General features: G+C 68.4%; 101 protein-coding genes and 2 tRNA genes (2 of these 103 cut by a window edge). 65 read left to right on the forward strand and 38 right to left on the reverse strand.

Annotation, left to right across the window (positions count from 1 at the left end; translation table 11 throughout):
• Together pstS (NRY95_08625) and pstS (NRY95_08630) are read right to left on the reverse strand one after the other, a co-directional pair.
• On the reverse strand, positions 1-730 hold the 5' portion of the coding sequence (gene pstS, locus NRY95_08625; GenBank protein ID UYC18000.1) for a phosphate ABC transporter substrate-binding protein PstS. Its footprint begins 371 nt before the window's first position; only the first 730 of its 1,101 coding nucleotides appear in the window; the start codon lies at positions 728-730; its stop codon lies off the left edge, out of view.
• A 336-nt stretch (positions 731-1,066) separates the two neighbouring features.
• Complete coding sequence (gene pstS / locus NRY95_08630) at positions 1,067-2,080, reverse strand: phosphate ABC transporter substrate-binding protein PstS (GenBank protein UYC18001.1); 1,014 nt, start codon at positions 2,078-2,080, stop codon at positions 1,067-1,069.
• A 256-nt stretch (positions 2,081-2,336) separates the two neighbouring features.
• On the opposite strand from pstS (NRY95_08630), the gene NRY95_08635 reads away from it, so the two are divergent.
• The 4 genes from NRY95_08635 to NRY95_08650 all read left to right on the forward strand — a co-directional run bounded on the left by NRY95_08635 (position 2,337) and on the right by NRY95_08650 (position 6,463).
• Positions 2,337-3,578 carry an OprO/OprP family phosphate-selective porin gene (locus NRY95_08635; protein UYC18002.1) on the forward strand — a complete coding sequence of 414 codons (1,242 nt, stop codon included), beginning with the start codon at positions 2,337-2,339 and terminating at the stop codon, positions 3,576-3,578.
• Between the two features lie 215 nt (positions 3,579-3,793).
• Positions 3,794-4,084: a hypothetical protein gene (locus NRY95_08640; GenBank protein ID UYC18003.1), complete on the forward strand. Its 291-nt coding sequence runs from the start codon at positions 3,794-3,796 to the stop codon at positions 4,082-4,084.
• Between the two features lie 100 nt (positions 4,085-4,184).
• Complete coding sequence (locus tag NRY95_08645; GenBank protein ID UYC18004.1) at positions 4,185-4,874, forward strand: carbonic anhydrase; 690 nt, start codon at positions 4,185-4,187, stop codon at positions 4,872-4,874.
• Positions 4,875-4,894: 20 nt separating this feature from the next.
• Positions 4,895-6,463, forward strand: a complete 1,569-nt coding sequence (locus NRY95_08650; protein UYC18005.1) for a SulP family inorganic anion transporter — start codon at positions 4,895-4,897, stop codon at positions 6,461-6,463.
• A 279-nt stretch (positions 6,464-6,742) separates the two neighbouring features.
• Here the strand turns inward: NRY95_08650 and nth are convergent, their stop codons facing one another.
• The 3 genes from nth to NRY95_08665 are packed head-to-tail and all read right to left on the reverse strand — an operon-like array spanning position 6,743 to position 8,578.
• Positions 6,743-7,417, reverse strand: a complete 675-nt coding sequence (gene nth / locus NRY95_08655; protein UYC18006.1) for an endonuclease III — start codon at positions 7,415-7,417, stop codon at positions 6,743-6,745.
• A complete protein-coding gene (locus NRY95_08660; protein ID UYC18007.1) occupies positions 7,414-7,782 on the reverse strand; it encodes a hypothetical protein in 369 nt (122 codons plus the stop codon). The genes nth and NRY95_08660 overlap by 4 nt, the downstream gene beginning before the upstream one ends.
• Positions 7,783-7,795: 13 nt before the next feature.
• A complete protein-coding gene (locus tag NRY95_08665) occupies positions 7,796-8,578 on the reverse strand; it encodes an enoyl-CoA hydratase-related protein (protein UYC18008.1) in 783 nt (260 codons plus the stop codon).
• A gap of 161 nt (positions 8,579-8,739) precedes the next feature.
• Between NRY95_08665 and NRY95_08670 the strand changes: the two genes are divergently transcribed.
• From NRY95_08670 to NRY95_08685, 4 genes are all read left to right on the forward strand, one after another.
• Positions 8,740-9,441 carry an FKBP-type peptidyl-prolyl cis-trans isomerase gene (locus NRY95_08670; GenBank protein ID UYC18009.1) on the forward strand — a complete coding sequence of 234 codons (702 nt, stop codon included), beginning with the start codon at positions 8,740-8,742 and terminating at the stop codon, positions 9,439-9,441.
• Between the two features lie 116 nt (positions 9,442-9,557).
• The gene (locus tag NRY95_08675) at positions 9,558-10,358 is read left to right on the forward strand and encodes a DUF1289 domain-containing protein (protein ID UYC18010.1); all 801 of its coding nucleotides are present in this window, start codon (positions 9,558-9,560) and stop codon (positions 10,356-10,358) included.
• Positions 10,355-11,236, forward strand: a complete 882-nt coding sequence (locus NRY95_08680) for a sulfurtransferase (GenBank protein UYC18011.1) — start codon at positions 10,355-10,357, stop codon at positions 11,234-11,236. Before NRY95_08675 ends, NRY95_08680 begins: the two co-directional genes overlap by 4 nt.
• Positions 11,237-11,327: 91 nt before the next feature.
• Positions 11,328-12,245: a DUF1684 domain-containing protein gene (locus NRY95_08685; GenBank protein ID UYC18012.1), complete on the forward strand. Its 918-nt coding sequence runs from the start codon at positions 11,328-11,330 to the stop codon at positions 12,243-12,245.
• 121 nt (positions 12,246-12,366) lie between these two features.
• On the opposite strand, the gene NRY95_08690 is transcribed toward NRY95_08685, so the two are convergent.
• Complete coding sequence (locus NRY95_08690; GenBank protein UYC18013.1) at positions 12,367-12,960, reverse strand: N-acetylmuramoyl-L-alanine amidase; 594 nt, start codon at positions 12,958-12,960, stop codon at positions 12,367-12,369.
• A 22-nt stretch (positions 12,961-12,982) separates the two neighbouring features.
• Between NRY95_08690 and NRY95_08695 the strand changes: the two genes are divergently transcribed.
• From NRY95_08695 to rlmKL, 5 genes are all read left to right on the forward strand, one after another.
• Positions 12,983-13,474 (forward strand): MOSC domain-containing protein, encoded by a 492-nt coding sequence (locus tag NRY95_08695; GenBank protein UYC18014.1) that lies wholly within the window; start codon positions 12,983-12,985, stop codon positions 13,472-13,474.
• Positions 13,471-13,998, forward strand: a complete 528-nt coding sequence (locus tag NRY95_08700) for an alpha/beta fold hydrolase (protein ID UYC18015.1) — start codon at positions 13,471-13,473, stop codon at positions 13,996-13,998. The genes NRY95_08695 and NRY95_08700 overlap by 4 nt, the downstream gene beginning before the upstream one ends.
• 43 nt (positions 13,999-14,041) lie before the next feature.
• On the forward strand, positions 14,042-14,551 hold the full coding sequence (locus NRY95_08705) for an N-acetyltransferase (protein UYC18016.1): 510 nt from the start codon (positions 14,042-14,044) through the stop codon (positions 14,549-14,551).
• 165 nt (positions 14,552-14,716) lie between these two features.
• Positions 14,717-16,330, forward strand: coding sequence for an ATP-binding cassette domain-containing protein (locus NRY95_08710; GenBank protein UYC18017.1), 1,614 nt, complete (start codon positions 14,717-14,719; stop codon positions 16,328-16,330).
• Between the two features lie 202 nt (positions 16,331-16,532).
• On the forward strand, positions 16,533-18,713 hold the full coding sequence (gene rlmKL, locus NRY95_08715) for a bifunctional 23S rRNA (guanine(2069)-N(7))-methyltransferase RlmK/23S rRNA (guanine(2445)-N(2))-methyltransferase RlmL (protein ID UYC18018.1): 2,181 nt from the start codon (positions 16,533-16,535) through the stop codon (positions 18,711-18,713).
• A gap of 71 nt (positions 18,714-18,784) precedes the next feature.
• Here the strand turns inward: rlmKL and NRY95_08720 are convergent, their stop codons facing one another.
• The 3 genes from NRY95_08720 to NRY95_08730 form a co-directional block, all read right to left on the reverse strand.
• On the reverse strand, positions 18,785-19,828 hold the full coding sequence (locus tag NRY95_08720) for a response regulator (protein UYC18019.1): 1,044 nt from the start codon (positions 19,826-19,828) through the stop codon (positions 18,785-18,787).
• 55 nt (positions 19,829-19,883) lie between these two features.
• Positions 19,884-23,969 carry a CHASE domain-containing protein gene (locus NRY95_08725; GenBank protein ID UYC18020.1) on the reverse strand — a complete coding sequence of 1,362 codons (4,086 nt, stop codon included), beginning with the start codon at positions 23,967-23,969 and terminating at the stop codon, positions 19,884-19,886.
• Positions 23,970-24,148: 179 nt separating this feature from the next.
• A complete protein-coding gene (locus NRY95_08730) occupies positions 24,149-25,390 on the reverse strand; it encodes a DUF445 family protein (GenBank protein UYC18539.1) in 1,242 nt (413 codons plus the stop codon).
• A 261-nt stretch (positions 25,391-25,651) separates the two neighbouring features.
• Between NRY95_08730 and NRY95_08735 the strand changes: the two genes are divergently transcribed.
• Entirely contained in the window at positions 25,652-26,032 is a 381-nt protein-coding gene (locus NRY95_08735; GenBank protein ID UYC18021.1) for a VOC family protein, read from the forward strand.
• Positions 26,033-26,090: 58 nt separating this feature from the next.
• Here NRY95_08735 and NRY95_08740 read toward each other — a convergent pair whose 3' ends face one another.
• From NRY95_08740 to NRY95_08765, 6 genes are all read right to left on the reverse strand, one after another.
• Entirely contained in the window at positions 26,091-26,945 is an 855-nt protein-coding gene (locus NRY95_08740) for a plasmid replication/partition related protein (protein ID UYC18022.1), read from the reverse strand.
• A 170-nt stretch (positions 26,946-27,115) separates the two neighbouring features.
• Positions 27,116-27,430: an EthD family reductase gene (locus tag NRY95_08745; protein UYC18023.1), complete on the reverse strand. Its 315-nt coding sequence runs from the start codon at positions 27,428-27,430 to the stop codon at positions 27,116-27,118.
• 106 nt (positions 27,431-27,536) lie between these two features.
• Entirely contained in the window at positions 27,537-27,896 is a 360-nt protein-coding gene (locus NRY95_08750; GenBank protein UYC18024.1) for a hypothetical protein, read from the reverse strand.
• Positions 27,897-27,953: 57 nt separating this feature from the next.
• On the reverse strand, positions 27,954-29,447 hold the full coding sequence (locus NRY95_08755; GenBank protein ID UYC18025.1) for a CoA-acylating methylmalonate-semialdehyde dehydrogenase: 1,494 nt from the start codon (positions 29,445-29,447) through the stop codon (positions 27,954-27,956).
• 25 nt (positions 29,448-29,472) lie between these two features.
• Positions 29,473-30,585 carry an alanine dehydrogenase gene (ald, locus tag NRY95_08760; GenBank protein UYC18026.1) on the reverse strand — a complete coding sequence of 371 codons (1,113 nt, stop codon included), beginning with the start codon at positions 30,583-30,585 and terminating at the stop codon, positions 29,473-29,475.
• A gap of 61 nt (positions 30,586-30,646) precedes the next feature.
• Positions 30,647-31,945 (reverse strand): aspartate aminotransferase family protein, encoded by a 1,299-nt coding sequence (locus NRY95_08765; protein UYC18540.1) that lies wholly within the window; start codon positions 31,943-31,945, stop codon positions 30,647-30,649.
• 338 nt (positions 31,946-32,283) lie between these two features.
• On the opposite strand from NRY95_08765, the gene NRY95_08770 reads away from it, so the two are divergent.
• Together NRY95_08770 and NRY95_08775 are read left to right on the forward strand one after the other, a co-directional pair.
• A complete protein-coding gene (locus NRY95_08770; GenBank protein ID UYC18027.1) occupies positions 32,284-32,832 on the forward strand; it encodes a cupin domain-containing protein in 549 nt (182 codons plus the stop codon).
• An 88-nt stretch (positions 32,833-32,920) separates the two neighbouring features.
• Complete coding sequence (locus tag NRY95_08775) at positions 32,921-34,423, forward strand: aldehyde dehydrogenase (protein ID UYC18028.1); 1,503 nt, start codon at positions 32,921-32,923, stop codon at positions 34,421-34,423.
• 276 nt (positions 34,424-34,699) lie between these two features.
• Here the strand turns inward: NRY95_08775 and NRY95_08780 are convergent, their stop codons facing one another.
• The 3 genes from NRY95_08780 to NRY95_08790 all read right to left on the reverse strand — a co-directional run bounded on the left by NRY95_08780 (position 34,700) and on the right by NRY95_08790 (position 37,276).
• Positions 34,700-35,170 (reverse strand): DUF1203 domain-containing protein, encoded by a 471-nt coding sequence (locus NRY95_08780; GenBank protein UYC18029.1) that lies wholly within the window; start codon positions 35,168-35,170, stop codon positions 34,700-34,702.
• Between the two features lie 198 nt (positions 35,171-35,368).
• Complete coding sequence (locus NRY95_08785; protein ID UYC18030.1) at positions 35,369-35,911, reverse strand: hypothetical protein; 543 nt, start codon at positions 35,909-35,911, stop codon at positions 35,369-35,371.
• 291 nt (positions 35,912-36,202) lie between these two features.
• Positions 36,203-37,276: a helix-turn-helix transcriptional regulator gene (locus NRY95_08790; GenBank protein ID UYC18031.1), complete on the reverse strand. Its 1,074-nt coding sequence runs from the start codon at positions 37,274-37,276 to the stop codon at positions 36,203-36,205.
• A gap of 188 nt (positions 37,277-37,464) precedes the next feature.
• On the opposite strand from NRY95_08790, the gene NRY95_08795 reads away from it, so the two are divergent.
• From NRY95_08795 to NRY95_08815, 5 genes are all read left to right on the forward strand, one after another.
• Positions 37,465-39,138, forward strand: a complete 1,674-nt coding sequence (locus tag NRY95_08795; GenBank protein UYC18032.1) for an OFA family MFS transporter — start codon at positions 37,465-37,467, stop codon at positions 39,136-39,138.
• Between the two features lie 23 nt (positions 39,139-39,161).
• Positions 39,162-40,001: a formate dehydrogenase accessory sulfurtransferase FdhD gene (fdhD, locus tag NRY95_08800; protein UYC18033.1), complete on the forward strand. Its 840-nt coding sequence runs from the start codon at positions 39,162-39,164 to the stop codon at positions 39,999-40,001.
• A complete protein-coding gene (locus NRY95_08805) occupies positions 39,998-42,346 on the forward strand; it encodes an FdhF/YdeP family oxidoreductase (GenBank protein ID UYC18034.1) in 2,349 nt (782 codons plus the stop codon). The genes fdhD and NRY95_08805 overlap by 4 nt, the downstream gene beginning before the upstream one ends.
• On the forward strand, positions 42,336-42,584 hold the full coding sequence (locus tag NRY95_08810) for a hypothetical protein (protein ID UYC18035.1): 249 nt from the start codon (positions 42,336-42,338) through the stop codon (positions 42,582-42,584). Before NRY95_08805 ends, NRY95_08810 begins: the two co-directional genes overlap by 11 nt.
• 75 nt (positions 42,585-42,659) lie before the next feature.
• Complete coding sequence (locus NRY95_08815) at positions 42,660-43,940, forward strand: MHS family MFS transporter (GenBank protein UYC18036.1); 1,281 nt, start codon at positions 42,660-42,662, stop codon at positions 43,938-43,940.
• Positions 43,941-43,958: 18 nt separating this feature from the next.
• Here NRY95_08815 and NRY95_08820 read toward each other — a convergent pair whose 3' ends face one another.
• The 3 genes from NRY95_08820 to NRY95_08830 all read right to left on the reverse strand — a co-directional run bounded on the left by NRY95_08820 (position 43,959) and on the right by NRY95_08830 (position 48,156).
• On the reverse strand, positions 43,959-45,263 hold the full coding sequence (locus NRY95_08820; protein UYC18037.1) for a diguanylate cyclase: 1,305 nt from the start codon (positions 45,261-45,263) through the stop codon (positions 43,959-43,961).
• Between the two features lie 105 nt (positions 45,264-45,368).
• The gene (locus tag NRY95_08825) at positions 45,369-46,676 is read right to left on the reverse strand and encodes an FAD-binding oxidoreductase (protein ID UYC18038.1); all 1,308 of its coding nucleotides are present in this window, start codon (positions 46,674-46,676) and stop codon (positions 45,369-45,371) included.
• A 100-nt stretch (positions 46,677-46,776) separates the two neighbouring features.
• Complete coding sequence (locus NRY95_08830; protein ID UYC18039.1) at positions 46,777-48,156, reverse strand: glutamine synthetase family protein; 1,380 nt, start codon at positions 48,154-48,156, stop codon at positions 46,777-46,779.
• 259 nt (positions 48,157-48,415) lie between these two features.
• Here NRY95_08830 and NRY95_08835 point away from each other — a divergent pair, with 259 nt between their 5' ends.
• From NRY95_08835 to NRY95_08895, 13 genes are all read left to right on the forward strand, one after another.
• Positions 48,416-49,171 (forward strand): gamma-glutamyl-gamma-aminobutyrate hydrolase family protein, encoded by a 756-nt coding sequence (locus NRY95_08835; GenBank protein ID UYC18040.1) that lies wholly within the window; start codon positions 48,416-48,418, stop codon positions 49,169-49,171.
• Positions 49,172-49,184: 13 nt separating this feature from the next.
• The gene (locus NRY95_08840) at positions 49,185-50,567 is read left to right on the forward strand and encodes a glutamine synthetase family protein (protein UYC18041.1); all 1,383 of its coding nucleotides are present in this window, start codon (positions 49,185-49,187) and stop codon (positions 50,565-50,567) included.
• 827 nt (positions 50,568-51,394) lie between these two features.
• Entirely contained in the window at positions 51,395-52,759 is a 1,365-nt protein-coding gene (locus tag NRY95_08845) for an aspartate aminotransferase family protein (GenBank protein ID UYC18042.1), read from the forward strand.
• Between the two features lie 97 nt (positions 52,760-52,856).
• The gene (locus NRY95_08850) at positions 52,857-53,981 is read left to right on the forward strand and encodes a polyamine ABC transporter substrate-binding protein (GenBank protein UYC18043.1); all 1,125 of its coding nucleotides are present in this window, start codon (positions 52,857-52,859) and stop codon (positions 53,979-53,981) included.
• Between the two features lie 160 nt (positions 53,982-54,141).
• Entirely contained in the window at positions 54,142-55,263 is a 1,122-nt protein-coding gene (locus NRY95_08855; protein ID UYC18044.1) for an extracellular solute-binding protein, read from the forward strand.
• A 276-nt stretch (positions 55,264-55,539) separates the two neighbouring features.
• Positions 55,540-56,684, forward strand: a protein-coding gene (locus tag NRY95_08860) for an IS3 family transposase (GenBank protein ID UYC18045.1) whose coding sequence is annotated in 2 segments (ribosomal slippage) — positions 55,540-55,792 and positions 55,792-56,684 — 1,146 coding nt in all. Because the reading frame shifts where the segments join, the coding sequence is not laid out codon by codon here.
• Positions 56,685-57,014: 330 nt separating this feature from the next.
• Entirely contained in the window at positions 57,015-58,217 is a 1,203-nt protein-coding gene (locus NRY95_08865; protein UYC18046.1) for an HlyD family secretion protein, read from the forward strand.
• Positions 58,214-59,797: a DHA2 family efflux MFS transporter permease subunit gene (locus tag NRY95_08870; GenBank protein UYC18047.1), complete on the forward strand. Its 1,584-nt coding sequence runs from the start codon at positions 58,214-58,216 to the stop codon at positions 59,795-59,797. The genes NRY95_08865 and NRY95_08870 overlap by 4 nt, the downstream gene beginning before the upstream one ends.
• A 7-nt stretch (positions 59,798-59,804) precedes the next feature.
• Positions 59,805-61,295 carry an efflux transporter outer membrane subunit gene (locus tag NRY95_08875; protein UYC18048.1) on the forward strand — a complete coding sequence of 497 codons (1,491 nt, stop codon included), beginning with the start codon at positions 59,805-59,807 and terminating at the stop codon, positions 61,293-61,295.
• A gap of 113 nt (positions 61,296-61,408) precedes the next feature.
• Positions 61,409-62,569 carry a polyamine ABC transporter ATP-binding protein gene (gene potA / locus NRY95_08880; protein ID UYC18049.1) on the forward strand — a complete coding sequence of 387 codons (1,161 nt, stop codon included), beginning with the start codon at positions 61,409-61,411 and terminating at the stop codon, positions 62,567-62,569.
• On the forward strand, positions 62,566-63,537 hold the full coding sequence (locus tag NRY95_08885; GenBank protein ID UYC18050.1) for an ABC transporter permease subunit: 972 nt from the start codon (positions 62,566-62,568) through the stop codon (positions 63,535-63,537). The genes potA and NRY95_08885 overlap by 4 nt, the downstream gene beginning before the upstream one ends.
• A complete protein-coding gene (locus NRY95_08890; GenBank protein ID UYC18051.1) occupies positions 63,534-64,379 on the forward strand; it encodes an ABC transporter permease subunit in 846 nt (281 codons plus the stop codon). The genes NRY95_08885 and NRY95_08890 overlap by 4 nt, the downstream gene beginning before the upstream one ends.
• 326 nt (positions 64,380-64,705) lie before the next feature.
• Positions 64,706-66,070, forward strand: a complete 1,365-nt coding sequence (locus NRY95_08895) for an NAD-dependent succinate-semialdehyde dehydrogenase (GenBank protein UYC18052.1) — start codon at positions 64,706-64,708, stop codon at positions 66,068-66,070.
• A 161-nt stretch (positions 66,071-66,231) separates the two neighbouring features.
• On the opposite strand, the gene NRY95_08900 is transcribed toward NRY95_08895, so the two are convergent.
• From NRY95_08900 to NRY95_08935, 8 genes are all read right to left on the reverse strand, one after another.
• Positions 66,232-67,224, reverse strand: coding sequence for a magnesium and cobalt transport protein CorA (locus NRY95_08900; protein ID UYC18053.1), 993 nt, complete (start codon positions 67,222-67,224; stop codon positions 66,232-66,234).
• A gap of 25 nt (positions 67,225-67,249) precedes the next feature.
• Positions 67,250-68,470 (reverse strand): DUF4105 domain-containing protein, encoded by a 1,221-nt coding sequence (locus tag NRY95_08905; GenBank protein UYC18541.1) that lies wholly within the window; start codon positions 68,468-68,470, stop codon positions 67,250-67,252.
• An 80-nt stretch (positions 68,471-68,550) separates the two neighbouring features.
• On the reverse strand, positions 68,551-69,432 hold the full coding sequence (locus NRY95_08910) for a CBS domain-containing protein (protein ID UYC18054.1): 882 nt from the start codon (positions 69,430-69,432) through the stop codon (positions 68,551-68,553).
• A gap of 112 nt (positions 69,433-69,544) precedes the next feature.
• Positions 69,545-70,135, reverse strand: coding sequence for a hypothetical protein (locus NRY95_08915; protein ID UYC18055.1), 591 nt, complete (start codon positions 70,133-70,135; stop codon positions 69,545-69,547).
• Between the two features lie 98 nt (positions 70,136-70,233).
• Complete coding sequence (ybeY, locus tag NRY95_08920) at positions 70,234-70,719, reverse strand: rRNA maturation RNase YbeY (protein ID UYC18056.1); 486 nt, start codon at positions 70,717-70,719, stop codon at positions 70,234-70,236.
• Between the two features lie 172 nt (positions 70,720-70,891).
• Complete coding sequence (locus tag NRY95_08925) at positions 70,892-71,878, reverse strand: PhoH family protein (GenBank protein UYC18057.1); 987 nt, start codon at positions 71,876-71,878, stop codon at positions 70,892-70,894.
• Positions 71,879-72,208: 330 nt separating this feature from the next.
• Positions 72,209-72,631 carry a hypothetical protein gene (locus NRY95_08930; protein ID UYC18058.1) on the reverse strand — a complete coding sequence of 141 codons (423 nt, stop codon included), beginning with the start codon at positions 72,629-72,631 and terminating at the stop codon, positions 72,209-72,211.
• Positions 72,628-73,125, reverse strand: a complete 498-nt coding sequence (locus NRY95_08935) for an OsmC family protein (GenBank protein UYC18059.1) — start codon at positions 73,123-73,125, stop codon at positions 72,628-72,630. The genes NRY95_08930 and NRY95_08935 overlap by 4 nt, the downstream gene beginning before the upstream one ends.
• 70 nt (positions 73,126-73,195) lie before the next feature.
• Between NRY95_08935 and NRY95_08940 the strand changes: the two genes are divergently transcribed.
• On the forward strand, positions 73,196-73,858 hold the full coding sequence (locus tag NRY95_08940) for a winged helix-turn-helix domain-containing protein (GenBank protein UYC18060.1): 663 nt from the start codon (positions 73,196-73,198) through the stop codon (positions 73,856-73,858).
• Between the two features lie 18 nt (positions 73,859-73,876).
• Here the strand turns inward: NRY95_08940 and miaB are convergent, their stop codons facing one another.
• Both miaB and NRY95_08950 read right to left on the reverse strand, forming a co-directional pair.
• Positions 73,877-75,304, reverse strand: a complete 1,428-nt coding sequence (gene miaB, locus NRY95_08945; protein ID UYC18061.1) for a tRNA (N6-isopentenyl adenosine(37)-C2)-methylthiotransferase MiaB — start codon at positions 75,302-75,304, stop codon at positions 73,877-73,879.
• Positions 75,305-75,376: 72 nt separating this feature from the next.
• Positions 75,377-76,000: a glutathione S-transferase family protein gene (locus NRY95_08950; GenBank protein ID UYC18062.1), complete on the reverse strand. Its 624-nt coding sequence runs from the start codon at positions 75,998-76,000 to the stop codon at positions 75,377-75,379.
• A 75-nt stretch (positions 76,001-76,075) separates the two neighbouring features.
• Between NRY95_08950 and NRY95_08955 the strand changes: the two genes are divergently transcribed.
• The 8 genes from NRY95_08955 to NRY95_08990 all read left to right on the forward strand — a co-directional run bounded on the left by NRY95_08955 (position 76,076) and on the right by NRY95_08990 (position 82,345).
• Positions 76,076-77,044: a WYL domain-containing protein gene (locus tag NRY95_08955; protein UYC18063.1), complete on the forward strand. Its 969-nt coding sequence runs from the start codon at positions 76,076-76,078 to the stop codon at positions 77,042-77,044.
• A 116-nt stretch (positions 77,045-77,160) separates the two neighbouring features.
• Entirely contained in the window at positions 77,161-78,111 is a 951-nt protein-coding gene (locus NRY95_08960) for a lytic transglycosylase domain-containing protein (GenBank protein UYC18064.1), read from the forward strand.
• Positions 78,112-78,248: 137 nt separating this feature from the next.
• Complete coding sequence (gene petA, locus NRY95_08965; protein UYC18542.1) at positions 78,249-78,872, forward strand: ubiquinol-cytochrome c reductase iron-sulfur subunit; 624 nt, start codon at positions 78,249-78,251, stop codon at positions 78,870-78,872.
• A 3-nt stretch (positions 78,873-78,875) separates the two neighbouring features.
• Positions 78,876-80,138: a cytochrome bc complex cytochrome b subunit gene (locus NRY95_08970; protein ID UYC18065.1), complete on the forward strand. Its 1,263-nt coding sequence runs from the start codon at positions 78,876-78,878 to the stop codon at positions 80,136-80,138.
• Entirely contained in the window at positions 80,131-80,283 is a 153-nt protein-coding gene (locus NRY95_08975; protein UYC18066.1) for a hypothetical protein, read from the forward strand. Before NRY95_08970 ends, NRY95_08975 begins: the two co-directional genes overlap by 8 nt.
• A complete protein-coding gene (locus tag NRY95_08980; GenBank protein UYC18067.1) occupies positions 80,280-81,026 on the forward strand; it encodes a cytochrome c1 in 747 nt (248 codons plus the stop codon). Before NRY95_08975 ends, NRY95_08980 begins: the two co-directional genes overlap by 4 nt.
• Before the next feature lie 169 nt (positions 81,027-81,195).
• Positions 81,196-81,831, forward strand: a complete 636-nt coding sequence (locus tag NRY95_08985; protein ID UYC18068.1) for a glutathione S-transferase N-terminal domain-containing protein — start codon at positions 81,196-81,198, stop codon at positions 81,829-81,831.
• 79 nt (positions 81,832-81,910) lie between these two features.
• On the forward strand, positions 81,911-82,345 hold the full coding sequence (locus NRY95_08990; GenBank protein ID UYC18069.1) for a ClpXP protease specificity-enhancing factor: 435 nt from the start codon (positions 81,911-81,913) through the stop codon (positions 82,343-82,345).
• A gap of 250 nt (positions 82,346-82,595) precedes the next feature.
• On the opposite strand, the gene NRY95_08995 is transcribed toward NRY95_08990, so the two are convergent.
• From NRY95_08995 to NRY95_09010, 4 genes are all read right to left on the reverse strand, one after another.
• Complete coding sequence (locus NRY95_08995; protein ID UYC18070.1) at positions 82,596-82,940, reverse strand: DUF3301 domain-containing protein; 345 nt, start codon at positions 82,938-82,940, stop codon at positions 82,596-82,598.
• Positions 82,941-83,296: 356 nt separating this feature from the next.
• Positions 83,297-84,394, reverse strand: a complete 1,098-nt coding sequence (locus NRY95_09000; GenBank protein ID UYC18071.1) for a DUF2272 domain-containing protein — start codon at positions 84,392-84,394, stop codon at positions 83,297-83,299.
• Between the two features lie 65 nt (positions 84,395-84,459).
• A complete protein-coding gene (gene nadC / locus NRY95_09005) occupies positions 84,460-85,338 on the reverse strand; it encodes a carboxylating nicotinate-nucleotide diphosphorylase (GenBank protein UYC18072.1) in 879 nt (292 codons plus the stop codon).
• The gene (locus tag NRY95_09010) at positions 85,335-85,604 is read right to left on the reverse strand and encodes a Trm112 family protein (protein ID UYC18073.1); all 270 of its coding nucleotides are present in this window, start codon (positions 85,602-85,604) and stop codon (positions 85,335-85,337) included. Before NRY95_09010 ends, nadC begins: the two co-directional genes overlap by 4 nt.
• Before the next feature lie 58 nt (positions 85,605-85,662).
• On the opposite strand from NRY95_09010, the gene purE reads away from it, so the two are divergent.
• The gene (purE, locus tag NRY95_09015) at positions 85,663-86,166 is read left to right on the forward strand and encodes a 5-(carboxyamino)imidazole ribonucleotide mutase (GenBank protein ID UYC18074.1); all 504 of its coding nucleotides are present in this window, start codon (positions 85,663-85,665) and stop codon (positions 86,164-86,166) included.
• Positions 86,163-87,314: a 5-(carboxyamino)imidazole ribonucleotide synthase gene (locus tag NRY95_09020; GenBank protein ID UYC18075.1), complete on the forward strand. Its 1,152-nt coding sequence runs from the start codon at positions 86,163-86,165 to the stop codon at positions 87,312-87,314. The genes purE and NRY95_09020 overlap by 4 nt, the downstream gene beginning before the upstream one ends.
• Before the next feature lie 155 nt (positions 87,315-87,469).
• Here NRY95_09020 and NRY95_09025 read toward each other — a convergent pair whose 3' ends face one another.
• Positions 87,470-88,048, reverse strand: a complete 579-nt coding sequence (locus tag NRY95_09025) for a superoxide dismutase (GenBank protein UYC18076.1) — start codon at positions 88,046-88,048, stop codon at positions 87,470-87,472.
• Positions 88,049-88,176: 128 nt separating this feature from the next.
• On the opposite strand from NRY95_09025, the gene grxD reads away from it, so the two are divergent.
• The 6 genes from grxD to ppnN all read left to right on the forward strand — a co-directional run bounded on the left by grxD (position 88,177) and on the right by ppnN (position 98,012).
• Positions 88,177-88,497, forward strand: a complete 321-nt coding sequence (grxD, locus tag NRY95_09030) for a Grx4 family monothiol glutaredoxin (protein UYC18077.1) — start codon at positions 88,177-88,179, stop codon at positions 88,495-88,497.
• Positions 88,494-89,234: an SDR family NAD(P)-dependent oxidoreductase gene (locus NRY95_09035; GenBank protein UYC18078.1), complete on the forward strand. Its 741-nt coding sequence runs from the start codon at positions 88,494-88,496 to the stop codon at positions 89,232-89,234. The genes grxD and NRY95_09035 overlap by 4 nt, the downstream gene beginning before the upstream one ends.
• Positions 89,231-89,830: a hypothetical protein gene (locus NRY95_09040; protein UYC18079.1), complete on the forward strand. Its 600-nt coding sequence runs from the start codon at positions 89,231-89,233 to the stop codon at positions 89,828-89,830. Before NRY95_09035 ends, NRY95_09040 begins: the two co-directional genes overlap by 4 nt.
• Before the next feature lie 282 nt (positions 89,831-90,112).
• On the forward strand, positions 90,113-92,491 hold the full coding sequence (locus NRY95_09045; GenBank protein ID UYC18080.1) for a TonB-dependent receptor: 2,379 nt from the start codon (positions 90,113-90,115) through the stop codon (positions 92,489-92,491).
• Positions 92,492-93,206: 715 nt separating this feature from the next.
• Positions 93,207-96,518, forward strand: coding sequence for a carboxypeptidase regulatory-like domain-containing protein (locus tag NRY95_09050; protein UYC18081.1), 3,312 nt, complete (start codon positions 93,207-93,209; stop codon positions 96,516-96,518).
• Positions 96,519-96,623: 105 nt separating this feature from the next.
• A complete protein-coding gene (ppnN, locus tag NRY95_09055) occupies positions 96,624-98,012 on the forward strand; it encodes a nucleotide 5'-monophosphate nucleosidase PpnN (GenBank protein ID UYC18082.1) in 1,389 nt (462 codons plus the stop codon).
• Here ppnN and NRY95_09060 read toward each other — a convergent pair.
• Complete coding sequence (locus NRY95_09060; GenBank protein UYC18083.1) at positions 98,002-99,036, reverse strand: histidine kinase; 1,035 nt, start codon at positions 99,034-99,036, stop codon at positions 98,002-98,004. The two genes, ppnN and NRY95_09060, sit on opposite strands and share 11 nt — an antisense overlap.
• 223 nt (positions 99,037-99,259) lie before the next feature.
• Here NRY95_09060 and NRY95_09065 point away from each other — a divergent pair, with 223 nt between their 5' ends.
• The 7 genes from NRY95_09065 (at position 99,260) to NRY95_09095 (ending at position 106,110) form a co-directional block, all read left to right on the forward strand.
• Positions 99,260-99,766 carry a GspH/FimT family pseudopilin gene (locus NRY95_09065; protein UYC18084.1) on the forward strand — a complete coding sequence of 169 codons (507 nt, stop codon included), beginning with the start codon at positions 99,260-99,262 and terminating at the stop codon, positions 99,764-99,766.
• 14 nt (positions 99,767-99,780) lie between these two features.
• On the forward strand, positions 99,781-100,251 hold the full coding sequence (gene pilV, locus NRY95_09070) for a type IV pilus modification protein PilV (protein ID UYC18085.1): 471 nt from the start codon (positions 99,781-99,783) through the stop codon (positions 100,249-100,251).
• Positions 100,248-101,210 (forward strand): PilW family protein, encoded by a 963-nt coding sequence (locus NRY95_09075; GenBank protein UYC18086.1) that lies wholly within the window; start codon positions 100,248-100,250, stop codon positions 101,208-101,210. The genes pilV and NRY95_09075 overlap by 4 nt, the downstream gene beginning before the upstream one ends.
• 2 nt (positions 101,211-101,212) lie before the next feature.
• A complete protein-coding gene (locus NRY95_09080) occupies positions 101,213-101,782 on the forward strand; it encodes a PilX N-terminal domain-containing pilus assembly protein (protein UYC18543.1) in 570 nt (189 codons plus the stop codon).
• Between the two features lie 11 nt (positions 101,783-101,793).
• Positions 101,794-105,525, forward strand: coding sequence for a pilus assembly protein (locus NRY95_09085; protein ID UYC18087.1), 3,732 nt, complete (start codon positions 101,794-101,796; stop codon positions 105,523-105,525).
• Positions 105,525-105,944, forward strand: a complete 420-nt coding sequence (locus NRY95_09090) for a type IV pilin protein (GenBank protein ID UYC18088.1) — start codon at positions 105,525-105,527, stop codon at positions 105,942-105,944. The genes NRY95_09085 and NRY95_09090 overlap by 1 nt, the downstream gene beginning before the upstream one ends.
• A gap of 89 nt (positions 105,945-106,033) precedes the next feature.
• A tRNA-Asn gene (locus NRY95_09095) sits at positions 106,034-106,110 on the forward strand.
• Positions 106,111-106,149: 39 nt separating this feature from the next.
• Here the strand turns inward: NRY95_09095 and NRY95_09100 are convergent.
• Complete coding sequence (locus NRY95_09100) at positions 106,150-106,686, reverse strand: GspH/FimT family pseudopilin (protein UYC18089.1); 537 nt, start codon at positions 106,684-106,686, stop codon at positions 106,150-106,152.
• A gap of 150 nt (positions 106,687-106,836) precedes the next feature.
• Between NRY95_09100 and uvrB the strand changes: the two genes are divergently transcribed.
• The 7 genes from uvrB to NRY95_09135 form a co-directional block, all read left to right on the forward strand.
• Positions 106,837-108,858, forward strand: coding sequence for an excinuclease ABC subunit UvrB (uvrB, locus tag NRY95_09105; protein ID UYC18090.1), 2,022 nt, complete (start codon positions 106,837-106,839; stop codon positions 108,856-108,858).
• A gap of 96 nt (positions 108,859-108,954) precedes the next feature.
• Positions 108,955-109,029 (forward strand) — tRNA-Val (locus NRY95_09110).
• A gap of 168 nt (positions 109,030-109,197) precedes the next feature.
• Positions 109,198-109,455: a hypothetical protein gene (locus NRY95_09115; GenBank protein UYC18091.1), complete on the forward strand. Its 258-nt coding sequence runs from the start codon at positions 109,198-109,200 to the stop codon at positions 109,453-109,455.
• Positions 109,456-109,490: 35 nt separating this feature from the next.
• Entirely contained in the window at positions 109,491-111,167 is a 1,677-nt protein-coding gene (locus tag NRY95_09120) for a type IV secretory system conjugative DNA transfer family protein (GenBank protein ID UYC18092.1), read from the forward strand.
• A gap of 423 nt (positions 111,168-111,590) precedes the next feature.
• Positions 111,591-112,022: a toxin co-regulated pilus biosynthesis Q family protein gene (locus NRY95_09125; GenBank protein UYC18093.1), complete on the forward strand. Its 432-nt coding sequence runs from the start codon at positions 111,591-111,593 to the stop codon at positions 112,020-112,022.
• Between the two features lie 62 nt (positions 112,023-112,084).
• Positions 112,085-113,092, forward strand: a complete 1,008-nt coding sequence (locus NRY95_09130; protein ID UYC18094.1) for a VirB8/TrbF family protein — start codon at positions 112,085-112,087, stop codon at positions 113,090-113,092.
• Positions 113,089-113,367, forward strand: the start of a protein-coding gene (locus NRY95_09135; protein ID UYC18095.1) for a TrbG/VirB9 family P-type conjugative transfer protein. It continues 483 nt past the right edge of the window; only the first 279 of its 762 coding nucleotides appear in the window; its start codon is at positions 113,089-113,091; its stop codon lies off the right edge, out of view. The genes NRY95_09130 and NRY95_09135 overlap by 4 nt, the downstream gene beginning before the upstream one ends.

Here is a 113,367-nt window from a genome sequence, read left to right on the forward strand (position 1 = left end):
AGCCGATCGAGCCCTTGATCTGCTGCACGTACGAGGCCACGCCTTCGTTGCCCTTGCCGCCGACGCCGCCCGGCCACTGCACCGAGGTGCCTTCGCCGACCTTGCTCTTCCAGTCCGGGCTGACCTTGGACAGGTAGTTGGTGAAGTTGAAGCTGGTGCCCGAACCGTCGGAGCGGTGCACCAGGTTGATCTTGGTGCTGGGCAGGGTGGTGCCGGGGTTCAGCGCGACGATCGCCGGATCGTTCCAGGCGGTGACCTTGCCGAGGAAGATGTCCGCCAGCACGCTGCCGGTCAGCTTCAGCTTGCCCGCTTCCATGCCGTCCAGGTTGATCACCGGCACGACCCCCCCGATCGCCGAGGGGAACTGGCCGAGGCCGGCGGCGGCCAGCTCGGCGCTGTCCAGCGGCTTGTCGGAAGAACCGAAGTCGACGGTGCCGGCCTTGATCTGGGCGATGCCGCCGCCGGAGCCGATCGACTGGTAGTTGATCTTGTTGCCGGTGGCGGTGTGGTAGTCGGCCGACCACTTGGACACCAGCGGATAGATGAAGGATGCGCCGGCGCCGGAGATTTCCGCGGCGGTCTTGGCGCCGTCGGCCGCAGCGGCTGCGGGCGCACCACCTGCCGCATCGGCGGCACCCTGCGGCTTGTCGCCATTGCCCGGCTGGCAGGCAGTGATGGCGAAGGCCAGGGCCAGGGACAGAACGGCAAAGCGTGCCGGCTGCAATTTCATGGGGTCACTCCGTAGCGAAGGTAGCCGGGGTCCGGCGGATGTATGCTATGAAATGATATTTTTGTTACAGGCGCGTGACTTGCGCTGTGGTTATCAAATAGTCAAGCGGATCAGCCACTTGTGCCCGCCGTGCGGCGGTGTCGGGCGCGGCGGGGTGGCTGCTGCGGATCGATCTGCGCCGGTTCCGGGATCGCGCCGGCTCGCGCCGGCAGGTCGCTCGCGGCACGCGACCCGCGCAGGGGAGCGGACAAAAAAAGACGCGGACCCTGGGGTCCGCGTCGCATTGCGCCATGGTCGTCGGGCGCTGTCATGCCCGGCGACCCGGATGGCGCAGGCTTACTTCATGTTCTGCGCCCAGTAGGCTTCGATCTGCTTGACCAGCGGCTCCGGCAGCGGGACGTAGTCCAGCGACTTGGCCTGCGCCTGGCCCTGCTCGAACGACCACTTGAAGAAGTCCAGGGCCGCCTTCGACGAGGCCGGCTTCTTGGCCTTCTTGTACATGATCGCCCAGGTGGTGGCGGTGATCGGCCACGCGTCCTGGCCCGGGGCGTTGGTCATGATCAGGTTGAAGTCCTTGGCCGACTTCCAGTCCGCGGTGGCGGCGGCGGCCGAGAAGGCCTTGTCGTCCGGCATCACGAAGCGCCCGGCGGCGTTCTTCATGCCGGCGTAGCTGAGCTTGTTCTGCAGGGCGTAGGCGTATTCGACATAGCCGATGCCGCCGCGGATCTGCTTGACGTACGCCGCCACGCCTTCGTTGCCCTTGCCGCCGATGCCGGCCGGCCACTGCACCGCGGTGCCTTCGCCGACCTTGCTCTTCCACTCCGGGCTGACCTTGGACAGGTAGTTGGTGAAGTTGAAGCTGGTACCCGAACCGTCGGAGCGGTGCACGATGGTGATCTTCAGGTCCGGCAGGGTCAGGCCCGGGTTGAGGCCGGCGATCGCCGCGTCGTTCCACTTGGTGATCTTGCCCAGGAAGATGTTGGCCAGCACCGGGCCGTCCAGCTTCATCGCGCCCGGCGCCACGCCCGGCACGTTGAACACCGGCACGATGCCGCCGATCACGACCGGGAACTGGCCCAGGCCGAACTTGTCCAGTTCCGGGCCGGTCAGCGGCTTGTCGGAGGCGCCGAAATCGACCGTGGCCGCCTGGATCTGTGCGATGCCGCCGCCGGAGCCGATGGACTGGTAGTTGACGTGGTTGCCGCTCTTTTCGGCATAGGCTGCCGACCACTTCGACAGCACCGGATAGACAAAGCTGGAGCCGGCACCGGTGACATCGGTGGCTTGCGCCGCCAGCGAGAAAGACGCGACCGCGGCAGCAGCCAGCAGTCGGAGCTTGAGGGAACGCATCGGAAGAACTCCTAGAGGGGTGGTATGCCGGCACCCCGGCCGGCAACGGCGCCATTGCAAGACTTTTTCATGAACGTCTGAAGAAAATTGCATGTCAGTCCAGTGACAGTGCGCCAGGGCTCGGTTGCAGCAATTTCGCCACGGGGGCGACTCAAAATTGTCATGTATTTGACGGAATCTTCACAAATGGTCATGGCCGTCGCTTTCCAGACCGTGCGGATCACCCCCTGCCCACCACCCACTTGGAGATAGTTAAATGCGTTCCCATCTGCTCGCCTCGGCGATCATTGCCAGCCTCGGCCTCGTGTCGGCGCCGCAGGCTTTCGCCGCCGCGAAGACCAACCCTCCGGCGGTGTCCGCCGCCCAGCTTCAGCAGTTGCAAGCGCAGATCGAAGCACTGCAGACCCAGGTCCAGCAGTTGCAGGCGCAGTCGCAGTCGTTGCAGGCCCAGTCCGATGCGCAGTCCGAAGTGAACGTGGTGCAGGCCCAGGCCAGCGAGGCCGCGCAGGCCAGCACCGCCAAGGTCGACAAGCTCGCCAAGCTGGTCAACGACAACAAGATCGGCGGTCGCATGTTCTTCGACCTGACCAATATCGACAAGACCAGCGGCGGCAACAAGACCGCCGCCAGCGGCACCGGGATGGACGTCAAGCGCTTCTACCTGACCGTCGACCATTCCTTCAACGAGATCTGGTCGGCCAACCTGACCACCGACTTCCAGTACAGCTCGGCGATTTCCAGCACCGAACTGTTCGTCAAGAAGGCTTATGTGCAGGGCAAGTTCGACGACGCGTTCGCGCTGCGCATCGGTGCCGCCGACATGCCGTGGGTGCCGTTCGTCGAGAAGTACTACGGCTACCGCTATGTCGAGAACACCTTGACCGACCGCCTGAAGTACGCCAATTCCTCCGACTGGGGCCTGCATGCGTTCGGCGACCTCGGCTCGCAGGTCAACTATGCGGTGTCGGCGGTCAACGGCGCCGGCTACAAGAACCCGACGCGCGGCAAGGGCATGGACGTGGAAGGCCGCGTCGCCTACATGCCGATGCAGAACCTGGCCATCGCGGTGGGCGCCTACTCGGGCAAGCTGGGCAAGGAAACCGATATCCTCGATGCCGAGCACAGCTACACCCGCGCCGATGCGATGGTGGCCTATGCGGATTCGAACTTCCGCCTGGGCGGCGAATACTTCCAGGCCAAGAACCTCAACAACGTGCTGACCGTGGCCACCGACAAGAGCAGCGGTTGGTCGGTGTGGGGCAGCGTCGCGCTCAGCGACAACGGCATCAATGCCTTCGCGCGTTACGACAAGACCGACCTGAGCAAGACCCTCGATCCGACCCTGGCCGACAAGTACTGGAACCTGGGCGTGGAGTTCCCGGTGTTGAAGAACCTGAAGCTGGCCACGGTGTACAAGTACACCCACCAGGACAACACCAGCAAGAAGACCGACGTGGAAACCAAGGAATTCGGCGTCTGGGGCGACCTGTCGTTCTGATTCGCAGCGTCACCCAGCTTGTACCGGAAGGCGACGCACATGCGTCGCCTTCTTTGTTTGCGGCGTCGCCGCTGCGTTGTCCGCGGCGTGATGCGTCCGCGGAGCGCTTCACGGTTCGAGCGGACAGCTGTGGACGATACGGCGAATTGTGCGGCGCAGCACTTGCCATCGCCGGTACGGGTTTCTACTGTCGGGGCATGCTTGCGCGCCTGCCCATGCTGTTGTTGTTCGCGGTGGTGCTGCTGTCTTCGATCGGCGTGGTGTCGATCGTGCCGACAGCGGCACACCCAGCGCCGTGCGCAGGCGCCTGCGGCCCTGCGGCAGCGGACCCGTCGCCGGCAGCGATGCCGCTGGCCGCCGATCTTGATTCGGCCGAAGAACGGGCTGTCGCGCCGCTGTCCGCGCAGCGGGCGATGGCCACCGCCGCCTGCCCGCTGCACGCGGAGCCGGCGCTCGCCTGCCGATGCTATCGGCGACCCGCACTGCGTCCTCCAGCCGCCGCCTGAGTCCCGCATCGCCTGGTGGCGATGCCCGCAACTTGCGTCCATCTGGCGTTGCACCGACTGCGGTGCGGCGTTCTCTCCCCTGTGCCTGGAGATATCCCCCATGGAAAGTCTGCTCGATGGTTTCCGCCATTTCCGCAAAGAGGTCTATCCGCGCCAGCGCGGCCTGTTCCGGCAACTGGCCGGCGGCCAGACTCCGCACACGCTGTTCATCACCTGCGCCGATTCGCGGGTGATGCCGGAGCTGATGTTCGCCGCGCAGCCCGGCGAACTGTTCGTCTACCGCAATATCGGCAACGTGGTGCCGCCGTACTCGCAGCACGTCAGCGGCGTGGTCGCGGCGATCGAATATGCGGTGGCGGTGCTGCAGGTGAAACACATCGTGGTCTGCGGCCACACCGACTGCGGCGCGATGAAGGCGGTGCTCGATCCCGATTCGCTGCAAGGCGTGCCGAACGTGGCCGCCTGGCTCAAGCACACCGACAGCGCGCGCCAGGTCGCCGCGCAGCACGACCACGCCGGGGACCCCGAGGACGCCTTGCACTGCCTGACCGAGGAGAACGTGGTGGCGCAGCTGGACCACCTGCGCACGCAGCCGGTGGTGGCGGCGCGGCTGGCCCGTGGCGCGCTGCGCCTGCATGGCTGGATCTACGACATCGCCCACGGCGAGATCCGCGCCTTCGACGCCGAGCAGGGCCGCTTCGTGCCGCTGCTGCCGGAACAGGGCAAGCGTCCTCCCGAAGCCACCCCGCGCCCGCGCCTGGCGCCGGTGCTGCGCAACGTCGCGGTCTGAAGGAGTCGACCATGCGAACCATGACAGAACCCTCCCGCGCCGGCGCCTCCGCGCTCGCCGGCTACCTGCGCAACGGCGCGTTCGGCCGCGACCTGCTGGCCTCGGTGGTGGTGTTCCTGGTCGCGCTGCCGCTGTGCATGGGCATCGCCATCGCTTCGGGCATGCCGCCGGCCGCCGGACTGATCACCGGCATCGTCGGCGGCCTGGTGGTCGGGCTGATCGCCGGCTCGCCGCTGCAGGTCAGCGGCCCGGCCGCCGGCCTGGCCGTACTGGTGTTCGAACTGGTGCGCCAGCATGGCGTGGCCGCGCTGGGGCCGGTGATCCTGCTGGCCGGGGCGATCCAGTTGATCGCCGGACTGTGCCGGGCCGGGGTGTGGTTCCGCATGACCTCGCCGGCGGTGGTCGCCGGCATGCTCTCGGGCATCGGCATCCTGATCGTCGCCTCGCAATCGCACGTGCTGATGGATGCGGCGCCGAAGGCGCGCGGGCTGGAGAACTTCGCCGCGTTGCCGGCGGTGCTGTGGCAGGCGGTGGATGCCGGCGTGGGCCGTGCCGCGCTGGCGGTCGGCCTGGGCACCCTCGCGATCATGCTGGCCTGGGAACGGCTGCGTCCGCAGCGGCTGCGCTTCGTGCCCGGCGCGTTGCTGGCGGTGGTGACGGTGACCGCGCTGGTGCAGGTGCAGGGCGTGGACGTGCGCAAGGTCGACGTGCCGGCCAACCTGTTCTCGGCGATCCAGACCCCGACCCTGGCGCAGCTGCTCGGCGTGTTCGACGCGACGCTGCTGCTGTCGGCCTTCACCTTCGCCTTCATCGCCAGCGCCGAGACCTTGTTGTCGGCGGCGGCGGTGGACCGCATGCACGACGGCCCGCGCACCCGGTACGACCGCGAACTCGCCGCACAGGGCGTGGGCAACATGCTGTGCGGCTTCCTCGGCGCGTTGCCGATGACCGGGGTGATCGTGCGCAGTGCGGCCAACGTGCAGGCCGGCGCCGCCACGCGCCTATCCACCATCCTGCACGCCGGCTGGCTGCTGGTGTTCGCGCTGCTGCTGCCGTGGCTGCTGCGGACGACCCCGGTGGCGTGCCTGGCCGGCATCCTGGTCTATACCGGGCTGAAGATGGTCAAGCTGGAGCAGGTGCGCGACCTGGCCGCCTACGGGCGCGGCACCGCGGCGATCTACCTGGCCACCACCTTCGCCATCGTCGCCACCGACCTGCTCACCGGCGTGCTGATCGGCTTCGCCTTGTCGCTGCTGCGGCTGGCGTTGCAGCAGTCGCGGCTGAAGGTCGACGTGCATGCGCACGAGGACGCCGACGGCAGCGCCGCGGCAGGGGCCGGTGCCGGCAAGCTGCGCCTGTCGCTGGAGGGGTCGGCCACCTTCCTGCGCGTGCCGACGATGGCGCGCACCCTCGAACGGCTGCCGCCCAACACCGAGCTGCATCTGGACCTGGCGCGGCTGCATCACGTCGACCATGCCTGCCTGGAACTGCTGCGCGACTGGAGCCGCAACGCCGCCGCCCGCGGCTGCGCGCTGGTGGTGGACTGGAAGGAACTGGACCGGCGCGTGGAAGGGCAGCGCGCGGCGTAGCGGGCCGCGTCGTTCTGTTGCGCATCCGCGGGCATCGTGCGGGAGTGGCTTCGGTCGCGACGGGCGAAGCGGTGGCTGTTCCGAACTGGCATGCAGTCGGGACTGAAGTCCCTCCCACAAGAGGGCTCGCAACTCGATTGCGCTGCGCAAACCCTTGTGGGAGCGACTTCCGTCGCGACGAGAGACGCTGTGGGAGTTCCGGCTCCCGACGCGGTCGCGGCTGAAGCCGCACCTGCAGTGCATCTGACCGGCGCTGCGATGGCTGTCGTTCGAACAGCCTCAGCCCGGCGTCTTGTCCTTGAACCGGCACAGGTCGCGGATCGCGCAGTGCGGGCAGTCCGGCTTGCGCGCCTTGCACACGTAGCGGCCGTGCAGGATCAGCCAGTGGTGCGCGTCGTGCATGAACTGCGCCGGCACCCGCTTGAGCAGGCCGTCCTCGACCGCGCGCACGTCCTTGCCCGGGGCCAGGCCGGTGCGGTTGGCGACGCGGAAGATATGCGTGTCCACGGCGATGGTCGGCTCGCCGAAGGCGGTGTTGAGCACCACGTTGGCGGTCTTGCGGCCGACCCCGGGCAAGGCTTCCAGCGCGGCGCGGTCGCGCGGCACCTCGCCGCCGTGTTGCTCGACCAGGATGCGGCAGGTGGCGATCACGTTCTTGGCTTTCGCGTTGAACAGGCCGATGGTGGAGATGTAGCGCTTCAGGCCATCCTCGCCCAGCGCCAGGATCGCCGCCGGCGTGTTCGCCACCGGATACAGGCGGCGCGTGGCCTTGTTGACCCCGACATCGGTGGCCTGCGCCGACAGGATCACCGCGATCAGCAGCTCGAACGGCGTGCTGTAGTCCAGCTCGGTGGTCGGCGTGGGATTGAGTTCGGACAGGCGCGAGAACAGTTCGTGGATCTCGGCCTTGCTCAAGGTGGGGCCGCGCCGCGGCGCCCTGGCGACGGCGCTCATTGCGGACCCCGCGCGGCCGCTTTGGCCTTGGCCCGCGCCAGGATCGCCGCCGCGGCCGGCGGCAGCGACGGAGCAACGGCGGCGACGCTCGCCGGCGGCGCGCGCCGGGCTTCGCGCGCGGCGGCGCGGCGTGCCAGGCGTGCGCTGCGCGCACGGTAGCGTTCGCGCGCGGCCCATGCCTCGCGCAGGCGCTGTTGCGCCGCCAGCAGCTGCGTGCGCAGCTGCGGATACGCCGGATCGAGCAGGTCGTCGTCGGCGGTGCCGACGTAGTCCATCAGGCCGGCATCGATCGCCGCGTCGAGATCGTCGTCGAGCACCCAGAGCAGCAGTTGCAGCGGCGATGCGGGGCAGGGCAGGTCGGGCATCGGGGCGCGCCGCTCAGCGATTGCGGAACAGCGGCGGGCGCCGCTCCAGGAACGCGCGGGTGCCTTCGCGCATGTCCTCGCTGGAGAACAACAGGCCGAACTGCGCGGTCTCGTACTCGAGGCCTTGCTCGATCGCCGATTCGGCGCCGACCTGGATCGCGTCGAGGATGCCGCGCAAGGCCAGCGGCGCGGCGCCGGCCAGTTGCTGCGCCAGCTGCAACGTGGCTTCGCGCAGTTCGGCCGCCGGCACCACGCGGTTGACCAGGCCCAGCTGCAGCGCGCGCGCCGCATCGATCGGCGTGCCGAGCAGGCACAGTTCCAGCGCCGCGGCGCGGCCGGCCAGGCGCACCAGGCGCTGGGTGCCGCCGAAGCCGGGGATCAGCCCGAGGTTGATCTCCGGCTGGCCGAGCCGGGCGTCGTCGGCGGCCACGCGCAGGTGGCAGGCCATGGCCAGTTCCAGCCCGCCGCCGAGCGCGAACCCGTTGACCATCGCCAGCACCGGCTTGGACAGGCGCTCGATCCGGCGCATCAGGCGCTGGCCCAGTTGCGAGAAATCGCGGCCCTGAACCGGTGTGAGTTCGTTCATTTCGGCGATGTCGGCGCCGGCCACGAACGCCTTCTCGCCGGCGCCGGTCAGCACCACGACGCGGATGCCGGGGTCGGCCTCGGCCTCGGCGAAAGCCGCGTCCAGGGCCTGTAATGTTTGCCGATTCAATGCGTTGAGCTTGTCGGCGCGGTTCACGGTGACGATGCGGATCGCATCCTGGGTAGCGGTGACGACCGGCGTGCCGGACATGGCCATTCCTGGAGATGTAAAAAAAGAGTGAAGGGAACTCCGGCGACGCTTCTTTGTCAGAGTTGCGTCGTCGGTGGCGGTTACGCGCCGCGGCGGCTATCCTAACGCGTCAACTCAGGCGGCACAGGCCGCTCTGTGCCACCACCCTGGAGAATTGTTTGATGAAGTTGCGTTCTATTGCGGTCGCCGTGGCGGCCCTAGCCCTGAGCGGCAATGCGTTCGCCCAGGACACCTCGTCCGAGAAGGGCAAGCTGAGCTATTACTTCGGTTACGACTACGGCAACAACCTTGCCGAACTGTCCGGCCGCGGCGAGCAGCTCGATATCAATGCGGTGGTGAAGGGCTTGCAGGATGCCTACGCCAAGAAGCAGCCGGCGGTCGCCGCCGACCAGCTGAAGCCGGCCGTGGAAGCGTTCCAGAAGCGCGAGCAGGCCCGTGCCCAGCAGGCCAAGGCCGACTACGAGAAGGCCGCTGCCGAGAACAAGACCAAGAGCGACCAGTTCATCGCCCAGAACAAGGCCAAGGCCGGCGTGCAGACGCTGCCCAGCGGCGTGCAGTACCGCGTGATCGAAGCCGGCAAGGGTGCCAAGCCGACCCAGGCCAGCACCGTGCAGCTGGAAGTGGCCGGTCCGTACCCGTTCGGCCAGCGCCCGGCGCAGGCGCGTCCGGCGCAGCAGATCCCGTCGATCAAGGTCAGCGAAGTGGAGATGCAGGCCATGCGCGACACGCTGCTGCAGATGCCGGCCGGTTCCAAGTGGGAAGTGACCCTGCCGCCGGACAAGGCCTATGGCGCCGACCCGCGCACGCCGTTCCCGCCGAACGTGGCGGTGCAGTTCGAGATCAAGCTGGTCAGCGTCAAGTAAGCGCGCTGTCCAGTGCATGACGATTGCGCCGGCGGCAACGCCGGCGCAATTTTTTTTGCGGCGGGGAAAGTGCTGCTGCCGGCGAATCGCGCTAGTCTGAGCAGGTGTCGAATCCGATGGATCCCGTCCCCCATGCGTTGCTCACGCCCTGCATCGGTCTGTGCACGCTCGACGCGCAGGGCTACTGCGCGGGCTGCCTGCGCAGCGGTGACGAGATCGCGCGCTGGCGTGGCATGAGCGACGCCGAGCGCCAGCGCTATATGCAGGAGGTGCTGCCGGCACGCGGCTGGTCGCCGACGCCGGGCCAGCGCCTGGCCGAACGTGCGCCGCTGTTGCGCGCGCTGCATCCGTTGCGGCTGCCGCCCGCAGGCCCGGGCTGGAACCACCGCGAATTGCACGATCTGCTGCCCGACGGCCCGCTGGCCGAAGCGGCGGTGCTGGTCGGATTGTTGCCGCGCGCCGACGGCACCCACGTGCTGTTGACCCGGCGCACCGACAGCCTGCGCCACCACGGCGGCCAGGTCAGTTTTCCCGGCGGCCGCATCGAAGCCGACGACGCCGACGCGGTGGCCGCGGCGATCCGCGAGAGCGAGGAAGAAATCGCGCTGTCCGCCACGCAGGTGGAAGCGCTGGGCTATCTCGATCCGTTCGTGACCATCAGCGGTTTCCGGGTGATGCCGGTGGTGGCCGCGATCGATCCGGCGTTCGTGCCGCAGCCGCATCCCGACGAAGTGGCGGACGTGTTCGACGTGCCGCTGGCCTACCTGATGGCGCCCGACAATCTTCGCAGCATCGAGACCGATTACCGCGGACGGCCGCGGGTGGTGCTGGAATACGGCTGGCCGGGGCAGCGGATCTGGGGCGCGACCGCGGCGATCCTGCTCAACCTGCGTCGACGACTGGAGCAAAGCGCATGAGCGAACCCTTCCCCGAGTGGAAGCACCTGGTCGATGCGCCGGCGCTGGCCGCCGCGCTCGGTCATCCCGACCTGCGCCTCGTGGATGCGCGTTTCGCCGCCGCCGCGCTTGCCGATCCGCAGGCCGCGCAGCTCGCGCGCCAGGCCTACACGCAGTCGCATCTGCCCGCTGCGGTGTACGCCGATCTCAACACGGATCTGTCCGACCTCGGCCGTCCCGGCCTGGGCCGGCATCCCTTGCCCGAGGCCGCTGCGTTCGCGCAGACGCTGGGGCGCTGGGGCATCGCGCCGCACACCCAGGTGGTGGTCTACGACGCCGGCGACGGCAGCATGGCCGCGGCGCGGCTGTGGTGGATGCTGGGCCTGCTCGGGCATCGCCGCGTCGCCGTGCTCGACGGCGGCCTGGCCGACTGGCGCCGGCTCGGCCTGCCGGAAACCGATGCCGCCGCAACGCCCGCGCCGCAGCCGCCGTATCCGCACTCGTTCGATACCCGCCGTATCGCCGATGCCGAGGAAATCGCCGCGCGCCTGCACGAGGCGCCGGGCTGGCTGCTGGACGCGCGTGCCGGCGAGCGCTTCCGCGGCGAGGTCGAACCGATCGATCCGCTCGCCGGGCACGTGCCTGGCGCGATCAACCGCCCGCTGGGCCAGAACCTGCGCGATGGGCGCCTGCGTCCGCCGCAGGAACTGCGCGCGGAACTGGAGCCGCTGCTGCACGGGCGCGATCCGCGCGAGGTGGTGCTGATGTGCGGTTCCGGCGTGACCGCCTGCCATCTGCTGCTGGCGCTGGAAACGGCCGGCCTGCACGGCGCGCGCGTCTATGCCGGGTCGTGGAGCGGCTGGATCGCCGACCCGGCGCGGCCGCGCGCCAGCGGCTAGCCGCTGCGGCAGGCGCGCCATGGCGCGTCGGCGTGGCGTGGAGGAGGCATGAGTGGCAAGTACAGGGGCTGAGGCGATGCGCTGGCGTGGGATGTGGATGCTGACGGCGGCGTTGAGCCTGGCCGCCTGCGGCGAGCGGCCGCGTGGCGCAGGCGCCGATGCCTCGCCGCGTTCGCAGTCCGAGGCGCACTACCGGATGGCGGTGGAACAGCGCCGCGCGCAGCGCGTGGCGCGATTGCGCGCGCCGGGCGGCTGGCTCAGCTATACCGGTTCCGGCCGGCTGCGCAGCGGCGTGCACCAGGTCGGCAGCGCCGCAGGCAACGACGTGCAGCTGCCGGCCGGCCCCGCGCACCTGGGCCGCCTGCGCGTCGATGCCGATGCCGGCGTGGTGTTCGAAGCTGCCGAAGACGCCGCGCCGACGCTGCGCGGGCAACCGTTCCGCGCCGGCCGCCTCGGCACCGATGCGGCGCACGGCAACCAGACGCGGCTGGCGCTGGGCGAGCAGGAGTTCTACGTGGTGCGTACCGGCAACCTGTTCGGTTGGCGCTTCCGCGATCCGCATGCCGCCGCGCGCGACAGCTTCCGCGGCATCGACTATTTCCCGATCGATCCGCGCTGGCGCGTGGTCGCCGACTGGCATCCGGCCCCGCTGCCGCGCGCGATCGTCCTGCTCACCTCGATCGGCACGCCGCAGCCGTTGGCGCTGGCGGGCAGCGCCGAGTTCACCCTGGACGGCCGCCGCTACCGCTTGCAGGCGCTGCGCGACGACGACGGCAAGCGGCTGTTCTTCCCGTTCACCGACCGCACCAGCGGCCGCGAGAGCTATGGCGGCGCGCGCTATCTGTTCGTGGAGCCGGCGCAGGGCGAGCGCATCGTGCTGGACTTCAACCTGGCGCAGAACCCGCCGTGCGCGTTCACCGTCCACGTGGTGTGCCCGTTGGCGCCGGTCGGCAATCGCCTGGAACTGGCGGTGACCGCGGGCGAGAAGAACTACGTCGGTCCGCGCTGAGCCTGCGGCGCTGGGGCAGGAGTGGGCGGCGAGGCGGCTGTCTGCGTGGGAGCGGCTTCAGCCGCGACACAGGCCATCAGGGTGCCTGTCGCGGCTGCAGCCGCTCCTGCAGGGGGCGGTGTCAGCGGTCGGCAAGCCCATCCGCCGAAGGCGCATACGGCACCAGCGCAACCGCCTCCAGCACCTGCGCCCACGGAAACAGCGGGCCGGGATCGAGCTTGCGCTGCACCTGCCGCGCCGGATCGTCGCTGGCGGTTTCGCTGCTGCGGTCAAGCGCGTCGTGGCCGGCGATGTGGCGCAGCTGCGGCAACTGCGCCTGCAACTGGTGCAGCAGCGCGATCAGCGCCTGGATCTGCGCCGGCGGATACGCTTCGTCCAGCGCCTGGTGGCGCGAATCCAGCCAATGCGGATAGCGGCCGCGGTTGACCAGTTCGATGCCCAGCGAGCGCGGGTTGTAGCCGCGCACGTGGTGCGCCACCCGCTGCAGCGGCACGTAGCGGTACACGCTGCCGTCGCGGTCGATGTAGAAGTGGCCGCTGTTGCCGGTGCCGGACGGATACAGCACGCGTTCGCCGTAGGCGCGCGCGCTGGCCAGGTCGGGCAGTTCGGTGCAATGGATCACCGCCAGATCGATCGCGTCCAGGGTGCGCGCCTGCAGCCGTTCGACGTAGGGCAGGGGCGCATCGTGGATCGGCAACGGCGGGGTCTGCGACATGCACGGATGCTAGCATTCGCCGATGACTCTGAATCCCGATAGCCCGCTGGCGACGCTGCTCGCCACGTTGCCGCGCGCCGGACGCGTGGACTGGATAGGCCTGCGCCCGGCGCGCGACGTGCCGATGCTCGAAGTGGCGCAGGCGGTGGCGCACGCCGATGGCGGCCTGTTCGGCGACCGCTACGCCGGCCGCAACGGCATGCGCGGGCTGACCCTGATCCAGGCCGAGCACCTGCCGGCGATCGCCGCATTGGCCGGCCATGCGCAGGTGGCGCCGGCGACGCTGCGGCGCAACCTGGTCGTCTCCGGCATCCCGCTGATCGCACTGAAAGGGCGCCGTTTCCGCATCGGCGAGGTCGAGCTGGAAGGCATCGCGCCATGCGATCCGTGCTCGCGCATGGAGGACGCGCTGGGCCCGGGCGGCTACAACGCGATGCGCGGCCATGGCGGCCTGTGCGCGCGGATCGTGCACGGCGGCACGCTGCGGCTCGGCGATGCGGTGGTGGCGCTGTGAGCCGCGGCCACTGCATCCTTGCGCACGGCTTCGAGAGCGGCCCGGACGCGATCAAGGTCGCGGCATTGGCCGAGGTCGCGCAGCGCCTGGGCTGGAGTCACGAGCGCCCGGACTTCACCGACCTGGACGCGCGCCGCGAGGTCAGCCAGCTCGGCGACGTGCCGGCGCGGCTGCAGCGCCTGCTCGGGTTGGCGCAGGCCGCCGCGCAGCGCGGGCCGGTGGTGCTGGCCGGCTCCAGCCTGGGCGCCTACATCGCCGCGCAGGTGTCGCTGCAGGTGCCGGTGCGCGGCCTGTTCCTGATGGTGCCGCCGACGCGGATGGGCTGGATGCCGGCGCTGGATGCGGCGCCGGTGCCGATCTCGATCGTGCACGCCTGGCACGACGAACTGATCCCCGCGGCCGAGGTGATCGCCTGGGCGCAGGCGCGCGCGGCGCGGCTGCTGCTGGTCGACGACCTGCACCGCCTGGGCGACCACGTCGAGACCTCGGCGCGCGCGTTCGCCGAATTGCTGGAAACGCTGTGAGCGGCGTGTCGCGCGCAGCAGGCCGCATCAACCGGAGCCACCGATGGAACTGAACATCCGCGCCGAGACCCAGGCCGACCACGCCGCGATCGAGGCGCTGACCCTGGTCGCGTTCTTCCGCGTCGCGCACAGCCGCCACGACGAGCAGCAGATCATCGAACGGCTGCGCGCGGACGGCGCGCTGACCCTGTCGCTGGTGGTCGAGCACGACGGCTACATCGTCGGCCATGTGGCGGTGTCGCCGCTGCAGCTCTCCGATGGCAGCCGCGGCTGGTACGCGCTGGGGCCGCTGTCGGTGGGGCCGGGCCACCAGCGCCAGGGGCTGGGCACGCGGCTGGTGCGCGAGGCGCTGGCGCAGCTGCAGGCGCTGGGCGCGGCCGGCTGCGTGGTGCTCGGCGAGCCTGCGTTCTACGCGCGTTTCGGCTTCGCGCCGGAACCGGGACTGGTGTTGCCCGGGGTGCCGGCCGGGTCCTTCCAGGCGATCGGTTTCGGCGACCGCCTGCCGCCGGTGGCGGAAGCCGACTACCACGACGCGTTCCTGGCCGGCGGCTGAGCGCCGCCGCCGCGCCTTTGCCGGGCCGCGGACACGCGGGTTACCATCGCGCTTCAGATCCGCGAGCCGAGGATTCCGCCGATGCGCCATTGATGCCGCCGTCTTCGACGGCCTTGTCCGTTCCTGCCGACTGCGGCGGGCGTGACCGGCATCTGTGGAGTTCCCATGACGCATCCCTTGCTCGCGCTGGAAAGCGCGTCGTATGTCCTGGCCGACGGCAGGCCCCTGTTCTCCGATCTCGATTTCGTGCTCGATGCGCGGCGCACCGGCCTGGTCGGCCGCAATGGCGTCGGCAAGAGCGTGTTCGCGCGAATGCTCGCCGGCCAGCTGGCGCCGAGCGGCGGGCACTGCCGCCGGCATGGCCGCATCCATTACCTGCCGCCGCAGATCGTGTGCGCCGCCGACGCCACGGTGGCGGCGCTGGCCGGGGTGCGCCCGGCGCTGGACGCGCTGGCGCGGATCGAGGCCGGCAGCACCGATGCGGCCGATTTCGATGCGCTCGGCGAGCGCTGGGACATCGCCCAGCGCCTGCGCGCCGAACTGGAACTGCACGGGCTCGGCCAGCTGGCGCCGGAGCGGCCGGCGGCCATGCTCAGCGGCGGCGAGGCGATGCGCGTGGCGCTGCTCGGCGCCTGGCTGTCCGACGCCGATGTGCTGATCCTGGACGAACCGAGCAACCATCTCGATCGTGCGCAGCGCCGGCAACTGCAGCAGCAACTGCGGCGTTGGCCGCACGGGTTGCTGGTGGTCAGCCACGATCGCGCGCTGCTGCAGGACATGCAGCGCATCGTGGAACTGTCGTCGCTGGGCTTGCGCGACTACGGCGGCGATTACGCGTTCTACGCGCAGTGCAAGGCGCAGCAGCAACACCAGGCGCTGGCCGCGCTGGAACGCTGCAAACACGAACGCCGGCGCCAGGGCGATGCGCTGCGCGAGCAGCAGGCGCGCCAGCAGCGGCGCAGCGCGCATGGCCGCCGCCAGGCGCAGGACGCCAACCAGGCGCGGATCCTGCTCGGCCGGCAGAAGCAGCGCAGCGAACACAGCACCGGCAGGCAGCGGCAGCAGTTGGCGGCCGCGCACGCGCAGCTGTCCGCACAGGTGCGCGAGGCCGCGCGCGCGGTCGATGCCACGGCGCCGATCGCGCTGTTCGCGCCGACGCCTGCGGCGTCGGCAGGGCGCCGGGTCGCCGAGCTGCACGGCCTGCGGCTGCCGTACGCGCCGCCCGGGCGCGCCGCGCTGGACCTGTGCGTCGGCGGCCGCCAGCGGATCGGCGTGGTCGGGCCGAACGGCAGCGGCAAATCGACCCTGCTGCGGGTGCTCGACGGCCAGCTCGCGCCGCTGGCCGGGGGCTGCGAGGTGCATGTGCCGAGCGCCTACCTGGACCAGGCGCTGCAACTGCTCGATCCGGCACAGCCGGTCCTGGCGCAGGTGCAGGCGACCAATGCCGTTGCCGACGTCGCCGACCTGCGCACGCGGCTGGCCTTGCTCGGCCTGGACGCGCAGCGCATCGGCACGCCCAGCGGCCGGCTCAGCGGCGGCGAGCGCCTGAAGGCGGCGCTGGCCTGCGCGTTCTACCGCGATCCGCCGGCGCAGTTGCTGCTGCTCGACGAGCCGGACAACCACCTGGACCTGGATGCGCGCGAGGCGCTGCGGCAGGTGCTGCTGCAGTATCCGGGCGCGCTGCTGGTGGTGTCGCACGATGCCGCCTTCCTCGACGGCCTGCGCCTGGACACGCGCCTGCAGGCCGATCCCGACGGTTGGCGGCTGGCGCCGTGGTGAGCGCGCGCCGCGCGCCGTGGGCGCCGGCCGCCGGGCGCGGATCGCGCCCCGGGCTGGTAATGGCGGGCGCGATGGCCGACCATTCGCGTCTTCCCGTCCGTTGCCGCCGCCCGCCCGCCGTGGGCCGCGCTGCCGCGATCCGTGCGGGGTGGGCCTGGCGCCCGCCCGCGCATTCCTCCTTCCTCGTGTGGTCCGCATTCCCGTGAAATTCTTCGTCTCCTGCGCCAAGGGCCTGGAATACCTGCTCGTCGACGAGCTGCTCGCGCTCGGCGTCGCCAAGGCCACCGCCACCGTGTCCGGGGTCAACAGCGAAGGCACGCTGCGCGATGCGCAGCGCGCGGTGCTGTGGTCGCGCCTGGCCAGCCGCGTGCTGTGGCCGCTGGACGAGTTCGACTGCCCGGACGAGACCGCGCTGTATGCCGGCGTGGCCGCCTTGCCGTGGCGCGAGCACCTGACTTCGCAGCACACCCTGGCGGTGGATGCGCACGTGTCCGGCACCGCGATCACCCATGCGCGCTACGCCGCGCAGCGGGTCAAGGACGCGGTGGTGGACACGTTGCGCGGCGAAGGCCTGGAGCGGCCGTCGGTGGACGTGGAGGATCCGGACCTGCGCCTGAACCTGTCGCTGCGCAAGGGCCGCGCCACGCTGTCGGTGGACCTGGGCGGCGGCTCGCTGCACCGGCGCGGCTGGCGCCAGGTGCAGAACGCCGCGCCGCTGAAGGAGAACCTGGCCGCGGCGGTGCTGCTGCGTGGGCAATGGCCGCAGCTGTACGCGCAGGGCGGCGGTCTGCTGGATCCGATGTGCGGCAGCGGCACGCTGCTGATCGAAGGCGCGCTGATGGCCGCCGACGTGGCCCCCGGCCTGCTGCGCGGCGATCTGGCGGCCGCGCGCCGTGGCGACGCCGGACCGCTGCAATTCAGCGCCGCGCCCAGCCGCTGGCTGGGCTTCGACCAGGAGGCCTGGCGCGCCCTGCTGGCCGAGGCGCGGCAGCGCGAGGCCGCCGGCCGCGCCGCGCTGCGGCCGGTGCTCCATGGCAGCGACATCGATCCGCATGCGATCCGCGCCGCGCGCGAGAACGCGCAGGCGGCCGGGGTCGCCGCGGCGATCGTGTTCGAGGTGCGCGATGTCGCCGACCTGCGCGCGCCGGCGCAGGCGCTGGGCACGGTGGTGTGCAATCCGCCCTACGACGAGCGCCTGGCCGCCGATACCGCGCTGTACCGGCGCCTGGGCGAGGCGCTCAAGCGCGCGGTGCCGCAATGGCGCGCCAGCCTGCTGTGCGGCAATGCCGACCTGGCCTATGCCACCGGCCTGCGCGCGGCGAAGAAATACCAGATGTTCAATGGCGCGCTGGAATGCCCGCTGATCGTCTGCGACCCGATCGCGGTGGCGCCGCGCGAGCCGGCCGAGGCGCCGCGCGCGCTCAGCGACGGCGCGCAGATGGTCGCCAACCGGTTGCGCAAGAACCTGCGCAAGTTCAAGGGCTGGCGCGCGCGCGAACAGGTAGGCTGCTTCCGCGCCTACGACGCCGACCTGCCCGAATACGCGGCGGCGATCGACGTGTACCAGGAAGACGGCGGCCAGGCGCGCACCTACCTGCACGTGCAGGAATACGCCGCGCCGGAAGAGATTCCCGATGCCGACGTGCGCCGCCGCCGCAACGAACTGCTGGCCGCGGCGCGCGAGGTGTTCGCGGTGCCGGCCGAGCGGGTGGCGCTGAAGTCGCGCGAGCGCGGCAAGGGCGGCAGCAAGTACGGGCGCTTCGAGCAGCGCGGCGAGTTCCTGGTGGTGCGCGAACACGACGCGCTGCTGCGGGTGAACCTGTTCGATTATCTGGACACCGGCCTGTTCCTGGACCACCGCCCGCTGCGCGGGGCGATGGCGCAGCAGGCGCGCGGCAAGCGCTTCCTCAACCTGTTCTGCTACACCGGCGTGGCCAGCGTGCAGGCCGCGGTGGCCGGCGCCGATTCCACCACCAGCGTGGACCTGTCCGGCACCTACCTGCAGTGGTGCGCGGACAACCTGGGCTTCAACGGCAAGGGCGGCGCCCAGCACCGGCTGGTGCAGGCCGACGCGCTGACCTGGCTGGAGGCGGAGAAGAACCGCTACGACGTGATCTTCTGCGATCCGCCGACCTTCTCCAACTCCGCGCGCGCCGAGGATTTCGATCTGCAGCGCGAGCACGTGCGGCTGCTGCGCGCGGCGGTGGCGCGGCTGATGCCGGAGGGCGTGCTGTACTTCTCCAACAATTTCCGCCGCTTCAAGCTGGACGAGGAGGCGCTGGCCGACTTCGCGGCGTGCGAGGAGATCACCGCACAGACCATCGCGCCGGATTTCGAGCGCAATCCGCGCATCCATCGCGCCTGGCGCCTGCAGCGGCGCTGAGCCCGGTCTGCTGACACCCGTCGGAGCAGCTTGATCCAGCCGCTATTGGCCGTAAGCGGGGTTTGTGCGGCTCAGCCGTCGCCATGCCGCGCCGAGGCAGGCGCGCTGGCGCGATGCGGCACGTCCTCGCCCGGCTCGCGTTCGCTCCAGTAGTCCTGGATCTGCAGGATCTGCGGCAGGATTTCGGTGAACAGGCTCACCAGGCGCGGCTCGAACTGAGCCCCGGCCTGCTTCTGGAACATCGCCATCACCTTGTCCAGCGGCCATGCGTCTTTGTACGGACGCTGCGTGGTCAGCGCATCGAACACGTCGGCCAGGGCCACGATCCGCGCCGACTCGGGAATCCGCTCGCCGGCCAGGCCGGCCGGATAGCCGCTGCCGTCCCAGTGCTCGTGGTGGTACAGGGCGACCTCGGCGGCGAGCCGGAACAGCGGCGCGCTGCTGCGGCTGAGGATGTCGTGGCCGATCTGCGGATGCCGCTTCATCACCGCCCATTCGTCCGCATCCAGCGGCCCGGGCTTCTTCAGGATCGCGTCGGGGATGCCGATCTTGCCGGTGTCGTGCATCGGCGCGGCCTGCTCGAGCAGGTTGGCGTCCTCGCCCGACCAGCCGGCGGCGATCGCCAGTGCGCGCGCATAGGCCGCCATGCGCCAGATGTGGGTGCCGGTGTCCGAGTCGCTGTAGTGGCCGGCCATGCCCAGCATCTGGATCGCGTCGCGGTGGCTGCTGGCCAGGCTGGCGGCACTGACCAGCGACAGGTGGGTGCGCACCCGCGCGCGCAGGATGCTCGGCGAATACGGCTTGGTGATGTAGTCCACGCCGCCGGCCTCGAAGCCGATGCTCTCGTCGGCGTCCTTGTCCTTGCCGGTGACGAAGATGATCGGGATCGCCGCGGTACGCGGGTCCTGCTTCAGGGTGCGGGCGATGGTGTAGCCGTCCAGGTCGGGCAGGTCGACGTCGAGCAGGATCAGCGCCGGGCGGTGCTTGACCACGGCGTGCAACGCTTCGGCGCCGTTCTTGGCGAAGGTCAGCGCGTAGTCCTCGCGCAGGATCTGCCGGATCAGCGCCAGGTTGCTGGCTTCGTCGTCCACGCACAGGATGGGGGGCCGGACCATCGTGGTTCCTCGTCGGGTTCAGCCGCGGCGGCCTCCAGGGCCGGCGCGGCAAATGCTATGGGGATGCATCGGCCTGCCAGCGCCTGACTTGAGCTTCGGCCTCGCGGAAGGAAAAACTCTCCACCAACTGCTTCAGCTCAGTGGCTCTGGCCGCCGGCAGCGAGGGCGCCAGCCCTTGCAGCACCCGCTCGACGCGGTCCGGGTCGTCGCTGTCCAGGGCCAGCAGCAGCTGTTGCAGTTGCTGCTGCAGCGGTAGCGCGGACGCGGTGCCGGCGTCCGAACCGGGGGCGAGCGGCGGCACCGCCGCAGTGGCCGCCTCGGCCTCGGCGACGAAACGCTGGATCGCCGCGGCGGTCGCGCTCATGGCCGTGCCCAGGGCCGCGATCGCGGCCTCGGCCTGGCCCGGCGCGTCGCCGAGCCGTTCCTCCAGCGCGGCGCTGGCCGCGACCAGCGCCGGCAGCGCCAGCGAGCCGGCCGAGCCGCGCAGCTTGTGCACGTAGGAGATCGCCGCCGCCGGCGCCTGCGCATCCAACAAGGTCTGCAGCGTCGCCGCCGGATCGGGGTTGTGCTGCAGCAGTTTCAGCAGGTAGCGCTGATAGGGCACGCGCTCGTTCCACAGGCGCTGCGCCTGCGCGGCGTCGAGCAACTGCGGATCGGCGTCGGGCCAGACCTCTCCGGCGAAGGTCGGCAGCGGCTCCAGCGGCAGCGGCAGGCGCAGCGACAGGAACTGGCGGATGATCGCGATCAGTTCCTCGACCTGGAACGGTTTGGCGATGAAGCCGTTCATGCCGCTGGACAGCGCCAGCTCCTGTTGCTGGCGGTAGGCGCCGGCGGTCAGCGCGAGCACCGGCAGGCCGGCCAGGCGCGGGTCCTCGCGCAGCAGGCGGGTGGCCTCGTAGCCGTCCAGGGTCGGCATCTGCACGTCCATCAGCACCAGCTGGAAGCGGCTGGGATCGCGCCGCAGCCGCTGCAGCGCCTGTTCGCCGTCGTGGGCCAGTTCCACCAGCGCGCCTTCGCCTTCGAGGATGCGCTGGGCGACCTCGCAATTGATCTCGCTGTCGTCCACCACCAGCAGCCGCGCGCCGGCCAGGCGCGGCGTGCCGTCGCCGCTGAGCAAGGGCGACGGGCCGTCGCCGCGGCGCCGCGCCAGCAGCGTGGCGATGGTGCGGTACAACGCCGAGGCGGTGACCGGCTTGGTCATCACCGCGTCCACGTCGCTGGGCGCGTAGTGCTGCTCTTCCAGCAGGCGGCGCTCGTAGGCGGTGACCATGACGATGATCGGCTGCCGGTCCGGCGCCGATTGCGCGCGGATGCGCTGCGCCACGTGCAGTCCGTCCAGGTCGGGCATGCGCCAGTCGAGCAGGATCACGTCGAAGCCGTCGCGATCCGGGCCGGCCGCGGCGATGGCGTCGGTACCGTTGGCCACCGCTTCCACCTGCCAGCCGAAGCCGCTGGCGATGCTGCTGAGGTTGCTGCGCACCAGGTCGTGGTCGTCGGCGATCAGCACCCGCCGCGCTTCCGGAGGCTCGACCTCGGCGGCCGGCGCCGGCAGCACCGCGAAGCTGATCGCGAAATAGAAATCGCTGCCGCGGCCCGGCGTGCTCTGCACTTCGAGCTGGCCGCCCATCAGTTCCACCAGGCGCCGGCTGATGGTCAGGCCCAGGCCGCTGCCGCCGTAGCGGCGGCTGGTGGAGGTGTCGGCCTGCAGGAACGGGGAAAAAATCACGCTCTGCTTCTCGCGCGCGATGCCGATGCCGGTGTCGCGCACCGAGAAGAACAGCTTGATCTTGCCGGGCTCGGCGCTGGGGAACTTGCGCACCGACAGCGCCACTTCGCCCTGTTCGGTGAACTTGATGGCGTTGCCGACCAGGTTGATCAGCACCTGGTTCAGGCGCAGCGCATCGCCGCGCAGCCAGCGGCAGCCGGGCGGCAGCGGTTCGACGATCATCTCCACCGGCCTGGCGCTGATCGCCGAGGTCATCAGCGCGGCGATGTTCTCCAGCAGCTGGTTCAGGTCGAACGGTTCCGATTCCAGGTCGATGCGCCCGGATTCGATCTTGGAGAAGTCGAGGATGTCGTTGATGATCTCCAGCAGCGCGCGTGCCGACGCGTCGCTCTTCTGGATCATGTCCTTGGCCGCCTGCGGCAGCTCGCTGTGCTGCAGCAGGTACAGCATGCCCAGGATCGCATTCATCGGCGTGCGGATCTCGTGGCTCATGTTGGCCAGGAAATCGCTCTTGGACTGGTTGGCGGTTTCCGCCGCGTCGATCGCCAGGCGCAGTTCGCGCTCGTGGCGCTTCTGCTCGGTCAGGTCCACCGCGATGCCGAGGTAGCCGATCACCTGGTCGTTGTCGTCGCGCAGCGTGCTCAGCGTCAGCAGTACCGGGAACGGGCGGCCGTCCTTGCCGACGTAGGTCCATTCGCGGGTATCGCTGCGCCCCAGCGTGGACAGCGCGGCCACCGACTCGAACGCCGGCGCCACCGCCATGCCCGATTGCGCGGCCATGCGCTCGGCGCGGCTGGCCAGCTGCGCCGGATCCAGGAACAGGCCGGTGGCCTTGCGCCCGATCATCTCGTGCGCGGGGTAGCCGAGCATGGTTTCGGCGGCGGGGTTGAACAGGGTGATGGTGCCGTCCGGGTCGGTGGCCACGATCGCGTAGCCGGCGTTGGCCAGGATCGCGCGCTGCAGCGCCGAGTAGGTGACCAGTTCGCTGGTGCGCTGCGCCACCTGCTGTTCCAGGGTGGCATTGAGCTCCAGCACGCGCGCTTCGGCACGCACCCGTTCGGACACGTCGTGCAGCAGGTGCGAGTGGCCGAGCATGTCGCCGTCGTTGTCCAGGATCGGCGAGGCGCTGGCCAGCACGCTGACGCGATGGCCATCGCGATGGCGCAGTTCCCGCAGCTGGGTGCCGTTGCCGGCGGCGTCGCGCACCTGCGTGCCGAGCAGGTCCTGCAATGGCTGGCCGATGGCCTGCGCCGGGGCGTAACCGAAGATGCGCTCGGCGGCCGGATTCCAGTGGGTGATGCGGCCATCCGGGTCCTCGGCCACGATCGCTTCGCTGGAGCCGCCGACCAGCGCGGCCAGCTGGCTCTGCTCGCGCAGGATCAGGTCGCGGCGGTGGCGGCCGGTCAGGTACAGGTACAGCAGCGCGGCGAGCAGCACGGAGATGCCGCCGATCAGGCCGCCGACCAGCAGCGGCGAAGTCTGGTTGAGCGAGCGCACGAAGCCCGGCGTCGCCTGCGCGCTGAGCAACCAGTGGCGGCCGTACACCGGCAGGCTGCGCTCGGCGTGCAGTTCCGCCGGCGGCGTCTGCGCGGCGGAGTCGGCGTCCCGATAGAACGGTTGCGTGGCGTTCTCGCTATCGGCCAGGGTCAGCAGCAATTCGTGGGCGTGGTTGGGCGAGGACACCAACACCTCGGCGATATTCAACGGCGCATAGGCCCAGCCGGTGGTGGCCTGCCAACGCTGCTCGGGCGTCTGCAGCGGCAGGCCTTCGCGGTAGACCGGCAACAGCAGCAGGAAACCGCTGTTGCCGACGCCGGGACTCTGCACCAGACGGATCGGCGCGGTGATGGTCGGCTTGCCCGAGCGCGCCGCGGCGATCGCCGCCGCGCGTCGCGCAGGCTCGGAGGCGATGTCGAAGCCTTGCGCGGGATTGTTGAGCCGCAGCGGCTGGATATACAGGATCACGAAGCGCTCGCCGTCGTGCGGCGTCAGTCGACTGATCCGCAGCGACGGTGCGCCGTCGCTGCGCGCCTGCTGCAGGAACGCAGCTTCGTCGGCCGGCGCCACGCGCTGGATATAGCCGAAGCCGCGCACCCCGGGGAATTCGCGCCGGTACTCGCGCGAGGCGCTGTAGCGGTCGAAGCGCTCGCGCGAGATATGGTCGCCGCCGGCGGCGATCACCGCGCCGCGCGCGCCGCGCAGGCCGTGCTCGTAGACATTCAGGCGCTGCTGCAGTTCGCCGGTGACGTGGGTGGTCAGTTGCTGGAAGCGGTCGCGGGCTTGTTGGCGGTTGCGCTCGTGCAGGCCGCGGGCGATCAGCGCCGCCGCCAGCAACCCGAGCAGCAGCACCGCCAGCGCGGCGCCGAGCGCCGACCGTGCAGGGCCGGCAGCGGGTGTCCAGCGGTTCTTCGACATGCGCCCCTTTCCTTTGGCGAACGCTGGCGATGCGCATGCATCGGCGTCCCTCCGGTCCGTACGGGATGGCTTTCACGATTGAAGCGACGGTCCTGCCCCGACCGTGTATGCCACGCTAGCGCGATCGTTGCGGCCGCACCAGTCCCGCGGTGCATTGCGGGAGCGTCCGTCTACGACCTTCATGGAATCAGCGTGACGGCTGCGTGCAGCGCGACCCCGATCAGGCCGCCGACCAGGGTGCCGTTGAAACGGATGTACTGCAGGTCGCGGCCGACGCTCAATTCCAGTTGCTCCACCAGATGGCGTTCGTCCCAGCCTTTCACGGTCTGCGCGATGTGGTCGGTGACGCCGCTGCGCAGGCGCTGGGTCAGCTTCTCCGCGCCGCCCAGCAGGTGCTGGTTGAGCGCCTCGCGCAGCGCGCTGTCCTGGGACAACGATTGCCCGAGCGCGCCCAGCGAGCGCTGCAAATGCTGCACCAGCACACCGTCGCTGCGCGACAGGTCCTCGCGCAGGCTGGCGTGGATCTGGTCCCACAGGCCCTGCACGTAGTCCTGCACGCCGGGATGTTCGATCAGCCGCTGCTTCATCGCCTGCAGCTTGTCGGCGGTGGCCGGGTCGCCGCGCAGGCGTTGCACGTAGCCGCCGAGCCAGCGCTCGTAGTCCTGGCGCAGCGGATGCTGCGGCTGCGACAGCACGTCCTGCAGTTCGTCCAGCAGCGCGTGCGCCAGGCGTTCGGCCAGGGTGTCGGCGATGCCTTCCACCGGCTTGACCCATTCCACGGTGCCGACCAGCTTGGGCCATTCGCGGCGCGCGTACTTGACGATCATCGCCGACACGCGCTGCTTCACCGCCGCATCGTCCAGGTGCCGGCCGAGCCGGGTCAGTGCTTCGTCGAGCAGGGCCTGGTGGCGGCCATCGGCGGTGAGCAGGCCGAGGATCTCGCCGGCGGTCGCGGCGGCGTTCCATTCGCGCAGGCGCGCCACCACGAAGCCATGGATGCGGCGCCGCACCGCGGCCTCGTCGAGCAGGTCCAGTGCCTGCAGCGCCCAGCCGCGTGCCAGTTCGGCCAGCTTGCCGGCCTGCGCCGGTTCGGCCAGCCACTGGCCCAGCCGCTTGGCCGGATCGAACGCGCTGAGCTTGGCCAGCAGCGCAGCCGGTTCCAGGAAATGGTCGCGCACGAACACGGCCAGGCTGTCGGCGATGCGCGCCTTGCCGTGCGGGATGATCGCGGTGTGCGGAATCGGCAGCCCCAGCGGATGGCGGAACAGCGCCACCACCGCGAACCAGTCGGCCAGCGCGCCGACCGTGGCCGCCTCGCAGAACGCGCCGATCCAGGCCCAGGCGCCGTGCATGCCCATGACGTGGCTGAGCAGGAAGCCGGCCAGCATCGCCAGCAGCAACAGTGCCGCCAGCAGTTTCATGCGCCGCAGCTGCGCGCGGCGCGGATCGGGCGGCATGGTCGGTCCGGGAGACGTGCTCATGTGAGCCAGTTTACGCAGCGCGCGGTTAGGACGGTTTCATCGGAGCGGCCGTCACCGGCGTGCGCGCGAACGTCCAACGCCGGCACACCCAGCGCGCCGGACGGCCAGGCGCGCCGCTCCGGCACGGCGCCGTCGCGGGGCATGGCCGGGTGCTGGACGGCATGCTAGGTTCGCCTTCGGGCCACTTGCCGGACGCGCGCCATGCTCGCCGATCACACCCCTGCCGGTTTCATCGCCGTCGACGACATCGACCGCGCGCGCGCCTTCTACGAGGGCATCCTGGGCCTGCGCTGCCAGGGCTTCGACGGCTTCGCCCTGAAATTCGCGGCCGGTCCGATCAACCTGCGCATCGTCAAGCCGCCGGCGCGCGTCGCCGCCGACTACACCGTGTTCGGTTGGGAGAGCGCCGATATCGGTGCCGATGTGGCCGCGCTTGCGGCCAGGGGCGTTGCGTTCATCCGCTACCCGTTCTTCGCCGACAGCCAGGACGCGCAAGGCATCTGGACCGCGCCGAACGGCGACAGGGTGGCCTGGTTCCGCGATCCGGACGGCAACACCCTGTCGCTTGCCCAGCACGCCTGAGGCGGGTCGGCCCGCGGCCTGCGCACCGCGCCGGATCGCGCGAGCTTCAGCGCCCGGATCAGCCCTGCAGCCGCGCGCGCAGGGCCGCCACTTCCTCGCGCAGCGCCCGGTTCTCGGCGTCCAGCTCGGCCACGCGCTGGCGCAGTGCGGCCAGTTCGCTGTCGCCCTGCGCTGCGTCGCCATCGCCATCCCGTTCGGTGGCCGCCGTGTCGCGCGGCTTGCGTTTGGATTCGCGGGCGCGCTTGGCCGCCTGCTTGAGTTCGTCCTTGCCGGCCATGGCCGCGGCGCGCTGTTCGTCCTCGGGCAGGCTGGCCACCGCCGCGGCGGCGTTGATCGAGATCGCGCCGGACTTCACCGCTTCCACCACTTCGGCGGTGGCCTGCTTCTGGATCTTCTCGATCTGCACCACCTGGCTGTTGCTGAGCCGCGCGGCGCGGGCCAGCTCGGCGCGGCTCAACGGCGCCGGCATCGCCTCGCTGCGCGCGCCGTCTGCGCCGGCCGGCGCATCGGCCCAGGGCGCGGCATCGTCCTGCGCCTCGGCTGCGGCGCCATCGGCGGCCGCCGTGGACGCCTCGGCGGCGCGGCTGCGGCGTTGGGCCAGGATCTCGCGCTTGCGCAGCGCCAGCACGCCGCGCTGGAAATCGGACACGCTGCGCCGGCCCAGGTGCTGGTCGATCATCCACAGGTGCACGTCCTGCAGCGACTGGAAGCGGGTGTTCTGCACGGTCTGGAACGGCAGCCCGTGTTTCTGGCAGATGCCGTAGCGGTTGTGGCCGTCGACCAGGATCTCGCCCCACAGCACCAGCGCATCGCGGCAGCCTTCGGCGAGCAGGCTGCGCTCCAGCGCCGCGTATTCGTCGGCGGTGAGCGGATCGATGTAGGCCTTGAGGTCTTCTTTGACAACGATGTTCATCGGGGCAGGGCGTTGCGTTGCGGCGGGGACGGCATTGTAGAAGAACGGGACTCGGGACTCGGGACTCGGGACTCGGGACTCGGAAAAGCGCGGCGCGCGTAGACGACGCGCTTAGTGTGCTTTGCTGTTCGAGTCCCGAGTCCCGAGTCCCGTGGCGCGCGCCGCGCGCCTCAGCCGACCACCACCTCGCTGATCTGCATCACCGGGGTCAGGTCGGTGTAGTTCTTGATGTCGCCGAGGATCTCGTCGGCATGCGGGCCGAAACCGGCCTGGAACGCGTCCACCGAGTCGCTGAAGATGTGGCACATGCCGACATAGGTCGGATCGCTGCCGGGGGCGCCGCCGGACAGGCCCTTGTCCACGGTGTAGCCCTTGCAGGCATCGCCCATGCGCGCCTGCAGCAGCGGCATGTGCGTGTCGCGGTAGTAGTCGTGGTCGAAACGGGCGCCTGGCGTGTACGGGTACATCACGCTGACCTTGATCATGCTGTTGCTCCTGTCGGTGATACCGCTGAAGGTCGGCCACCGCAGGGGCCTGGCCGGCGCTGGCGCAAGGCTAGCACCGGGCGTCGGTGGCGATAAGTGCCACGGATCAGGCCCAGGCCAGCCGCTGCCGGCCCGGGCCGCTCCAGGCGATCCTCAGGAAGGTTCCGCTCAGCAGGCCGCTGTCGCGCAGGTGGGCGAACACCTCCGCCGGGCACCATTCCCTGCCGTCGGCGAAGGCCACTCCCAACGCACGCAGCGCTGCGAACGCGGCCGCCTTGTGCGCGTCGTCCGCCACCTGCAGCAGCCACGCGTCGGGCTGCGCTGCCGCAGCGAATCCGAGTGCGGCCAATGCGGCATGCAGCCCATGGTTGGGCGCTCTGACGCGGATCGCATCGCCATCCGCTTTTTCGACATAGGCGATGGATCGCTCTTCATCCATCGGTCGGCGATGCTCCTGCGGCACCATGGTAATCGCGGCGTGTCGCCGAGTGCGCGGCGCGTAATTCCTTGGCCAGGCTGCGCCTCATTTCATCGTCGGCATCGCGAACTCGGCGTCGCGCGCCGCCGCCGGCCAGCGTGCGGTCACGGTCTTGAGCCGGGTGTAGAAGCGCACGCCGTCGGGGCCGTGCACGTGCAGCGGGCCGAACAGCGAGCGCTTCCAGCCGCCGAAGCCGTGGAACGCCATCGGCACCGGGATCGGCACGTTGATCCCGACCATGCCGGCCTGCACGCGCCGGGCGAAGGCGCGCGCGGCGCCGCCGTCGCGGGTGAACACCGCCGTGCCGTTGCCGTATTCGTGCGCGTCGACCAAGTGCAGCGCGGCCTCGGCGTCGGCCACGCGGACCACGCACAGCACCGGGCCGAAGATCTCTTCGCGGTAGATGCGCATGTCGGCACGCACGTGGTCGAACAGGCTGCCGCCGAGGAAGAAGCCAGCGGCCGCGGCCGGCATTGGCGCGGCGCGGCCGTCGACCAGCAGCGTGGCGCCGTCGGCCACGCCGCTGTCGATGTAGCCGCGCACGCGCTCGCGGTGTGCGGCGCTGATCAGCGGGCCCATGTCCGGCTCGTCGGCGCCGGCGCCCAGGCGCAGCGCGGCCACGCGCGGCGCCAGCCTGGCGACCAGCGCATCGGCCACCGTATCGCCCACGCACACCGCCACCGAGATCGCCATGCAGCGTTCGCCGGCCGAACCGTAGCCGGCGCCGAGCAGGGCGGATACCACGTCGTCCAGGTCGGCGTCGGGCAGCACCACCAGGTGGTTCTTGGCCCCGCCCAGCGCCTGCACGCGCTTGCCCAGCGCGCTGCCGCGCGCATACAGGTCGGCGGCGACCGGGGTGGAGCCGACGAAGCTCAGCGCCTGCACCTGCGGGTGTGCGAGCAGCGCGTCCACCGCCGGCTTGGCGCCGTGCACCACGTTGAACACGCCGTCCGGCAGGCCGGCTTCGTGCAGCCAGTCGGCCAGCAACAGCGACGCCGACGGATCGCGCTCGGACGGCTTGAGCACGAAGCTGTTGCCGCAGGCCAGCGCCACCGGCAGCATCCACAGCGGCACCATCGCCGGGAAGTTGAACGGGGTGACGCCGGCGACCACGCCCAGTGGCGCGTACTCGCTCCACGAATCCACGCCGCGGCCGACATCGACCGAGTGCTCGCCCTTGAGCAGGTGCGGGATGCCGCAGGCGAATTCCACCACCTCGATGCCGCGGGTGACCTCGCCGCGCGCATCGGAGACCACCTTGCCGTGCTCGGCGCTGATGCAGCGGGCCAGCGTGTCGGCATGCCGTTCCAGCAGTTCGCGGAAGCGGAACATCACCCGCGCGCGCTGCAGCGGCGGAGTCGCCGCCCAGGCCGGGAACGCCTGCGCGGCGGCGGCCACCGCCATCTCGACCGCATGCGCGCCGCCCAGCGGCACGCGCCGCGCCACCGCGCCGCTGGCCGGGTCGAACACCTCGGCATAGTCGCCGCTGCGGAAATCGACGCGGCGGCCGCCGATGTAGTGGGACAGGGACTCGTTCATCGTCGGCAATCCTCGAAGGAAAGGCTCAGCCCAGCGCATCCAGCGGCCGCACGAAATCCTGGCCCAGCGCCTGCGCCACCGCACGGTGGGTGAGCTTGCCGGCGTGCACGTTGAGGCCGTTGCGCAGGTCCTGGTCGTCGCGCAGCGCCTGCAGGCCGTGTTCGGCCAGCTGCAGCACGAACGGCAAGGTGGCGTTGGTCAGGGCGAAGGTGGAGGTGCGCGCCACGCCGCCGGGCATGTTGGCCACGCAGTAGTGGACGATGCCGTCGACCGTGTAGGTCGGCTGCTGGTGGGTGGTGGCGTGGCTGGTCTCGAAGCAGCCGCCCTGGTCGATCGCCACGTCCACCAGCACCGAGCCCGGCCGCAGCAGCGCCAGCTGCGCGCGCGACACCAGCTTGGGCGCGGCGGCGCCGGGGATCAGCACCGCGCCGATCACCAGGTCGGTGTGCGGCAGGCATTGCTCGATCGCGTCGCGGGTGGAATACAGCGTGGTCAGCTGGTGGCCGTACAGCTCGTCGAGGTACTTGAGCCGTTCCAGCGAGCGGTCCAGCACCGTCACCCGCGCATGCAGGCCCATCGCCATGCGCGCGGCGTTGACGCCGACCACGCCGCCGCCGATCACCAGCACTTCCGCCGGCTTGACCCCGGGCACGCCGCCGAGCAGCACGCCGGAGCCGCCTTGCGCCTTCTCCAGCGCATGCGCGCCGGCCTGGATCGCCATGCGCCCGGCGACCTCGCTCATCGGCGCCAGCAGCGGCAAGCCGCCGTGGCCGTCGGTGACGGTCTCGTAGGCGATCGCGGTGCAGCCGGAGCGCAGCAGCGCATTGGCCTGCGCCGGATCGGGCGCCAGGTGCAGGTAGGTGAACAGCAGTTGCCCGGGACGCAGCAGCGCGCATTCCTCCGGCTGCGGCTCCTTGACCTTGACGATCATGTCGGCCTGCGCGAACACGCTGGCCGCGTCGTCGGCCAGGCGCGCGCCGGCGCGTGCGTAGTCCGCATCGGTCAGGCCGATGGCTTGGCCGCCGTCGCGCTGCACCAGCACCTGGTGGCCGTGCAGCACCAGTTCGCGGACCCCGGCCGGGGTCAGCCCGATCCGGTACTCGTGGTTCTTGATCTCTTTCGGGACGCCGACCAGCATGAGCGGTTCTCCAGGCATGTGGCGCGCGTGGGGAGCGCGGAGCGGGTTGGGTGGGCGGGGGTCAGGGCGTGCTGCGGATTATGTCGGCGAGCACCGCGAAGATCCGGTCGATGTGTTCGCGCTCCACGATCAGCGGCGGCGACAGCGCGATGGTGTCGCCGGTGACGCGGATCAGCAGGCCGGCGTCGTGGAAGCAGCGTTCGAAGATCTCGTAGGCGCGCGCGCCGGGCGCATCCTTACGCGGCGCCAGTTCGATCGCGCCGATCAGGCCGAAATTGCGGATGTCGACGACGTGCGGCAGGCCCTTCAGCGCATGGATCGCCTGCTGCCAGTAGCCGCCCAGTTCGATCGCCTTGTCGAACAGCTTCTCTTCCGCATAGGTGTCCAGCGTCGCCAGCGCCGCGGCGCAGGCCAGCGGATGGCCGGAATAGGTGTAGCCGTGGAACAGGTCGATGGCGCCGGCCGGGCCGTGCGCGAACGCATCGTGGACGGCGTGCGAGACGAACACCGCGCCCATCGGCACGCAGCCGTTGGTCAGGCCCTTGGCGGTCGTCATCAGGTCCGGGGTCACGCCGAAGCGCTGCGCGGCGAAGGCCTTGCCGACGCGGCCGAAGCCGGTGATCACCTCGTCGAAGATCAGCACGATGCCGTGCTTGTCGCACAACTCGCGGATGCGCTGCAGATAGCCGTGCGGCGGCAGCACCACGCCGGCCGAGCCGGAGATCGGCTCGATGATCACCGCGGCGATGGTCGAGGCGTCGTGCAACGCGACCAGCCGCTCCAGATCTTCGGCCAGCTCCACGCCGTGCGCCGGCAGCCCCTGCGAGAAGGCGTTGCGCTCGATGTCCAGGGTATGCCGCAGGTGGTCCACGCCGGGCAGCAGCGGGCCGAACCACTTGCGGTTGTTGGGCAGCCCGCCGACCGAGATGCCGCCGAAACCGACGCCGTGGTAGCCCTTCTCGCGGCCGAGGAAGCGGGTGCGCTGGCCCTCGCCGCGGGCGCGGTGGTAGGCCAGCGCGATCTTCATCGCGGTGTCCACCGACTCGGAGCCGGAGTTGGTGTAGAACACGTGGTCCAGGCCGGGCGGGGCCAGTGCGACCAGGCGTTCGGCGAGCACGAACGGCAGCGGCGAGCCCATCTGGAAGGTCGGCGCGAAATCCAGCGTGGCGATCTGCCTGGACACCGCCTCGACGATGCGTGGCCGTGCGTGTCCCGCATTGCAGCACCACAGCCCGGCAGTGCCGTCGAGGATCTGGCGGCCGTCCACGCTGCGGTAGTACATGCCCTCGGCCGAGGCCAGCAGCCGCGGCCGCGCCTTGAACTGGCGGTTGGCGGTGAACGGCATCCAGAACGCGTCCATGCCGTCCGGCGCCTGCGTGGCCTGGGCGGCGTAGCGATCGGCCAGCGCCTGGGAGGAGGGGGGCGACTCGGTGCTCATCACAGGCTCCACGCGAGAGAAGTGTTGAAAAAACTTTACACCAACCGGGCGCGTGGTGGCGGGCGGGCCTCCGCCGCGGCGCCGGCGCCTCTCCGCCGTGCCGCCGCCGGCTGCACAGCGCCGGAACGCACGAAACGGCGCCACGACAGGCCCGTGCAGGCGCGCATGCCGGCCGCATCGCGTGGCGACCGGCAAATTGACCGCGAGGGCCGGCTGTGTAAAGTATCCGGCAACACCGCCAAGGCCTTCCTGATCACGCGATGGATATCGGCGCCCGCCTGCATCGGGTTCGTACCGCCCACGGACTGAGCCAGCGCGAGCTGGCCAAGCGGGTGGGCGTGACCAACAGCACCATCTCGCTGATCGAGCAGAACAAGGTCAGCCCTTCGGTGAGCTCGCTGAAGAAGGTGCTGGACGGCATCCCGATCTCGCTGGCCGATTTCTTCACCCAGGACCTGGACATCGGGCCGGCCGATGCGCCGTTCTATGCCGCCGACGAACTGCCCGACGTGGGCAGCGACGGCATCCACTACTACCTGGTCGGGCAACACCGTCCGCAGCGGCAGATGTGCATCCTGCGCGAGGTGATGCCGCCGGGCAGCGACACCGGCACCGCGATGCTGGTGCACGAGGGCGAGGAAGGCGGCGTGGTGGTGGCGGGCGAAGTGGAGATCACCGTCGGCACGCAGGTGCGCGTGCTGCGCGCCGGCGAGGGGTACTATTTCGAGAGCCGGGTGCCGCACCGGTTCCGCAATGTCGGCAGCGAGGCGGTGGTGATCGTCAGCGCCAACACCCCGGCCACGTTCTGAGCGCCGCCTGCGCCGCGGCGCGCGCTTGCGGCTCGCCACGACCGTACGACCCGCCGATCCGTTCCTTCCTCCCGACCCGGAGCTTCCGATGACCGCACCCCGCACCCGCGATGCCTGGCAGGCGATGGCCGACGCGCTGCAGCTGCGTACCCAGGCCTTCATCGACGGACGCTACGTCGCTGCGGCCAGCGGCAAGACCTTCGACTGCATCAGCCCGATCGACGGCCGCGTGCTCGGCCGGGTCGCCGAGGGCGAGGCCGAGGACATCGAACGTGCGGTCGCCGCGGCGCGGCGCAGTTTCGATGCCGGGCACTGGTCGCAGGCCAGGCCGGCGCAGCGCAAGAAGACCCTGCTGAAACTGGCGCAGCTGGTCGAACAGCATGCCGACGAGCTGGCGCTGCTGGAAGCGCTGGACATGGGCAAGCCGGTGCGCGACGCGCGCAGCGTGGACGTGGCGGCCACGGTGCGCTGCCTGGCCTGGACCGGCGAGGCGCTGGACAAGCTCTACGGCGAAGTGGCGCCGACCGGGCAGGACGAGCTGGGCCTGATCACCCGCGAGCCGCTGGGCGTGGTCGGCGCGATCGTGCCTTGGAATTTCCCGCTGCTGATGGCCGCGTGGAAGATCGCCCCGGCGCTGGCGGCGGGCAACTCGGTGGTGCTCAAGCCCTCGGAGAAATCGCCGCTGAGCGTGCTGCGCCTGGCCGAGCTGGTGGCCGAGGCCGGCATCCCCGATGGCGTGTTCAACGTGGTGCCAGGGTTCGGCAAGGGCGCCGGCGAGCCGCTGGCGCTGCACATGGACGTGGATGGCCTGGTGTTCACCGGGTCCACCGCGGTCGGCAAGCGCCTGTTGCAATGCGCCGGGCTGTCGAACATGAAACGCGCCTACATGGAATGCGGCGGCAAGAGCCCGAACCTGGTGTTCGCCGACGCGCCGGACCTGGAGCAGGCGGCGCAGGCCGCGGCCGGCGCGATCTTCTACAACCAGGGCGAGGTCTGCACCGCGGCCTCGCGCTTGCTGGTGGAGCGCTCGATCAAGGACGAGTTCGTGGCCCGTGTGGTCGCCGCCGGGCGCACGCTGCAGCCGCGGCACCCGTTCGACGACGATGCGGCGATGGGTGCGCTGGTGGACGAGGCGCAGACCCACCGCGTGCTCGACTACATCGCGCGCGGCAACGAGGAAGGCGCGCGGCTGCTGCTCGGCGGCAAGCGCGTGGAGGTGGTCGCCGGCGGCTGTTACGTGGAGCCGACCATCTTCGACGAGGTCGGCCACGAGCACACCATCGCGCGCGAGGAGATCTTCGGCCCGGTGCTGTCGGTGATCGCCTTCGACGACGAGGCGCACGCGCTGCGCATGGCCAACGACAGCGACTACGGCCTGGCCGCGGGCGTGTGGACCCGCGACATCGGCCGCGCGCACCGGGTGGCGCGCAAGCTGCGCGCCGGCAGCGTCTGGGTGAACTACTGGGACGGCGGCGACATGACCGCGCCGTTCGGCGGCTACAAGCAATCGGGCAACGGCCGCGACAAGTCGCTGCATGCGTTCGACAAGTACACCGAGATGAAGGCGACCTGGATCAATCTGGTTGGGTAGTTCGGGACTCGGGACTCGGGACTGGGGACTCGGGAGATGGTCGCGAATGCGCTGCATCCTCGCTTTTTTCTGTGGGAGGGGCTTCAGCCCCGACGCTTTTACCGATAAGGCGCCGGGGCTGAAGCCCCTCCCACAGAAAAAACGCTGTGCTTCAGTAGTAAGAAAAAACGCTTTTTCTTCAAAAAAATCGACGCTTTTTTTCATCGAATCGCTTGATAGCGATTTGCACCGGGACAGCATCCTGCCGTCCCGAGTCCCGAGTCCCGAGTCCCGAGTTCAAACCCGCTCCACGCGGCAGGCGAAACAGCCCTGTCGCGCATTGTGCAGATGCAGATAACGCAGGTGCGGATCGGCGAAGGCTTGCACGATCGCGGCTGCGATCGTTTCGCCGGCATGCACGTCGGCGGCGACCATCATGTCGGCCGCATCGTAGCCGCGCAGCGAGATCAGGCGCCTGCGGATCGCGTCGGGCACCTGGCCCGGTGCTGCCGTCGCGGTCTGCACGTGGCGGCGCACGTAGATCGGCCCGGCGGCGCGGTACGGCGTGTCGGCCGGCTGGTGCAGGTAGTGCAGCAGCAACAGGTCCTCGCCGGGCTGCGCGTCTTCCAGGCTGATCCGGCATGGGAAGCCCGGGGTCTGGTCGGCGCGGACGCGGCGCGCGCCGTGCGCGTGCAACTGCGCATCGTCGAGGTCGAACAGCGGTGCGAACGGTGCGGCGGGCAGGCCGACGCAGACGAAGCTGGACATATGCGCTCCAAGAGAAGATCGGGCGCATAGCGTGCGCGCCGCCGCGGCGCCGCGCTGGCCGGATTCGGACACGGCAGCGGCCGCCGCACGCGAGCGCCTCGATCGGGCACGATGCCGGTCGCCGCCGCGCCGTCGCTGCGCCCCGGGCCGGTAGCGAAAGAGCGCGGGCAGGGGCACGCGTGGCGGTCGCGTGCGGGCTCAGTCCGGCACGTACTCGGCAAAGGCGAGCGGATGTTTGGGATCGGCGGCGTCCACCTTGTCCGTGGTCTTCTTCAGCGCATCGGCGTCCGGCGCCGGATCCGAATTCAGCTGCCAGCTCTGCTGGATGCGCTTGTGGAACAGCCAGGTCTTGCGCTCGGGCACGTAGCGGAAGGTGATGAAGTCGGTCCAGTGCTGGCCGCAGGAGACGCCGTTCTGCACGGTGAAGTAGCGGCCCTTGGCCGCGAACGGATCGTCGCTGTCGGTGAACGGGTCGCACTGGCCGCCCTCGTCGCGCTTGAGCACCACGTGGTCGTTGCGCGCGGCCAGCCGGTAATGGCCGTCGGCCTGCTGCACGAAGATCAGCAGCGGCCGTGCCGGCGCCGGTTCGCGCTCGGCTTCGCCGCGTTGCTGCAGCGCCACCAGGTAGTCGGCGCGGCCGTCTCCGTCCAGGTCGGTGCGCAGCTGTTCCAGCGGCAGGTAGCCGGCCGGCAGCTGGCGCAGCACGTCGGCCGGCAGGTCGGCGGCGCGGGCGCCGTGCATGGCGAGCAGCAGGAGGCCGACAGCTGCGGCGACGCGGAGCGACATCGGCATTGGCATGGGAGCGTTTCGGATGTTGAGGGGTGCAAAGCCTAACCGACGCGGCACGTGAACGGCCGGATGGCGCCGCCAGCGCGCCGCTGCGCGACGTCGTTTCCTGCGCGGATCTGCCGCAGCGTCCTGGTGCCGAGCAGGCGTGGCCGCCAAGAGCGTCGGGACTGAGGTCCCTCCCACAAGAAGCGCCGAACAGCCTAGCAGGCGCCCGCCGCCTGCTTCGCAATCCCGAATCCGGAATCACACCAGCCCGGCAAAGGCTTCCGCCACCCCCTGCACCCGCCCGCAGTCATGCGCGTCGTAGCCGGGCAGCAGGCCGAGTTCGTGTTGGAACGTGTCGCTGCGCAGCAGGTCCACGATCGGCGCCAGGCGGCCGCTGTCCAGCGCCTCGCGGCGGCACAGCAGGAAATAGCGCTCGCTGGCGAGCGGGATGAAGTCCAGGCCGTAGCGCCGCGCCGGCGGTTCCAGGCCGAACCCGGCATCGGCCAGGCCGCTGGCGACGTAGGCGGCGACCGCGGCATGGGTCAGTTCCTCCATGTCGGCGCCATGCAGGGCGCTCAGCGGCAGGCCCTGCTGCGCCAGCAGGCATTCCAGCAGCAGGCGCGTGCCCGAGCCGGGTTGGCGATGGATGAAACGCACGTCGGCGCGCAACAGGTCGGGCAGGGCATGGATATGCTTGGGATTGCCGGGCGCCAGCACCAGGCCCTGGGTGCGCGTGGCCAGGTGCAGCACGCAATCGCCGTGCGGATCGAGCCGGTCGCGGTAGTGCGCGAGCAGTTCGTTCTCCAGTTCGCCGATCGGCAGGTGCAGGCTGGCCAGGTCGCAGGCGTCGTTGCGCAGCGCGGCCAGGGCATCGTCCGGGCTGCGGTATTTCAGTTCCAGCGGCGCGCCGGCCAGGACCATGCAGCGGCGCAGCGTCTCCACCCCGAAGCCATGCGAGGCGTGCAGGCGCAGCGGCGCCGCTTCCTGCCGGAACACGCGTTCCAGTTCGGTCTCCAGTTCGCTGGCCAGGCTTTCCAGGGTCGGCGCCAGGCGCGCGGCGATGCGCTGCTCGGCCCACACCAGGCGTTCGCCAATCGGCGCCAGCTGCGCGCCGCGGCCGCGGGTGGCGCGCAGCAGCGGCTGCCCGAACAGGCGCCGCGCCTCGCGCAGGGTGCCCCAGGCATAGCGGTAGGACAGCCCGGTCTGGCGGCAGGCCGCGGCCAGCGAGCCGGTGTCGCGGATCGCCAGCAGCAGTTCCGCCAGCCGCGGCGGCAGCCGCTGCCCGTCCTCGGTATGCAGCTCCCACTGCGGCTGGATGGTCACCTTGTACACGCGGGTTGCGGCTCGCAATAGGCTTTCTACAGCCGATTATTAGACCATCCGCCGCTCGGCGCCATCGCGCTTTCGTACTACGCTCGCGGCGCGCCGATGCGTCGGTCGTGCCGTCGAATCGGCCGTGCCGTGATAGGCAATATGCGCTCCATCACATAAAGACGCCGATGCACTTGAGGGGGAATCGAATGAGCGACTCGAGCAGCGCGGCCAGCGCCGCCCACGCTGGCCTGTTGGCGAAGGAACGTATCGTCGCCGGGCCGGGTTTCAACCGCTGGCTGGTGCCGCCGGCCGCGCTGGCGATCCATCTGTGCATCGGCATGGCCTACGGCTTCAGCGTGTTCTGGCTGCCCTTGTCCAAGGCGCTGGGGATCACCGAAGCGGTGGCGTGCCCGGCGGACATGGGCTTCCTGGCGCGCATCGTGTCGGCCAGCTGCGACTGGAAGATCAGCGAACTGCAGTGGATGTACACGCTGTTCTTCGTGCTGCTGGGCTGTTCGGCGGCGTTGTGGGGCGGCTGGCTGGAACGCGCCGGGCCGCGCAAGGCCGGCGTGGTCTCGGCGCTGTGCTGGTGCGGCGGGCTGGTGATCTCGGCGCTGGGCATCCATCTGCACCAGATCTGGATGCTGTGGCTGGGCTCGGGCGTGATCGGCGGCATCGGCCTGGGGCTGGGCTACATCTCGCCGGTGTCGACCCTGATCAAGTGGTTCCCGGACCGCCGCGGCATGGCCACCGGCATGGCGATCATGGGCTTCGGCGGCGGCGCGATGATCGGCAGCCCGCTGGCCGATGCGCTGATGCGCCACTTCGCCGGCCCCGACTCGGTCGGGGTGAAGGAGACCTTCCTGGTCATGGCCGCGCTGTATTTCGTGTTCATGATGGCCGGCGCGTTCGGCTACCGGGTGCCGCCGAGCGGCTGGACCCCGGCCGGCTGGACCGCCCCAGCGGCCAGCGCCAACGCGATGATCACCGCCCACCACGTGCACGTGAAGAAGGTCTGGGGCATCCCGCAGTTCTGGCTGCTGTGGGGCGTGCTGTGCCTGAACGTGTCGGCCGGCATCGGCGTGATCGGCATGGCCTCGCCGATGCTGCAGGAAGTGTTCGGCGGACGCCTGATCGGCGTGGACGCCGGCTTCGGCAGCCTGGACACCGCGCAGCTGGCGGCCATCGCCGCCATCGCCGCCGGCTTCACCGGCCTGCTCAGCCTGTTCAACATCGGCGGGCGCTTCTTCTGGGCCAGCATGTCCGACAAGCTCGGCCGCAAGCACACCTACAGCGTGTTCTTCGTGCTCGGCATCGCCCTGTACGCGGCGGCGCCGTGGGCCGGCAAGGTCGGCGGCAGCGCGCTGTTCGTCGGCATCTTCTGCGTGATCCTGTCGATGTACGGCGGCGGCTTCGCCACCATCCCGGCCTACCTGGCCGACCTGTTCGGCACGCAGATGGTCGGCGCGATCCATGGCCGCCTGCTGACCGCCTGGGCCACCGCCGGCATCCTCGGCCCGGTGGTGGTCGGCTACATGCGCGAATACCAGCTGGGCCTGGGCGTGCCGCCGTCACAGGTGTACAACACCACCATGTACATCCTGGCCGGGATGCTGGTGCTGGGCCTGATCTGCAATCTGCTGGTGCGGCCAGTGGCGGCCAGGCACTTCATGACCGCACAGGAGCTGGCCGCGGAGAAGCAGCTGGCGCACGAGAAGGTCGGCAGCAACGGCGGCGCGGCGTTGGACGCGGCGCAGCTGGCGCAGGTCGGCCACGGCGGCAACCCGCTGCTGGTGGCGCTGGCCTGGCTGGCGGTCGGGGTGCCGATGCTGTGGGGCATCTGGGTCACCTTGCAGAAGGCGTTCGTGCTGTTCCACTGAATTCGCGGGAGGGAGGCGTCACCATGTACTCGCGTGCGTCTTCCCGGCCCGGCGCCGTCGCGCGCGGCGTGCACCGCCATCGCGACGGGCGCACCGCGCTCACCCAGGATCTGGTGGCGGCCGAGGTGCCGGTGGCGTTCGCCTACAACGGCGAGCCGTTCGTGGTGATGATGGCCACCCCCGAAGACCTGCACGATTTCGCGCTGGGCTTCTCGCTCAGCGAAGGCATCGTCGAGGATCCGGCGCAGCTGCGCATCGCCAGCGTGGACACCTTCCTGGAAGGGGTCTCGCTGCAACTGCAGATCCCGCCCGCGCATGCCGCGGCCCTGCAGGCGCGGCGCCGCAACCTGCAGGGCCGCAGCGGCTGCGGGGTGTGCGGCAGCGAATCGATCGAGGCGGTGCTGCGCGCGCCGCGGCCGTTGCCGGCCGGTACCGCGATCGCGCCGGCGGCGCTGGCGCGGGCCTTGCGCGAGCTGCGCCAGCAGCAACCGCTCAACGCGATCACCGGCGCCACCCACGCCGCCGGATGGGCCGACGCCGATGGAGGCGTGCAGCTGGCGCGCGAGGACGTCGGCCGGCACAACGCGCTGGACAAGCTGATCGGCGCGCTGGCCACCGCCGGCGTCGATCCGGCCAGCGGCTTCGCCGTGGTCACCAGCCGCGCCAGCTACGAGATGGCGATGAAGGCCGCACAGGCCGGCATCCCGCTGCTGGCCGCCATTTCCGCACCCACCGCACTGGCGATCGCGCTGGCCGACAGCGCCGGCCTGACCCTGATCGGTTTCGCCCGCGACCACGATTACGTCGTCTACAGCCATCCGCAGCGCCTGCACCAGGCCGAGCACGCCGGAGAGCCCGCATGAGCAAGAAAACCATTCAACCGTACACGCAGCCTGCCGGCGGCTGGGGCGCGCTGCGCGCCGTCGCCACCCACCTGCTGCAACAGGACGTGGCGGTGCAGGGGGCCAAGACCCTGCTGCACGCCAACCAGCCCGACGGCTTCGACTGTCCCGGCTGCGCCTGGCCCGACCGCGACCACACCTCGACCTTCGAGTTCTGCGAGAACGGCGCCAAGGCGGTGGCCGCCGAAGCCACCGCGCGCCGCGCCACGCCGGAACTGTTCGCGCAGCACAGCGTCGCGCAGCTGGCCAGGTACAGCGACTACTGGCTGGAAGGGCAGGGCCGGCTGACCCATCCGCTGCGTTACGACAGCGCCAGCGACCACTACGTGCCGGTGGGCTGGGACGCCGCGTTCGCGCTGATCGCCACGCACCTCAACGGCCTGGCCTCGCCGGACGAGGCGATCTTCTACACCTCCGGGCGCACCAGCAACGAGGCCGCGTTCCTGTACCAGCTGTTCGTGCGCGAGTTCGGCACCAACAACTTCCCCGACTGCTCCAACATGTGCCACGAGCCGTCGGGCACCGCGCTCAAGTCGCAGATCGGCGTGGGCAAGGGCACGGTGTCGTTGCACGATTTCGAACTGGCCGATGCCATCTTCATCTTCGGCCAGAACCCGGGCACCAACCATCCGCGCATGCTCGGCGAGCTGCGCCAGGCGGCCAGGCGCGGCGCGGCGATCGTGTCGTTCAATCCGCTGCGCGAGCGCGGCCTGGAGAAGTTCGCCGATCCGCAGGACAAGCTGCAGATGCTGCACAACGGTTCGACGCGGATTTCGTCGGACTACTTCCAGTTGAAGATCGGCGGCGACCTGGCCGCGGTCAAGGGCATCATCAAGCACGTGCTGGAGCGCGATGCCGAGGCCGCGCGCGCGGCGCAACCGCGCCTGCTCGACCTGCAGTTCATCACCCAGCACACCGCCAACTTCGACGCCTTCGCCGCGGACGTGATCGCCGAACCGTGGGCGACCATCGTCGAGGAATCCGGGCTGAGCGAGGCCGAGCTGCGCCATGCCGGCGAGATCTACCTGAAATCCGAACGGCTGATCGCCTGTTGGGGCATGGGCATCACCCAGCACAAGCACTCGGTGGCCACGATCCACATGATCGCCAACCTGCTGCTGCTGCGCGGCCATCTGGGCCGCCCCGGCGCCGGCGCCTGCCCGGTGCGCGGGCACAGCAACGTGCAGGGCGACCGCACGATGATGATCTACGAGAAGCCGCCGGCCGCGTTCCTGGACCGGTTGCAGCAGGTGTTCGGGTTCGATCCGCCGCGCGCATCCGGTTTCGACACCGTCGGCGCGATCGAGGCGATGCGCGACGGCCGCGCCAGGACCTTCTTCGGCATGGGCGGCAACTTCGCCACCGCCACCCCCGACACCGAGGCCACGCATCGCGCGCTGCGCCGCTGCGACCTCACCGTACACGTGACCACCAAGCTCAACCGCAGCCACCTGGTGCACGGCCGCGACGCGCTGATCCTGCCGTGCCTGGGGCGCACCGAGATCGACATCCAGGAGGCCGGACCGCAGAGCGTCAGCGTCGAGGACTCGATGAGCATGGTGCACCTGTCGGCGGGGATCAATCCGCCGGCGTCGCCGGAGCTGCTGTCGGAACCGGCGATCGTCGCGCGCCTGGCCGAAGCCACGCTCGGCGCGCGCAGCGCGATCCGCTGGCGCTGGCTGGCCGCCGACTACGACCGCATCCGCGACCTGATCGCGCAGGTGTTCGAGGATTTCGCCGACTTCAACGCGCGGGTACGCGTGCCCGGCGGCTTCCGCCTGTCCAATACCGCGCGCGACCGGGTGTGGGACACCCCGGAAGGCCGCGCGGTGTTCAAGGTGCACGCGGTGCCCACCGACAACCCGATCCACCGCGCGCGCCGCCAGCGCCCCGCGCAACCGGTGTTCACCCTGGCCACGACGCGCTCGCACGACCAGTACAACACCACCATCTATGGCCTGGACGACCGCTACCGCGGCGTGTTCGGCGAGCGCCGGGTGCTGTTCATCAACGCTGCCGACATCGCCGATCTGGGCCTGCAGGCCGGCGCCTGGGTGGACCTGGAAAGCCTCGGCGAAGACGGCGTGCAGCGCCATGCCAAGCGTTTCCTGCTGGTGGAGTACAACATCCCGCGCGGCTGCCTGGCCGCCTACTACCCGGAGACCAACGGCCTGGTGCCGCTGTCCAGCTTCGCCGACGAGGCGCGCACGCCGACCTCCAAGTCGATCCCGGTGGTGGTGACGCCGCACCTGGCCGATGCCGCCGACGCGGCGCCGCGCGACATCGGCGTGGCGCTTGTCCGCTGATCCGGCGCTGACCCGGGCGCTGCTGGAGGCGCTGGCGCCGGAGCCGGAGGGCGTCGCGCTGGCGCGCTTGTGCAAGCGCCTGGGCGTGCGCATGAGCGTGCTGCTGCGCACCCTGGCCTGGCTGGGCGAGGCCACCCTGGACGGGCGCGCGGGGCCGGGCTGGATCCGGGTGGAGACGCGCGGCGAGCGCGAGGTGGCGGTGCTGACCGCCGCCGGCCGCGCGCAACTGCCGCGCTGAGCGCCAAGCGGCGTGGCGCTGCGGCGCCGCGGCCGATCTGCCAGAATCGGGCGGTTTCCCGTCGATGCCGCCTCCATGACCGCTGCCGCGCTTCCCGCTTCGCCCGTCAATTCGCCGCGCCGCGTGCTGCTGGCCAGCCTGATCGGCACCACCATCGAGTTCTTCGATTTCTACATCTACGCCACCGCCGCGGTGCTGGTGTTCCCGAAACTGTTCTTCCCGACCGGCGACGCCGACGCGGCGCGGCTGCAGTCGCTGGCCACGTTCGCGGTGGCGTTCGTGGCGCGGCCGGTCGGCTCGGCGCTGTTCGGCCATTTCGGCGACCGCATCGGGCGCAAGGCGACGCTGGTGGCCGCGCTGCTGACCATGGGCCTGTCCACGGTGGTGATCGGGCTGTTGCCCAGCTACGCCAGCATCGGCATGTGGGCGCCGGCGCTGCTGGCGCTGTGCCGCTTCGGCCAGGGCCTTGGCCTGGGCGGCGAATGGGGCGGGGCGGTGTTGCTGGCCACCGAGAACGCGCCGCCGGGCAAGCGCGCCTGGTACGGCATGTTCCCGCAACTGGGCGCGCCACTGGGCTTCCTGCTGTCCTCCGGGATCTTCCTGCTGCTCGGTGCGGTGCTCGACGATACGCAGTTCATGCGCTGGGGCTGGCGCATCCCGTTCGTGGCCAGTGCGCTGCTGGTGGTGACCGGGCTGTGGGTGCGCCTGCGCATCCACGAAACCCCGGATTTCCAGAGGGCGCTGCAACGCAAGGAGCGGGTGGCGTTGCCGATGTGGACGGTGCTGTCGCGGCATGCCGGTGCGCTGCTGCTCGGCACCTTCGGCGTGTTCGCGACCTTCATGCTGTTCTATCTGATGACGGTGTTCGCGCTGGGTTACGGCACCGCGGTACTCGGCTACGGCCGCGAGCAGTTCCTGCTGCTGCAGATGGTCGGCATCCTGTTCTTCGCCGCCGGCATTCCGATATCGGCGCATTACGGCGACCGCTACGGCACGCATCGCACGATGATCGTGGCCGGCCTCGTCATCGTCCTGTTCGGGCTGGGCTTCGCGCCGCTGTTCGGCGCTGCGCATCCATGGCAGCTGCTGGCGTTCCTGTCGCTGGGTTCGTTCTTCATGGGCCTGACCTACGGGCCCTGCGGCACCTTGCTGGCCGAACTGTATCCGGTGCAGGTGCGTTACACCGGTGCCTCGATGTCGTTCAACCTGGCCGGCATCATCGGTGCGGCACCGGCGCCGTACGTGGCCAGCTGGCTGGCCAAGCACTACGGCCTGCCATGGGTCGGCTACTACCTCAGTGCCGGAGCGGCGTTGAGCCTGCTGGCGCTGCTGGTGATCGGCGCCAGGCGCCGCTGAGGCCAGCGCACGCTGCGCTCAGGCGGCGTGCTCGACCCGGTTGCGGCCGCCGGCCTTGGCCAGGTACAGGTGCTTGTCGGCCTCGGCCAAGAGCGGGTGCAGCGCAGCGCGCCGTGCGTCGCTGGTGCACACGCCGATGCTGATGGTGATGCGCAGCGTCTGCTCGCCCACCTGCACCTGCAGTGCGTCGATGCGCTGGCGCAGGGTCTCGAAATAGGCGCTGGCCGCCGCGGCATCCAGGCCCGGCACCAGCATGCAGAATTCCTCGCCGCCGAAGCGCGCCACCAGATCCTGCGGGCGCGCATGCGCAGCCACCGTCGTCGCCACCGCGCGCAGCGCGTCGTCGCCGGCTTCGTGGCCCCAGCTGTCGTTGATGTGCTTGAAATGGTCGATGTCGAGCATCGCCACGCTGACCGTGTCGCTGTGCGCCAGCCATTGCGGCAGCAGGCGCTGGCTCTGTTCCAGGAAGTGCCGGCGGTTGGGCAGGCCGGTGAGGAAATCGCGCGTGGCCAGGTCCTGCAGCGTGCCGATCAGTTCCAGCTGGTCCACGTTCTGCGACACGCGGCAGAAGAATTCCTCGCGCGAAAAAGGTTTGCGCAGGAAGTCGTTGGCGCCGTTCTTGAGGAAGCGCGGCACCAGCGACGGATCGCTGTTGCCGGACAGGCCGATCACCGCCAGCTTGTCGCGGGCGCGGATCGCGCGCAGCCGGCGGGTGAACTCCACCCCTTCCATGCCCGGCATTTCCTGGTCGACCACGGCCAGGCGGATCGCCGGATTGGCCTCCACCGCCTTCAGTCCGGCGGCGCCGTCGGCGGCTTCCACCACCTGGTAGCCGTACATCGCCAGCAGGCTCGCCGCATACGCGCGCGCCGACGGCGAATCGTCCACCACCAGCGCGGCGATGCTGCGGTTGCGCGCCAGCCGCTGCACCAGCCAGGCCAGGTAGTCGATGCTGCCGGGCGCGTTCTTCAGCACGAAGTCGATGATCTGCTGGGTCAGCACGCGCTTGCGCAGGCTTTCGTCGTAGACCCCGCTGACCACCACCGTGGGCAGGCCGCGGGCGACGAAGAAATCCACCACCGTGTCGCGGTCGCCGTCGGCCAGCACCAGCCCGGTCAGGGCCAGGAACCAGGAACCGCCGTCGTCCAGTGCGCGCGCCGCTTCGGCCAGGGTCGAGACCACGGTGACCGGCAGTTCCACCCGCTGCTCGATCGCCTCGCGCAGCAGCCCGGTGAACGTGCGCGAATTCTCCACCAGCAGGATGCGCTGCTGGGCAGCCCCGCTTTCGCTGGCAATCGGATAGGCCGGCAACGGTTGCAGCATGCGAGCCGCGCAATGCGCCCTTGGGGAGTAGACCTCAGTTAGCGGCCGTGCCGCGGGCAACTTTAGACCGTCCGGCGGCGCGCGCATGCCGTCGGCGCGGCGCGTTCACCACAGCGCGTCGCGCAGCTTGTACCAGGACATCGCCGCCACCAGCAGCGGCGTGCGCAGCAGGCGCCCGCCGGGAAACGGCGCGTGCGGGATTTTCGCGAACAGGTCCAGGCGCTGCGCCTGCCCGGCGATGGCCGCGGCGATGGCATCGCCGGCCAGGCCGGTGGCGGCCACGCCGTGGCCGGAAAAACCCTGCGCGAAATAGACGTTGGGGGTCAGCCGGCCCCAGTGCGGGGCGCGGTTGCGGGTGATGTCGACGTAGCCGCCCCACACGTAGTCCAGCTCGACCGCGCGCAGCTGCGGGAACACCCGGCGCATGCGCCGGGTCATGACCCCGCGCAGGCCCGGCGGCGGCAGCGAGGAGTAGCTGGCGCGGCCGCCGAACAGCAGGCGGTGGTCGCGGCTGAGGCGGAAATAGTCCAGCGCCCAGTTCACGTCGGCCACCGCCATGTCGTTGCCGATCAGCTCGCGCGCCAGCGCCGCGCCCAGCGGCGCGCTGGCCCCGATGTAGGTGCCGACCGGCATGATCCGCGATTCCAGTTCCGGCGCGATGCCGCGCAGCCAGGCATTGCCGGCCAGCACCGCGAAATCGGCCTGCACCGCGCCGTGCGCGCTGCGCAGGATCGGCCGCGCGCCGCGCACCAGCGCGGTCACCGGCGACTGTTCGTAGATGCGCACGCCGGCGGCCAGCGCCGCACGCGCCAGCCCGTGTGCGTACTCGAGCGGGTGCAGGTGGCCGCTGGCCGGGTCGTACATCGCGCCCAGGTAGCGCTCGCTGCGCAGTTGTGCGTGCAATTGCTCGCGGTCCCACCACTGCAGCGGGTAGTCGTAGCGCTGCGCCATCTCGACGATGCCGGCCTGCAGCGCGCGCACCTGGCGCGGCTTGATCGCCACATGCGCATGGCCGTCGCGCCAGTCGCAGGCGATGGCGTGGCGCTGGATGCGGTTGCGCAGCAGCTGCATGCCGTCGCGCGAGAAATCGAACAGCAGCCGCGCCTCGGCGCTGCCGAGCAACGCCTCCAGCTTGTGCTGCTCGCAGCCGTAGCCGACGATGGCCTGGCCGCCGTTGCGCCCGGACGCGCCCCAGCCGACCCGCTGCGCTTCCACGATCGCGACCTGGTAACCGGCCTCGGCCAGCGCCAGCGCCGCGCTCAACCCGGTATAGCCGGCGCCGAGGATGCACACGTCGGCCCGTACCTGGCCGCGCAACGGCGGCTGCGGCGGGAAGGGGGCGGCGCTGGCGGTGTACCAGGAGGTGTCGGGACTGGGGACTGGGGACTGGGGACTCGGGGAGAAGCGGGTCATGGCGGCGAGCTGCTGTAGAGGGGAAACATGGGGTCGGCCTCCGGATGCTTGGCTTTTGCTTTCCGAGTCCCGAGTCCCGAGTCCCCAGTCCCGGCTCCACTCACACCGTCCGCAGGTACCACCGGTAATCCAGATCGCTCACCTGCGCATGGAAATCCAGCATCTCGCGGCGTTTCTGCTGGCCGTAGACGTGGCGGAAGCGGCTACCGAATTGCTCGGCGACGAAGTCGCTGGCGAGGAATCCGGCGATCGCGCCGCGCCAGTCAGGATGGCGGATCTGCGTCTGTTCGTAAGCGTTGCCCTGCACCGGCGGGCCTGGGTCGAAACCCTGCTGCAGGCCGTGCCCGATGCCGGCCAGCACCGCCGCGGCGACCAGATACGGATTGGCGTCGGCGCCGGCGATGCGGTGCTCGATGCGGGTATTGGCCGGATCGCTGTACGGCACCCGCATCGCCACGGTGCGGTTGTTGAAGCCCCAGCTGTCGTTGAGCGGCACGAACGCATTGGGCACGAAGCGGCGGTAGCTGTTGGCGTGCGGGGCGAACAGCAGCAGGCAGTCGTCGGCGCTGCGCTGCAGCCCGCCGATGGCATGGCGCAATGCGTCGGCCGGCGCCTGCGGGGTGCCGGCGAAGACGTTGTCGCCGGCCTCGTCGAGCAGGCTCACGTGCAGGTGCAGGCCGCTGCCGGACTGCGCGGCGAACGGCTTGGCCATGAAGCTGGCGAGCAGGCCCTGCTGCTGCGCGATCGCCTTGATCGCGCGCTTGAGCATCAGCGCGTCGTCGCAGGCGGCGAGCGCGTCGCCGCGGTGCTTGAGGTTGATCTCGAACTGGCCGGGCGCGTACTCGGCGACCGCGGTATCGGCGGGGATGCCCTGCGCGCGGCAGGCCTGCGCGACCGCGTCGGTGAAGCCGCGCTGGTCGTCCAGTTCCTGCATGTAGTAGACCTGGGTGCTGTCGTTGCGCAGCCCGGTGTGCGCCTGCAGCGGCGGTTGCGGGCGGCCATCGGCATCGGCGCGCGGATCGAACAGGTAGAACTCCAGTTCCACCGCGATCACCGGGGTCAGCCCGCGCGCGCGCAGCCGCGCCAGCACCCGCGCCAGCACTTCGCGCGGGGCGATGTCCAGCGGGTCACCGGCGCCGTCGCGCATCGCCAGCAGCAACTGCGCCGACGGCACCGGCGCCCACGGCACCGGCTGCAGCGTGCCGGGGACCGGGAAGCACAGCCGGTCCTCGTCGCCGATGGCGTAGCCCAGGCCGGTCTCCTCGACCGTGTTGCCGGTGATGTCGGTGGCGATCAGCGACATCGGCAGGCATACGCCGTCGCGATAGACCTTTTCCAGCGCGTCGCGGGCGATGCGCTTGCCGCGCAGCAGGCCGTTGCCGTCCGGCAGCAGCAGGTCGATCTGTTCGCAGCCGGGGATGCGCTGCAGGGCCCGGGCGGCGTCCGGGGGCAGGGGCGGAGCGTCGTGGGTGCGGGTCATGGTGGCGGCCTGCGGGAGTGCGACGAGCTTAGCAGAGCGGGGTTCGCGTCAAGAATACTCAACAGGTCGAGGCGCCGGCAGCGTGGGATGCGCCGGGTGCCGCGTCTGCGTGCCGGCCATCGCGATCCTGTAATAAAGCGCGCTGCGCCGGATACGGGCAGTGGCCGTGCGCCCGCGCCCACCGCCATGCGCCGCTGTGGCGTGTTGTAAAAATAAAACGCCCGGGGTAACTTGCGGCGACGCCACACGAGCTCTTCGCATGGCTGTATCGCCCCTGGTCGGCCTGTCGACCGATCGCAAGCTCATCGGCCAGCATCCGTTCCTGGTCGCTGGAGAAAAGTACCTGCGTGCCGCGGTCGACGGCGCCGGGGTGACGCCGGTGCTGCTGCCGTCGCTGCAGCCGCCGGTCGCGCCGCGCGACTGGCTGGTGCGGCTGGACGGCCTGTTGCTGACCGGCGCGGTCAGCAACATCGAACCGCATCATTACGGCGACGAACCCAGCTGGCTCGGCAATCCGCACGATCCGGCGCGCGACGCCAACACGCTGGACCTGATCCCGCAGGCGATCGCGCTCGGCCTGCCGATCCTGGCGATCTGCCGCGGCTTCCAGGAAGTCAACGTGGCCCTGGGCGGCACCCTGCACCAGAAGGTGCACGCGGTGCCCGGGCTGTCGGATCATCGCGAGGACACCCAGGCCGCGCTGGACCTGCAGTACGCGCCGGTGCACGAGGTGACCCTGAGCGAAGGCGGCTGGCTGGCGGACATCGCCGGCAGGGAGCGGGTGCGGGTCAACTCGCTGCACGGGCAGGGCGTGGCCCGGCTCGGCGGCGACCTGATCGTGGAGGCACGCGCGCCGGACGGATTGATCGAGGCGTTCCGCGGTATCGGTCCCGGCTTCCTGCTGGGCGTACAGTGGCATCCGGAATGGCGCGTCCTCGACGACCCGTTCTACCTGGGCATCTTCCAATCCTTCGGCGATGCCTGTCGCCACTACGCGGCTCGCCGCACGCACTGAATCGAATTCCCCCATGGCCAGCCGACCGCGCTCCCGCAAGAACACCCCCGAACAGCAGGAAAGCTCGCTGCGCCGTTGGCTGAAGGATCGCCACATCACCGAGGTCGAGTGCCTGGTGCCGGACATCACCGGCAACGCACGCGGCAAGATCATTCCCGCGGCCAAGTTCTCCCACGACTACGGCACGCGCCTGCCCGAGGGCATCTTCGCCACCACCGTCACCGGCGAGTATCCCGACGACTACTACGACCTGACCTCGCCGTCGGACTCGGACATGCAGCTGCGCCCGGACCCGGATACGGTGCGGATGGTGCCGTGGGCCACCGACCCGACCGCGCAGGTGATCCACGACTGCTACACCAAGGACGGCCAGCCGCACGACCTGGCGCCGCGCAACGTCCTGCGCGGCGTGCTGCAGGCCTATGCGGAGCTCGGCCTGAAACCGGTGGTCGCCCCGGAACTGGAATTCTTCCTGGTGCAGAAGAACACCGATCCGGACTTCCCGCTGCTGCCGCCGGCCGGCCGCTCGGGGCGGCCGGAGACGGCGCGGCAGTCGTACTCGATCGACGCGGTCAACGAATTCGACCCGATCCTGGACCTGATGTACGACTATTGCGACGCGATGGAACTGGACGTGGACACCTTGATCCACGAATCCGGCGCGGCGCAGCTGGAGGTCAACTTCACCCATTCCGATGCGCTGTCGCGCGCCGACCAGGTATTCCTGTTCAAGCGCACGATGCGCGAGGCGGCGATGCGCCACGGCGTCTACGCCACGTTCCTGGCCAAGCCGATGGAGAACGAGCCGGGCAGCGCGATGCACATCCACCAGAGCCTGGTCGACAAGCACGGCAAGAACGTGTTCAGCGGGCGCCGCGCCGGCGAGTACAGCCGCACCTTCGCGCACTACCTGGCGGGGTTGCAGAAGTACGTGCCGATGGCGATGGCGCTGCTGGCGCCGAACGTCAATTCCTACCGCCGGCTGATGTTCGGCGAGGTGTCGCCGAGCAATGTGCTGTGGGGTTTCGACAACCGCACCTGCGGGCTGCGGGTGCCGATCGACACGATCGAGAACATGCGGGTGGAGAGCCGCTTCGCCGGCTCCGACGCCAATCCGTACCTGGCGATGGCGGCGACGCTGGCCTGCGGGTTGCTGGGCATCCGCGAGAAGCTGGAGCCGACCGAGCCGATCAGCGGCAACGGCAAGGAGATGGGCTACCAGTTGCCGCGCTCGCTGGGCGAGGCGCTGGACGAGTTGGAGCGGTGTACGCCGCTGCAGGAGATGCTGGGGCCGCGTTTCGTGCGCGCGTACATTTCGGTCAAGCGCAAGGAGTACGAGACGTTCTTCCGGGTGATCAGTTCGTGGGAACGTGAGTTCTTGTTGTTGAACGTGTGAGTGTGCTCTTGCTTGTGATGGCGCATCGAGAAGGTTGCAATCGCAAGCTGTTGTTGTTGTTGTTGTTGTTGTTGTTGTTGCTTTGCTTTTGATCTACCGGGCCCCCTCAGCGCGGCAGGCCCGGCGGGCGAATACCCGAAGGGCGGCGCGCAGGATGCGCGACGTTTTTCGCTGGCACATGGATGTGCCATCGAAAAATGCCCGTTGGGCCTGCGGACCCGGAGCGCGAAGCGCGGAGGGCGCGCTGCGGGGTGTGCTTTCTTTTGGTTACTTTTCTTTGCACAAGCAAAGAAAAGTGACTCGCGCCCAAGCGCGAAAGCTTTTGCTCTTGCTTTGCTTGTAGGGCTTAAGCAGTAGCAACGGAGCAGCAGGAGCAAAGCTTTCGCCTTACGGCGAGTCACTTTTCTTTGCTCGCGCAAAGAAAAGTAACCAAAAGAAAGCGCGCCCTGCCTCGCGCCCTCCGCGCTGCGCGCTCCAGGTCCGCGTCCATGACGGGGATTCGCGGAAGGGGCATCCTGCCCCTGCCGCGAACGGCGCACATCCATGTGCGCCGCCCTTCGGGTTTTTCCCCGCCATGGCCGCCGCTTCGGAAGGGAACCCGGTAAGTCAAAGGCGAAAGCAACAGCAACAGCCGCAGCAACAGCAACAGCCGCAGCCGCAGCAACAGCCGCAGCAACAGCGAAGGGCAAAGGCGGAAGCAATAGCCGCAGCAGCAGCGAAGGGCAAAGCGACAGCGACAGCCAAGGCGAAGGCAACAGCAAGAGCGGCAGCAGGAACACAGCAACAGCACAGCACCACCAGACACAGCACCAGAGCATGGAGTCGACATGGATCGGATAGAAACGCGGGCCCTGCAGGATCTGGATGCGGCGCATCACCTGCACCCGTTCAACGACAACGCCGCGCTGGCCCAGAAAGGCACGCGCATCCTGACCCGCGGCGACGGCGCCTACGTCTGGGACGCCGACGGCAACCAGCTGCTCGACGCCTTCGCCGGGCTGTGGTGCGTCAACGTCGGCTATGGGCGCAAGGAACTCGGCCAGGCCGCCGCGCGGCAGATGGAACAGCTGGCGTACTACAACAGCTTCTTCCAGTGCACCACCGAGCCGACCATCCGCCTCGCCGCCAAACTCGCCGAACTCACCACCGGCGACCTCGACCATGCCTTCTTCACCAACTCCGGCTCCGAGGCCAACGACACCATCCTGCGCCTGGTGCGGCACTTCTGGGCCGTGCAGGACCAGCCGCAGAAGAGCATCTTCATCGGCCGCCACGACGGCTACCACGGCACCACCATGGCCGGCGCCAGCCTCGGCGGGATGAAGGGCATGCACCGCCAGGGCGGACTGCCCATTCCCGACATCCACCATATCGACCCGCCATACCCGTTCGGCGACGGCGGCGACCTGGATCCGGAGGAATACGGCCTGCTGGCCGCGCGCCGGCTCGAGGACAAAATCCTGGAACTGGGGCCGCAGCGCGTGGCCGCGTTCATCGGCGAACCGATCATGGGCGCGATCGGCGTGTACATCCCGCCGCGCAGCTACTGGCCGGAGATCGAGCGCATCTGCCGCCGCTACGACGTGCTGCTGGTCGCCGACGAAGTGATCTGCGGCTTCGGCCGCACCGGCGAATGGTTCGGCGCGCAGCACTTCGGGTTCCAGCCGGACGTGATGACCATCGCCAAGGGCATCACCTCCGGCTACATCCCGCTCGGCGCGGCGATGTTCGGCAAGCGCGTGGCCACGGTGCTGAAGGAGCAGGGCGGCGAGCTGGCGCACGGTTGCACCTATTCGGGGCATCCGGTGTGCGCGGCGGTGGCGCTGGAGAACCTGCGCCTGCTGCAGGACGAGGGCATCGTCGAACGCGCGCGCCGCGAGATCGCGCCGTACCTGGCGCAGCGCTGGGCCGAGCTGGGCGAGCATCGGCTGGTCGGCGAGGCGCGCATCGTCGGCATGATCGGCGCGCTGGAACTTGTCCCGGACAAGCCGCGCCGGCACTATTTCCCCGACCGCGGCAAGGTCGGCGCGCTGTGCCGCGACCATGCGCTGCGCCGCGGCCTGATCCTGCGCGCGACCAACGATGCGATGCTGCTGTCGCCGCCGCTGATCCTCAGCCGCGCCCAGGTCGACGAGCTGTTCGACAAGGCCTGGCTGGCGCTGGAGGACACCGCCCAGACGCTGGGCAAATAGGCCGGCGCTGGTTAGTCTGGATGGGTGTCTTGAGGCGGCCGCGCGACGCCGCGGCGTGTATCTTCCGATCTTCCCCATGGACCTGCGGAGACCTGCAATGAAGCTGCGACTGCTCACCCTTTCCCTCTCTGCGGCGCTGCTCGCCTCCTGTGGCGGTTCCGGCGGCGGCGAAGGCGGCAAGCCCGCGGCGGGCGAGGACCAGGTCCTCAACGTCTACAACTATTCGGACTACATCGCCGAGAACACCGTGCCCGCGTTCGAGAAGGCCAGCGGGGTCAAGGTCACCTACGACGTGTTCGACAGCGACGAGATGGTCGAGACCAAGTTGCTGGCCGGCGGCAGCGGCTACGACGTGGTGGTGCCGACGCTGAACTTCTTCGGCCGGCAGATCCAGGCCGGGGTGTTCCTGCCGCTGGACAAGAGCAAGATCCCGAACCTGGCCAACCTGGATCCGGAGATCATGCGGCGCATCGCGCAGCAGGATCCGGGCAACAAGTACGGCGTGCCGTACATGGTCGGCACCACCGGCATCGGCTACAACGTGGACAAGGTCAAGGCCGCGTTCGGCAGCACCGACATCGCCAACAGCTGGGACCTGGTGTTCAAGCCGGAGAACATCGCCAAGCTCAAGGACTGCGGCGTCACCATCCTCGATACGCCGTCGGACCTGATCCCGATCGCGCTGCACTACCAGGGCGAGGATCCGCACACCACCGACAGCGCCAAGATCGAGAAGGCCGCCGCGCTGATCAAGAGCATCCGCCCGTACGTGCAGAACTTCCACTCCTCGCAGTACGTGACCTCGCTGGCCAACGGCAGCACCTGCCTGGCGGTGGGCTGGTCCGGCGACATCATCCAGGCGCGCGACCGCGCCGAGGAAGCCAAGAACGGCGTGAAAGTGGCCTATTCGATCCCCAAGGAAGGCGCGCCGCAGTGGTTCGACATGCTGGCGATCCCGAAGGATGCCAAGCATCCGGAGAACGCCTACAAGTTCATCAACTACCTGCTGACGCCGGAGGTGGCCGCGGCCAACTCCAACTTCATCCACTACGCCAATCCGGTGCCCAAGGCGACGCCGCTGGTGGATGCGGCGATCCGCAACGACCCGACCATCTACCCGCCGCCGGAGGTGGCGGCGAAAATGTTCACCTATTCGATCAACCCGCCCGAGGTGGACAAGCTGTATACCCGCCTGTGGACGGAGATCAAGACCGGCCGCTGAGCCGGTCGCGTCCGTGGTCCATGGCGCCGCGCTTCGGCGCGGCGCCTGCACGCAGTACGGCCGCGCAAGGCGCGGTCGCCAAAGGGGAGGGCCACCGGGATCCGCGCCAGCGCGGCGTCCCGCCAACCGCTGCCCGCAACGGGCGGCATGGGAGACGACGATGAAGCGGCGAGCGATAGCGGGGATGGTGGCGGTGCTGTGCCTGGCGGGCTGCGGCGGATCGGGCCGGCAGGACGCCGCGGCGGACGGCGGCGATGCCAGGCAGTTGAACGTCTACAACTGGTCGGACTACATCGCCGAAGGCACCTTGCCCGGCTTCGAGCGGCATAGCGGCATCCATGTCACCTACGACGTGTTCGACAGCAACGAGGTGCTGGAAGCCAAGCTGCTGGCCGGCGGCAGCGGCTACGACGTGGTGGTGCCGTCGCTGAGTTTCCTCGGCCGGCAGATCCAGGCCGGGGTGTTCCTGCCGCTGGACAAGAGCAAGATCCCCAACCTGGTCAATCTGGACCCGGCGATGATGCAGCGCATCGCGCAGCAGGATCCGGGCAACACCTACGCGGTGCCGTACCTGTGGGGCACCACCGGCATCGGCTACAACGTGGACAAGATCCAGGCCGCGTTCGGCAGCACCGACGTGGTCGACAGCTGGGACCTGGTGTTCAAGCCGGAGAACCTGGCCAAGCTCAAGGACTGCGGGGTGACCTTCCTCGACACCGCCTCGGAGATCGTGCCGACGGTGCTGCACTACCTAGGCGAGGACCCGAACAGCACCGACCCGAAGGTGATCGAAAAGGCCGCGGCCAAGCTCAAGGAAATCCGCCCCTACATCCAGAACTTCCACTCCTCGCAGTACATCGACGCGCTGGCCAAGGGCAGCACCTGCCTGGTGGTGGGCTGGTCGGGCGACATCCTGCAGGCGCGCGACCGCGCCGAGGAGGCCAAGAACGGCGTGCACATCGCCTACTCGATCCCGAAGGAAGGCGCGCTGCAGTTCTTCGACATGCTGGCGATCCCCAAGGACGCCAGGCATCCGGAGCAGGCCTACCAGTTCATCAATTACCTGCTGACCCCGGAAGTGGCCGCGGCCAACACCAACTTCGTCAGCTATCCGAACGCGGTGCCCAAGTCGCTGCCGCTGATCGATGCGGCGATCAGCGGCGACCGCACCATCTACCCGCCGGCGCAGGTGCAGGCCAAGCTGTTCGCGCTGGCGGTGATGCCGCCGGAGGTGGACCGCCAGTACACGCGGCTGTGGACCGAGCTGAAGACCGGGCGCTGAGCGGAGACGCAGCAGGTGATTCCCCTCTCCCGTCGGGAGAGGGGTTGGGGTGAGGATACGGCGCGAAGCGTCTCGCTGAATTGGGGCGTACGAGGCTGCGCCCTTACCCTCATCCGGCCCTGCGGGCCACCTTCTCCCGGTGGGAGAAGGAACAGCCGGTGCTGTGCCTTAGCCCCTCTCCCGTCGGGAGAGGGGTAGGGGTGAGGGTTGTCCTGGTCTAATTCTCGTGGACACCTCGATAGGGGATGATCATGCCCAGCGAGGACTTTGAACGACATGACGCCCCGTATCCGTAGAAATTTCGATACCGCCTTCAAGCTGCAGGTGGTGCAAATGATCCGCGACCAAGGCCTGAGCGTGGGTCAGGTGTGCCGCGATCTGGACTTGGTCGATAGCGCCGTGCGTCGCTGGCTGGCCCAATACGAGGCCGAGCATGCCGGCCAGCCTGGGCAAGGTCGGCCCCTGACCCCCGAGCAGCAACGCATCCGTGAGTTGGAACGGGAGAACCAGCGACTGCGTGAGGACAACAGCTTGTTAAAAAAAGCATCGGCCTTCTTCGCCCGGGAACTGAAATGATCCAGCAGATGATCGATCAGTGGCAGGAGAAGGCCGCAACCGCCCGGCTGTGCCAGCTGCTGGGCGTGAGCCGCTCGGGGCTGTATGCGGCCCGTCGGCGGCGCGCAGCACCGAGGTCCTGCACGCTCGCTGCGCCGTTGCAGGCGGCCTTCCAGGCCAGCGGCGGCAACTACGGCAGCCGCCGGCTGAGCGCGAGCCTGAAGGCCCAGGGCCTGCCCGCCGGTCGCCATCGAGTCCGCCGCCTGATGAAGCAGCAGGGACTGAAGGCGCGCTGGAGGCGCAAGTTCGTCCATACCACCGACAGCCGACACGAGATGCCGGTGGCGGACAACCATCTGGATCGGCGCTTCAACCCGGACGCCCTCGACCAGGCCTGGGTGGCCGATATCACCTACATCCGCACCGAGCGCGGCTGGCTGTACCTGGCCGCGGTGCTGGACCTGTACTCGCGCAAGGTGGTGGGCTGGGCGATGGCGCCGACCATGCCGGCCGAGCTGGTCTGTACCGCCTTGCAGATGGCCATTGCCCTGCGCCAGCCCAAGCCGGGGCTGATCGTGCATAGCGACCGCGGCAGCCAGTACGCCAGCCAGGCCCACCGCGACCTGCTGACCAAGCACAAGCTGGTGGCCAGCATGAGCCGCAAGGGCAACTGCTGGGACAACGCGGTGATGGAGCGGTTCTTCCTGAGCCTGAAAATGGAGCGCGTCTGGCAGCGTCGCTACACCAACCCCAACGAGGCCATCGCCGACATCACCCACTACATCGTCGGCTTCTACAACACCCACCGCCTGCACTCCACCCTCGGCTATCGATCTCCAGCCGACTACGAGAAAGCCACCACCTGAAATCCCCTATCCACGTGTCCACCAAAACTTGACCACAACAGGTACGGCGCAAGCGGAAGGCCTGAACAGCATCCTGCACGCGATGCGCCTGGCCACACCCCATTGGCCATCGTTGCAGCGGGCGAGGATCGTGACGAGGAGCCGCTTGCAGGGCGCCTGAACGCCACCGCCAGTCGCACTCACGCGATCTCGACTCGCCGGTACAGACACTTGTACAGTCTGCCGTACGCTACCGTCTGGTGAGCGCGCCGCCCGGCAGCGCGTCGCTGCCCCTGCACCGTCAGGCGCGCCGGCGAGGATGGTCCTCCAATTCCCCCAGGAACCTGCGACTTGAGCACCCACGACCCAGATCCCACGCAGACGCAACCGCAGGCGGCTTCGGACGATGCGCGTGCCGTGCCCGCCCAGGACGACGCCAGGCAGCCCGACACGCCGTCGCCGTTGAAGAATCCCAAGGTGAAATGGACCTTGCTGCTGATCGGCCTGGCGGTTGCGATCGGCTTGATCGTGTGGCTGATCTATTACCTGACCACTGGCCGCTACCTGCAGGAAACCAACAACGCCTACCTGCAGGCCGATGCGGTGGCGGTGGCGCCGCGGGTCAACGGCTACGTGACTGCCGTGTACGTCGGCGACAACCAGACGGTCAAGGCCGGGCAGCCGCTGCTGCAGATCGACGAGCGTACCTATCGCGCCACCCAGCAGCAGGCGCAGGCGGTGGTCGCGGTGCGCCATGCCGATATCGCCGCTGCCGAGGCCGGCCTGCAGGCGCAACGCGCCACGCTGCTGCAGGCGCGCACCCAGGTGACTGCGGCCGCGGCCAGCCTGCGCTTCGCCCAGGGCGAGGCCAAGCGCTTCGCGCCGCTGGCCGCGTCCGGCGCCGATACCCACGAGCACTACGAGAGCATCGTCCACGACCGCGATCGCGCGCAGGCCCAGTACGACGCGGCCAAGGCCCAGGTGGTCGCTGCCGAGAGCCAGGTGCAGGGCGCCAGCGCGCAGCTCGACCAGGCCCGCGCCGGGCTGCAGCAGGCGCAGGCCGATGCCGACCAGGCGCAGGTGGCGATGGAGGACACGCGGCTGACCGCGCGCATCGACGGCCGCATCGGCGACAAGACCGTGCAGGTCGGCCAGTTCGTCGCCGCCGGCACGCGGCTGATGAGCGTGGTGCCGGTCGATGCGCTGTACCTGAGCGCCAACTTCAAGGAAACCCAGGTCGGGCTGATGCGGCCCGGACAGCCGGCGCGGATCGAGGTCGATGCGCTGTCGGGGGTCGAGCTGGACGGCGTGGTCGAGAGCATCGCGCCGGGCACCGGCTCGCAGTTCGCGCTGCTGCCGCCGGAGAACGCCACCGGCAACTTCACCAAGGTGGTGCAGCGGGTGCCGGTGCGGATCCGCCTGAAGGCTGGCGCGGAGGCGCGCAAGGTGCTGGTGCCGGGCATGTCGGTGACGGTCACGGTGGACACGCGCGCGGCCAAGGACGTCAAGGACCGCGTGCAGCAGGAAAGCAAGCAGGGCGAGGGCCGGCCGTGAGCGAGGCCGCCGCTGCCCCGGCGGCGGGCGCCGGCGCGCAGCGCAAGGCCGATGCCGGCGCGTGGCTGGCGGTGGCCGCCGGCACCATCGGCTCGTTCATGGCGACGCTGGACATCTCCATCGTCAACGCGGCGTTGCCGACCATCCAGGGCGAGGTCGGCGCCAGCGGCACCGAGGGCACCTGGATCTCCACCGCCTACCTGGTCGCCGAGATCGTGATGATCCCGCTGACCGGCTGGTTCGTGCGCACCCTGGGGCTGCGCAATTTCCTGCTGATCTGCGCGCTGCTGTTCACGTTCTTCTCGGTGGTGTGCGGGCTGTCCAACAGCCTGACCATGATGATCCTGGGCCGCGTCGGCCAGGGTTTCGCCGGCGGCGCGCTGATCCCCACCGCGCTGACCATCGTCGCCACGCGGCTGCCGCCGGCGCAGCAGACCATGGGCACTGCGCTGTTCGGCATGACCGTGATCCTGGGGCCGGTGATCGGCCCACTGCTCGGCGGCTGGCTGACCGAGAACGTCAGCTGGCACTACGCGTTCTTCATCAACGTGCCGATCTGCGCCGGGCTGGTGGCGCTGCTGCTGCTCGGCCTGCCGCACGAACGCATGAACCTGCGCGGGTTGCTCGACGCCGACTGGCTCGGCATCTTCGGGCTGACCGCCGGGCTCGGCGCGCTGACCGTGGTGCTGGAGGAAGGCCAGCGCGAGCGCTGGTTCGAGTCCTCGGAGATCGTGCTGCTGAGCCTGCTCTCGCTGGTCGGCTTCGTCGCCCTGGTCGCCTCGCAGTTTTTCAGCCGGCAGCCGGTGATCCGCCTGTCGATCCTGCTGCAGCGCAGTTTCGGCGCGGTGTTCGTGATGGTGATGGCGGTGGGCATGATCCTGTTCGGGGTCATGTACATGATCCCGCAGTTCCTGGCCACGATCTCCGGCTACAACACCGAGCAGTCCGGCTACGTGGTGCTGCTGTCCGGCGTGCCGACGGTGCTGCTGATGCCGTTGATGCCGAAGATGCTGATGCGCGTGGACGTGCGCATCCTGGTGATCGGCGGGCTGAGCTGTTTCGCCGTGGCCTGCTTCGTCAACATGAACCTCAGCGCCGATTCGGTGGGCATGCATTTCGTGATCGGCCAGCTGCTGCAGGGCTGCGGCCTGGCGCTGGCGATGATGTCGCTGAACCAGGCCGCCATCTCGTCGGTGCCGCCGGAGCTGGCCGGCGACGCCTCCGGGTTGTTCAACGCCGCGCGCAACATGGGCGGCTCGATCGGGCTGGCGCTGATCTCCACCTTCCAGGAGCGGCGCATGGTGTTCCACACACAGATGATCGGCAGCGGCACCAGTGCCAATTCGCCGCTGGCACAGGATTACCTGCACGGCCTGGCCGCGCAGCTGCAGTCCGCTTCCGGCGCCGGTGCGGCGATGCAGTCGGTGGCACAGCTGGCGCGCATGGTGCAGCAGCAGGCGCTGGTGATGACCTACAACGACCTGTTCTGGATCTTCGGGGTGATCGTGGTGTGCACGATTCCGCTGGGGCTGCTGCTCAAACCGCTGCCCAAGGGCGGCGCTCCGCTTGCGATGCATTGAGGATTCCATGGCTCAGCGTTTTTCCCGTGTGCTCGTCCCCGCCGCGCTGCCGCTGCTGCTGTCGGCCTGCGTGCTCGGCCCGAACTACGTGAAGCCGCCGCCGGTGGCCGAGGCGGCGCAGGCACAGCCGCAGCTGCATCGCGCCGACGCGGTCGCCGCGGCGGCCGGGGTGGTGCCGGCGCCGCCGCCGCAGCGCTGGTGGGAGGCGTTGCAGGACCCGCAGTTGAACGCGCTGGTCGAACAGGCGCTGCAGAACAGCCCGAACCTGCGCGCCGCGCAGGCCAAGCTGCGCGCCTCGCGCGCGCTGGTGCAGCAGCGCCATGCCGAGCAGTTGCCCAGCGTCGGCGCCAATGCCGCCTATCTCAACGCCAGGGCGCCGGACGCGCTGGCCGACGGCCTGGGCAGCGTCGCCGCCGGCAGCGGCCAGCAACTGTCCATCGATCCGCATGCGCAGCTGTACAGCGTCGGCTTCGATGCCAGCTGGGAGCTGGATTTCTTCGGCCGCCGCCGCCGCGCCAGCGAAGGCGCACTGGCCGACGCACAGGCCGACGAGGCCGAACTGGCCGATACCCAGGTGCAACTCGCCGCCGAAGTGGGCCAGGCCTATCTGGGCTATCGCGGCACCCGCGAGCGCATCGCCATCGCCCAGCGCAACCTCGAGGCGGCGCGGCAGACCCTGCAACTGACCCGGCAGCGCCGCGAGCGCGGCGCCGATGCCGACCTGCAGGTGGAGCGCGCGCAGGCGCAGCTGCAGCAGCAAGAGGCGGTGTTGCCGGACCTGCAGGCGCAGGCGAAGGAGGCGCTGGACCAGCTGGCGCTGATGATCGGCCGCGAGCCGGGCGCGCTCGACGCCGCGCTGGCCGCGGATCGGCCGTTGCCGACCTTGCCGGCGGTGGTGCCGGTGGACGATGCGGGATCGTTGATCCGCCGCCGCCCCGACGTGCGCCGCGCCGAGCGCCAGCTGGCGTCCTCCTCGGCGCAGATCGGGCAGGCGCTGAGCGCATACTTCCCGCAGGTCACCCTGCTCGGCAATATCGGCATGGCCGCGACCACGCCGGGCGGCTTGGGCAGCGACGCGGTCAACAGCGTGGTGGCGCCGTTCCTGCGCTGGTCGATCTTCGATTTCGGCGCGACCAGGGCCAAGGTCGCGCAGGCGCGCGCCGGCAACGAAGCGCGCCTGGCCGCCTACGAAGGCACCGTGCTGGCGGCGCTGCAGGACGCCAACAGCGCGCTGGCGCGGTTCGGCGCTGCGCGCCAGCAGGCGCTGGCCGCGGCCAAGGCCGAAGCGTCGGCGGACCGTTCCGCGGCGCTGTTGCAACAGCGTTACGCCGCCGGCGCCTCGTCGCTGATCGACGCGCTCGACGTGCAGCGCCAGCAGGCCTCGGCGCAGGACAGCGCGGTGCAGGCGCGGACCCAGGTGCTGCTGCGCTACGTGGCGCTGCAGAAGAGCCTGGGCCTGGGCTGGGCGCCGCCGCCATCGGCAGCGCAACCGCAATAAACGCCCGTGCCGCGGTATCGCCGATGCGGCAGCCGCGGCTACACTGAGGTCGGCCGCAGTTCCCGGCAGCATCGGCGAACCTGCGCAGCGGCGTCTTCCACGGGGAGCAACAGATGGCGTTGAGCGAAGCGAGATCCGACCTTCCGCCGGCCGCGATTGCGGCTGCAGCGGCGCCGCTGGCCAAGGGCAGCGGCTATTTGTCCATCGCCGGCTTGCGCAAGGAGTTCGACGGCTTCGTCGCGCTCGACGATGTCGACCTGGACATCCGCAAGGGCGAGATCTTCGCGCTGCTCGGCGGCTCGGGCAGCGGCAAGTCCACGTTGCTGCGCTGCCTGGGCGGATTCGAGCAACCCAGCCGCGGCCGCATCGTGCTCGACGGGCAGCCGCTGGACGGCCTGCCGCCGTACGAGCGCCCGCTCAACATGATGTTCCAGTCCTACGCGCTGTTCCCGCACATGACGGTGGAGCAGAACATCGCGTTTGGGCTCAAGCAGGACGGCCTGTCGCGCGCGGCCGTCGCCAAGCGCGTCGGCGAGATGCTGGAACTGGTGCAGCTGGGCAAGCTCGGCAAGCGCAAGCCGCACCAGCTGTCCGGCGGACAGCAGCAGCGCGTGGCGCTGGCGCGTTCGCTGGCCAAGGGGCCGAAACTGCTGCTGCTGGATGAACCGATGGGCGCGCTGGACAAGAAGCTGCGCTCGCAGATGCAGCTGGAGCTGGTCGGCATCATCGAAACCTCCGGGGTGACCTGCGTGATGGTCACCCACGACCAGGAGGAGGCGATGACCATGGCCACCCGCATCGCGCTGATGGATGCCGGCTGGATCCAGCAGGTCGGCACCCCGGACGAGATCTACGAGCAGCCGGCCAACCGCTTCGCCGCCGAGTTCATCGGCTCGGTGAACCTGATCGACGCGGTCATCGATGAGGACCTGCCGGACTACGTGACCCTGCGCACCGCCGCGTTTCCCGACAGCATCTACGTCGGCCACGGCATCACCGGCATCACCGGGCAGCCGGTCTCGTTCGCGGTGCGCCCGGAGAAGCTGGGCATCGGCAAGGACGCGCCGGCGCAGGCGCACAACAAGGCGCAGGGCACGATCGAGGACATCGCCTATTTCGGCAGCCATTCGGTCTACCACGTGCGCCTGCCCAGCGGCTTCAAGCTGATGGCCAACTTCGCCAACCGGCAGCGCTGGGCCAGCGACAACCTGACCTGGGGCGATGCGGTGTGGGTGTGGTGGGGCGACAACGACGGCGTGGTGCTGACCGCATGAGCGCGCCCGCCGCTGCCGCCGCACCTGCCGCGCAACCCGCGGCGTCGCCGCGCACGTTGCTGCAGCGCCTGCGCAAGCGGCGCCTGCCCGGCGCGCGCTGGTTGGTGATCGCCGCACCGTACCTGTGGTTGCTGTTGTTCTTCGCGATCCCGTTCCTGATCGTGCTGCGCATCTCCTTCGCCGAACAGGCGATCAGCAGCCCGCCGTACAGCGACCTGCTGGACTACAAGGATGGGGTGCTGACGCTGAAGTTCACCCTGCAGAACTACCTGGCGCTGGTGCGCGACAACCAGTACATCGAAGCCTACTGGGGCTCGATCAAGATCGCCGGGATCTCCACCCTGTTGACCTTGCTGATCGGTTATCCGATGGCCTACGTGATCGCGCGCATGTCGCCGTCCTCGCGCAACATCGCGATGATGCTGGTGGTGCTGCCGTCGTGGACCTCGTTCCTGATCCGCGTCTACGCCTGGATCGGCATCCTCGACAGCAACGGCGTGCTCAACCGCGCGCTGCTGGCGCTGGGGCTGATCGAACAGCCGCTGCGCATCCTGTACACGCCGCTCGCCGCCTACATCGGCATCGTCTACTGCTATCTGCCGTTCATGGTGCTGCCGCTGTACGCGACCCTGGTGAAGCAGGATCACCGCCTGCTCGAGGCCGCCTACGACCTCGGCGCGCGGCCGTGGAAGGCGTTCGCGACCATCACCTTGCCGATGTCGCGCCCGGGCATCGTCGCCGGCTGCATGCTGGTGATGATCCCGGCGGTGGGCGAGTTCGTGATCCCGGAAATGCTCGGCGGGCCGGATACGCTGATGATCGGCCGGGTGCTGTGGGGCGAGTTCTTCAACAACCGCGACTGGCCGGCGGCCTCGGCGGTGGCGATCGCGATGCTGGCGCTGTTGATGCTGCCGATCCTGATCTTCAACCGCTACCAGCAACGCCAGCTCGAAGGCGGCCAGGCATGAGCGCGCTGCGCGGCGGGCGCGTGCTGCGCTGGACGGTGCTGACCGGCGGCTTCGCCTTCCTGTACCTGCCGATCCTGCTGTTGATGGTGTATTCGTTCAATGCCTCCAAGCTGGCCACGGTGTGGGCCGGCTTCTCCACCAAGTGGTACGGCGAACTGCTGCGCGACCGGCAGATCCTGCAGGCGGCGTGGATCAGCCTGAAGGTCGCGTTCTGGACCGCCACCGCGTCGATGGTGATCGGCACCCTGGCGGCGATGGTGATGACCCGCTTCCGCCGTTTTCCCAGCAAGAGCCTGTTCGGCGCGCTGGTGACCGCGCCGCTGGTGATGCCGGAGGTGATCATCGGCCTGTCGATCATGATGATGCTGGTGTCGATGGGCGGGCTGATCGGCATCCCACCCAAGGGGGTCACCGCGATCTGGGCCGCGCATGTCACCTTCACCCTGTCCTTCGTCACCGTGGTGGTGTCCTCGCGTCTGCAGGAGCTGGACCGCTCGCTGGAAGAAGCGGCGATGGACCTGGGCGCGAACCGGCTCAAGGTGTTCTTCCTGATCACCTTGCCGATCATCGCCCCGGCGCTGGTGTCCGGCTGGCTGCTGGCGTTCACCCTGTCGCTGGACGACGTGGTGATCGCCAACTTCGTCGCCGGGCCCAACTCGACCACGCTGCCGATGACCGTGTTCTCCTCGGTGCGGATGGGACTGAAGCCGAAGATCAACGCACTGGCCACGCTGATGGTGCTGGCGGTGTCGATCGCCGCCTTCGTCGGCTGGTGGCTGATGGCGCGCAGCGAGAAGCGCCGCCAGCGCGACATCCAGCTGGCGCTGCAGCAGGGCGGCTGACGGGTCTTCGAACAGGGTGCGGTGGGCTGCTTGTTGTGGGAGCGACGTCAGTCGCGACAGGCCTTCCCGGTAACGCCGTCGCGACTGAAGGGCACCTCTAATAACCCCAAAAAACTCGACTAAAACGCTCGCAAGTCATTGATGCGCAAAATGCGAAATTTTTAGAATCGAGGTTATTAGAGGTGCCCTGAAGTCGCTCCCACAAGAGTCCTACAAAGGCCTCAGCCGCCGCAGAACGCTGTGGTCCATCGCAGCGGCGCTGTCGCCACGCCGCCGCAACCATCGCGGCGCTAGGCTGGGCGGACTTTTTCCAGGAGTCCGTCGCGATGCCCTACGACACCGTCAATCCCGCCACCGGCCAGGTCGAATACCGCCTGGAGCTGATGGATGCCGCCGCCGTCGAGCGGCGCCTGGCCGCGTCCGCACAGGCATTCCGCGCATGGGCGGAAACGCCGCTGGAACAGCGCGGCGCGCTGTTGCGGCAGGTCGGCGTGCAGTTGCGCGCGCGCCGCGAGGAGATCCAGCGGGTGATGACCGCGGAGATGGGCAAGCTGCGCAAGGAGGCGCTGGCCGAGATCGACAAGTGCGCCGACGCCTGCGACTACTACGCCGAGCACGCCGCCGACTATCTGCGCGAGCTGCCGGTGGCCACCGACGCGCAGCGCAGCTACGTGCGCTACGAGCCGCTGGGCTGCGTGCTGGCGGTGATGCCGTGGAACTTCCCGATCTGGCAGGTGTTCCGCTTCCTGGCGCCGGCGCTGATGGCCGGCAACGTGGCGCTGCTCAAGCACGCCAGCAACGTGCCGCGCTGCGCCGACGCGATCCATGCCGCACTCGCCGCCGCCGGCGTGCCGGATGGCGTGTTCGACGTGCTGCATATCGACAACGACCAGGCCGCCGAGGTGCTGCGCGATGCGCGCATCGCCGCGGTGACGCTGACCGGCAGCGAGCGCGCCGGCCGTTCCATCGCCGCCAACGCCGGCGATCAATTGAAGAAGTGCGTGATGGAACTCGGCGGCAGCGACGCCTTCGTGGTGCTGGACGACGCGGATCTGGACATCACCGTGGCCGCGGCGGTGAAGTCGCGTTTCGACAACGCCGGACAGACCTGCATCGCGGCCAAGCGTTTCGTGGTGGTCGCGGCCATCGCCGACGAGTTCGTGCGCCGCTTCGTCGCCGCCGCGGCCGAGCGCCGCCTCGGCGATCCGCAGGACGAGGCGACCACGCTGGCGCCGATGGCGCGGCAGGACCTGCGCGACGAACTGCACAAGCAGGTGCAGGCCAGCATCGCCAGGGGCGCCACGTCGCTGCTCGGCGGCGCCCCGGACACCGGCACCCACGCCGGCTATCCGGCCTCGATCCTGGACCATGTGGTGCCGGGCATGCCCGCCTACGACGAGGAACTGTTCGGCCCGGTCGCCGCGATCCTGCGCGTGGCCGACGAGGCCGAGGCGGTGCGCGTGGCCAACGACACCAGCTTCGGCCTGGGCGGCAGCGTGTGGAGCGCCGACCGCGCCCGCGGCGAGCGCGTCGCCCGCCAGCTGCAGTGCGGCGCGGCCTTCGTCAACGCCATCGTCAAGAGCGACGTGCGCCTGCCGTTCGGCGGCATCAAGCGCTCCGGCTTCGGCCGCGAACTGGCCGAGCATGGGATTCATGAGTTCATGAACATCAAGTCGGTGTATGTGGGTTGAAGCCGGGATTGGGGAGTCGGGATTGGGGATTCGCAACAGCGGATCCCGATGCCTGACGCCAAGCGGCGCAGCTGTTGCTTCAACGCGTGGCTTGCCTCGAACTGGCTACGGCGTGGAGTTCCGCCGTTGCGAATCCCCAATCTCCAATCCCCAATCCCGGCTCACAGCCACCGCGCCCGCTTGAACGCCAGATACAGCCCCAGGCAGACGACGCCGACGCCGCCGATCATCAGCGGGTAGGCCCAGGGCCATTCCAGTTCCGGCATCTGCTTGAAGTTCATGCCGTACCAGCTGGTGATCAGGGTCGGGGCCGCGAGCAGCGCGGCCCAGGCGCCGAGGCGCTTGACCGTCTCGCCCTGGGCCAGGGTCACCAGCGACAGGTTCACGCTCAGCGCGGTGCCGAGCATCTCGCGCAGGGTGTCGATCGCCTCGTTGGTGCGCACCGCGTGGTCGAGCACGTCGCGCACGTACAGCCGCACCTCGTCGGGAATCAGCGGGCCGGGGTTGCGCTTGAGATGGGCGAGCACGTCCTGCAGCGGCGCCACGCCCAGGCGCATCTGGTTGAGCTCACGCTTGAGTTCGTACAGGCGGATCGCGGTGTCGCGCCGGTAGGCCTCGGCGAAGATGTCCTTTTCCAGCCGCTCCAGGCTCTGCCGGAATTCGTCCAGGATCGGCTGGTAGTTGTCGACGATGTAGTCCAGCACCGCGTACAGCGCGTAGGACGGGCCGAGCTGCATCAGCGCCGCCTCGCGCTCCAGGCGTTCGCGCACCGGCGCGTACGGCAGCGAGGCGCCGTGGCGCACGGTCAGCAGGAAGCGCGCGCCGAGGAAGGCGTGGGTCTCGCCGTAGACGATGCGCTCGTCGATCACCTGCGCGGTGTGCACGGCCAGGAACAGCGAGTTGCCATAGGCCTCGACCTTGGGCCGCTGGTGCGCCTTGCGCGTGTCCTCGATCGCCAGGTCGTGCAACTGGAATTCGTCCTGCAGCTGCTGCAGCACTTGGTCGGCGGGTTCGTACATGCCGACCCAGACGAAGCCGTCGGGCGCGGCCAGCACGTCGCTGATCTGCTCCAGGGCGATGTCGTGGCGGCGGCCGTGGCCGTCGTAGTGCACGCAGTTGATGACGCAGGCGGGATTGGCGGGGACGGAGGCCATGGGCAGCAATGGTGTGGGGGCAGGATCAGCGCTGCAAGCGGCGCCGCGTGAAGGCCCAGGCCAGCGCGGCGTGCACCGGCAGCAGCAGGGCGATCCACTGCAGGTTGAATTGCGGCTGCAGCATCGACAGCCAATGGATCAGCAGCGCGGCGCCGGCCAGTGCGACCACCAGCCACAGCAGCGCGCCGAACCAGCGCCCGGGCTGGCGGCCGCGCAGCTGCGCGATGGCGCCGCCGACCAGCAGCAGGCACAGCGGGTCGAGCAGCAGCAGGTTGCGATTGGCCCAGGCCGCGCGGTGGTCGCTGCAGCCCCACAGGTACAGCAGCACGCCGCCGCCGAGCGCGCACAGCAGCCAGAACGGCAGCGCCAGCGCCGCCAGCCAGCGCGGCCGCCGCGCCAGCGCGACCACGCCGACGGCGACCAGCAGCCCGGCCAGCAGCCACGGCCACCAGTGCCGCGCCTGTTCCTGCGGTTCCGGCGGCAGCCGCTGCGGCAGCACCCGCTGGCGCGACTGCACCAGCGGGCGCCCGGCGCCGTTGCGTACCTCGCCCAGGCTCTCGGCCAGGCGCATCGGCACGAACGCCTCTTCCCAGCGCGACAGCGGCTTGTCGGCGAACGGGCCCAGGCCCAGGTCGAAGCCCAGCCACATCCAGGGCGCCGGCGAGGCCAGGCGTACCGATTCGCTGCGATAGGTGTTGCCGCGCGAACGCCCCGACAGCTGCGCATGCAGCGTGCCGCCCAGCGCACGGTCCAGCGCGTCGCGGACCATCGTGGCGCAGTTGGCGGTGTAGTAGTCGTAGCGGTAGCGCGCGTTTTCCGGCCGCGCGCGCCAGGCCAGCGCCTGTTGCAGCGCGCGGGCCTGCGCCGGTTCCATGTCCAGCCACTGGATTTCCACGCCGCGGCCGGCGTCGCGGTACTGCGCCAGGTCCTCCTGCAGCGGCAGCGCGACCAGGTAATACATCATGTCGCCGGCGGCGAAGCGGCTGACGAAGTCGGGCTCGCTGGGATCGAAGAAGCCGAAGTTGTACGAGGTGGCCTGGCCGCTGCGCGGATCCACCACCACGATCGCATCGTGGCCGAAGCGTTCGAAGAACACCTCGCCCGGCTGCATCGTGGCCACGCCGATGCGCGGTGCCGGTGCGGACGCGTCGTCGCTGGACGGGCCGGCAACGGGTGTTGCGGTGGCGGCGGGTGCCAGCGCGGGCGGCGCGGCCGGGTCCGCGCTGCCGGCCTGCGCGAACGCCAGCGCCGCGCAGCAGGCCAGCAGCGTGCCCAGCAGCCATTGCGGCCAGCCGCGTGCCGGCCAGCGCGACAGCGGGCGGGCGATCAAGCGTCGTCCTGCGGGTCGGGCGGCAGGATGGTGACGTGGAAGGCCTGCACCCGGCGCGCGTCGGCGCGCGCCACGCGGAACGCGAAGCGCCCCAGGGTCAGTTCCTCGCCGGTTTCCGGCAGGTGGCCGATGGCCTCGGTGACCAGGCCGCCGACGGTGTCGTAGTCGTCGTCGGAGAAGTCGGCGCCGAAGCGTTCGTTGAAATCCTCGATCGGGGTCAGCGCGTCGACCACGTACTGGCCGTCGGCCTGCGCGGCGATCAGCGAGGCTTCGTCCTCGGCATCGTCGTGCTCGTCGTCGATCTCGCCGACGATCTGCTCCAGCACGTCCTCGATGGTGACCAGGCCGGCGACGCCGCCGTACTCGTCGACCACGATCGCCATGTGGTTGCGCGAGAGCCGGAACTCCTTGAGCAGCACGTTGAGCTTCTTCGACTCGGGGATCAGCACCGCCGGGCGCAGCAGCTCGCGCACCGTGCCCGGACCGTGGTCGGCGACCACGCCGCGCAGCAGGTCCTTGGCCAGCAGGATGCCGAGGATGTCGTCCTTGTTCTCGCCATGCACCGGGAAGCGCGAATGGCCGGATTCGACCACCTGCTTCATCAGGTCGAGAAAGCGCGATTCCGCCGACAGCGACACCATCTGCGAGCGCGAGACCATCACATCGCCGACGGTGAGTTCGGACACCGACAGCGCGCCTTCCATCATGCGCAGGGTGTCGGCGGCGATCAGCCCGTCGTGCTGGGCGTCGCGCAGCACCTCGACCAGGTCGTCGCGGGTGTGCGGGTCGCCGGAGAAAACCGAGCTCAGGCGTTCCAGCCAGCCGCGGCGTTTTTCGTGGGTTTCCGGAGGGGAGCTACTAGAGTCGTCTTCTGACATGTTCTGTGGATACGGCACCCGGTCTGCCGGGCGATGTGCGCAAGTCTAGCAGGGCCAATGGGACACAGCCGCGACGCCGGCGGCGGCCGCGGCGGCGCGCGCGGGCACGGGTTCAGCCGCCGCTGGCGGGTGTGTGCAGCGGGTCCGGCGCCGGCGGCGCGTCCGGGTCCTCCGGCAGGTCCAGGCTGTAGCTGCAACCGGCCAGGGTCTGGCCGGGGTGCGACTTCACCGTGGACAGGCCGAGGATGATCGATTCGATCATCGGCGCGCCGGTCTTGGGATCGGTCACGTCGCGGCTGACCACCTCGCGGCCGAACATCGCCTTGTCCGGCGTGTCCACTGCCGCTTCCAGCTGCAGTTGCCTGGCCAAGGGGCGCGGATCGGGCAGGTCCAGGATCGCCATCACGCTGGCGCCGGCGAAGGCGATGCGCGTGGTGCTGTGGCCGAACACCTGGATCGGCCGCACCAGTTCGTATTCGCGCATGAACAGGTTGGACTGCGGCAGCGGCCGCCAGCCCTGCGCGACGGCTTTCAGCGGATCGGCCAGCAGCGGCCCCAGCGCGGCGAAATCGGCCACGCGCTGGCGGCATTCGAGCAGCGCCGGCAGGTCGATGGCGGCAGCAGGGGCGGGGGCAGCAGCGGGGGCGGCAGCAGCGGGCAGCGCGGCCGCGAGCGCGAACAACAGCAACGATGGACGGATCAACGCGCTGGACCTCGGACCGGGAAGGAGGGCGGTGCGGCGCAGCGGCCGCGCGGCCACGTTAGCGCCCGCGCCAGCGCTTGACCAGCCATTGCCGGGCTTCAGCGTTCCCCGGCGTAAGGGTCGCCCACGCCCAGGTCGGCCAGGATCTCGCGTTCCAGTTGCTCCATCGCGTCGGCCTCCTTGTCGTCCTCGTGGTCCCAGCCGAGCAGGTGCAGCACGCCGTGCACGGTCAGGTGCGCGTAATGGGCGTTGAGCGGCTTGCCCTGTTCGGCGGCCTCGCGCGCCACCACCGGCGCGCAGATCACCAGGTCGCCGAGCAGCGGCAGCTTGACGCCCTTGGGCAGGCCTTCGGGCAGCTCGGCCGGGAAGCTGAGCACGTTGGTGGCGTAGTCCTTGCCGCGGTAGTGGTGGTTGAGCGAGCGGCCTTCCTTGTCGTCGACCAGGCGGATCGCCAGGTCGGCTTCGCGGATGCGGCCCTTCAACGCCGCCGCCACCCACTTGCGGAAGCTCGCCGCCGCCGGCAATCCGGCGCGGGGCAGGGCGTAGCTGACGCCGACGTCGAGGTGGACCGGACCTTTGGTCATGGCGATACCGGCATTTCAGAGCGGACAGGAGCCGACAGTATCGCGCGTGCGGCGCGTCACCGCGACGTCCAGTCGTCGGCGGCGTAGGCGATCGCGACCACGTCGGCCGCGCCGGCCTGACGGCCGATGCCTGCGTCCTTGACCGAGCCATGGCAGTCGAAGCGCATGCGGATCACGCGGCCGGGCCGGTCGCCTTGTCGGTGAGGTCGCGCTTTTCGTAGGCGGTGACGATGCGCGCCACCAGCGGATGGCGCACCACGTCGCGCGCCTCGAAGAAGGTGAAGCTGACGCCTTCGACTTCGTGCAGCACCTCGATCGCATCGCGCAGGCCGGACTTGACGTGCTTGGGCAGGTCGATCTGGGTCAGGTCGCCGGTGACCACGGCGGTGCTGCCGAAGCCGAGCCGGGTCAGGAACATCTTCATCTGCTCGATGGTGGTGTTCTGCGCCTCGTCCAGGATCACGTAGGCGTCGTTGAGGGTGCGCCCGCGCATGTACGCCAGCGGCGCGATCTCGATGACGTTCTTCTCCAGCAGCTTGACCACTTTTTCCACGCCGAGCATCTCGTACAGCGCATCGTACAGCGGGCGCAGGTAGGGATCGACCTTCTGGCTGAGGTCGCCGGGCAGGAAGCCCAGCTTCTCGCCGGCTTCCACCGCCGGGCGCACCAGGATCAGCCGCTGCACCCGCGATTCGTTCAGCGCCTCGACCGCGCTGGCCACGGCCAGGAAGGTCTTGCCGGTGCCGGCCGGGCCGATGCCGAAGTTGATGTCGTGGCTGGCGATCTGGTGCAGGTACTTGGCCTGGTTGGCGCCGCGGCCGCGCACGGTGCCGCGCTTGACCTTGATCGCCACTTCCTGCGGCTGGTACGCGCGCTGCGCCACCTGGTCGACGTTGGACTGGTTGAGCCGCAGGTGGATTTCCTGGTCGTCGAAGGTGACGTGATCGGCCTCGACATACAGCGCCTGCAGCAGCCGTTCGGCCGCCGCCACCGCCTGCTCCGGCCCGGTCACCCGGTACACGTTGCCGCGGTTGGAGATCTCCACGCCCAGGCGCAGTTCGATCTGCCGCAAGTGCGCATCGAACGGGCCGGCCAGGTTGGCCAGGCGTTCGGTATCGGCGGGATCCAGGGTGAAGTCGCGTTGCGCAGGGGTGGTCATGGCGGGCGCAGGCCGCCGGTGGCGGCGTCGAAAACGAGGGGTGCAAAGGGTAGCGCGCAGCGCGTAGCCGGGCCAGTGCAGGGCGCGCGGCGACGGCATCTGCACACGGTCCGTCTGCGCCTGCGGGCGTCGCCGGCGCGCGCCGTGGCGGCGATGGCGATGTTGTCCATAGCAGATGTGGATCGATTGTCCGCAAGCCTGTGGACAAACGCTGCGATGCCTTGCCGAGCAAGGCCCCGGGCCGCGATGGCGAAAAGATCGCAGGGGCCCGGCGCTCGCTCCGCGGCGTTGGCCCCGAGGCGCTCGCTCGGCGCTCGCTCGCGCCCGTCGCTATCGCGCGTCCCCGCCGTGGCGGCTGCTGCGCGTGCGCGCCTGCATCCACGCCTCCGCGATCGCGCGTGCGCCGGGAGGGTCGTCCACGACCAGGACCAGTTGCCGGTGGTGATCGCTGTACTGCACGGCGATGTCGATGCCGGCGGCGGCGAGCAGGCCGGTCAGCAGGCCCAGTTGTCCTGGCGTTTCCTGATCCAGGCGCAGCAGCACCACGGGGTGCTCGGCGGCGACGCGGATGCCGTGCGCCTGCAGCACCACGCGGACCGGCGCGGCGGCGTCGAACAGGAAGTGCGCGACCGCGTGTCCGTCCACCCGCCATACCCCGCCGCCTTCGATGCTGATGCCGGCCGCGCCAAGCGCCTGGGCCATTGCCGACAGCGCGCCGGGGCGATTGTCGAGATGGATCTCCACGTCCTTCATCGCTGCGCCTCCGGCATTGCCGCGGCGTGCACGATGGTCGCGTCGCAGCGCACCGCGACGGCGCAACTGTTGGCGATGAAGCATTGCGCGTGGGCCTGCACATGCAGCGCCTGCGCGCGGGCGGCGTCGCTGTCGGCGGCGATGGTCACCCGCGGTGCCAGCGCCACCTCGCGAAAGCGTCCGCCGTGGCCGGGGCGAAGCTGCAGCCAGCCCTGCGCCTGGTCGTCGTAGGCGAGGACGCGGATGCCGGCATGCGCGCACAAGGCCAGGTAGGTCAGCATGTGGCAGGCGGCGAGGGCGCCGACGAACAGGTCTTCCGGGTTGTGCAGCGCAGGGTCGCCGCGGAACAGCGGATCGGCACTGCCTGCGAGCGGCGGCTTGCCGGCAACGTGCAGCGCGTAGTCGCGGCCGTAGCCGCGGTAGTCGCCGGTGCCGCTGCCGCGATTGCCGGTCCAGTGCAACTGCGAAGCGTAGTGGTGCAGCGTGTCGGTCATCGGCCTGCCTCGTGTGGGAGTGGCCACCGTAGGCGCCGGCGCGGCGTCTCGCTTCGTCTAGACTCGAAGCATGAGCGAAGACACTCTGCTTGCACGCGCCGGCTTCCTGCTCGGCGATCCGGCGCGCAGCCGCATGCTGGCGGCGTTGATGGGCGGACAGGCGCGCACCGCCAGCGAACTGGCGCTGGACGGCGCCGTGGCGCCATCGACCGCCAGCCGGCATCTGGCGCAACTGCTCGAAGCCGGCTTGCTCGAGGTGGTGCGGCAGGGCCGGCACCGCTATTTCCGCCTGGCCGGCGCGCATGTCGCTGCTGCGGTCGAGGCGATGATGGGGCTGGCGCCGGTACCGCTGCGGACGGTCGGCCCGGCGGATCCCGGCTTGCGCCGGGCGCGGGTGTGCTACGACCATCTGGCCGGTGCGCTGGCGATCCGCTGGCGCCAGCAGATGGAAGCGCGTGGCTACCTGCTGTGCGCCGACGGCATGGCCTTGAGCGCGGCGGGGACGGCCTGGTGTGCGACGGTCGGCATCGACGTGGCCGCGCTGCGCGCGTCGCGGCGTCCGCTGTGCCGGCCGTGCCCGGACTGGAGCGAGCGCCGCGACCACGTCGCCGGCGCGTTGGGCAGCGCCTTGCTGGCGCGGCTGCTGGACACCGGCCTGGCCCGGCGCGTGCCGGATTCGCGTGCCGTGCAGATCGGCGCGCGCGGGGAGCGGTTCCTGAGCGTGCTCGACTAGGCCGCGGCCCGCCGCCGCTCAGGCCGCGGCGTCGTCGGCGGCCAGGTGCAGGCGACCGCGCAGCGAATTGCTCAGCGCCTCGGTGATGGTGACCTCGACGAACTGGCCGACCAGGCGCGGGTGGCCGGGGAAATTCACCGAGCGCATGTTCTCGGTCTTGCCGGTCAGCTCGGCCGGGTTCTTCTTCGACGGGCCTTCGACCAGCACGGTCTGCACGCTGCCGACCATGGCGCGCGAGAGTTGCAGCGAATGCGCGTTGATGTGCGCCTGCAGCCGCGCCAGCCGCGCGTGCTTGACCGCGTCGGGGGTGTCGTCTTCCAGGTCGGCGGCGGGCGTGCCCGGGCGGCGCGAGTAGATGAAGGAGAAGCTCTGGTCGAAGCCCACGTCCTCGATCAGCTTCATGGTCTTGTCGAAGTCGGCGTCGGTCTCGCCGGGGAAGCCGACGATGAAGTCCGAGCTGATCGAGATGTCCGGGCGCACCGCGCGCAGCTTGCGGATCTTCTGCTTGAACTCCAGCGCGGTGTAGCCGCGCTTCATCGCGCTGAGGATGCGGTCGCTGCCGGCCTGCACCGGCAGGTGCAGGTAGTTGGCCAGCTGCGGCACGTCGCGGTAGGCGTCCACCAGCGAATCGCTGAACTCCAGCGGATGCGAGGTGGTGAAGCGGATGCGGCCGATGCCCTCGATCTGCGCGATGCTGCGGATCAGCAGGCCCAGGTCGGCGTACTGCGGCTCCTCGCCGGCCTCGGCGTCGGCGTAGGGCCCGCGGTAGGCGTTGACGTTCTGGCCGAGCAGGTTGATCTCGCGCACGCCCTGCGCGGCCAGCTGCGCCACTTCCACCAGCACGTCCTCGAACGGCCGGCTGATCTCCTCGCCGCGGGTGTAGGGCACCACGCAGAACGAGCAGTACTTGGAGCAGCCCTCCATGATCGACACGAACGCCGACGGGCCCTCGGCGCGCGGCTCCGGCAGGCGGTCGAACTTCTCGACCTCGGGGAAGCTGATGTCCACCTGCGACTTGCCCGATTCGCGCCGCGCGCGGATCAGTTCCGGCAGCCGGTGCAGGGTCTGCGGGCCGAACACCAGGTCCACGTAGGGCGCGCGCTTGACGATCGCCTCGCCCTCCTGCGACGCCACGCAGCCGCCGACGCCGATGATCACCGGCTTGCCGCCGGCCTTCAGGGCCTTCCAGCGGCCGAGCTGGCTGAACACCTTCTCCTGCGCCTTCTCGCGGATCGAGCAGGTGTTGACCAGCACCACGTCGGCTTCTTCGGGGTTGTCGGTCAGTTCCAGGCCCTCGGCGGCGGCGAGCACGTCGGCCATCTTGGCCGAGTCGTACTCGTTCATCTGGCAACCGTGGGTCTTGATGTACAGCTTGCCGCGTACCGCGGGCGCGGCAGCGGCCGGGGTGCCGGCGGAGGGCAGGGGATGCAGGGCGTTCCCGGTCATGGCGCTTAATCCAGGCGGGTGGCTGAGGAGAGCCGGCTAGTCTACCTGGGCCGGCCGCGCCGCGCAGGCGGCTCAGGCCTCGGCGGCCGCGTCGATCGCCTGCGCGCGCTGCATCGCCGGCCGCGCCGCCATGCGTTCGACGTAGGCGCGGGTCGGTGCCGGCGGATCGACCAGGCCGAAGCCGATCATCCAGCCCAGCGCGCTGCCCCACAGCACATCGGCCGCGGTGCAGCGGTCGCCGAGCAGGTAGTCGCCGCGCGCCAGCTGGTCGTCGACCACGCCCATCACCGTGTCGCAGTCCGCGTACGGCGACATCGCCCGCGGCGGCGCCTCGCGCTTGAGCGCGCGGTCGATGATGGCCGGCTCGAACGCCGAGCCGTAGAACGCCAGCCAGCGCAGGTAGGGGCCGCGGCGCGGATCGCCCATCGCCGGGGCCAGCGCGGCCTCCGGGTACAGATCGGCCAGGTATTGGTAGATCGCCACCTGTTCGGTCACCACCGCGCCGGCGTGGTCGATCGCCGGCACCTTGCCCATCGGGTTGATCGCCAGGTATTCCGGCGCCAGCTGCGCGCCGCTGGCGAAGTCGATGCGTTCCAGCGCGTAGTCGGCGCCCAGTTCCTCGAGCAGGATCAGCACGCCTTTGGAGCGGGATTTGGGGTTGTGGTACAGGGTCACATGGCGGTCGGCGATGGGCATGGCGGCTCTCCTCGGTGATCGAGCGTCCATGCTAGGCGCTATTGCGGACGGATCCTGTCCGCAATACCGTGCGCCATGGCTTCCCCCGCCTCCCGCACCCTGCGCCTGATCGGCTTGCTGCAGACCCGCCGGGTCTGGGCCGGCGCCGAGCTGGCCGAACGTCTTGGCGTGGACCGGCGCAGCCTGCGCCGCGACATCGAGCGCCTGCGCGCGCTGGGCTATGCGGTGCAGGCCTCGTCCGGGGTCGGCGGCGGCTACCGGCTGGCCGCCGGTGCGCAGATGCTGCCGCTGCTGTTCGAGGACGACGAGGCGGTGACGGTCGCGGTGGCGCTGCACGCGGCCGCCGCCAGCATGGGCGGCCTGGAGGACACCGCGCTGCGGGTGCTGGCCAAGCTCGACCCGCTGCTGCCGGCGCGGGTCCGGCAGCGCGCCGGGGCGCTGCAGGCGGTCACCGTGTCGCTGGGCCAGGATCCCACGCTGCCGGACACCCAGCTGCTGATCGGCATCGCCAGCGCCTGTCGCGACCGGCGCCTGCTCGGCTTCGGCTATTGCGACCACGCCGGACGCGGCAGCCAGCGCCTGATCGAGCCGTTGCGCCTGGTCAATCATGGGCGCCGCTGGTATCTGCTGGGCTGGGACCGCGATCGCGCCGACTGGCGGACGTTCCGGGTCGAACGCATGCAACCGCCATTGCAGGCGGGCGAGGCGATCGCGCTGCGCCTGCCGCCGCGCGATCCGGCCGCGATGGTCCGCGACGCGATCCGGCACAGTCCGCTGCCGCTGCAGTTCGGGCTCAGCGTGCGCCTGCGCGGCAGCGTCGCCGAACTCGGCACGCGCATTCCGTCCTGGTGCGGAACCCTGGAGGCCGAGGAGGACGGCTACTGCCGGTTGACCATGCTGGCCGACGCGTTGCCGTGGCTGGCGGCGCAACTGCTGACCCTGGGCGTGCCGTTCGTGTCGCTGCAGGCCGATGCCGCGGTGACGGCCGGGCTGCGTGCCGCACTGGGCGAGCTGCTGGCGCAGTTGCCGGCTACGTCCGATTGAGCCGGCCGATCGCCCCGGGCGGGCGCGACGCGCGGCGCGCTGCGAAACGGGCGGCCGGTCCCGCTGCGGCTGCCGCGCACTTGGCAAGCGCCGGCGAAGTTGGGACACTCGCCGCCATGAAGGGGATGCTGGGGCTTCTGGGGCTGGCAATCGCAACGCTGTCGGCACTGCCGGCCAGTGCCGGCACCCTGTACAAGTGCATCGGTGGCGACGGCGTGCCCAGTTACGTCAGCAAGCGCGTGGCCGGCGCCAGCTGCAGCGTGGTCGGCCGTTATGTGCCCGACCGCCGCTCCGCACGCCCCGCGCCCGCGGCTGCCGCAGTCTCCGCCGAGCGTGCGCCCAGCCGTGGTGTCATCGCGCTGGCCGCGCCGCAGTCCGGCGCCCCGGCCACCATCATCAGCACCCCGGTCGCGGCGCCGGTCGCCGCCAGCGTGGCGCCGAAGAGCGTGGCACCCGTGCCGGCCGCTGGCGGCGCCGCGCCGCGGCGGGTGGTCAGCGGTCAGGTCTATTCCTATATGAAGGACGGCGTGCGCCACTACACCAGCGCGCGGCCGACCCAGGTCGCCAGCCTCGGTGCGGTGCGCACCATCCGCTACAGCTTCATCGAGACCTGCTACGCCTGCGCCAATCCCGGCCTGAATTTCGGTACGGTGCGGCTGAACACCACCGCCTACCAGAGCGAGATCGCCGCCGCCGCGCGCGAGTACGGGGTCGACGAAGCGGTGGTGCGCGCGATCATCCATGCCGAGTCGGCGTACAACCCGATGGCGCTGAGCCGTGCCGGCGCGCAGGGCCTGATGCAGCTGATGCCGCCGACCGCGCGCCGCTTCGGGGTCAGCGATTCGTTCGATGCGTCGCAGAACATCCGCGGCGGCGTGCAGTACCTGGCCTGGCTGCTGAAGCGCTTCAACGGCAACCTCAGCCTGGCCGCCGCCGGCTACAACGCCGGCGAGGGCGCGGTAGACAAACACGGCGGCGTGCCGCCGTACAGCGAGACCCAGCGCTACGTGCAGCGCGTCGGCGTGCTTGCCGACCGCTACCGCGGCGTGCTGGCGACGGCGCATTGAGGCATTCTCGTCGCCGTCGTGCCGATGCATTGTCTGCGCGTTAAGGGTTCCGCTACACTGCAGTGGATTTTATGCGGCTCGACCCCCACCGAGCCGCTGGCAGCCTCACGCTACCCAATCAAAAATCGGAGTGCCGGATGGCCAACGATGGGGTCAACGATTCTGTGAATGCAGGACGCCGCCGCTTTCTCACCGCCACCACGGCGGTGGTGGGCGCGGTGGGTGCGGGTTTCGTCGCGGTTCCTTTCATCAAGTCCTGGAACCCCAGCGCCAAGGCCAAACTGGCCGGCGCGCCGGTCACCGCCGACATCAGCGCGTTGCAGGAAGGCCAGCGCCTGATCCTGGAGTGGCGCGGTCAGCCGATCTGGATCGTCAAGCGCTCCAAGGCGATCCTGGATGCGCTGCCGACGCTGGATGGGCGGCTCAAGGACCCCAAGTCCGAGGTCACCGACCAGCAGCCGGCCTACATCAAGGGCGAAGGCCGCTCGATCAAACCGGACATCTCGGTGCTGGTCGGGCTGTGCACGCACCTTGGTTGCTCGCCTGAGATGGTCGCCGAGATCCGCCCCGAACCCTACGACCCGGAATGGAAGGGCGGCTATTTCTGCCCCTGCCACAAGTCGCGCTTCGACATGGCCGGCCGCGTGTTCCAGGGCGTGCCGGCACCGATCAACCTGCTGGTGCCCCCGCATCACTACCAGGACGACAACACGCTGATCATCGGCGTCGATCCGAGTTCGTCCGCGAAGGGGGCCGCGTAAGCCATGGCTGACAATCTCCTTACCCGCACCGCGGGCAACGTGTTCGACTGGGTCAACGAACGCGCGCCGGGGCTGATGCCGTTCTACCGCAAGCACGTCAGCGAGTACTACGCGCCGAAGAACTTCAACCTCTGGTACTACTTCGGTTCGCTGGCGATGGTGGTGCTGGTCAACCAGATCGTCACCGGCATCTTCCTGACGATGCACTACAAGACCAGCGCGGCCGAGGCGTTCAACTCGGTCGAGTACATCATGCGCGACGTGGAGTGGGGCTGGCTGATCCGCTACATGCACTCCACCGGCGCCTCGCTGTTCTTCATCGTGGTGTACCTGCACATGTTCCGCGGGCTGCTCTACGGCAGCTACAAGAAGCCGCGCGAGCTGGTGTGGATCCTGGGCATGCTGATCTACCTGGTGCTGATGGCCGAGGCCTTCATGGGCTACGTGCTGCCGTGGGGGCAGATGTCGTTCTGGGGCGCCAAGGTGATCATCTCGCTGTTCGGCGCGATCCCGGTGATCGGCAACGGCCTGACCGAGTGGATCATGGGCGACTACCTGCCGTCCGACGCCACCCTCAACCGCTTCTTCGCGCTGCACGTGATCGCGCTGCCGCTGGTGCTGCTGTTGCTGGTGGTGCTGCACCTGGGCGCGCTGCACGAGGTCGGCTCCAACAATCCCGACGGCGTGGAGATCAAGAAGGGGCCCAAGGGCAACCGCTGGGATCCGAACAAGCCGGCCGACGGCATTCCGTTCCACCCGTACTACACGGTCAAGGACCTGGTCGGGGTCGGCTTCCTGCTGCTGATCGGCGCCTTCATCATCTTCTTCGTGCCCGCGTTCGGCGGCCTGTTCCTGGAGCACGACAACTTCACCGAGGCCAACCGCCTGGTCACGCCCGAGCACATCAAGCCGGTGTGGTACTACACGCCGTACTACGCGATGCTGCGGGTGGTGCCGAACAAGCTCGGCGGCGTGCTGGTGATGTTCTCGGCGATCGCGATCCTGTTCCTGGTGCCGTGGCTGGACCGCGCCAAGGTCAAGTCGATCCGCTACCGCGGCTGGATCTCGCGGGTGATGCTGGGCGTGCTGGCGGTGTGCTTCGTCTGGCTCGGGGTGATCGGGTCCGGTCCCGGTACCGATGCCAGCGAGACCATCATCGGGCGCGTGCTGACCGTGCTGTACTTCGGATTCTTCCTGACCATGCCGGTCTGGACCACGCTGGACCGGACCAAGCCGGTGCCGGAGCGGGTGACCACCCATGACTAAGCCCGTGATTGCCGTGCTGGCCTGCCCCGCGAGCGTTTCGTTGTTGTCTGCCATGAGCTGCCTGCTGCCGTTGCGGCAGATCGTGTTCTGGGGCCGGCAGGTGCTCGGCTCCTTGTCCGCTGCGATGGCGGAGGGCTCCCTATGAGCAAGCGCCTGATGTCCGTCCTGGCCTGCTTCGCCTCCGCGCTGCTGTTGTCCGCCTCGGCGCTGGCCGCCGAGGGCGTCGCCACCCAGCAGGCCGGCAACGACCTCGGCGACCGCGCCTCGCTGCAGCGCGGCGCCAAGCTGTTCATGAACTACTGCTCCGGCTGCCACTCGCTGAAGTACCTGCGCTACTCGCGCATGGCCGAGGACCTGGGCCTGAGCGAGGACGAGGTGATGGCCAACCTCAACTTCACCGGCGCCAAGGTCGGCGAGCACATCGAGGCGGCGATGCCGCACGATGCGGCGACCAAGTGGTTCGGCAAGGCGCCGCCGGACCTGAGCCTGATCGCGCGCGTGCGCGGCACCGACTGGGTCTATACCTACCTCAAGTCGTTCTATCTGGACCAGTCGCGCCCGTTGGGCTGGAACAACAAGCTGTTCGCCAACGCCTCGATGCCCAATCCGCTGTGGGAGCTGCAGGGCCTGCAGCAGCCGATCTACGGCAAGGCCGAGCAACCCGGCGTGGACAAGCCGGTGGAGCGGCTGCAGTTGGCCTCGCCCGGCAGGCAGACCCCGGCGCAGTTCGACCAGACGGTCCGCGACATCAGCAATTTCCTCGAATACGCCGGCGAACCGGCGGCGCTGAAGCGGCAGAGCCTGGGCGTGTGGGTGGTGCTGTTCCTGGCGCTGCTGACCTTCCTCGCCTATCTGCTGAAGAAGGAATACTGGAAGGACGTGCATTAGCGTCGGCCGCGGTGCCGACGCGTTGTCTGCATCGTTGCTGACCCGATCCCCTGTTCATCCTATTGGCTTTTGCGAGCGAGGGTTGCACACTCAGGGGCCGTGATGACCGTCAGCAGGGTGTTGGCGGCATCGATGCGGCCGGCGGATTCCGGTCGTCGGAGAGCCTTGAATGGCGGCGAGTGTGCGTATGCGAAATACCTTGACGTTGTTTTCTTCCACGGATGATGTGCTGTGCCACCGCGTCCGTCTGGTGCTCGCCGCAAAGGGCGTGACCTACGATTTCGTGGCGGTGGATCCGCAGAATCCTCCGGAGGACCTGATCGATCTGAATCCCTACCACTCGGTGCCGACCCTGGTGGAGCGCGAGCTGGTGCTGTACGCCGCCTCCGTGGTCAGCGAGTACCTGGACGAGCGCTACCCGCATCCGCCGTTGATGCCCGTCGATCCGCTGTCGCGCGCGCGCCTGCGCCTGGCCATGCTGCGCATCGAGCACGACTGGGTGCCGCAGGTGCAGGCGATCCAGCTCGGCAACAAGGCCCAGGCCGAAGCCGGACGCAAGCGGCTCAAGGAGCTGTTGACCGCGTCGGTGCCGTTGTTCAAGGCCAGCAAGTTCTTCCTCAATCCGGAAATGAGCCTGGCCGATTGCGCGATGGCGCCGATCATCTGGCGCCTGCAGGCGCTGGACATTCCGCTGCCCAAGGACGGCAAGGCGATCGAGGACTACGGCAACCGCATCTTCCGCAATCCCGGTTTCATCCGCAGCCTGACGGATCAGGAAAAGAAGCTGCGCGACCTGCCGGCCTGATGTTCCGGCCGCGCGTGGCGCATCCGGTTTTTCCCGCGTTGCGCCGGCGCCATTGCGTGCCGGCGCGTAGAATTGGCGCATGACCGACGATATTTCCCGCATGACCAGCCATCGCCCGTATCTGTTGCGGGCGCTGGTGGAGTGGATCAACGACAACGGCATGACGCCGCACATCCTGGTCGATGCCGGCCTGCCCCACGTGCAGGTGCCGCCGAGCGCGGTCAAGGACGGCCGGGTGGTGCTCAACATCGCCGAGCGCGCGGTGGTGCGGTTGCAGATCGACAACGACGGGGTCAGCTTCACCGCCCGTTTCGGCGGCGTCAGCTATCCGGTGCAGGTGCCGATGGCCGCGGTGCTGGCGGTGTACGCGCGCGAGACCGGGCAGGGCATGGCGCTGCCGGACGACATCCACGGCGCCACCGAGCCGCCGGGCGACGACACCCCGCCGCCGCGCCCCAGCGGCTCGGACGATGGCGCCGGCGGCAAGCGCCCGCATCTGCGCGTGGTGAAGTAAGGCCAGCGCCGGCTGGCTGCGTTGGCGCGCACCGTGCCGGCACGGTGCGCGCCGCGATCCGTGTCGCGGCCGCAGTCCGCTGCGATCTGCTTCGCATGAGCGCTGCGAAGCTCTCCCTGCGCCCTGTGGAGCGCCATTGCGCGGCCTGGAGCCGTCATGTGCGACCGAATGCGTCGCTGCGCAAACGGTCAGCGCTGCAGTGCCGCTCTCTTTCGCAGTGCTGCGCGCCTTCACCGCATGCCGCGGCGCCTCACTCGGGCGGCGTGCGGCCTTCGTGCAGCGCCGTCACCGTGGCCACCGAAGGGCCGGTGAAGGCGACCAGCTGGTCGCCGAGCAACACCAGGCGGCCGCTGTGGCGATCGACGCCGTCGTAGGAATAGTCGAAGCGGAAGCTGCGCTCGAAGCCGAGCCAGCCGTTGGGCAGGCGCCGCAGGCGCAGCCCGGTGCCGTGCACGCTCTGGTCCAGCCACTGCACGTCGGCGGCCTTGCAGGCATTGCGGCCGAGCGTCTCGGCACGTTCGGCGGCCGCGCGCGAGGCGTTCCAGAACGCGAACACCGCGGCGCCGACAATCATCCATAGGATCAGGCTTGGCATGGGCATCACTGTAGCGAGACGCGGGGTGGAGCGGCAATGCTTGGTTGGGGACTCGGGACTCGGGACTCGGGACTCGGGACTCGAAGCCGGGGCCGGGGCTGGGATTCGAAGGAGCGCCGATTGCGAGCGCGACTCAAGGTCTCTTGTGGGAGCGACTTCAGGGCACCTCTAATAACCCGAAAAAACTCGACTAAAACGCTCGCAAGTCATTGATGCGCATAGTGCCAAATTTTTAGAATCGAGGTTATTAGAGGTGCCCTTCAGTCGCGACGGGCCTCACCGACAAAGCCCGCTGCGACCGATGGATCGAGGCGAGCCGGTACGGATCCTGAAGGCCGCAAGCATTCGACAAAACGCTAGCGTTCCGGCAGCGGTTCGGTCGCTGACGGTTGTGCCCCCGGTGTCGCCGATGCGGCGGACGGTGCGGTCGGTACGGCCGGTGCGGCTGGCGCAGTGCCGGATGCCGGCGGTGGCACCATCGGCGCGGCGGCTGGCGGCGCGGCCGGATCCACGGCGGGAACGACGCCCGGCGTCACCGGCGGCTGCACCTGCGCCTGCGCTTGCAGCTGCAGCAGCGCCGCCCAGTCCTGGCGATTGAAGTCGCACAGCTCCTCGTGGCCGGGCGTGCATTCCAGGCCGGCGCCGTCGTCGCCGACCTGGTCCTGCGCCAGCGGCGCTTCCAGCTGCAGGCGGCCGGCGCGGTCCAGCGGCAGCTTGCGCATGGTCACCGCGTTGAGCACGTTGCCGCCGATCAGGTACAGGGTGTGGTCGCCGCCGACGTTGGCCGCGATCACGATGTCGCAATGCGATTCCCACGGCAGCGCGCCGCCGCGCGCCAGCGCCTCGCGCAGGCCGGCCGCGCCCAGCGGTTGCTTGCGCCCGCGCAGGAAGCACAGCAGGTCGCCCGGCGCGGGCTTGTCCTGCTGCGGGTCGGCATAGCGGTAGGGCAGGCCGTCGGCGCCGGCCTGGTAGGCGGCGCGGATGTAGTCGATGTGCCGCACCGAGGTGTGGAAGCCGCCGACGCCGGCGCGCACCATCACCCAGGACACGAACGCCGCCGACCACGGGTTGTCGACGATGAACGCGCGGCAGTCCGCCTGCCGGTAGCGCGAGCCGTCCAGCTGCTGGCAGCTGGCGGCGCCGTCGCTGCCGCCCATTGCGCCCAGCGTGCCGCTGTCGCGCCAATAGGCGGCCACGCGCTGCCAGGCCTCGATGCCGTGATCGGCGAGATAGCTGCGTTCGGCCTCGGTCACGCGCAGGCCGGCGAGCCGGCCGTCAGTGTCGATGAACGGCCGCCACCACAGCCGGTGCTCGTTGCAGGCGGTGCGCACGATGGCGACGGCGGCGGGCGTCAGGCCGAAGCGCGGCGGCAGGTCGCACACCTCCGCGGCGGCCGCGCGGCCGGCGGGAAACAGGGCGGCGGCACACAACAACGCGAACCAGGGGCGGGGCATCGGCGAACTCGGTGAACAGGGGGATGCGCGCAGCGTCGCAGAGCGGCGCGGCCGCGGCCGTGAAGTCAGTGCGGCGGCGGGCCCAGCTTCAGCGACAGGTCCACGGCCCGCACGTGCTTGGTCAGCGCGCCGATGGAGATGCAGTCCACGCCGTCGGCGGCGATCGCGCGCACGCCGTCCAGGTCGACGCCGCCGGACACTTCCAGCGGGATCGCGCGGTGGAACGGCGCGGCCGCGGCGATCGCCACCGCTTCGCGGCGCTGCGCCGCATCGAAATCGTCGATCAGGATGCGGTCGCAGCCCACCGTCAGGGCTTCGCGCAGTTGCGCCAGCGTCTCCACCTCGACCACCAGCGGCAGGTCCGGCCATTGCGCGCGCGCGGCCTGCACCGCCGCGCTCAGCGAACCGGCGGCGTGGATGTGGTTTTCCTTCAGCATCACCGTGTCGTACAGGCCGAAGCGGTGGTTGCTGCCGCCGCCGCAACGCACCGCGTACTTCTGCGCCAGGCGCAGGCCGGGCAGGGTCTTGCGCGTGTCGAGGATGCGCGCGCCGGTGCCGTTGACCGCGGCCAAGTAGGCGGCGGTGGCGGTCGCGGTCGCGGACAGGGTCTGCAGGAAGTTCAGCGAGGCGCGTTCGGCGCTGACCAGTGCGCGGCTGCGTCCGTGCAGCAGCGCCAGCACGGTGCCGGCGGCCACGCGCTCGCCCTCGGCGATGCGCCAGTCGATCCGCACCTGCGGGTCGAGCGCGCGGTGGCAGGCGTCGAACCAGGGGCGGCCGGCGATCACCGCGTCCTGCTTGCACAGCAAATAGGCGCTGTCGGCGCGATCGGGCAGCAGCGCGGCGGTGACGTCGCCGCTGCCGATGTCCTCGGCCAGCGCGCGCGCCACGTCGGCGTCGATCGCTGCCTGCGCCGGCGGCTGCAGCGGCGCCGCGGCGCCGCTCATTTGCCGGGGAAGTCGGCGAGCTGGGCGGTGCCGATCGCTTCTTCGGCCAACAGCACCGGGATGCCGTCGTCGACGCGGAACAGCTGCTTGCGGTCGCGGGTGATCAGCGCCTCGCGCAGCGCTTGCGCCTGCGGGCTGCCGTCGGCGCGCTGCACGCCGCCGGCGGCGATGGCGCGGTTCAGCGCCTCCAGCCCGCGCGCATCCAGCAGGGCCAGCGGTTGGCGGGTGTCGGGCGAGCACAGCAGGTCGAGCAGTTTGCGATCCATCCGGTCTTCGTCTTGCGTGGAAGACGGCTAGAATACGTCTTTAAGGCAGGGGACGGCCATGACCTCCAAGCAAACCGCGCCGCTCGTCGGCATCGTGATGGGTTCCCGCTCCGACTGGGAGACCATGCAGCATGCGGCGCAGAAACTCGATGCGCTGGGCGTGCCCTATGAAGTGAAGGTGGTGTCCGCGCACCGCACCCCGGACGTGCTGTTCGCCTATGCCGAAGCGGCCTCCACCCGCGGCCTGCGCGCGATCGTGGCCGGCGCCGGCGGCGCGGCGCACCTGCCGGGCATGCTCGCGGCCAAGACCGCGGTGCCGGTACTCGGCGTGCCGGTGCAGTCCAAGGCGCTGAACGGCCTGGATTCGCTGCTGTCGATCGTGCAGATGCCGGCCGGCATCCCGGTGGCCACGTTCGCGATCGGCAACGCCGGTGCGGCCAATGCCGCGCTGTTCGCCGCGGCGATGCTCGCCGCCGAACACGCCGACATCGCCGCCGCGCTGGGCGACTTCCGCCAGCGCCAGACCGACGAGGTGATGGCCAAGGACGACCCGCGCCAATGACCACCACCGTCGGAATCCTGGGCGGCGGCCAGTTGGCGCGGATGATGGCCGTGGCCGGCGCCCCGCTGGGCCTGCGCTTCGTGATGCTGGATACGGTGGCCGACGCCTGCGCCGGGCAGGTCGCGCCGCTGCAGGTCGGCGACTACCGCGACGAGGCGGCGCTGGCCGCGTTCGCGGCCAGGGTCGACGTGGCCACCTTCGATTTCGAGAACGTGCCGGCGGCCAGCGCCGAATGGCTGGCCGGGCAGGTGCCGGTGTTCCCGAACCCGCACGCGCTGGCGGTGGCGCAGGACCGGCTGGCCGAGAAGACCCTGTTCCGCGAACTGGGCATCCCGGTGCCCGATTTCGCCGCGATCGGCAGCCGTGAGGAACTGGACGCGGCGCTGGCGCAGGTCGGCACCCCGTGCATTCTCAAGACCCGGCGCCTGGGCTACGACGGCAAGGGCCAGTTCCGGATCAAGTCCGCGGCCGACGCCGATGCGGCGTGGGCCGCGCTGGGCGCGCAGGCGGCCAGCGTGGGCCTGATCGTGGAGGCCTTCGTGCCGTTCCAGCGCGAGATCAGCGTGGTCGCGGTGCGCGGCCGCGACGGCGAGTTTCGCACCTGGCCGCTGACCGAGAACTGGCATGTGCAGGGGGTGTTGTCGGCCAGCCTGGCCCCGGCGCAGGCCGATGCCGCGCTGGAGCGGGCCGCCATCGCCCATGCGCAGGCGCTGGCCGAGCGCCTGCAGTACGTGGGCGTGTTCGCGCTGGAGCTGTTCTGCCGCGACGGCGAACTGCTCGCCAACGAGATGGCGCCGCGCGTGCACAACTCCGGCCACTGGACCATCGAAGGCGCGGAGACCTCGCAGTTCGAGAACCACCTGCGTGCGGTGCTGGGCCTGCCGCTGGGGTCCACGCGCATGCTCGGCCATGCCTGCATGCTCAACTGGATCGGGCAGATGCCCGCCGCCGCGCCGGTGCTGGCGCAGCCCGGCGGACATTGGCACGACTACGGCAAGGAAGCGCGCGAGGGCCGCAAGGTCGGCCACGCCACGCTGCGCGAGCACACGCCGGCGGCCTTGGCGCAGGCGCTGCACACGGTCGGCGCGCAGTTGCAGCGCGGCGACCAGGTCGCGCCGGTGATCGAGACGCTGCGCGCGCAGGGCTGAGCCGGCCGTGGGGAGGTCGCGCCCAGGCCATGCCTGGGCGTGGCTTGAAAAAGTGCCAGCGCCTACGCGTCAGCCAGACCGGTCATCCCAATCCCGAAGCGCGTTAAAACGGCCGCAGGCCGGTCATCCCCAATCCCGAATCCCCAATCCCGGCCTCACCGCATATTCGCCGCCACGAACTCCCAGTTCACCAGCTTCCAGAACGCGTCCAGATAGCGCGCACGGTCGCCGCGGTAATCGATGTAGTAGGCGTGCTCCCACAGGTCGCAGGCCAGCAGCGGGAGGTCCTCGCCGGTCAGCGGCGAGCCGGCGTTGACGGTGGCGAGCAGGGCCAGCGTGGCGTCCGGGCGCTGCACCAGCCAGACCCAGCCCGAGCCGAACACGGCCAGCGCCACGCGTGCGAACTCGGCCTTGAAGCGGGCGACGTCGCCGAAGCTCCTGGCGATGCGCTCGGCCAGCTCGCCGCCGGGTTCGCCGCCGCCGCGCGGGCGCAGTCCGCGCCAGTAGAACTCGTGGTTCCAGACCTCGGCCGCGTGCTGGAACAGGCGGCCCTGGGTACGGCGCACCAGGTCCTGCAACGGCAGGTCGGCGAATTCGCTGCCGGCGATCTGCGCATTGAGGCGTTCGACCAGCGCGCGCTGGTAGTGGCCGTGGTGCTGGTCCAGGGTCTCGGCGGACAGGTGCGGCGCCAGCGCCGCGCGGTCGTACGGCAGGGGAGCGAGTTCGATGGCCATGGATCCTCGGGAGCGGTTTCGGGGGCGCGTGTCGGTACTGCCGTGCGCAGGGCTTACACTATGCGGCTACGCGAAAGTCTAGCCGACCGCCGAGGTCCGTTTTTTCGCCCCAGCAGGAGAAATCCCCCATGCAGGTGATGGAGCGCATCCAGGCCGACGTCGAACACCACCCCATCGTGTTGTTCATGAAGGGCACGCCGCAGTACCCGATGTGCGGTTTTTCCAGCCGCGCGCTGCAGGCCCTGTTGGCCGCCGGCGCCGACCGGCTGCACACCGTCAACGTGCTAGACGAACCGGAGATCCGCGCCAATCTGCCGCGCTATTCGAACTGGCCGACGTTCCCGCAGCTGTTCATCCACGGCGAACTGATCGGCGGCTGCGACATCACCATGGAACTGTTCGAATCCGGCGAGTTGCAGCGCATCGTGGCCGAGGCCTACCAGCCGTGACAGCGGAGCCGACGCCGCAAGCGGGCGCGCTGGCGCAGCGCGTGGTGCTGGTGTGCGGCGCCGCCGGCGGGCTGGGCAGCGCCGCGGCGCTGGCCTGCGCCCAGGCCGGCGCCACGGTGGTGCTGCTCGGGCACAAGCCGGCGCGCTTGAACCGGGTCTACGACGCCATCGCCGAGATCGGCGCACAGCCGCTGCTGTATCCGCTGGACCTGCTCGGCGCCACGCCGGAAGACTACGCGACGCTGGCCGAGCGGGTGCGGGCCGAGCTTGGGCGCCTGGACGGGGTGCTGCACTGCGCCGCCGATTTCGTCGGCCTGACCCCATTCGAGCACGCCGATCCGGCGCAGTTCGCGCGCGCCATCCACGTCAACCTGACCGCCCCGGGCTGGCTGACCCAGGCCTGCCTGCCGCTGCTGAAGCAGGCGCCGGACGCGGCGATCGTGTTCGCGCTCGACGACCCGGCGCGCGTCGGCCAGGCCTACTGGGGCGGCTACGGCGCGGCCCAGCACGGCCGCCGCGGCCTGCTGACGAGCCTGCACGGCGAACTGGCCGCCTCGACGGTGCGCGTGGCCGGATTGCAACCCGGGCCGATGCGCAGCGCGCTGCGCGCGCGCGCCTACACCCACCAGGAAGACTTCGACGCGGTCGATCCGGCGCACTACGCCGCCGCCTGCGTGGAACTGCTGTCGCCCGCCGGCGCCGCGCACCGCGGCGCGATCTGGAATCCCCTGGCATGACCATTCTGTCGGCAGCGCTGCTGCTGTTCCTGATCCTCGACCCGCTGGGCAACATCCCGGTGTTCCTGAGCGTGCTCAAGCCGCTGCCGGCCAAGCGCCAGCGCGTGGTGCTGGCGCGCGAACTGCTGATCGCGCTCGGCGTGCTGATGGCGTTCCTGTGGGGCGGCAAGTACGCGCTGGAAGTGATGCATCTGCGCCAGGAATCGGTGGCGATCGCCGGCGGCATCGTGCTGTTCCTGATCGGCATCCGCATGATCTTTCCGCGTCCGGAAGGGCTGATGGGCGAGATTCCCGACGGCGAGCCGTTCATCGTGCCGCTGGCGATCCCGCTGGTGGCCGGGCCCTCGGGCATGGCCGCGGTGATGCTGATGGGCAGCAACGAACCCACCCGTCTGGGCGAATGGAGCCTGGCACTGATCCTGGCCTGGATCGGCACCTCGGCGCTGCTGTTCTCCGGCACGCTGCTGTATAAGCTGCTCGGCATGCGCGTGCTGATCGCGGTCGAGCGGCTGATGGGCATGCTGCTGGTGGCGATCTCGGTGCAGATGTTCCTCGACGGCCTCAGCGCCTATCTGAAGCTGCCGGTCGCCGGCTGAGCGGGCGATCGCGCCCGTGCCGCGCCTGTCGCTACGCGCCAACGCTGCGACATCCCGAGCGTTTGCGGCAATTCGATGACATTTGCGGCGCTTTTTTGTGCCATCGCGTGTCGGTATGTGGTGGCATATTAAGTTTTTGTAAACGCCCGAGGCATACGCGGGCGAAATAGCCCGCCTACCGTAGTGCCCTCCGAAGCGGTGGGGGCTCGTGCGCCGTGTCCATAGCAGGTTTGCCCCATCGCTCTCTGCCGCTCCCACGTTAGCCACAGAGGCACTTGCCCGATGAAGTCCCGCTCCGCACACCGTATCTCCACTCTTTCCCTGGCGCTGGCGACCGCGCTTTCGGCCCATCCGGCATTGGCGCAGGACGCCGGCACCGACACTGCCGAGCGGGTCACCGCCTCCAGTACTTCCAATACCACCGCTGCCTACGAGACCAAGCGCGTGCAGCAGCTGGACAAGGTCAACGTCAATGCCGACAAGAGCGGCTACGTGCTCGGCGGCGGCAACATGACCGTGCAGACCGCCAGCAAGGCGATTTCCACGGTGACCCGCGAGGCCATCGCGCAGGCGTCCGGCGGCAGCAACTTCACCCAGATGATCGATGCGATCCCGGGCGTGGACGCCGCCACCAGCGACGTGACCGGCCTGAACAACGGCAACTACAGCCTGCGCGGCTTCGACTCCTCGGCGATCGGCGTCACCGTCAACGGCGCGCCGGTGACCGACAGCGGCAGCTACTCGGTCTACGCCACCGAATACGGCGATGCCGAGAACTACAACGACATCACCGTCACCCAGGGCACGCCGAACGTGGACCAGCCGGAGATGGGCGCCACTGGCGGCCAGATCGCCTGGTCCACGATCGATCCCGGCCACGCGTTCGGCGTGGACTTCAACCAGAGCTTCGGCAGCAACGACTACCGGCGCACCTTTGTGCGGGTCAACACCGGCGATACCGGTCCGCTGCGCTCGTGGGTGTCGTTCTCGACCAACAGCGCCGACAAGTGGAAGGGCAATGGCGACATGTCGGTCAACAAGATCGACGGCAAGAGCGTGTGGGACATCAGCCCGGGCAACTCGATCAGCGCCTCGTTCCAGTACAACCGCCAGTCCAACTATTCTTACAACACCGCCAGCAAGACCCAGCTGGCCAGCGACTACGAGTACGACTACAACGACACCTGGGGCGGCGGCACCACCTCCAGCGACCAGTACTACTGGAAGCTGCGGCGCAATCCCTACAAGAGCCTGCTGGTCAGCCTTGACGGCGAGTTCACCTTCAGCGACAACCTGCGTCTTTCGGTGGTGCCGTACCTGTGGTGGGGCAAGGGCGGCGGCTCCAGCGCCGCGTCGGTGTATTCGACCACCAGCAGCAGCAACGTCTACGGCTACTCCAAGAGCGTGAGCGGCAGCCGCGACGTCGACTACACCTATTCCTATTCCAGCACGGTGCGTCCGGGCGTGGTCGCCAAGTTCTTCCAGGACATCGGCATGGACCACAACCTGGTCTACGGCCTGTGGTACGACCGTTCGCGCAAGAGCCAGAACAACAGCATCCTCAAGACCGACCAGACCACCGGCGAGGCCTGCGATGTCTGGGCCGACAGCGACGACTGCTTCCTGACCTACGCCGACGGCAAGGTGCAGCAGAGCTACCGCACCTACACGGTCACCGACGTGCAGAAGTACTTCGTCCAGGACAACTGGACCCCGGCCGACGACTGGGCGGTCAACTACGGCGTGTCCTGGATCCACGCCACGCGCAAGGGCCACAACTACCAGTGGCCGGATACCGCCAAGGAGATCGGCGTGGACTTCGACAACAGCTACAGCAAGCTGCTGCCGGCGTTCGGCATCAAGTACGCGCCCGACAGCCGCAACCAGTTCTACTACGGCGTGGCCAAGACCTTCCGCGTGCCGGCGACCAATTCGATCTCGCTGAATCTGTCGGCCGCCAAGGAGATTCCGGAGCCCGAATCGGCCTGGACCAACGACCTGGGCTGGCGCTACTACGGCGACCGCTTCTCGCTGTCGACCATGCTGTACCAGAGCAACTACAGCAACAAGCAGATGTCCAGCTACGACCAGACCACGGCGCTGACCACCTACATCTCGATCGGCAAGGTGCGCATGCGCGGCTTCAACAGCGAAGCCAGCTACAACATCACCGACAACCTGAAGCTCTACGGCTCCTACACCTACACCCAGGCCAAGATCCTGAGCGACACCCTGGCGGTGGGGACCTCCAAGGGCACCTACGACTATGCGGTCGACGGCAAGCAGCTGGCCAATACGCCGAAGAACCTGGCCAACCTGCGCCTGAGCTACACCATCGGCGATTTCTGGGTCGCGCTGAAGGGCCGTTACTCCGGCTCGCGTTACGGCGACTACATGAACACCGAGCGGGTCGGCGGCTACACCACCTTCGGCGCCGACGCCGGCTATGCCTTCGCCGACTGGGGCTGGCTGAAGAAGCCGTCGATCAAGCTCAATCTGTACAACCTGACCGACAAGCAGGCGGTCACCTGGGCCAATACCACCCAGGTGTTGGCGGCCTCCGGCGCCAGCGAGTACCCGGACGTGGTGTCCACCGGCACCCCGTACTACTCCGTGCTGGAGCCGCGCGCGTTCGCGGTGACCTTCGGCGCCTCGTTCTGAAGCAAGCCCGAGCCCCGCATCGGGGCTGGAAAACGACAAGCAGCGCAAACGGCCGGGGCCTGACCCCGGCCGTTTGCGTTTGCGTGCCTGCAATGTCGGCAGACCGCCGCCAGTCCTGTGGCGGAGCTGCGCAGTGTGCGACTCTCGCCATCGGGACAAGATGGGCCGAGGACCTCGGCGAGCCGCTTTCCGGGGCAGTCGGGCGCTTGCTGGGCCACGGGCAGGGGCGCGAACGAGCGAGCAGTGGCCGCGGCGTGGAGTCCGGACAGGCGAGGGTGCGTCCGCCACCCCGTGCCGCAGAGGCGGGAGATGCGCTTGCTGCGGCTACCCATGGCCCGGCAGGTCTGGAGGGCATCGCGAGATGCCGTGTCTGCCCTCAACGTGAGCCGATCAGTGCGATCGAGGCGTTCGCGCCGCCAATTCCAGTTGCATTCCCATCCAGGCCACGCCGCTGACGCTTGCGGCGCAGGCCGAACGGCGTGTACGCATTCGCCATGCGGTGTCCGGAACCGGCACAAAAACTGCGATCCATGTCGTGTGATGTCCGTTTGTGCCATTTTGTCACGTTTTGGCAACAAATCGGCCCTATGGTGTTAAACTCGCGTTAACCCTTGCGGGGGATCCAGCAAGGGGGCACGAACCTCATTCCGCTGCCGTGCGCCTACCAGGACGGCTAGCTATGCGCATTTCGTCAACTTCCATCGAGGCTATTGCAATGACCCAACCCCGCCGTCTCCGGATGTCCAAGCTCACCCTTGGCCTCGTAGCTGCGCTTGCCGCCGCCCCCGTGTTCGCCCAGAGCACCTCCGCCGGTATCGGTGGTCTGGTCACCCATAATGGCCAGCCCGTCGTGGGCGCCGAGGTGACCATTACCCATGTCGAATCCGGAACGGTCAGTCGTGCCAGCACCGATGCGAGCGGCCGCTACAACGCGCGCGGCCTGCGCGTCGGTGGTCCCTACAACGTCACCATCACCAAGTCGGGCGATGGCACTCAGACCCAGGAAGGCATCTATCTGGGCCTGGATCAGGTCGCCAGCGTCAATGCGCAGCTGACCGGCGACGTCGCCACGCTGGAATCGATGCAGGTCACCGCCTCGCGCGGCGCTGAGGCATTCACTTCGGACAACAAGGGTATTTCCACCAATTTGTCGCGCGGTGATCTCGATCGGACGCCGATGCCGGATCGCTCGATCCAGAACGTGGTGCGTTCCGATCCTCGCGTCGTGGTCACCGACCGCGATCGCGGCGCGTTCTCGGCGATGGGCCAGAACAATCGCTACAACAGCATCACCGTCGACACCATCAGCGCGGGCGATCCCTTTGGCCTGAACGACAATGGTCTGCCGACAAAGGGCACGCCGATCTCGCAGGATGCGATCGAGAGCTACAACATCTCCACCGCCAACTTCGACGTCGCCACCCGCCGTGGCGTGGGCGCGTGGGTCAATGCCGTCACCAAGAGCGGCACCAACGATTTCCATGGCTCGGCTTATTACGTCTACCAGAACGCCGACGACATGATCGGCAAGGGCGAGACCGATGCCAAGTGGACCGGCTACACCAGGGACACGACCAAGGGCGCGACCCTGGGCGGTCCGATCCTCAAGGACAAGCTGTTCTTCTTCGCCTCCTACGAGGAGAGCAAGAAGGAGTCTCCGGGCTCGATCTGGGGCACCTCCGATTCCAGCGCCACCAACAAGGTGACCGGCCTGACCACGGCGCAACTCCAGCAGATCACCTCCACGGCGCAGAACCTCGGACTTTCGCCGGGCGACGACGGTTCGGCCAGCACCGACATCGAGAGCAAGCGCTACCTGGCCAAGTTCGACTGGAACATCAGCGACTACCACCGCGCCAGCCTGCGTTTCAGCCGTACCGAAGAAGACGAGCCGATCATCACTGCCAGCAGCGCCACCCAGCTGAAGCTGTCGAGCAACTGGTACGTGTTGAACAAGACCAACACCAGCTACGCGCTGAGCTTCTACGACGACTGGAGCGAGAAGTTCTCCACCGAAGCGTCGGTGGGCTACAGCAAGTTCGAGCAGGACCGTGCGCCGCTGGTCGGCGGTTACCAGCCCGAAGTCACCGTGCGCACCAGCGGCGCCGATACCGGCACCAGCGTGCTGCTCGGCACCGACTATTCGAGCCAGGCCAACGTGCTCAGCGTCAAGAGCTGGAACGCGTATTTCGCCGGTAGCTGGTTCCTTGGTGACCATGTGGTCAAGGCCGGCGTGGACTACCAGCAGGACGAGGTCTACAACCTGTTCCTGCAGCGTTACAACGGCACCTACGAATTCAACTCGATCGCCGACTTCGCCAACGGCACCTATCGCCGTTACCGCCTGTCGCAGCCGGCAGCCGGCTATACCCTGGACAACGTCGCCGCCATCTTCAAGATGAAGCAGTACGGCCTGTTCCTGCAGGACACCTGGCAGGCGACCGATCGCCTGTCGATCCAGTACGGCCTGCGCTACGACATGCCCAAGGTGAACCCGGCGCCGACCTACAATCCGTGTTTCGCCGCGGATGCGGGCGTCACCGGCAACTTCGGCGCGTGCGGTTTGCGCGCGAACTCGGCCAACGCCAACGCCGCGGTGGGTGGCTTCGGTTTCTCCAACGCCGGCACCATCGACGGCAATAGCGTCCTGCAGCCGCGCTTCTCGTTCAACTATGACCTGGGCACCGAGCGTCCGACTCAACTGCGCGGCGGCGCCGGTCTGTTCATCTCCAACACGCCGGCAGTGTGGGTGGGCAACCCCTATTCCAACAACGGCGTCGCGGTCACCACCTACGACGTCAACCGCCGCAAGACCGCGACCGATCCGGCGTTCAGTGCCGATCCGTTCGGCCAGAACGTTCCGGGTGGTACGGTCACCCCGCCGGGCCTGGGCAGTTCCAGCATGACCATGAACGTGGTCGACCCCAACTTCAAGCTCCCGGCCGTGTACAAGTACACCCTGGGTCTGGACCATCAGCTGCCGTGGCAGGACCTGGTGTTCACCGCCGAATACCAGCACCTGGACGTGGACAAGGGCATCCTGTACCAGGATCTGAACATGGGCACGCCGACCGGTACCCTTCCGGATGGCCGCTACACCTATGCGCGCTTCCCGAACCAGGCGCCGGGTAGCGCCAACACCGCGAACTGGAACAAGAATCCCTCGTTCAGTAACGTCATCTACCTGACCAACACGGACAAGGGCAAGTCGGACAACTTCACTGTGTCATTGAAGAAGCCCTTCGACGGCACCTGGAGCGCGATGCTGGCCTACACCTACAGCCGCGCCACTGAGGTGAACCCGGGTACCTCCAGCGTCGCCTACAGCAGCTACCAGAACCGCGCCTGGTACAACCCATCGGACGATGCAGAGGGCATTTCCAATTACTCCATCCCCAACCGCATCATCGCGCAGCTGAGCTGGGAGCATAAGTTCTTCGGCGACTATGCGACCCGTGTCTCGGCGTTCTACGACGGCCACAGCGGCGCGCCGTACAGCTGGGTGTTCGGCAACGATGCGCAGGGTCTGGGCCTGTCCGGCCGTTCGCTGGCTTACGTGCCGTCCGGTCCGGGCGATGTGGTCTGGGCCAATGCGACCTCGCAGCAGCTGTCCTCGTCGTTCTGGGAGTACATCGGCAAGCATCCGGAGCTGGCGCGCTACAAGGGCGAGGTTGCCGAGCGCAATTCCTCGCGTGCGCCGTGGGTCAACCAGCTGGACATGTCCTTCAGCCAGGAAATCCCCGGCTTCGCCAAGGGCCACAAGGGCGAGATCCGCCTGGACATGTTCAATGTGCTGAACATGCTCAACAAGGATTGGGGCGTGGAGCACCGTGCCGACTTCCCGCTGGTGCGCAACCTGGCCAACGTGGCCGGGGTGACGGCCGACGGCAAGTACATCTACGACATCTCCAGTACCAGCCTGTACAACCGCAACGGCACCTATGCGCCGACCGATCTGGCCATCAACGAAACGCAGAACCCGTCGCAGCGCTGGTCGCTGTTGCTGACGCTGCGCTATACGTTCTAAACCTCTGCGCAGGTGTTACACAGAGCGGCCGGGGCAACCCGGCCGTTTTCTTTTGCGGGGGCTGACGCTAAAGTCGCCGTTGACGACAACGACAAGAATTCCGATATGACGACGAGCAATACGGCGGCGCGGGCGCTGCCGGTAGTGGACGCGCGGATCTACCCGCGCGGCGGCCTGGACATCCTTTCGCGCGCCGAAGTGGCGCGCCTGCGCGATGCGTCCAGCGGCGGCCTGCACGAACTGCTGCGGCGCTGCGCCCTGGCGGTGCTGACCAGCGGCAGCGCCTCCGACGATCCGCGCGCCGCGCGCGACCTGTATCCCGATTTCGACATCCAGGTCGCCCAGCGCGACCGCGGCGTGCGCATCGATCTGCTCAACGCGCCGGCGATGGCGTTCGTCGACGGGGAGATCATCAACGGCGTGGCCGAACTGCTGTTCGCCGTGGTCCGCGACCTGGCCTACATGGCCATCGAGCTCGGCCCGGATTCCGCCGCCGACCTCGACTCCAGCGAAGGCATCACCAGCGCCGTGTTCGGGCAGCTGCGCAATGCGCGCATCCTGCAGCCGGCCGATCCCAACCTGGTGGTGTGCTGGGGCGGGCATTCGATCTCGCGCGACGAGTATCTGTACACCAAGCAGGTCGGCTACGAGCTGGGCCTGCGCGGGCTGGACATCTGCACCGGCTGCGGCCCGGGCGCGATGAAGGGACCGATGAAGGGCGCCACCATCGCCCATGCCAAGCAGCGCAAGCACGACAACCGCTACATCGGCATCACCGAGCCGGGCATCATCGCCGCCGAGTCGCCGAACCCGATCGTCAACCACCTGGTGATCATGCCGGACATCGAGAAGCGCCTGGAGGCCTTCGTCCGCATCGGCCACGGCATCATCGTGTTCCCCGGCGGGGTCGGTACCGCCGAGGAGATCCTGTACCTGCTCGGCATCCTGCTGCGCGAGGAGAACCGCGGCCTGCCGTTCCCGCTGATCCTGACCGGGCCGACCATCGCCGCGCCGTACTTCGAGCAGATCGACCGCTTCCTGCGCCTGACCCTGGGCGAGGCGGCCACCTCGCGCTACCAGATCGTGGTTGGCGACCCGGTCGCGGTGGCGCGCAAGATGGCCGACGGCATCCAGCGGGTGCGCATGCACCGCAAGGAGCAGAAGGACGCGTTCTACTTCAACTGGTCGGTGGACATCCCGCTGGAATACCAGCGTCCGTTCGTGCCCACCCACGAGGCCATGGCCGCGCTCGACCTGCATCACGGACGCCCGCCGCACGCGCTGGCGGCGGACCTGCGCCGCGCCTTCTCGGGCATCGTCGCCGGCAACGTCAAGGAAGACGGCATGCGCCGCATCGAGCAGTACGGCCCGTTCGAGATCCACGGCGACGCGGACATGATGCAGGCCCTGGACGAACTGCTGCGCGCCTTCGTCGAACAGCGCCGGATGAAGATTTCCGGCGAGTACCGGCCTTGTTATCGGGTCATGGCCTGAGCTCGATCCGGATCGTCGCCACGAACAAGGCGTCATCCTCCAGGTCGGTGCTCAGCACGCCGCCCTGCATGCTTTCCAGGCGCGTGCGCAATGCCGACAATCCAACCCGGTGGCCCCGACCCAGGTGCGGGGCGGGACCGGCCGGGGGCAGCGTATTGCTGACGGCGATCTTCAGCCAGTTGTGGGCTTCGCCGATGGCGATGCGGATTTCGCCGCCATCGGGCGAGCATTCGATGCCGTGATGCACTGCGTTCTCGACCAGGGGTTGCAGCGAAAGCCGCGGAACCCTGGCCTGCGGCAGCGGCGACGGCAGTTCCCAGTGCACGCGCAGGCGCGGTCCGAAACGAATGGCCTCGATGTCGAGGTAGCGTTTCGCCAGGTCGATTTCGTCGTCGAGGCTGACCAGATCCGGCGCTGCCAGCGCGGCACGGAACAGATCGGATAGATCCATCAGCAACTGTTCGACTTGCTGCGGTTGGCGATGCACCAGCATCACCGCGGTATTGAGCGTATTGAACAGGAAGTGCGGCTGCACGCGCGCGGTGAGCGCGTCGATTTCCGCCTGCTTGGCGCGTTCGACCAATTGCTTGATGCGGATATGGTTGTTCAGTGCGGCCATGCCGAGCAGGCCGATCAGCAGCGCGATGCCGGACAGCTGCAGCGAGAGCGTCAGCCATGCCGCGGTCGACAGCTGCCAGTAGTCGCCGAACGCAGACAGGATCACCCAACTGATCAACCAGGTCAGCAACTGCATCAGGCCAAGCGTCGCGGCAGTGATCAGCAGGATGCCTCTTCCGGCCAGGACGTGGCGCAGCATCAGCAGGCTGGCCAGGGTCAGCAATGCCACCCATTGGATACCGAGCGAGGCCAGGCCGAAGTAGACCCAGCGGTTTCCGGTCGGACCCTGGCTCGGAGTCAGCGCCAGGATGGCGGCGATGCATTCGCCGGCCATGACGATCCAGATCAGGGTGGACGGCTGCTTGAGCACCTGCAACTGATCGTTCGAGTACGCGGGGGAGGGCATCGAGGGCGGGGCGGAGGAGGGCAGACGCGCATCATGCCGGCAACGGCGCCGGTCCGCACGATCCGTCCAGCCCCCGATATCCGCCATCCGTCGGCAATGGCTGGCGCGGCGGCGCTGCTCCCGTTAGCGTTCGTCTGGGGAAATTTGGGGAGACGATATGTGCGTTTCTGAGCAGCGCGGCCTTGCAGGATCGGGGCAGCGCGGGTTCACGATGGTAGAGCTGATGGTCACGGTCGCCGTGCTGGCGATCATCATGGCGCTGGCGTTTCCCAGCTTCACCATGCTGATCCGCAGCAACCGACTGACCAGCACCGCCAATGAGCTAGTCGCCGCCTTGCAGGCGTCCCGTTCGGAGGCGGTGCGCCTGAATGGCGGAGTCAGTCTGTGCCGCAGCGACGATGGCAGCACCTGCGCCAGTGGCGGCGACTGGACCCATCTGCTGACGGTGACGCGCGACGGCACCGTGCTGCGGACAACGACGCTGCGCACGGGCCTGTCGGTGTCCAGTCCGGCGCTGGATGCGTCGGGCGACAAGATCACGTTCGGCGCGGACGGCATCGCCCGCGACAGCAACGGTGCATCGCTCAACACCGATGAAATGATCGTCGTCTGCATGCCTGTCACCAGTCCCTCCGACAACGTGCGCACGGTGTCCATGAGCGGGGGCAGTAGGGTTTCCATCTTGCGCAGTTCGAACGGCGGTCAGTGTTCGGTCCAGACCGCTCCTTGAAAAGCAGAGGCGCTATGAAACGGTTCCACAGCGGCAGGAACATGGCCGGCGTCACCCTCATCGAGGTGATGATCTCCGTGCTGATACTCGGGATCGGCATGCTCGGTGTCGCTGCGATGCAGACCACCGCGTTGCGCAACAACCAGAGTGCGATGCAGCGCAGCCAGATCGTGATGCAGACCTACACCATCCTGGATGCGATGCGCGCCAACCGCGACGCCGCCCTGATCGGCGGCTACAACACCGCCGGCATGGTCTGTACCGCGCCGACCGGCGGCAGCCTGATCGCGGTGGACCAGGCCGCGTGGCTCAATGGCCTGAAAAGCGCCGTTGGTGGCGACCCGGAAACGACATGTGGCTCGATCGATTGCACCGATGGCGATTGCAAGATCATCATTCAATGGGACGACAGCCGCGCCGCGGACGTTGGCGATTCCCACGCCGGCAGCGCGACGCAGAAGATCACAACGGTGACGCAGCTATGAAGACGCGCCTTCTTCATGCTCGCTCATCGCGCCAGTCCGGCTTCAATCTGGTCGAACTGATGATCTCGATGTTGCTCGGCCTGCTGGTGGTCGGCGCGGCGGTCGGCATCTTCCTGTCCAATCGCAAGACCTATGCGGCCACCGAAAGCCTGAGCCGGATCCAGGAGTCGGCTCGCATCGCCTTCGAAATGATGGCCCGTGACATCCGCGAGGCGGGCGGCAATCCCTGCGATTCCGGGCTGCCCGTGGCCAACGTATTGGCCAATCCTACCGAGACGTGGTGGAAGAACTGGGCGCAGCCGCTGCAGGGTTTCGAAAACAGCAGTCCGCCCGGTGACACCTCCAAGAGCGGCACCGATGCGATTCAGATCCTGTCCGCCAGCGCCGGCGGCACCACGGTCGTCGCGCACAATGCCGCGACTCAGACCCTGACCCTGGATGCTGCCGCGCCCGATCTGCATGCCAATGCGGTGATGCTGCTGTGCGACCGGCAGCAATTGGCGGTACTGCAGGCCGATGGCGTTTCCGGGACCAGTGTCACCTACGCGAGCGGCGCGCTGAACGCATGCAACCGGTTGGGGCGCCTGCCCGGAGTCTGCGTTGCCGGTTCCAACAGCTATGCCTACGAGATGAACTCCCTGCTGACCGAGCTGCGCGCGGTGCGTTGGTATTTGGCCGACAACAAGCGCGGTGGCACCTCGTTGTACCAGTCCGTGCTGGGGCCGGGCGGTACGGTCACCGCCAACGAGATCACCGAAGGTGTCTCGAATCTGCAGTTCAAGTATTTGTTGACCGGCGCCAGCGCCTATGAGGATGGCAGCGCGGCCATGAACTGGACCAACGTGGTGGCGGTCAAGATCACCATGACGGTCAATTCCACAGATGCCACGGGCAGCAACAATGCGCCGCTGGCCCGCGATGTCACCACGATCGTGAGCATCAGGAACAGGAATTCGTGAGCATGCATTCGCCTATGCACCGGCAATCCGGTATCTCCCTGATCATCGTGTTGATGCTGCTGCTGGTCATGACCCTGCTGGGCCTGGCCGTGCTGCGCAGCACGCTGCTGGAAGAGCGCATGTCGTCCAACATGTACGACCGCAGCTTGGCCTTCCAGGCGGCGGAAGGCGCGCTTCGCGACGCCGAGACGGTCATCAAGGATGCCGCAGGGAAGGGCAATACGGTGGGCTTCAACTGCTCATCCGGCACCATCGCGTGCCCTGCGGTGCCCAGCAATACCTACACCGGCAACGTGAACGGATGCGCATTGGGTGCCCAGGAATGCTGGGTCGACTCTACCGTTGTCCAAGAGGCGCAGGCAGGCCCGTCGCAGTACTACATCCAGTACCTGGGCCAGCGCACCAGCGAGGATCAACTTGGCCTGGGGTCGAGCATCAACCAGAACCAGTATGGCGGCACCGGCGGTACCTCGCTCGAACATTACTATCGCGTCATCGCGCGCAGCGCCAACCCGACCGCCGCAGGCGGGCGCGCGATCGTCGTCCTGCAAACCAACGTCACCGTCAAGTAAGGACTTCCACCATGACCAGTCGAGCAAACAAGGCGACGCGCAGGGACTCGTTCCTCGCCGTGGCGGCAGGTCTCCTGATCGGGACCATCGGTGGCGCGGGCGCGGAAGTCGACGTATCGCAGTCGCCGCTGTACGTGGGCAGCACGGTCCCGGGAAATCTTGCGATCGTGCCCTCGGTCGAGTTTCCCACCGTCATCAGCAAGGCGAATCTGTCGGACACGTATTCGGCGACCTCCCCGTTCGTCGGTTACTTCGATTCGAAAAAGTGCTACAAGTACCACTACAGCACCACCGAGACAGATCGCTATTTCTACCCGGTCAGCAGTCTCGGCAGCAGTCCGACGAATTATTCCTGCGCCGGGACGCAGGGCGCCTGGTCGGGCAATTTCCTCAACTGGGCGGCGACCCAGACCATCGATCCGTTCCGTTCGGCCTTGACCGGCGGCTATCGCGTAAGCGACACGGAGACCCAAACGATCCTCGAGAAGGCGGTGGCGGATCGGGCCAGCACCCAGAATTTCCCGCGGCGCGTGATCACCAACAATGCAACGCTGATCAAAGGCGGCATGTCGGCGACGTGGCAGAACCTGAACATGCGTATCGATGGACTCGGCAACAAGATGCGCTTCGGCTATGGAACCACGAAAGATGCGGTAGTGGCGTACGACCCTTCCGTTCATAGCTTAAATGGCAGCTATCTCAATTCGGACGGGACCGCTTGTACCGCCAAGAACAACAAGGGGTGCGTTTTGGATACCACGCTGACCTTTGAAGTTTCGGTTCGCGTCAAGGTGTGCGTTGCCGGCTTCTTGGAAGACAACTGCGTCGCCTATCCGAATGGAGGATACAAACCGGAAGGCTTGATTCAGGAGTATTCGACGCGGATTCGTTACAGCATTTTCGGCTACAAGAATGTCGACATCCAGCAAGGTACGGGCGCCGATACCGGCATCTTGCGCGCCCAGCAGAAGTTCGTCGGACCCTATAGCTACAACCCAGACCAGGGCAAGCTCGCCAATACGGCGCGCGAATGGGATCCGCAGACGGGGATCATTTATCAGAATCCCGATGCCGCCGATGCCGCCGCGACCACTGCCGTCATCGGCAGCGGCGATCCCATCGCCAATAGCGGCGTCATCAACTATCTGAACAAATTCGGCCAGCTCAATACGGGCAAGAATGTCAAGTCCTATGATGACGTGAGCGAGCTCTATTACGCGGCGATCCGCTACTTCAAGCATCAGGGAAATATCGCGTCCTATTCCGCGCTCAGCGGCACCTCGCTGGTCAAGTACCAGCAGGCCGACGGATTTCCGGTGATCACCAATTGGAACGACCCGATCTCCTACCGATGCCAAGTCAACGTCATTCTCGGCATCGGCGACACCAATACGCATTACGACAAGAACCTTCCCGGCAACACCGGCAATCTGGGCGGCGAGCCGACCCAGCCAGCCGAGGTGACCAGCGACAAGTCGGTAAGCGTCATCAACCGGATGACCCAGATCTGGCGCAAGGAAGGACAGACGGCAGCCAATGCCGCGAGCAAGGCGTCGGCGAGTTCGTTCAATGGCAACGGCAATTCGGCCTACATCGCGGCGCTTGCCTACGACGCGCACACCAAGGACATGCGCCCTGATACTGCCAGCGATGGGTTTGCCGGCAAGCAGACGCTCTCTACCCATTGGGTGGACGTGGTGGAATACGGCGACTACAAGTCACCCAGCACCAACCAGTATTGGCTGACGGCGAAATACGGTGGTTTCCAGGTGCCGGAAGGGTATGATCCGGACACCAATGTAGATGCCTTGCCGGATTCCACGTGGTGGAACGGCACGTCTTATGTCAAAAACGATACGTCCTATAAGCAGCCGGACAACTACTACATCGCTGCCGATGCGGCAAAGATGGTGGCTAGCTTGCGCAAGGCATTCGAGCGCATCCTTGAGGAAATGAAGGGTTCCGCCGCGTCGTTGGCCAGCAACACCACCAAGCTCGAGTCGGGTGCTCGTACTTACCAGTCCGTCTTCTACAGCGGCACCTGGCGTGGCGATCTGGTTGCGTACGATGTCAATCAGACCACAGGTGCGCTTACCCAGGCATGGAGCGCCAGTGGCCAGTTTCCGGCATGGAACACGCGAATCATCAAGTTCGCCAGCGATGCCACTACGCTCACGAATTTTGCCTATGGCAATCTGACCGGTACGCCGCTGTCCTCCGCTACACAGCAGCAGATTGATTACCTGCGTGGCGATCGCACGAACGAAAAATCCAGCGGCGGTACTCTGCGCACACGTACCGGGCTGATGGGCGACATCGTCAATTCGCAACCGGTCTATGTGGGCTCGCCGAATGCAAGGCTTTACACCACCGCCACCTTTTCGGGTGCCAGCGCCTACGCGTCATTCGCCGCTGCCAAGGCGACGCGTACGCCGATGATCTATGTGGGCGCCAATGACGGCATGTTGCACGGTTTCAACGCCAGCTCCGGCGCAGAAAAGTTCGCTTTCGTACCGAAGGCGGCGATGACCGGGCTGCTTAACTACACCAGTCCCGACTATGAGCATCGCTACTACGTGGATGGAGAACTTACCGTTTCCGACATCTACGATACGGCGTCTGCGAGCTGGCGGTCCATTCTGGTTGGAACCATGGGACGTGGCGGCAAGGGCATGTTTGCGTTGGACGTCACCGATCCCGACAACATTTCCTTGTTGTGGGACAAGACCTCTACCGACCTTGCTACGCTGGGGAACAATCTGGGCAAGCCGATCATCGGGCAGCTTGGCAATGGTCAGTGGTATGCAATGGTCGGCAATGGCCCCAACAGCAGCGGAGATTCGGCCGATTTGGTGTTGGTCAACCTTCTGAGCGGCGTCTCCAGCAGCATCTCGACCAGCGCTACAGGCGACAATGGCCTGTCCTCGGTGCTGGCCTGGTCCTCGAACAACGATTACATCGTCGATCGTATCTATGCCGGCGATTTGAAAGGCAACCTGTGGCGTTTCGACATGACCGGCGCGTCCGGTACGGCGACGCGCTTGTTCACTGCGCAGTACGGGGCCAAGACCCAGCCGATCACGGCCGCGCCCACCGCGGCGAAGGATCCATCGACGGGTTTGACCTGGGTGTTCTTCGGTACCGGCAAGTACCTGTCCGATGGAGATCTTTCCAACAAGGACGTGCAGACTTGGTATGGCTTGATCGACCGCGGTGACGCGATCGCTTCGGATCGCTCCACGTTGAACAAGGTGGATATCGAGCAGCAGGGCGTCGTGAACGGGTATACCGTGCGCGTGATCGAAGATCAGCCGAGTCCCGGCGTGGATGGATGGTACATGGACTTGGTACCCCCCTCCGGAACGGCAGAGGGCGAGCGCATGGTGGTCTCGAATTTCTTCCAGGGGACCGCGTTGATCGGCACTACGCGGATACCAGATTCGGGCGATGTCTGCAGTCCCAGTGGCAAGGGCTTCGTGATGGCGATCAATCCGTTTACAGGTGGGCGCATGCCGCAGTCGTTCTTCGACCTGGACGGCAGCGGCGGCTCCAGCACCGGAGACACCTTGAATGGCAAGCCTGCGTCCGGCATCGGGCTGGACAGCAGCCCGAACAGCCCGATCTTCATCGGCAATCAGATGCAGATCGGTCTGGACAACGCCAGCACGATCGGGATCGGCACCAATAGCAGCGCGCTCAGCATGAAGCGCGTGTCCTGGCGTGAACTCCTGAGGAACGATTGATGCGCTCACTTCTCGCCCCCCCCTCGCGGCAGCGCGGCTTCACCCTCATCGAGATCATGATCGTGGTGCTGATCGTGGGCATCCTGGCGGCCATTGCGTTCGCCAGCTACGAGTCCTATGTCGTGAAATCGCGGCGTTCCGCCGCTGCTGTCTGCCTGCAGCAGGGGGCGCAGTTGCTGGAGCGTTTCTATACGACCAACATGACCTACGTCGGTGCAACCGCGCCTACATGCGATGCGGACCTGTCGCAGTTCTATACCCTCGGTTTCGAAGGCACGCCAAGCGCAAGCGCTTTCAAGCTCACCGCGACTCCGAAAGGAAGGCAGTTGGCGAAAGACACCAAATGCGGCACCCTCGGGCTGGACCAGAAGGGCGCGCGGACGACGTCGACCGGTGCGCTCGAGACTGAATGCTGGTGATCCGGTTGCCAGCCTTGTGCTGGCGTGGAAGATGAGCTTGGGGAACCCTCTTGCCATGCTCCCGAGGCCTCTATACAATGCGCCTCCCCGCCCGAATAGCTCAGCCGGTTAGAGCACTTGACTGTTAATCAGGGGGTCGTTGGTTCGAGTCCAACTTCGGGCGCCAAATTTGCAAAGGCCGCGAGCGATCGCGGCCTTTGCTTTTTCAGCTTTTCGGTGGGCAGGCCTGACTTGTGGCCGCCTTGGCCAAGCGGGGCCGGCCGGCGTTGTTCACGACCACCTCTGCCAGCAGGCGTCCCTTCCCGCAGATCCTGATGCTGAGGTTGCTGCCCGCGCTGCGGCCATCCGGAAGAAAGCGAACGGCGCGCCTGCCACTGTTCGAAATGACGGTCATGGAGGCCGCCGCCGGTGCGGTTTCCTGGCCGAGAATGCTGTCGGGGTCGGTCGGTTGCGACTGGCGGTCCAGGTCGCGGTAGACCATCCAGCCGTGGCTCCAGTCATTGTCCTCGCGGCATTTCCCGCCGCCACTGGATGGGCATACGCTGACCGGCACGCCGGAGCTGATGGCGCTGCTGCGCGCCAGGGCGAGTTGGGAACTGAGCCGATAGCTGGTGACGGCCAGGCGCTGGCGCATGACGAGGTCCTGGAAGGCCGGTATGCCGATCGCGGTCAGTACGCAGATCGTCGCCATCACGACTGCCAACTGCAGCAATGTGTAGCCTTGAGCGCTGGATTTCCTCATGGAAGCCATCCTTCGATGGGGAGGGCTGTCAGTCTCGATCCCCTGACATGGGGGCTTGAATGAGAGGGTTCACCGTTCCCATGTAAGGAATCCTCCCGGCGGTGCGTCAGCCGAGGCTCGCTCTACCCAAATTCACCTCGAGGCCCGTCTATGTCCGACCGTTTCCAACTCGTATCGCCATACTCGCCGGCCGGCGACCAGCCGCAGGCGATCGAGAAGCTGGTGGCCGGCTTCGAGGCCGGCCTGGCCAAGCAGACCCTGCTCGGGGTGACCGGTTCGGGCAAGACCTACACCATCGCCAACGTGGTCCAGGCGATCCAGAAGCCGACCCTGGTGATGGCGCCGAACAAGACCCTGGCGGCGCAGCTGTACGGCGAGTTCAAGGCGTTCTTCCCGAACAACGCGGTCGAGTACTTCGTCAGCTACTACGACTACTACCAGCCCGAGGCTTATGTGCCGTCGTCGGACACCTTCATCGAGAAGGACAGTTCGATCAACGAGCACATCGAGCAGATGCGCCTGGCCGCGACCAAGACGCTGCTGTCGCGCCGCGACGCGCTGGTGGTGGCCACGGTGTCGGCGATCTACGGCCTGGGCGCGCCGGAGGACTACCTGTCGCTGCGCCTGATCCTGTCGATCGGCGAGCACATCGAGCAGCGCCAGCTGATCAAGCACCTGACCGACCTGCAGTACACCCGCAACGAATACGAGCTGCACCGCGGCACGTTCCGCGTGCGCGGCGAAGTCATCGACGTGTTTCCCGCCGAGTCGGACAGCGAGGCGCTGCGCATCGAGCTGTTCGACGGCGACGTCGAGCAGCTGACCCTGTTCGATCCGCTGACCGGCGAGACCCTGCGCAAGCTGCAGCGTTACACGGTCTATCCGAAGACCCACTACGCCACCACCCGCGAGCGCACGCTCAGCGCCGTGGACACGATCAAGATCGAGCTGAAGGAGCGGCTGGAGCAGCTGTATGCGCAGAACAAGCTGGTCGAGGCGCAGCGGCTGGCGCAGCGCACCCAGTTCGACCTGGAGATGATGGCCGAGGTCGGCTACTGCAACGGCATCGAGAACTACTCGCGGCACCTCACCGGCAAGGCGCCGGGCGAGCCGCCGCCGACCCTGTTCGACTACCTGCCGGCCGATGCGCTGCTGGTCGTCGACGAGTCGCACGTCACCGTCCCGCAGATCGGCGCGATGTACAAGGGCGACCGCTCGCGCAAGGAGACGCTGGTGGAGTTCGGGTTCCGCCTGCCGTCGGCGTTGGACAACCGGCCGCTGCGCTTCGAGGAATGGGAGGCGCGTTCGCCGCGCAGCATCTACGTGTCGGCCACGCCGGGCCCGTACGAGCTGCGCGAGTCGGCCGGCGAGATCACCGAGCTGGTGGTGCGCCCGACCGGGCTGATCGATCCGGAGGTGGAGATCCGCCCGGTCGGCACCCAGGTCGACGACCTGCTGTCGGAGATCGGGCTGCGCGTGGCGTTGGGCGATCGCGTGCTGGTCACCACGCTGACCAAGCGCATGTCCGAGAACCTCACCGAATACCTGAGCGAACACGGGGTCAAGGTGCGCTACCTGCACTCGGACATCGACACGGTCGAGCGCGTGGAGATCATCCGCGACCTGCGCCTGGGCAAGTTCGACGTGCTGGTCGGGATCAACCTGCTGCGCGAGGGCCTGGACATGCCCGAGGTGTCGCTGGTGGCGATCCTGGATGCGGACAAGGAGGGCTTCCTGCGTTCCACCGGTTCGCTGATCCAGACCATCGGCCGCGCCGCGCGCAACCTGCGCGGCAAGGCGATCCTGTACGCGGACCGGATGACCCGCTCGATGCAGGCGGCGATCGACGAGACCGGCCGCCGCCGCGAGAAGCAGGTGGAGTACAACCTCGAGCACGGCATCACCCCGAAGTCGGTGGCGCGGCCGATCGTCGACATCCTGGAGGGCGCGCGCGCCGATGGCGCGGTCGAGGCCAGGTCCGGCAAGGGCAAGGGCCGCCGGGTGGCGGAGGAGCCGGCCGACTACCGCATGCTGGAGCCCGCGGAGGTCGCGTCCCGGCTCAAGGCGCTGGAACAGAAGATGTACCAGCACGCGCGCGACCTGGAGTTCGAGGACGCGGCGCGGGTGCGCGACCAGATCAAGAAGCTGCGCGACGCCAGCCTGGTCAGCTAGCCGCGCGGCGGCTGGCCTCGTCCTCGCGGCTATTGTTCTTGGCCGCAAGGTGGGCTAAGATTCGCGCCCCTGCAGCGGTATGTCCGCAGCAGCGATGGGCGGTTAGCTCAGCGGTAGAGCACTACCTTGACATGGTAGGGGTCACAGGTTCGAACCCTGTACCGCCCACCACGACATGCACACGGTGCATTCGTGGAACACAACAAGCCGGCGCCCGCCGGCTTTTTTGTTGCCTGTCGTCCGGAGCGGAGCAGGGCGGTCGCTCAGCGGCGACGGGTGGCTCTGGCGCCCGGCTTGCTTTAGCATCCAGGCCGACGATCAGGCGAGGAGGCCGTACGCATGATGGAATATCATCATACGATTCAAGTCAAAGGACGCTATCAGCTGGTGGCGTTGACGCGCGAACCGGAATACAGCCCCGGCAACGTGGTGGGCTATACGGTGACTACCGAGGGTGGCGCGCGGCTGGACTCGCACGACATGTCCTGGGACGAGGCGCGGGTCTGGATGGATACCCTGGTCGAGCAGGACGGCGGCGGCGTCAGCGCCGAAAAAAAGCCGTCGAAGAGCAAGCCGAGTACCAGGCGCCGCAGCTAGAATAGCCGCCAAGGTGCATCAGGGAGGATAGGGGCTTGTCGAATCGTAAGATCGTTGCGGCTGTGGTCGTCGTCGCACTCACTGCCGTTGCCGGCTACTTCCTGTCCGGTTACATGGTGCTGCGAGTTTTTCTCAAGCTGCCCACGCAGCCGATCGGGCTGAGTACCTATTACGACTACGTGCACGCCATCGGCTTGCCACAGGTCGCGCCCTACGTCGGCAAGATCAAGTGGGCCGGCTACCTGGGCTTCGGTCTGCCCGGGTTGCTGTGCCTGCTGACGCTGGTGCTGATGTTCAAGCCGCGCAAGCAGGCCTTGCATGGCGACGCCCGTTTTGCCGGTGCCGGCGATCTGGCCAAGCACGGCCTGTTCAAGCGCAGCGGCAACGGCATCGTGGTGGGCAAGTTCCGCGGCAAGCTGGTGCGCCTGAGCGGGCAGCAGTTCGTCATCCTGGCCGCGCCCACCCGTTCGGGCAAGGGCGTCGGCGTGGTGATCCCGAACCTGCTCGAATACCAGGAATCGGTGGTGGTCCTGGACATCAAGCAGGAAAACTTCGATCTCACCAGCGGCTGGCGCGCCAGCCAGGGACAGGAGGTGTTCCTGTTCAACCCGTTCGCCGAAGACCGGCGCACCCATCGCTGGAATCCGCTCAGCTACGTGTCCGACGACCCGGCGTTCCGCGTCTCGGATCTGATGAGCATCGCCGCGATGCTGTATCCGGATGGATCGGACGACCAGAAATTCTGGGTCAGCCAGGCGCGCAACGCGTTCATGGCGTTCGCGCTGTACCTGTTCGAGAACTGGGACGACGAGCGCAACATCGGTTTCCCGGGCGGCCTGGGCACCCCGACGCTGGGGGCGATCTACCGTCTGTCCTCGGGCGACGGCAGCGACCTGAAGAAATACCTGAAGTCGCTGTCGGAACGGCGCTTCCTCAGCAGCAACGCCAAGTCGGCGTTCTCCAACATGCTGTCGCAGGCCGAGGAGACCTTCGCCTCGATCCTGGGAACGTTGAAGGAACCGCTCAACGCCTGGATCAACCCGGTGCTCGACGCGGCCACCAGCGACAACGATTTCCTGCTGACCGACCTGCGCAAGAAGAAGATGACCATCTACATCGGCATCCAGCCCAACAAGCTGGCCGAGAGCCGCCTGATCATCAACCTGTTCTTCAGCCAGATCATCAACCTCAACACCAAGGAACTGCCCAAGAGCAACCCGGCGTTGAAGTACCAATGCCTGCTGCTGATGGACGAGTTCACCGCGATCGGCAAGGTCGACATCATCGCCTCGGCGGTGTCATACATGGCTGGCTACAATGTCCGTCTTCTGCCGATCATCCAGAGCATGGCGCAGCTGGACGCGACCTACGGCAAGGACGTGTCGCGCACCATCATCACGAACCATGCACTGCAGATCCTCTATGCTCCGCGCGAGCAGCAGGATGCAAATGACTACTCGGAGATGCTCGGCTACACCACCTTCCGCAAGCAGAACGTGACGCGCGGCAAGGACGTGACCCGCAGCGTGTCGGAAGAGAGGAGGGCGCTGATGCTGCCGCAGGAACTGAAGGCGATGGGGAACGATCACGAGGTGTTCCTGTACGAGGGCATCCCGCATCCGGTGAAGTGCGACAAGATCAAGTACTACAAGGACCGCTACTTCACCGCGAGGCTGAAGCCGAAGGTCAATGTACCGACGCTTTCTTTGTGACTTAGTGTGATGTATTGTGCAAAAGTTTTGGCAATTCGGTCGAATTGAACGCTTTTTTGCCAAATGCTTGACGTGAGCATGGCCCTGCGGCACATTCTCGCGATGCTGGTGCGGGGCAATTGGCAATAGGAACAGGGGCGTGGGTTCCCAGGACGCACGCGAGGGTGACATGGAAAGTTTTCTGTCAAATTCCGTTTTTCTCGGCGCTGAAAGCCTGTCCTCGGACGTCCTTCGTCTGCAGGAGCGCGTGCGTGCGCCGGATCTACGCGATCCCCGACTCTGTCATCAGGCTCTTGCGCCGACTGTGCATCGCGCCGTGCCGTCCCTGTGGCGAAACCTGCAGTTCTCAGACCGTCGGCCGTTTGCCGGCCGTCCATCAAAAAACGTTTCCGCAATTTAGAGGCTCGCGTGAAAAGAACGCATATGTTTCGGCTGATCGCCACTCTGAGCGCCGTTGCGCTGCTGAGCGCCTGTGCCACCAGGCCGGCGCCTGATTTCCGCGGCAGGTGGAAGCCGGTCAACCGGTTCTCCGAGTCGACGATGGAGATCCCGCTGTACTCCTCGTACGTGTACCAGGCGGTGCCCATGGACGGCACTCTGAAGACGATGCTCGAGCGCTGGGCCAAGGACTCGAACATGGAGCTGACCTACAGCATCCAGTCCGACTACACGCTCTATGCGCCGGTAGCCAAGATCAACACCACCAGCATCCAGCAGGCGGTCGCCGAGCTCAGCGTGGTCTATGCGCAGGAAGGGGTCACTGTGTCCGCCGCAGGCAACCGCATTCTCGTGCAGCCGGCTTCCTCGCTGAGCGGGGGCGCGTCCGCACCGGCCGGCAACGGCAGCACGAAGTGACGTTACTTCCGCAGGCCATCCGTGCGCCTGCGCAGCCACATTACGTAACCTGGTGAAGTCTGATGTTCGGTAAAAAACCAGTTGAGAGCGAAAGCGTCAACAAAGCGGTTGCAAAGGCTGTCAACTACGAAATCAGCATCGCTGATCTGGCCCGGCGCAGCGAGCGCCGTGCGTGGTGGGTCGCGTTCGGCGCGATCATCATGTGCCTGCTGCTGGGCGGCGGCTATTACTACATGCTGCCGTTGAAGGAGAAGGTGCCGTACATCGTGATGGCCGACGCGTATACGGGAACCTCGACGGTCTCGGTCCTGAAAAATCCCGGCGATGTCCGCAGCATTACCGCGAGCGAAGCCCTGGCCCGAAGCAACGTGGCCCGTTTCATCACCGCCCGCGAGTCCTACGACTACGAGATGATGAGTCTCAACGATTGGAGCACGGTGTTCTCGATGGCGCCGTCAGACACTGCGGTAGGCGCCGAGTACCAGGCCTTGCATGCGCCGACCAATCCTTCGGCACCTTACTTCGTCTATGGCAAGATCCGCTCCATCCGGGTGAATATCCTGAGCATCAGCCTGCTGGGCGGCGGTGCCAAGCCTTATGACGGCGCGAATGTCCGCTTCCAGCGCAGCATCTACGATAAGAAAACTGGGCAGACTACGCTGCTGGACAACAAGTTCGCGATCATGGGCTTCCGCTATAACGGCGACCTTGTCATGAAGGACGATCTCCGCGTACAGAATCCACTGGGTTTCCAGGTCACCGATTACCGCGTCGACAACGACTATGCGGCGATTCCTGCGCCACCGCCTGGCGCGATCCAGCAGATGCCAGCTGCCGCGACCGTCCAGCAAGCGGCGCCCGGGCAGGTGCCCGCGCAGCAAGTGCCGGGCCAACCGATTGTGCCAGGCCAGCCGATGACGCAGCCGGCGGCGCCCGGGACCAATGGGGCAATGCCCATGCAGCAGGCACCTGCGGCTGCGCCTGTCTATCCAGGGACGCAGCCCGCTACCGCGCCACCGCTGCCCAACGCTGCACCTCAGAACAATGGCAATGGAGCGAACGTTCGATGAGTTTCATGACGAAAACCGGATCGGCGTGTGCCGCGACGCTGGCATTGGCCTTGTTCGCGCCGCTTGCCTCGGCGCAGGTGGTTCAGCAGTACGAGTACGAACCCGACAAGATCTATCAGGTGCGGACCGGCCTTGGAATTACGACGCAGGTCGAGCTGAGCCCGAACGAAAAGATTCTCGACTATAGCACTGGTTTTACCAGTGGCTGGGAATTGAGCCGGCGCGAAAACGTCTTCTACCTGAAGCCGAAGAACGTCGACGTCGACACCAACATG

This window comes from Xanthomonas campestris pv. phormiicola, assembly GCA_025666215.1.
GTDB lineage: Bacteria > Pseudomonadota > Gammaproteobacteria > Xanthomonadales > Xanthomonadaceae > Xanthomonas_A > Xanthomonas_A campestris_A.

What these genes read in the sequence shown, in the direction of transcription:
- NRY95_08730 (UYC18539.1), bottom strand. Translation starts at nt 25,390, where the DNA reads ATGAAACTGCTGGCGGCACTGTTGCTGCTGGCGATGCTGGCCGGCTTC.
- NRY95_08690 (UYC18013.1), bottom strand. Translation starts at nt 12,960, where the DNA reads ATGTCGCAGACCCCGCCGTTGCCGATCCACGATGCGCCCCTGCCCTAC.
- NRY95_08900 (UYC18053.1), bottom strand. Translation starts at nt 67,224, where the DNA reads ATGGCCTCCGTCCCCGCCAATCCCGCCTGCGTCATCAACTGCGTGCAC.
- NRY95_08890 (UYC18051.1), top strand. Translation starts at nt 63,534, where the DNA reads ATGAGCGCGCTGCGCGGCGGGCGCGTGCTGCGCTGGACGGTGCTGACC.
- NRY95_08835 (UYC18040.1), top strand. Translation starts at nt 48,416, where the DNA reads ATGGCTGTATCGCCCCTGGTCGGCCTGTCGACCGATCGCAAGCTCATC.
- NRY95_08645 (UYC18004.1), top strand. Translation starts at nt 4,185, where the DNA reads ATGGAAAGTCTGCTCGATGGTTTCCGCCATTTCCGCAAAGAGGTCTAT.
- NRY95_08955 (UYC18063.1), top strand. Translation starts at nt 76,076, where the DNA reads ATGGCTTCCCCCGCCTCCCGCACCCTGCGCCTGATCGGCTTGCTGCAG.
- NRY95_08695 (UYC18014.1), top strand. Translation starts at nt 12,983, where the DNA reads ATGACTCTGAATCCCGATAGCCCGCTGGCGACGCTGCTCGCCACGTTG.
- NRY95_08665 (UYC18008.1), bottom strand. Translation starts at nt 8,578, where the DNA reads ATGTCCGGCACGCCGGTCGTCACCGCTACCCAGGATGCGATCCGCATC.
- ppnN (UYC18082.1), top strand. Translation starts at nt 96,624, where the DNA reads ATGACGACGAGCAATACGGCGGCGCGGGCGCTGCCGGTAGTGGACGCG.
- NRY95_08650 (UYC18005.1), top strand. Translation starts at nt 4,895, where the DNA reads ATGACAGAACCCTCCCGCGCCGGCGCCTCCGCGCTCGCCGGCTACCTG.
- NRY95_09125 (UYC18093.1), top strand. Translation starts at nt 111,591, where the DNA reads ATGTTTCGGCTGATCGCCACTCTGAGCGCCGTTGCGCTGCTGAGCGCC.
- uvrB (UYC18090.1), top strand. Translation starts at nt 106,837, where the DNA reads ATGTCCGACCGTTTCCAACTCGTATCGCCATACTCGCCGGCCGGCGAC.
- NRY95_08740 (UYC18022.1), bottom strand. Translation starts at nt 26,945, where the DNA reads ATGAACATCGTTGTCAAAGAAGACCTCAAGGCCTACATCGATCCGCTC.
- NRY95_09020 (UYC18075.1), top strand. Translation starts at nt 86,163, where the DNA reads ATGACCACCACCGTCGGAATCCTGGGCGGCGGCCAGTTGGCGCGGATG.
- NRY95_08765 (UYC18540.1), bottom strand. Translation starts at nt 31,945, where the DNA reads ATGGACGCGTTCTGGATGCCGTTCACCGCCAACCGCCAGTTCAAGGCG.
- NRY95_09000 (UYC18071.1), bottom strand. Translation starts at nt 84,394, where the DNA reads ATGCCCCGCCCCTGGTTCGCGTTGTTGTGTGCCGCCGCCCTGTTTCCC.
- NRY95_09065 (UYC18084.1), top strand. Translation starts at nt 99,260, where the DNA reads ATGGTCACGGTCGCCGTGCTGGCGATCATCATGGCGCTGGCGTTTCCC.
- potA (UYC18049.1), top strand. Translation starts at nt 61,409, where the DNA reads ATGGCGTTGAGCGAAGCGAGATCCGACCTTCCGCCGGCCGCGATTGCG.
- NRY95_08815 (UYC18036.1), top strand. Translation starts at nt 42,660, where the DNA reads ATGACCGCTGCCGCGCTTCCCGCTTCGCCCGTCAATTCGCCGCGCCGC.
- NRY95_08925 (UYC18057.1), bottom strand. Translation starts at nt 71,878, where the DNA reads ATGACCACCCCTGCGCAACGCGACTTCACCCTGGATCCCGCCGATACC.
- NRY95_08750 (UYC18024.1), bottom strand. Translation starts at nt 27,896, where the DNA reads ATGGTGCCGCAGGAGCATCGCCGACCGATGGATGAAGAGCGATCCATC.
- NRY95_09075 (UYC18086.1), top strand. Translation starts at nt 100,248, where the DNA reads ATGAAGACGCGCCTTCTTCATGCTCGCTCATCGCGCCAGTCCGGCTTC.
- NRY95_08785 (UYC18030.1), bottom strand. Translation starts at nt 35,911, where the DNA reads ATGCACGGCGCCCGCGCCGCCGACCTGCCGGCCGACGTGCTGCGCCAG.
- NRY95_08795 (UYC18032.1), top strand. Translation starts at nt 37,465, where the DNA reads ATGAGCGACTCGAGCAGCGCGGCCAGCGCCGCCCACGCTGGCCTGTTG.
- NRY95_09025 (UYC18076.1), bottom strand. Translation starts at nt 88,048, where the DNA reads ATGGCCATCGAACTCGCTCCCCTGCCGTACGACCGCGCGGCGCTGGCG.
- NRY95_08755 (UYC18025.1), bottom strand. Translation starts at nt 29,447, where the DNA reads ATGAACGAGTCCCTGTCCCACTACATCGGCGGCCGCCGCGTCGATTTC.
- NRY95_09045 (UYC18080.1), top strand. Translation starts at nt 90,113, where the DNA reads ATGAAGTCCCGCTCCGCACACCGTATCTCCACTCTTTCCCTGGCGCTG.
- NRY95_08875 (UYC18048.1), top strand. Translation starts at nt 59,805, where the DNA reads ATGGCTCAGCGTTTTTCCCGTGTGCTCGTCCCCGCCGCGCTGCCGCTG.
- NRY95_08830 (UYC18039.1), bottom strand. Translation starts at nt 48,156, where the DNA reads ATGACCCGCACCCACGACGCTCCGCCCCTGCCCCCGGACGCCGCCCGG.
- NRY95_08990 (UYC18069.1), top strand. Translation starts at nt 81,911, where the DNA reads ATGACCGACGATATTTCCCGCATGACCAGCCATCGCCCGTATCTGTTG.
- NRY95_08995 (UYC18070.1), bottom strand. Translation starts at nt 82,940, where the DNA reads ATGCCAAGCCTGATCCTATGGATGATTGTCGGCGCCGCGGTGTTCGCG.
- NRY95_08770 (UYC18027.1), top strand. Translation starts at nt 32,284, where the DNA reads ATGGATATCGGCGCCCGCCTGCATCGGGTTCGTACCGCCCACGGACTG.
- NRY95_08710 (UYC18017.1), top strand. Translation starts at nt 14,717, where the DNA reads ATGACGCATCCCTTGCTCGCGCTGGAAAGCGCGTCGTATGTCCTGGCC.
- NRY95_08885 (UYC18050.1), top strand. Translation starts at nt 62,566, where the DNA reads ATGAGCGCGCCCGCCGCTGCCGCCGCACCTGCCGCGCAACCCGCGGCG.
- ybeY (UYC18056.1), bottom strand. Translation starts at nt 70,719, where the DNA reads ATGACCAAAGGTCCGGTCCACCTCGACGTCGGCGTCAGCTACGCCCTG.
- nth (UYC18006.1), bottom strand. Translation starts at nt 7,417, where the DNA reads ATGAGCGCCGTCGCCAGGGCGCCGCGGCGCGGCCCCACCTTGAGCAAG.
- NRY95_08950 (UYC18062.1), bottom strand. Translation starts at nt 76,000, where the DNA reads ATGCCCATCGCCGACCGCCATGTGACCCTGTACCACAACCCCAAATCC.
- NRY95_08840 (UYC18041.1), top strand. Translation starts at nt 49,185, where the DNA reads ATGGCCAGCCGACCGCGCTCCCGCAAGAACACCCCCGAACAGCAGGAA.
- NRY95_08930 (UYC18058.1), bottom strand. Translation starts at nt 72,631, where the DNA reads ATGAAGGACGTGGAGATCCATCTCGACAATCGCCCCGGCGCGCTGTCG.
- NRY95_08935 (UYC18059.1), bottom strand. Translation starts at nt 73,125, where the DNA reads ATGACCGACACGCTGCACCACTACGCTTCGCAGTTGCACTGGACCGGC.
- NRY95_08725 (UYC18020.1), bottom strand. Translation starts at nt 23,969, where the DNA reads ATGTCGAAGAACCGCTGGACACCCGCTGCCGGCCCTGCACGGTCGGCG.
- NRY95_08805 (UYC18034.1), top strand. Translation starts at nt 39,998, where the DNA reads ATGAGCAAGAAAACCATTCAACCGTACACGCAGCCTGCCGGCGGCTGG.
- NRY95_08780 (UYC18029.1), bottom strand. Translation starts at nt 35,170, where the DNA reads ATGTCCAGCTTCGTCTGCGTCGGCCTGCCCGCCGCACCGTTCGCACCG.
- NRY95_08985 (UYC18068.1), top strand. Translation starts at nt 81,196, where the DNA reads ATGGCGGCGAGTGTGCGTATGCGAAATACCTTGACGTTGTTTTCTTCC.
- petA (UYC18542.1), top strand. Translation starts at nt 78,249, where the DNA reads ATGGCCAACGATGGGGTCAACGATTCTGTGAATGCAGGACGCCGCCGC.
- NRY95_09060 (UYC18083.1), bottom strand. Translation starts at nt 99,036, where the DNA reads ATGCCCTCCCCCGCGTACTCGAACGATCAGTTGCAGGTGCTCAAGCAG.
- miaB (UYC18061.1), bottom strand. Translation starts at nt 75,304, where the DNA reads ATGACCGGGAACGCCCTGCATCCCCTGCCCTCCGCCGGCACCCCGGCC.
- NRY95_09100 (UYC18089.1), bottom strand. Translation starts at nt 106,686, where the DNA reads ATGAGGAAATCCAGCGCTCAAGGCTACACATTGCTGCAGTTGGCAGTC.
- NRY95_08960 (UYC18064.1), top strand. Translation starts at nt 77,161, where the DNA reads ATGAAGGGGATGCTGGGGCTTCTGGGGCTGGCAATCGCAACGCTGTCG.
- NRY95_08820 (UYC18037.1), bottom strand. Translation starts at nt 45,263, where the DNA reads ATGCTGCAACCGTTGCCGGCCTATCCGATTGCCAGCGAAAGCGGGGCT.
- NRY95_08745 (UYC18023.1), bottom strand. Translation starts at nt 27,430, where the DNA reads ATGATCAAGGTCAGCGTGATGTACCCGTACACGCCAGGCGCCCGTTTC.
- ald (UYC18026.1), bottom strand. Translation starts at nt 30,585, where the DNA reads ATGCTGGTCGGCGTCCCGAAAGAGATCAAGAACCACGAGTACCGGATC.
- nadC (UYC18072.1), bottom strand. Translation starts at nt 85,338, where the DNA reads ATGAGCGGCGCCGCGGCGCCGCTGCAGCCGCCGGCGCAGGCAGCGATC.
- NRY95_08635 (UYC18002.1), top strand. Translation starts at nt 2,337, where the DNA reads ATGCGTTCCCATCTGCTCGCCTCGGCGATCATTGCCAGCCTCGGCCTC.
- NRY95_08825 (UYC18038.1), bottom strand. Translation starts at nt 46,676, where the DNA reads ATGACCCGCTTCTCCCCGAGTCCCCAGTCCCCAGTCCCCAGTCCCGAC.
- NRY95_08735 (UYC18021.1), top strand. Translation starts at nt 25,652, where the DNA reads ATGCTCGCCGATCACACCCCTGCCGGTTTCATCGCCGTCGACGACATC.
- NRY95_08975 (UYC18066.1), top strand. Translation starts at nt 80,131, where the DNA reads ATGACTAAGCCCGTGATTGCCGTGCTGGCCTGCCCCGCGAGCGTTTCG.
- NRY95_08675 (UYC18010.1), top strand. Translation starts at nt 9,558, where the DNA reads ATGGATCCCGTCCCCCATGCGTTGCTCACGCCCTGCATCGGTCTGTGC.
- NRY95_08850 (UYC18043.1), top strand. Translation starts at nt 52,857, where the DNA reads ATGAAGCTGCGACTGCTCACCCTTTCCCTCTCTGCGGCGCTGCTCGCC.
- NRY95_08980 (UYC18067.1), top strand. Translation starts at nt 80,280, where the DNA reads ATGAGCAAGCGCCTGATGTCCGTCCTGGCCTGCTTCGCCTCCGCGCTG.
- NRY95_08970 (UYC18065.1), top strand. Translation starts at nt 78,876, where the DNA reads ATGGCTGACAATCTCCTTACCCGCACCGCGGGCAACGTGTTCGACTGG.
- NRY95_08910 (UYC18054.1), bottom strand. Translation starts at nt 69,432, where the DNA reads ATGTCAGAAGACGACTCTAGTAGCTCCCCTCCGGAAACCCACGAAAAA.
- NRY95_08680 (UYC18011.1), top strand. Translation starts at nt 10,355, where the DNA reads ATGAGCGAACCCTTCCCCGAGTGGAAGCACCTGGTCGATGCGCCGGCG.
- NRY95_09010 (UYC18073.1), bottom strand. Translation starts at nt 85,604, where the DNA reads ATGGATCGCAAACTGCTCGACCTGCTGTGCTCGCCCGACACCCGCCAA.
- NRY95_08640 (UYC18003.1), top strand. Translation starts at nt 3,794, where the DNA reads ATGCTGTTGTTGTTCGCGGTGGTGCTGCTGTCTTCGATCGGCGTGGTG.
- NRY95_08775 (UYC18028.1), top strand. Translation starts at nt 32,921, where the DNA reads ATGACCGCACCCCGCACCCGCGATGCCTGGCAGGCGATGGCCGACGCG.
- NRY95_08940 (UYC18060.1), top strand. Translation starts at nt 73,196, where the DNA reads ATGAGCGAAGACACTCTGCTTGCACGCGCCGGCTTCCTGCTCGGCGAT.
- NRY95_08720 (UYC18019.1), bottom strand. Translation starts at nt 19,828, where the DNA reads ATGGTCCGGCCCCCCATCCTGTGCGTGGACGACGAAGCCAGCAACCTG.
- NRY95_09085 (UYC18087.1), top strand. Translation starts at nt 101,794, where the DNA reads ATGACCAGTCGAGCAAACAAGGCGACGCGCAGGGACTCGTTCCTCGCC.
- pilV (UYC18085.1), top strand. Translation starts at nt 99,781, where the DNA reads ATGAAACGGTTCCACAGCGGCAGGAACATGGCCGGCGTCACCCTCATC.
- NRY95_09050 (UYC18081.1), top strand. Translation starts at nt 93,207, where the DNA reads ATGACCCAACCCCGCCGTCTCCGGATGTCCAAGCTCACCCTTGGCCTC.
- NRY95_08685 (UYC18012.1), top strand. Translation starts at nt 11,328, where the DNA reads ATGTGGATGCTGACGGCGGCGTTGAGCCTGGCCGCCTGCGGCGAGCGG.
- NRY95_08845 (UYC18042.1), top strand. Translation starts at nt 51,395, where the DNA reads ATGGATCGGATAGAAACGCGGGCCCTGCAGGATCTGGATGCGGCGCAT.
- NRY95_09130 (UYC18094.1), top strand. Translation starts at nt 112,085, where the DNA reads ATGTTCGGTAAAAAACCAGTTGAGAGCGAAAGCGTCAACAAAGCGGTT.
- NRY95_09040 (UYC18079.1), top strand. Translation starts at nt 89,231, where the DNA reads ATGACCATTCTGTCGGCAGCGCTGCTGCTGTTCCTGATCCTCGACCCG.
- NRY95_09080 (UYC18543.1), top strand. Translation starts at nt 101,213, where the DNA reads ATGCATTCGCCTATGCACCGGCAATCCGGTATCTCCCTGATCATCGTG.
- fdhD (UYC18033.1), top strand. Translation starts at nt 39,162, where the DNA reads ATGTACTCGCGTGCGTCTTCCCGGCCCGGCGCCGTCGCGCGCGGCGTG.
- pstS (UYC18001.1), bottom strand. Translation starts at nt 2,080, where the DNA reads ATGCGTTCCCTCAAGCTCCGACTGCTGGCTGCTGCCGCGGTCGCGTCT.
- NRY95_08670 (UYC18009.1), top strand. Translation starts at nt 8,740, where the DNA reads ATGAAGTTGCGTTCTATTGCGGTCGCCGTGGCGGCCCTAGCCCTGAGC.
- NRY95_08855 (UYC18044.1), top strand. Translation starts at nt 54,142, where the DNA reads ATGAAGCGGCGAGCGATAGCGGGGATGGTGGCGGTGCTGTGCCTGGCG.
- NRY95_08705 (UYC18016.1), top strand. Translation starts at nt 14,042, where the DNA reads ATGGAACTGAACATCCGCGCCGAGACCCAGGCCGACCACGCCGCGATC.
- NRY95_09115 (UYC18091.1), top strand. Translation starts at nt 109,198, where the DNA reads ATGATGGAATATCATCATACGATTCAAGTCAAAGGACGCTATCAGCTG.
- NRY95_08895 (UYC18052.1), top strand. Translation starts at nt 64,706, where the DNA reads ATGCCCTACGACACCGTCAATCCCGCCACCGGCCAGGTCGAATACCGC.
- NRY95_08660 (UYC18007.1), bottom strand. Translation starts at nt 7,782, where the DNA reads ATGCCCGACCTGCCCTGCCCCGCATCGCCGCTGCAACTGCTGCTCTGG.
- purE (UYC18074.1), top strand. Translation starts at nt 85,663, where the DNA reads ATGACCTCCAAGCAAACCGCGCCGCTCGTCGGCATCGTGATGGGTTCC.
- NRY95_09090 (UYC18088.1), top strand. Translation starts at nt 105,525, where the DNA reads ATGCGCTCACTTCTCGCCCCCCCCTCGCGGCAGCGCGGCTTCACCCTC.
- grxD (UYC18077.1), top strand. Translation starts at nt 88,177, where the DNA reads ATGCAGGTGATGGAGCGCATCCAGGCCGACGTCGAACACCACCCCATC.